The organism is Paenibacillus sp. MER TA 81-3, from assembly GCF_023713585.1.
Taxonomy (GTDB): domain Bacteria; phylum Bacillota; class Bacilli; order Paenibacillales; family Paenibacillaceae; genus Paenibacillus_B; species Paenibacillus_B profundus.
This window is the reverse complement of sequence record NZ_JAMAWB010000004.1, coordinates 1-115,343: the sequence shown is the minus strand read 5'-3', so window position 1 is coordinate 115,343 and position 115,343 is coordinate 1. Positions and strand designations below refer to the sequence as shown.

Genomic DNA, 115,343 nt, shown 5'->3' with positions numbered 1-115,343 from the left:
CTGTTCGAGATTCGTTGAAAGGGGTTATTCTCCACTCCAGTGACCTTTCACACCTGACTTTGGCGGGGATAGGTGTGCTTCGTACAGACCATATTAATGACACGGTCCGCTGAAGCTTGACGGCACGTTGGGATCAGTCGGGATCAGGAGTATATCTGGAAAGTTGTCGTCTGCATCGCCGCAGAATTCAGCGGAACGAGAACAATACTGTATGCTATGAAGGAGGCAATAATCAATCATGTCCATTCCTAAACACCGTCGAGAAAATGCTAATAAAATCCGAAAGCAGACCCCTCATCCGCCGCATGGCAAAATCAAGTCCTTTAAAGAACTTGTAGAAGAGTAAAGAGTAAGTAAATTCGAGGCGCTTGAGCATCGTGTGTTAATGATGCGCTCAAACGCCTCTATTACGTTACGGATATAAACGGAAAGTAAAGAGGGGCTTCCATTTCCGTCGTTGCGCTTATGGTTCCCGATTGACTTCTTTATATAACGCATTACGCTGCTGTAAATCATGCCAATTGTCTGCAATGTCATGTGCAGTGTCCGTTTCCCATATTTCATACAGGAAAGGGCCGCTTTATCCGGCCTGAGCCAATCGCTCCATGATGAGCAGCCACTGATTGATTCCTTCGCCTGACATTCCAATGCTTCTCGTCTCGACTGTCATAATTAGAGATGTGTACGGAAATAATATGAGAAGCAAATCGGTCAATGAATACTTCTGACGCACAATTCGCATATCTCTATCGCAATTGAAAGCGAACCGTATGGCTTTTACCACGAGAGCCCTCTGTGCGAACGACGATTTTCCACCCTTTATCTATTTGAGTGGCTTCAATGGAAGGATCAGATGATGCAAGTTTAAGCTCATCATCCGCTTTATCCCAATAAAAAGTTAGCTGTTGCCGTGTCTGGGTCGGATCGGATAGAGCTATGGTGACATCGGCATCTGTCTTCTTCATCATCAATGCAAGCGGATTTTCCGCGCGCAGCCCTTCCACCGCCGCAGGGGCAAAGAAATGAACGCCGGTTAGTCCGCTCTTGCCATCGGACACCGCATGCACTTGACTATCTTGGCGAAGGATATGAATGTCCGGATTTCTGCTATACGCTGCAGTCTCTTCTGGATCAGCGTTCGGCAGCAGCACATAACGGTATGAACCCGCTTTCGGTTCAACGCCATGTGGAACGGCCAGGCTGCCGTAATGTCTCGTCAGGAGATCGTCACGCACATTTGGATTTTGGTTTATTTCCCGCCATGAATGTATCCGCGTTTCCCTTATAATGCGGATCGGCTGAGGATCTATAAATACGACGCCCAAGTCAGAGTTCGGCGTATTCCCTTCCATGTGTGCCCACGAAGCACGCTCAAGTATCTCTTCACCATTCCGCTGTGACAGCATGTCGTTCCCGTCTACAATAATCCGGTTAGTGCCTTGCCCGTTCAGCCTGCGGTTCTCCACAATCGTTTCCACCGCTCTGTTGCCAATGCTTCGAATATCAGTGCCAATTGCCACAATTTCGTTATCAAACATGAACCATGACTTCTTGCCCTCCAAACCTGTTTTCGTGCTGGCGCTCATTGCAAATTCCATGCCGGCTGTGCCGAACATGCCGTCCAACGAGGATCCTCCCACCCATGGCTTCGGATTAATGTAGGATGCCCAATCCTTCGGTTCAGGCAGCACATGGTCTGTTGTTGTGCCGGGCAGGCGTCCCATATCAACGGTTGCCCAATATCCGTCGCTGAATTGGGATAGATCGCCGTTATATAGCGACGTCATCCCGATACCCGTATACCAGCCCTTCACATTCTCACCGTTCCCGAATTCAAAGGCGGAAATGCGCGGGGAAAACATACTGATGCCGTAGGCAAACCGCTCACGCAAATGTACGGATCTATCCATTGCGGCAAACAACTGATGTTTAACCAACTCGCCTCTTGGAACAACGTGTTCATCCGACAACCGTTTTTTTACCAGGCTCATTTCGTATATATTCAGACCGGTAAAATAAGGCTGCAGCGTCGTATCGGACAAGGCCCATTCTTTGATCATGGAACGGATGCGCTGGCGTTTCTCCACCGGCGCTCCTTCCGCCAAGCGAAGCAGCGACATTGCAACAGCACGGCCGGACACATGGTCTTCCGATGCCGCCCTCGAGATCGCGCGTCCGCGCACCATGTCCATCATCGCGCCTTTATAGATGAGCGGCTCGAAGGAGTCAAACACCCAATCGTACACGATGTCCGCATTCGCATGCTCAATCGGCCAAGCCGATCCGTTGAACAGGTAGAATGCGTCAGCCATGCCCGATATCAGAACCGCGCCGTAGCTTCCGGTATAGGCAATATTGGCATGCTGGATAATCGAGCCGTCATCATAGACGCCATCCCCAGATGCGGCATATTGATATTCCGTATCGAGCGCATTCCGCGCCTGAAGCAGCTTCGCACTGTTGTCAACCGCCATGGCGCGCAGCGTGACGACCATCACCTTGTCAAGTAAGTTCGCGCCATTCTCCACGATATCAGGGTTTACGGTAAACCTTATTTTCGGATCAGGCACGAACCTATCAATGGCGGCAGCATATTGGCGAAGCTGATCCGGTGACAGATCATCATGCATAAGCACCATCAAATCCCCCAGCATGCGTGCGGAGCCTATTTCCCAATCCCACCAATTTCCAAACGTCTTGGTCCGTTCGTTATATTGATGCGAATAGACAAAATCCATACCGGAGACAATCGCTCGCCTTAGCTCATCGCTTTGGTAGAACAGTGAAGCTGGCGTACGATACGCCACCGCCATCGTTCTCAGCTTATCCATGTTGCTGGAAGGCGCCGAAGACACATGAGCCGGAGGTTCCTCTCCCCACAAATTTAACCGATCCGGTGCCATGTTCATTGTATCTAACAGTCCGGATTGGCTCTCGTTCCGAATTTTCGCATCCAGCTCCGCTATTTTGCTGTCCAAATCGAGATCTCCAGGATGATACAATGCGTTGCCTGTCAAACGGTTAACCCACTTGTCCCGCATGTTCCGGAAGTCCTGCTTCCGATCAACCGTTTCCACATGGACCCGAGATACGGCTTCCACCTTGCCATTCGGTGTTTCCACTCGAATCACTGCAGTTCCCTCCTTTATTCCAGTGATAACGCCTTCTTGCGTCACTTCGGCCACCTCCGGGTCAAGTGAGGTCCACTTGTATGGAATTTCTTCCGTTCCCGACGGGAATCGGATTGGGGTCAAGCAAATCGATTCACCCGATCGCACGCTGGCCGGATTCGGCTGGAGCAGCAGGCTGTTGATGACCGGTTCATCTGTCCGTCTTAGCTGCACTTCATCGAAAAAAGCGCTTCCTGTAGCCGATTCGAGAAACAACTCAATCCGCAATCGTGTCGCCTTGCCCGGAGTCCGTATCGGCAATGTATGGAGCTCCCAATCGGTATCGTCCTTAAGCTTGACAGTAGAGGGGCCATCACCAGCTTTGGTGCCGTTGGCCTCGAAGAACTGCGTCCGTACATAAACGCCGCCGTATGATACTTCCGTCCGCACCCTTTCGGCCTTCATCGCCAACGACAGCGCATAGCTGCGGTCTGGCTCGACGTTAACATCCTGCAGCACGGCAGCGCGGCTGACCACATCAGCATCCACACGTATGGCTCGCTCCCCCTTGTAAACCGTGTCCGTTACGGACAGGACAGGTGAACCGGAAGGAGTCCATTCGCTCCAATGCAGCGGTTCAATATTGTCCTTCCATCGATTCCGTGTCGAAGTGCGCACCTCTTCAAAGCTTGGATTGTTCAGTAAATTCGGATAAACGTTTGCGGCGGGATACAAGGATGAAGCGGCAGCAGACCCTACGATTGCGGCGGATTCGGCAACGGTCTGCGAGTGAGCGGTAACAGAAATGCAAGGAAATAGTAATGCGAAGGCGAATAGTCCGCAAGCGGTGCGCCTCCGACGGTTGATGTGACGATTGTGCAAGAACATTCATCCTTTCCGTTTTGAAGTAGTCAGAAAGATAGCGCTTACATTCGTTTATATTATACGGCAGAATAACGTAATGGCAAGAGGCAATCCATCATAGAAATGCCTTGGGCGCTTGGCAAGGTAATCTCAAAGTAAATGAAGATATGGTAGAGAAGCTTTTTGGGAGATACCTGTAAGGAAGTATATGCGGATTTGAGAAACGTTGTAACTCCACATGAAAAAGGGCTCTCGCTTCGCATGGAATAAGAAAAGCCTCGGATCACTCCGAGGCTTTTCTATTTTTCCACTAATTTCATAGAGATACTACCATGAACATGGTACAATACGACCGAATCAACATTTCGATAGTTCTTCGATTCGCAACGGGCTCAAGTATTACATACAAGGCTCATCAGAAATAAGAATGAGGTGTAGTGCTGCGGATGCGATGATAATAACATCATGTATTCAGCAAATCCCCCAGCCGATGGGGACTAAGAAAAGAGAATGAGGTATGCGAACACGTAACGTATTATTATTAATCTTGATGTCTATCACTATTATTTCGGCTTGTGGCAACAACGATAGTAAGAATAATAATTCAAACAATACTGCTAAGCAGCAGGAAGTAGAGACAGAAAATGAAAAATTAAAGGCAGAAGCTGAGAAATTAAAAAAAGAGCTGGCTGAGAAAGAAGCGGAAGGAGCAATAGCGCAGAAAAAAACGGAGGAAAAGGCTTCCGCAAAAGAGAACTCTCAGCAAACATATGCAGCAAATGCAATGTCTTTAATAGTTCCCCATTTAGCTGAAAATACCGCAATTGATGAAAAAACTTATAACTATATTGTTGATCATTACGAATTATTTCCTGCTGTTACATCCGAAAGCAAAAGTGCCGCAAAAGCTGAAGTTGATGCAAGCATTACCACTCGCCATTTATTGAAAAATATAAAACCTTACTTAGACAAAATGGTAACCGTCAGTGGATTCGTTGAAGAAATAGAAGAAGAAGAAACGGAGATAGGAACTATCGCAAGCATACACATTATAGACGATAATGACAACTCTGTTGTTGGTGTTTTTATGGATTCAACAGGCGATATTTTAGATGGAGATAATGTTACGATGACAGGCGTGCCAACCACAGTTTATTCATTTGATAACGTTAGCGGCGGTACTACAATTGCAATACTTTTTACATTATCCACCATTCAAAAGACTCAATAATTAAGCTGATATTGCAAGTGAACGACCTATTTTGCTATGCTAATTGATTTTTGGTTACTTTTTAGCGACTTTTTCATAGAAAAAGGCCCCTTTCGGGGCCTTTATTTCTTGCTATATCAGGCCTGGGGGCTGATGGATTACATCATTCCGCCCATTCCGCCCATGCCGCCCATATCAGGCATTGCAGGCTTATCTTGTTCCGGTTTGTCAGCGATAACCGCTTCAGTTGTCAAGAACATAGCTGCAACGGAAGCTGCGTGCTGCAGTGCGGAGCGAGTTACTTTCGCAGGGTCCACGATACCTTGGGCAATCATGTCAACCCATTCGCCAGTTGCCGCGTTGTAGCCTACGCCCACTTTTTCATTTTTCAGACGCTCAACGATAACGGAGCCTTCTTGACCCGCGTTGTCCGCAATCGTGCGAACCGGAGATTCCAGTGCACGCAATACGATGTTTACGCCTGTCAACTCGTCACCAACAGATTTAACTGCCGATACTGCTTGGTATACGTTCATCAATGCCGTACCACCACCAGCAACGATGCCTTCTTCCACAGCTGCGCGAGTTGCGTTCAGAGCATCTTCAATGCGAAGCTTGCGCTCTTTCAATTCTGTTTCCGTGGCTGCGCCGACTTTGATTACTGCAACGCCGCCTGCCAATTTAGCAAGACGCTCTTGCAGCTTCTCTTTGTCGAATTCGGAAGTTGTTTCTTCCAATTGCGTACGGATTTGGTTCACACGTGCATCGATATCGGATTTATTGCCGCTGCCGTCAACGATAATCGTGTTTTCTTTTGTTACGCGTACTTGACGAGCAGAGCCCAATTGGTCCACAGTCGTCGATTTCAGCTCAAGACCGAGCTCATCGGTAATGACTTGGCCGCCTGTCAATGCAGCGATATCTTGCAGCATTGCTTTGCGACGGTCGCCGAAGCCAGGAGCTTTCACTGCTACGCAAGTGAATGTGCCGCGAAGTTTGTTCACTACGAGAGTAGCCAATGCTTCGCCTTCGACATCCTCAGCGATGATAACCAATTGCTTGCCTTGTTGAACGACCTTCTCCAATACAGGCAAGATTTCTTGGATGTTGGAAATTTTCTTATCCGTAATCAAGATGTATGCATTTTCTAATACAGCTTCCATCTTATCCGTATCTGTAATCATGTACGGGGAGATGTAACCGCGGTCGAATTGCATACCTTCAACCACTTCAAGTTCAGTGTTGAAGCCTTTGGATTCTTCTACTGTGATGACGCCGTCTTTGCCGACTTTCTCCATTGCTTCCGCAATCAGAGTGCCCACTTCTTCGTCGTCCGCGGAAATCGCCGCAACTTGAGCAATGCTTTGCTTGCCTTCGATTGGCTTCGCAATTTTCTTCAAGTCTTCAACAGCCGCTTTTACAGCTTTTTCGATACCTTTGCGCACGACCATAGGGTTAGCGCCTGCAGTAACGTTCTTCAAGCCTTCGCGAATCATCGCTTGAGCCAATACCGTTGCAGTTGTCGTACCGTCACCGGCTACGTCGTTTGTCTTCGTTGCTACTTCTTTAACGAGTTGAGCGCCCATGTTCTCAAACGCATCTTCCAACTCGATTTCTTTCGCAATCGTTACACCGTCGTTCGTGATAAGCGGGGAACCAAATTTCTTCTCCAACACGACATTGCGGCCTTTAGGACCGAGCGTTACTTTCACGGCATTCGCCAAAGCGTCTACACCGCGAAGCATCGCGCGACGTGCGTCTTCAGAGAACATAATTTCTTTTGCCATCGTGAAACCCTCCTCGATACAATTCGAATTATTGTTAGTTCATGTATGATTCGTGCGTGTGATCTGACCTTGGTCAGATCCATATGTTTGACAACTCAGCAAACTTAGCGCAGATGCGGCTACTTAGCCGATTACTGCGTGAATGTCGCTTTCTTTCATAATCAAATACTCTTTGCCTTCGTATTTGATTTCTGTTCCTGCGTATTTGGAGAAAATAACCACGTCGCCTTCTTTTACATCTAAAGGCACACGTTGGCCGTCTTTCCATACGCCATTGCCTACCGCGATGACTTTGCCTTCTTGCGGCTTCTCCTTAGCTGAATCCGGTAATACGATACCGAAAGCTGTAGTTTCTTCCTTCGCGATTGCTTCAATCAATACGCGTTCACCTAAAGGTTTGATCATGAAAATAGCCTCCTTTTAAAGAAGAAGTTATAAGGTGAAGAATCCACCGCCGCTTGAAGGCGACGGACCGGATTCCCAAAAACAAAACGGATATCCAGTGTTAGCACTCAAGCACCTCTAGTGCTAATAACCAATTTCTATGATACTGATTTTAGGTTTCGATTGCAAGAGGGTAGCGGGTTAAAAATTTTTAAGATTGCTCTTCCACTTCCATCCATCCCTTGTTCCTTGAGCATCTGATCCCCTTTTACAGCAGCCAAATCCTTCGTCCGAGCAGCAGTACGAGTCACCAATTGAACTCACTCATTTCAGGATCAAAGAATGCAGATTCAAAAAAAATGCTCTCCGCATCCCTTTAAACCTGCATCTTTTCATCATATATCGTTCTGCGCTCACTGTCATCAAGCCGTCGTCGCATCCGACGAACCATCGAATTCTTCTTCCCATGCTTGCTGTTCGGCCAGCTGTTTGCGGTACACTATCGAAGAAGTGAATACGCTCACCTCATACAAAATCAGCAACGGGATAGAAACGAGAATATCAGAGATAATATCTGGCGGTGACAACATTGTTCCGAGCACAATTAAACCAAAATAAGCAAAGCGGCGCATTTTCCGCAAGCGCAGCGGGTTCAAGAGTCGAATCCGCGTGAGAAACATAATGACAACTGGAAGCTCGAATAACAAAGACATCGGCAGCAGGATGTTGAACATAAACGTAAAATACTGCGTAATGCCGTACGTCTCCGCCAGCTCCATATGTTTGTTAATTTTTGACGTAAACTCAAACGCCATCGGAAATACTACAAAATACGCAAACGACAAGCCGAGCAAAAAGAGGATAAACACAAACGGGACATAACGAAGCGCAGCTCGCCGTTCTTCCGATTTGAGCCCTGGACTTACGAACGCCCATAGCTGATACATAATAAACGGAAGAGTAATGGCAAGAGCCACGATGAAGGCAAACTTCATGTAAATGCCGATGCCATCCCATAGCGAAAATCCGTGCAAATTAAATTGATTCGCCGGTTTCGTATTGCGCATATAATCGTATATCGGGTCAGCGAGCAGTAATCCGCCAATGAGTCCGACGACCAGCATGATTACGACATAAAGAATCCGTTTGCGCAGCTCCGTAATATGCTCGACAATTGTCATTTGATCTTCTGTCTCTTCAGTCATTTGCGACATACCTACACCAACCTGTTCATGACGTTGTAGCGTGCGCAAGCATGCCTGCGCATACAAAGAAATAATAGCGCCTCAAACCGCTATTATTCAGGCAAACGACGTTGTTGCTCAGTGCTGGCGGCAGGTTGGGGAGCCGATGCGGCCGGCGCTTGATTCACGTCGACGGATTGCACTTCCTTACGGGCAGGCTTCGTCTCTTCTTCATCTCCCATAATATCACGCGCGCCCGCCTTGAATTCACGCAGCGTACGCCCGAATGCTCGTCCGAGCTCCGGCAGTTTATTTGGTCCGAACAACAACAATGCAATGATCAAAAGCAACAGAACACCTGATACTCCAATACCATTTAACACAGCGTATTCTCCCTTCGTCGCATTAGTGTAGAGCACGTGTTCAAAAAGGACGTTTTTCAGCTTTTTGAACAACCTCTAAAGCTTCCTGTGATCTACATCATATCATACCTGTTATCCGTAAAATACCAAGAACTGTAACAATATTTTGAAGATATGATCATTATTCGTGATCGCCATAGTTGCCACTTACAATTTCCAGTGCATGCGGCAATTGATCCATGATAGCCATCATATTGTCGTGAACACCCTTGGGGCTGCCCGGCAAATTAATAATCAACGTGTTGCCGCGAATACCGCATACTGAGCGTGACAGCATGGCCCGGCGCGTCTTCTGCATCGATGCAAGCCGCATCGCTTCAGCGAGTCCCGGAACTTCCCGCTCCACGACCTTTAACGTTGCTTCTGGGGTCACATCCCGTGGCGCCAGCCCCGTTCCCCCCGTCGTAATGATCAGGTCCGCTCGAAAGTAATCGGCCATCTCAATGAGGGAAGCCGAAATATCATTCATCTCGTCGGGTACAATACGGTATTCGACAATTTCTCCATGAAGCTCTTCTTCTACCAGCTCGCGAATGACCTGCGCACTCGTATCCTCACGTTCCCCACGCGATCCTTTGTCACTTGCTGTTAGAATTGCCACTTTCCAGCGCATGCCCGTTCCTCCTTCCACGAATTCCCCTTATCGGGTTGTCCCTAATCGATTCTATGTATTGCTTTATGTTAAGTATGATTCGCTCGATAATCTCCATTTTTGCCGCCGCTCTTCGTTATGAGCATCATCGGACCTATCACCATATCTTTTTGCATCGCTTTGCACATGTCATATACCGTGAGTGCGGTTGCGGATACAGCCGTCAGCGCTTCCATTTCCACTCCGGTCTTGCCTGACGTCTTCACTTCAGCTTCAATCGTTAACGTATCAACGCCATTATCCGTGAAGGAGATATTCACCCCCGTCAGCAGTAAAGGATGGCACATCGGAATCCACTGCGACGTATTTTTAGCCGCCATAATTCCGGCCACCTGCGCAACGGCCAACACATCCCCTTTGCTTACCTGTCCAGCCTTGATACGCTGCAGCATATCCGGATGCATAGCAACCTCTGTGCGGGCAACCGCCTTCCGCGCGGTGCTGTCTTTATCTGACACATCCACCATCTTGGCGCGTCCCTCTTCATTAAAATGGGTTAATTGATCCATGGTTCGTGTTCCTTCCTGAATTTCCTGCTCTATATGCAAAAAATAACGTCGGCTTCCGTAATCAAACACTCGACCGTAATATCGTGGGGTTCCATCGGTACTCTTTCAGTTACTTGCCAAGCGTAAAGACAGCTTATTCGCATCGGCAACAGTATGTCTGATGCGGGTTTCCCTTCGTCTTCGGAGACCAAGGATAACCGACGAACGTTAATCAATTCATTCCAAAAGCGGTCGTAATAGCCGGCGCCCAGCCCCATACGGCCTCCTTGACGGTCAAAGGCAATGCCCGGAACGACAATGACATCAAGCTGCGGCCAGTCCGCAACCGGCAGCTGTTCCGTCTCTTGCACCGGCTCCTGCAGCCCGAAACATCCGGTAGTATACTGCGTCCGATCATCCCACCGATGCAGCGTCATGGAATGATCGGCGGCTTCCGTCCGAGGAATATATATTACATCTCCCGCCGCACGGCATGCATAAAGCAATTGTGTAATATCCAGTTCCTTGCCAAAAGGGAGATAGGCGAAAACTCGCAACGGACGGCCGCGTTGTTCGCGCAGCTCCGCAACGTGTGCAGCAGCTCTGCGGCAGGCTGCCAAGCTGGCTGAACGATATTGTTCATCGGTGACATTACGTCGTCGCTGCTTGAAGCGCTGCCGTATTTGTCGTTTCAACTCAACTACCGACAAAGGAAATCCCCCCTTCACGTTATCCCCTAATGAGAGATTGCTCCATTCTTCCATCTATGTACAATTACACTGATTTTCATTGTTTTTCACGATTTTCAACCTTAGTTTACCATCCTTATTCCATTTCCGCCACCATTCCCGCTTTTTCTTCCTCTCCAAGCAGCTCTCGCATAGGTAATACTGTTGTTCCTAAAGAAAGGCTTATCGCACTTTTCCACTTTTTTTAGTACACTTAAGGAGGTTGTTTAAAAACCCCTTTGAAATTACGACGCATACCTTAAGGCAAATTCGACATTTTTCTTTTACTTGCCTCATTTTTTACTGGGGACTTGTCTAATCATCTTTAACCTTAACTTGTCCAAAACGGAGGAGATATAAAGTGCTGCTTCAAGTGAACGGCATGAGCAAAAATTACGGGATTACCCCCGTATTAACGAACATTACGATGCAAATTCTTGAACGGGAGCGCATCGGCCTGGTAGGTGTTAACGGCGCCGGAAAGTCTACGCTTCTTCAGTTGATCGCTGGCGAAATGGCGCCAGACGGCGGTACCATTTTTAAGTCCAAAGAAACGCGCATCGGTTATCTTGCGCAAAATAGCGGCCTGCAATCCGAGCGTTCGATATGGAACGAGATGATGCATGTCTTCGAGCATTTAATGGAAGCTGAACAAGAGCTTAGAGCCTTGGAGCATCAGATTGCAGATCCGAAGCTGGCTGAAGACGAGGCTAAGTACGAGGACACGCTGCACCGTTATGCGGAGCGTTCGGAATGGTTCCGCCAGCAAGGCGGATACGAGATGGAAACACGCGTCCGCAGCGTGCTGCATGGAATGGGCTTCAGCCAAATGGATCCGTCTACTCCTATTCATACGTTGAGCGGAGGCCAGAAGACGAGACTGGCGCTGGCGCGTATTTTGCTGCAACAGCCTGACCTCCTGCTGCTTGACGAGCCCACGAACCATCTGGATATTCATACACTCACCTGGCTTGAGTCGTATTTACGTTCCTATCCTGGTGCGGTTCTGGTTGTCTCCCATGACCGCTATTTTCTGGACGCGATGGTGACGACAATTATTGAGATCGAGCGCCACCAAGCGAAGCGCTACACCGGCAATTACACGAAGTATATGGAATTGAAGGCGGCCGAATATGAGCAGCAATTAAAAATGTATGAGAAGCAGCAGGATGAGATCGCGAAAATGGAGGATTTCGTGCAACGCAATCTTGTCCGGGCATCGACGACCAAGCGCGCTCAAAGCCGCCGCAAAGCGCTGGACCGGATGGAGCGCCTCGACAAACCTCTTGGTGATTTGAAAAAGGCTAATTTCCGTTTCGAGATTAGCCGCCCAAGCGGCAAAGACGTGCTTTACGTCCAGGATGCGGCTGTCGGCTATGAGAATCACCCGCCACTCTTTCAGCATGCAAGCTTTGAGTTAAAGCGCGGAGAGATGGTCGCATTAATCGGACCGAACGGGATCGGTAAATCAACACTTCTGAAGACGTTGATTGGAAAGCACCCCTTGCAAGCAGGACAGTTCCATTGGGGCACGAACGTCTCGATCGGTTATTATGATCAGGAGCAGACTACGCTCAATAACAGCAATACCGTGCTGGAGGAAGTATGGAGCGCTTATCCTTACCTTGAAGAAGTGCGGATTCGAACCGTACTGGGCAGCTTCCTGTTCAGCGGTGAAGATGTGCTGAAGAAGATTGCTTCCTTGAGCGGTGGAGAGAAAGCCCGGGTCGCTTTAGCTAAACTAATGCTAGAGCAAGCCAATATGCTCATACTGGACGAGCCTACGAACCATTTGGACTTGTTCAGCAAGGAGGTATTAGAGTCCGCGCTAATGGATTATGAAGGAACCGTGCTGTTCATTTCTCATGACCGCTACTTCTTGAACAAAATGGCAGAACGCATAGTGGAATTGAGTACGTCGGGAACCTGTCATTTCCTGGGAAATTATGACGATTATCAAGTAAAAAAGCAGGAGTTAGCTGAAGATGAAGCGATACGCGCTTCCTTGCAGCCGACCGGAAGCACGGGCAAACCCTCGACGTTTCAAAGCGGAAAAGCAGCGGATGATGCGGATGATGCCAAGAGCGGAGCCGCGGCATTTGAAGCGGACAAGCTGGCCAAGCGCGAAGAACGCGCGCGGCAGCGGAAGCTGGAGCTATTGGAGCAGCAGATTGCGGTGCTTGAAGCGGAAATCTCGGAACGAGAACTGGAGCTTGCCGAGCCAGATGTGTACAACGACTATGTGCGTGTTCAATCCATACAAGAGCAGCTGGACGCGAACAAAGCCGCGCTGAACGCCGTGTATGCGGAATGGGAGCAACTGATGGAAGAATAGACACAAGTCTGGCTGATGGGAGGGACAGTTCCCACTGTCTCTCCTCCATTGATTTTCTGCAATGAAACACCAACTTGTATCTCATGACGATAGGTTTCATTGGAAATCATCCTGTGGTTTGGCTTGCTTTCCGCAGCAGTCGCTGAAAAGCAGCCCGATCCACTGGACAAAATACCGTCTAAATGACTTTTGGCCGCCACAACGCCCCATTCCACTGCATATTTTCCAATGCGATTACATCACTACCATGTCAAACAAATTAGTCCCATTTTGCACCACTTTAGCACTGTCTTGTATTTTTTCCATAGCTTAGGCCCTTCGAATATTTCGCTTCTGCACATTACATCGTACACCTTATTAACAAAATGACATCGTTATCTTCCCTACCCCGGCAGCCGAGGACACCTCCGCTAAGGCTCCATTGACCAAAGTCAATTGCGGGGGAACATGCCCAATGTCGACATCATAGATGACAGGAATCTGTAAATCATCGAAGATGTGGTGCAGCGCAATGTGGTGCAGCGCATCCTGCAGTTCGAAATTTTGGGTTGGCGCATAACCATTTGGTCTCCCAAAAAGAAAACCGTTCGTGTTTTCGAACCACCCGCATTGCTTCATCTGCCATAAACGCCTGTATATATCGGCCGCAGTCATTTCACTGCTTTCCATGTACCATATGATCCCGTCATGTTCGCAATACTTTTGGGAGAACTCTTTTATTGGCGCAAATGGTGTGCCGACAAGGTTAGATAAGGTATCCAGACAACCGCCCATCAGTCTCCCTGCAAAACGAAGCCCGCAAGCTGAATCCTCTTCCTGGCCAAGCGTTTTCCACCTTGTCGGGGTATCCAACTGATATCCGGGAATGGAAAAGTCCCAGGAAGACTGAAAGAAAGCCGAGGAGGACTGAACAACGGTTTGGTTATGTTCCGTGCTCAAAACGTCCTCGGGCAGTAGTCTCATCCCAATTGCCGGAACCGAGCTCGATATAATTCACTCCATGCGCCGTAGCGCATCCTGTTCGCAACGTATAGGCGAAGTTGAACGTGCTGATATCCGAGTATCCCAAAATCCATTTAGGCTGTTGATTTTTCAATGAATCCCAATCCAAGAGAGGCAATATTTCCATAAGGAATTCCCCACCCCAAGGCGGAATAACAGCGTTCACTTTCTCATCTGACAGAACGGCTTGAAGTTCGCGCGCCCTTTGCTCCTTGCCAGAACTAACGCATTTATCATTCGTCCAAATCGTATTTCCTTCGATGACCTCGTACCCCAAATCCTTGAACGCCAGTTTTGATCGTGTCAGTAAATGATGCAAGTGTTCTTCAACCCCGCTGGAAGGGGCGGTAACGGCAATGCAATCTCCTTTTCTTAGCGGTGCTGGATATTTGATTGTGTCGGACAAGATTTCTCCTCCTTTGATGGGAATGACGCATGCTGATTTTCATGCTTGCTTCTGACGAAAAATATGTGTTCATGAAAGTCACAGGTTATGCACAAAATCGCCCCATGCAAATGAGAACTTTTTTTCAAGCCAACTTCGTTTTTTTATTGGTGCACCAGTATTTATTTATTGTAAACCAACATTATCCACCGATTTATCCACATTATCCACAGGGAAACCACTTTTGTGTGCAAAAGCTATCCCCTTTTTCATGGCAAATAGAACTTAAGTCCTGAAAGGCTGTAAGCGTTATATCCACATTTTCAACAGGATATGTGGATAACTTTGTCCACACTGGCTTAGGATATCTCTTTGGCATGCGCTTGAACAGCTGCTGGAACGGCTTCGATCTCACTATCCCCGCTGTTCTTTTGGGCGCGAAGCGCTTGATTGCATGCCGCGATATAGGCTTGAGCAGCCGCCAGTACAATATCTTGATTCATGGCGCTTCCTTGATACGTATGATCGTGCAGGGACACCGTGACGACGGCCTCACCCGACGCTTCTTCTCCAGAAGACAGGGAATGCAGCTCCAAGTCTTCAAATTGGACCGGTGCCTGCACAGATTGCGCGATTGCCCGAATAACTGCTTCAATTGGCCCGCTGCCAACTCCCGCATAAGTAGATTCCAGCCCTGTCGCTTGTTCCTTGACTGTAACGGATGCGACACGTGCACGCGAGCTGCCCGCGATCACCTGCACATCAAGCAGTTGAATGGGCTCCAGTTGCTGATGCAGCGTTTCTCCGATGCATTGCAGCAATTGATCGTCCGTGACGACCTTTTGCTGATCAGCCATTTCTTTAAAGCGATCGTATACCTCATCCAATTCTATCGTGTCCAACTGCACTCCATATTGAGCAGCACGATGCTTCAGCGCATGTCGGCCTGAATGCTTGCCGAGAATAATCATATGATGCGGAATGCCAAGCTTCACCGGATCCATAATTTCATAGGTGCTGCGATGCTTGAGCAATCCATCTTGATGAATGCCTGATTCATGCTGGAAGGCGTTGCGCCCGACGACCGGCTTATTGAAGGCAATCGGAAAATGCATCATGCGGCTGACCATGCGCGACGTCTCGTACAAGTACTCGGGCCGGATTTGCGTGTCGGCTTGCAAAGCTTCGCCTCTTGTGTCGAGCGCCATGATGAGCTCCTCCAGCGCGCAATTCCCTGTGCGTTCTCCGACCCCGTTCACAGTCACTTCGATCTGCGTGGCGCCCGCTTGGATAGCGGCAAGGCTGTTTGCCACGGCCAGGCCCAAGTCATTATGGCAGTGCGCGCTGAAGGTTACATGCTCCGCTCCGCGTGCTCCTTGACGCACCTTCCTGAACAAGGCCCCGTATTCTTCAGGCAGTGCGTAACCGACCGTATCGGGGAGATTGATGATGGTCGCCCCTTCTTCAATGGCCGCCTCCACCATTTCGACGACGTAATCCACATCCGCGCGCGTCGCATCCATGGCCGTGAATTCGATCCGATCAACGAATTGCTTTGCGTAAGCAACCGTTTCCCGCGCCATCTGCTTCACCTCTGCCCGTGATTTGCGCAGTTGGTGCTTCAGATGGATATCCGAGGCGGAGACGAAGACATGGATGCGGCGAGAGGCGGCATCCGCTGTTGCGCGCACTGCCGCATCAATATCGCCGCGCACCGCCCGTGCAAAGCCGCAGATCTCCACCTCCGGCAGCATGCGCGAGATACGCTGCACCGCTTCGAACTCGCCTGGACTGGATACCGGGAAGCCCGGCTCCATAACATCTACTCCAAGCTGTGCCAATTGAGACGCCAGCGTCAGCTTCTGATCCAGCGTCAAAGCAGCGCCAGGCGCTTGCTCTCCGTCGCGAAGCGTTGTATCGAATATATGGATTCTCTTCCCGTTCATGCTATGAAAGTGATGTTCATTATTCATTGTATTCATCCTCCAGTATCCATTAATTATTGATATACACATACGCTTCCATTTCCACAAAAAAATCCTGTCGTCTCTAAAATATAGAGACGACAGGATGCTGCCGCGGTACCACTCCAATTGAGGCGATGGCGAACGTAACGTAACGTTGCCATGCTTCCGCTTGAACCTTGTAACGGGAGGGACCGTAGCGGCCTAACACTTCGCTGTAGCTCGAAATCGATCGACCATACAGCTTCGCATTCAGCAGCTCCACTTCCAGGCGAGTTCAGACCGTTCCGCCGCTGCGTCGCACCATCCCGCAGCTCTCTGACAAGGCGTCTATTGTCTTACTACTCCTGTTCATCGTGTTATCTTGTTCATGTCTATAGGTTCGTTCCAAATGATGTCTTAATTTCAAGTTATGTTTCTGAAAATAAAAAAACCCGTCGTCTCGATTAGAGACGACAGGTGTTCTGCCGTGGTACCACTCTACTTGATGGGCCTTCATCTTCGCGAAAGATGAAGCAGCCATCCGCTTCATACGCACAACGTCGGCCTATGTCCGGACATTCGTCGCTGTGCGCGCCCGATGACGGGGGCTCCGTAATGGCGTACTTCATAGTCGATTCCGCCATTCCGCTCGCAGGCGAGTTCAGGTCAACTGCCGCTGCGTCGCACCATCCCGCAGCTCTCTTAGACAAGTCTATACCTTACTACTCCTGGTCCTAGCGTTTCACCGATATTCCCATTCCATGGAAGGATTAGGTTTGTTGAATATTATATTGTCCATTGCAAGCATAGTCAATACCTTTTGAACAAATAGTTGATCACTTAGCTATAAAAGTCGGAACTATATATGTTGTACTCAATCCTTCTCTGCGGTAGAAGTAAAAATCCGTTGAAAAATAATCCAGTAAAATGTACAACTTTTACTTATCGGTAGACCAACCTTCTAGGGAGAACTGCGGTTCTGCTGTGAAATCAAGCGAAGTGAATTGTCCGCTCTTCCATTTCAAATAGGCGGCAGCGCCAATCATCGCCGCATTATCGGTGCAGTATTCGAACGGCGGTACGAGAAGCGGTACGCCTTCCGCCTTGCAGCGTTCACTTAAAGCCGCACGGAGACCGCGATTAGCCGCCACGCCGCCACAGAGCAACAGCTGCTTCACTTTGTACTCTTGTACGGCACGCATCGCTTTGCCCGTCAGCACGTCAATTACTGATTCCTGAAATCCGCGTGCTACCGCAGCATGAATCGACAGTTCACCGCGCATTTTCGCTTGATTCAACGCATTCAAGACCGCAGACTTCAAGCCGCTGAAGCTAAAGTCATAGGAATCCAGCTCCAGCCAAGCGCGCGGCAGCTCAGTAACATCGTCAGCCTCGCCAGCCAAGCGGTCGATATGCGGGCCGCCCGGATAAGGAAATCCGATGGCCCGTGCTACTTTATCATAGGCTTCGCCAACAGCGTCGTCTCTAGTCTTCCCAATTACGCGGAACTGCCCTTCGCTCTCGATATGGACAAGCTCTGTATGTCCACCGGACACGACAAGCGCCATACAAGGGTATTCCAATTGTTCCGTAAGTTGATTGGCATATATATGTCCTGCGATATGATGTGTGCCGATGAGCGGAATATCCAACGCCATAGCCAACGCCTTCGCGGCGACAATGCCGACGAGCAGCGAGCCTACAAGGCCCGGACCTTGCGTAACAGCAATCGCATCCACATCTGACATCCTAATGCCCGCTTCGTCAACCGCTTGTTCCAGCATGACCGTTATCGTCTCCACATGCTTGCGGGAGGCAATCTCCGGTACGACGCCGCCGAAGCGGCGGTGAACGTCGATTTGACTCGACACCATATTGGACAACACTTCACGTCCGTCACGCACGATCGCTACCGACGTCTCGTCGCAGCTCGTTTCTATGGCCAGAATAATGCATGATTTCGATGGTGTAGAACTACAATTTATCAATAAATTCACCTGCTTTAGTCATTCGACGCTATTGAAGGAAGATGGAATTTTCACCGCCAACATCTATGCCAAATCCGTCCACATAATCAACGCGTCTTCTTGATTGTCTGAATAGTAACCTTTTCGAATCCCGCAGCCTGTAAATCCGAACTTGGCGTATAGCTGCTGTGCCACTTGATTGGATACACGAACTTCCAAGGTCATCTTCTGCATTTGAAGCGCCATGGCGCGCACCACCAGCTCTAAGAGCAGACGCTCGCCCAGTCCATGTCCCCGAAATTCGGGAAGAACGGCAATATTCGTAATGTGCGCCTCATCAAGAACCGTCCACATACCGGCATAACCGATAATACGTTCCTCGAAAATCATGACGACGTATTTAGCAAAATGATTTTGGGTCAGCTCGTTGCGAAAGGCATCTGGTGTCCACGGCATCGTAAAAGAGGCATGCTCCACCGTCATGACGCCGGGAATGTCCTCAATAACCATCCAACGAAAGTCGACGGGAACCTCTTCTCTGCCACCACGACGCTTATCTCCCGTTGCACCTTGCTTATCGGTATCCATTGGCCCTTCAGACGCGGCTTGCCCATCTCTCCGTTCAGCTTGTCCCATCAGGATCGCGCTCCTTTTACGGTTACTTGTTCGCCCTCGCGGCAGCTTGTTCCTTGGCTAGCAGCTTCGCTTCCGCTTCTGCCAATTGCGTGTAATTCGGCTCGATTCGGTGTGTGTCTGTCCGTTCTCCGCTGCGCCATGCCTGCAGCCCCAATCTGCCGATCCAATGCGACTTCATCGTGCAAGCCACCGCTTGAATTCTTTCGCCGAATTGTGCCTGCAGCGCCTTGATCGCCTCTCGCTGCGGATCTACCTCACCTACAAACCATACACGCTTCACGGAATGAGCCAACTTGGTACTCTGCTCACCGACGCTCTCACGCAAAGCTTGCTCGGTCTCTTCTGCAAGTTGACTGAACAGACGGATACCGTCCTCCTGCTCACGCTGTACATAAGGACATCCGTCCTCTGTTGCCATGTCTCTTGCGGCAAAGCGCGCCGTGTAGACCTGTCCCCGTCGTGCATCCATTAACGGAAATATCCAGTCGCCTGTCATTCCTTGCCCCGCACATTGCAGCGGCCGTTCCTCACAGCACAGTTCCACCCCGCTCAAAGCGAGCGCATGGAGGCTGGATACCCCTATCACCGGCTTACGCCACGCCCAAGCCATCGTCTTGGCCGCCGTTACAGCAATGCGAACGCCCGTATACGATCCTGGCCCCACACCAACCGTGACCAGATCCACTTCGTTCCCAGTCCAGCCTTGCTCCTTCATCATGGATTGAATGGCAGGCACGAGCATAATGGAATGGTTGCGCTCCGCTTGCGATTCATGCTCACAGACGACTTGCTCTTGTCTAAGCAGCGCGACGGTCATCATAGCCGTAGCTGTGTCCAGAGCCAGTACCTGTTCGTTGTGAATGCCTTGTTGTTCCGCCATGATTATACTCCCATCCGTTTAAGTTCGTTCACCCACGTCACATATGGTTCGCCGTAGGCTGTCAGCCGAATAATGCGCTCGTGTTCGCCGTCCGCCTGAATGAATAAGTGAAGATACTTCGGGGGCAAGATCGGCGTAATAATGCTGGACCACTCCACAAGCGATACCCCATCACCGTAAAAATAATCGTCCAGCCCCAGTTCATCCGCTTCCGCCATCGATATTCGATATACATCCATATGATATAAAGGCAATTCAACGCCTTCGTATTCTTTAATGATGGTGAACGTCGGACTATTCACAATTTCCGTAATGCCCAGCGCCTTGGCAACCGCCTGTGAGAACCGGGTCTTGCCCGCTCCTAAATCGCCATCAAGCCCAATAACCGTACCCGGTTGAAATCGTGCGGCAAGCCGTTCGGCTAACCGCTCCGTATCCGCTTCACTCGTGGATCGGAAGGCAAATTCCGCTGATTGATTCATAATTCCCTCCATACAAAGCCACATCAAAATCTATGAGTCGCATCCTCTAGTAACTGATTCATTATTATATCACAAATCCTAAGCTGCCAACCGCTTTGTCCCTAAGCTTCCACATCATTCACATCGCAAAAAATGACGCCTGCAAGCTGCAGACGCCATCATGCGGTTCAATCATTCACTTTTTCTTCTCTTCCACCAGACGTCCCACGGATACAGTATGGGTATTGGTCGGATTCGTTCCTACTTGAACCGTCGCCATCTCGTTCGCTTCGTCCACACTCTCTATCCAGACGGGATGCTCGTCATCCAAGCGGACAGGCACTGTATCCGTCATCTCGATAATTTGCTTCGCACGACTGACATGCATCGTTATCTTCCTCCTTACGGTGTCGCTGTTAACGTGACTCAAAGCTGCCTTTTTCATGCATGGGTAGATCCGAGAAATCGGTCGCATACTGAGAAGAAAGCAGAGTAATGCACGTAAAAACACGCAATATCACGGTAGAAGACAAGTATCTGACCCAATGAAATAACAAAGGAGGGACCGTCATGCATACAGTATGGAAAGGCGCCATCAGCTTCGGGCTTGTTCACGTCCCCGTCAAAATGCATACGGCTACTGAAGACAAAGACATCTCAATGCGCATGATTCACAAAGAATGCGGAAGCCCGCTGTCCTACGTTCGCAGCTGCCCCGTCTGTGACAAAGAAGTCGCTTGGGATGAGATCATAAAAGGATATGAATATGAGAAGGGCAAGTTTGTTCTGTTCGACAAGGACGAGTTGGAGAAGTTGCAGGAAGATGCGAACCGGGCCATTACCATTTTGGATTTCGTCGATTTAAAGGAGATCGATCCCGTTTATTTCCAGAAAACGTACTATTTGTCCCCTGATCAAGCTGGTTCGAATGCGTACCAGCTACTGCGGGAAGCGCTGAAAGAGACCGCCAAGATTGGCATCGCCAAAGTAACGATTCGTGCCAAGAGCAGCCTGGCGGCGATTCGGGTCATCGACAACTGCCTTGTCATGGAGACCATGTTCTATCCAGACGAGATCCGTGCCTTATCTCAGGTTCCGAACGTCCCTGAGCATGTGGAGGTGAATCCAAAGGAGCTCGACATGGCCAAGCTGCTGATTAGCCAATTATCGACCGAATTTGAACCTGAAAAATATACGGACGAATATCGGGCACGGCTATTGGATCAAATACAGCGGAAGATTGCTGGACAAGAAGTGAGCGCCGCGCCGTCCGTGCAGCCTGCGGACAACATCGTCGACTTGATGGCCGCCTTGCAGGCGAGCATCAATGCGATGAAGCAGCCGCTCGGCACCGATCCGGGTACTGGGCGTGCAGTGACAGCCGACTCGGGCACCGGTACGGGGGCGGCACCTGCGCCGGCGTCGCGCAAGCCGCGGAAGAAGGCCGCAGCCGCCCCGTCCGCAGCGGCGGGTGAGGCGAAGGAAGCGGCGCCAACGACGCGCCGGCGGACTTCCCGCAAGGCGGCGGCAGAGCTTCCGGCGGAAGCGACTGGCACAGCGCCGGAGGCAGCAGAGCTGGAAGCGAAGCCAGCCGCTCGCCGCTCGCGGCGCAAGACCGCGAAGAAGCAAGCGGATGAAGCGGCACAGTAGGCTATGAATGACGCTGCCGGCAGATCCGTGCGCCATTCGCGATTAGAGCCAGAGCTTCCCGCTTCGCTTGCGCTTCCGTCGCCGCCGATGTCGCCGCTGCTTGTGGACCGCATCCCGGAGGGTGCGGACTGGCTGCATCAGCTGAAGTGGGACGGTGTCCGTATCATAGCGCAGTGCCATCGCGGCCAAGTGCGCTTGTTCTCCAAACGATTGTTGGAGAAAACCGCAATCTTTGGCGAAGTGACACTCACGCTGGAACGATGCGCCTCGCTTGCCGGACAATCCGTGCTGCTTGACGGCGAAGTCGTCGTCTTCGACCCGACGCTGAACCGGCCTTCATTCCCGCTCGTGCTGCAGCGGGAGCGGACGCGCAGCCAGAATCCGCTCCATACCAGCCTGCATGCCACATACGTCGTCTTCGACGTGCTCGGCATCCGCGAGCAGAACGTGAGATCACTTCCGTACGAGGAGCGGCATCATATGCTGACTGAGCTCATTCCGGAGAAGAGCGCCCACTGCTTCGTCGCAGATACATTCTCCGATGGAGCTTCGCTCTGGGAATGGGTGCAGCAGCATGAATGGGAAGGCGTCGTAAGCAAGCGCAAAGCTTCCCCCTATGTGTCGGGCAAGCAGCACCGCGATTGGTACAAGCATAAGAAGGAAGTGCAGCTTGATGGCTGGGCTGTCGGCTTCCTGCTGAACGGCAAGCGCCCCGCCAGCGTCGTGCTGACGAACGATCAGCAGCAATATATCGGCAAAGCCTCCATTGGGTTGGACGAGACCCACCGGCAACTGCTGCTCGCTTGGGCCGTTCAATATGAAGCGTCTCGCCCTGCCGTTGGATCCATTCCAACTTCCTTGATGCGCGAACCGATCGTATGGTTCCAGCAGCCGATTCCTATTCGTGTGTCTGCGCTCGAATACACGCCGGCAGGTCAGCTGCGACATCCGCGAATTCAAATTTTTCCGTGGTTGAACAACCTTTAATAGGGTCAATAGGGTCAATAGGGTCACAGGAATCAGGAAACGGGAGGGAAACACTCAATGGGAAAACAAGCGTCTACTGCGTTGAATGTAGACGGCCATGAGCTTGTCATTACGAATCCGAACAAGATGCTCTGGCCAGAGATGGGGATTACGAAAGTGCGGTTCATCCAGGAGCTCATTCGCTTGAGCCCCTTTCTGCTGCCCGCCTGCCGAGATCGTTATTTAACGACGATTCGTTATCCAAACGGCGTGGACGGCCATTTTTTTTATCAAAAAAATGCGCCTGCCCCTACACCGGCATTCGTACACACCGCTGTTCAGGAAGGGATTGAATATGTCGTCTTGCAGCATGTGCCCACGCTTATTTGGCTTGGCAATCTGGCCTGCATCGAATACCATCCTTCCCTTCATCGGGTGCATGATCCATTCCCTTCCGAGTGGATTATCGATCTGGATCCTTCCGTACAGGAAGAGGAGCGAATCATGGAGGCAGCCGCGATCGTCGGTCAGCTCCTTCAGCAGCTCGGCATTCATTCCATCCCGAAGACATCCGGCGCCACTGGAGTGCAACTGGTCATACCTATTAAGAAAGGTCCTTCCTTCACCCAGTTAAAAGAGCTGGGGCTGCTGCTCGCCACCTATCTATGTGAACAGCACCCGAAGCTGTTCACGATTGAGCGCTTCAAAAAAAACCGGGGCGATCGCATCTACATTGACTACATGCAGCACGATGCCGGAAGGACGATTGCCGCACCGTACACACCGCGGGCGACACGCTATGCATCTGTATCGATGCCGCTTACTTGGGACGAGGTCAATCGCAATCCGAAGCCGCGGGAGTTCAATCTGTTGAATGCGGCGGAACGACTGCAAGCTATCGGCGATCTCATTCAACAGGCCGTGCCTCAACCCATTGAGGCGGTTTTACAGGCCCTGTCCGCCCAAATGCATACGAAGCAAACATAAAATTCCGATAGAGGTTGTCCCCGATGAAGCATCCTGTTTTAAACAACTTCTTAAAGTACGTGTTCAAAAAGGCCGCTTGGGACTTTGTGAACAACCTCTTAGAGAAGCGGCGATAGCAACCGGGCAAAAGCCTCGGCAGTCCGCTGCCAGCGTGAGCGTCTCGCGAACGCATGATAGTCAATCTCTACACTATCCGCAAAGTCTTGATGGAAGTCCTCCTCCAAACGATCGATTGCGTGTTCATCAAACAGCACCGCATTTAATTCGAAATTGCTGAAGAAGCTCCGCATATCCAGATTCGCCGTACCGACCGAAGCGAGCGTACGGTCCATGATGAACGTCTTTGCATGGGCAAAGCCTTTTTGATATTGATAGAAAGTAACACCCGCCTGCATCAGTTCCTCAACATACGATAGGGAAGCCCAGTCCACAATCTTCGAATCTGACTTGCCCGGTATGATGATGCGCACCTCGATACCGCTAACCGCAGCCGTTTTCAACGCCAATTGAATGCTGGAATCGGGTATGAAATACGGCGTTATAATCCATACTCTTTCCTTCGCCATGCTCAATGCCCCGAAGAAGAGCTCCTGAATGGCGTCCCAATTCGTATCCGGTCCGCTAGAAATCATTTTCACCTGCTCACGCCCCGTGCACTGGTGATCCGGGAACATATCCGAACGGTTCAATGTCTCTTCTTTTACGAATGACCAATCATGCAGAAATACCGCCTGCAATGCGAATACCCCATCCCCTTCCACCCGGAGGTGCGTATCCCGCCAGAAGCCAAGCTTGCGGTTCAGGCCCAAGTAATCGTCTCCGATATTAATGCCGCCCACAAAGCCTGTCTTTCCATCCACGACTAGAATTTTGCGATGATTGCGGTAATTCAAGCGGCGGCGGAAGAAGGAAACCGACAACGGCAAAAACCAATGAAACTCTATGCCTGCTTCCCGAAATTTGCGTAAAAATTTGTGCCGCAGCTCAATGCTCCCCACTCCATCCGCAATGATGCGCACCTTTACGCCTTCTCTCGCCTTGGCAATGAGCGCGTCTTGAAACATCGTTCCGATGCCGTCATCCCGCAAAATGTAAAATTCCATATGGATATGGCGCTCCGCCGCACGAATCGCCTCAAGCATGGATTCGAAGGTGGCATGACCATTCGTCAGCACCTTCGTTCGGTTGCAGCCTGTAATCGGGCTCGCGGACAACGAAGAAATCAAAGCGAACAGCCTCGCTTGTCCTTGCATTTCACGGTTATTCAATTCCGATACATTTCGTATCTCTCGAAACTGCACTTGGTCGCGCTTGCTCATATCATCCGCCCATAGCTCCCGCTTCCTTACCCGGCGGCGGGCTGTATATTCCTGTGCTAGAAAATAGTACATCACAAAGCCGATGAGCGGAAAACAGAACAGGATGAGCAGCCATGCAACGGCTTTGGAAGGATGCTTATACTCCAATAGCACGATCGTAATGATTTGAAAAACATAAATGAGCAGCGCCACTACGACCCATATCATAATAAGGTTAACCTCCGACCTCGTAAAGAAATTACATATTTTAATCTATATCATAATTTGGGGCGGGGCGAAACGGAAATCCGGTCATGATGCCAGATGATCTTCGCGGTCAAAAGTGGACTTTTTGACCACTTCTTTTAGCCTTTGCAGTGCCTCCTATGCCTTGCGCTACAATAACAATCAAGGTAAAGTAAATATTACCATTCGAATCGGGCAAGGAGGATTTTACCAATGAATCAGAGGATACGATTGCGTGTCATCGTTCTCGGTATGCTCATGGTATGCGTCTTTATCGTATTAATCATACGCACATTCTGGATTCAAGTCGTAAACTATAACTTTTACATGGAAAGCAACCTGAGAACCTGGGCCCGCAGCGAAGTGCTTCAGGCGAAGCGCGGCACGATCTACGACCGCAATCACAAGCCTCTGGCGCTGGAAGCCTCCGCATACAACCTCGTGCTGTTTCCGAAAGAGATTGCAGAGCTTAAGCAGGAAGACAAGGTGGCCAGCGGCTTGCATGATCTCATTGGCAAGCCGCGATCCGAGCTGGAAGATCTCATCAAGCGAACGAAGCAGCAGCAAGTGGAAGTTCACACGCAAGGCTGGAATATGGATTATACCCAACTGGATCGCTTCAAGGAGCATTTCGGGGAATATAACGACTTTGGCGAATGGCTGCATTTCCCAGACTATGGCGTTGGCCTTCTAAAAGCGACGAAGCGTTACTATCCTTATAATGAATTAGCCGCCCATGTTGTCGGCTACATTAACAAGGAAGGCGAAGCGATCTCGGGAACTGAAGCAAAATACGACGCTCTTCTCCAAGGCCAAGACGGCAAGGTGGAGTTCCTGAAGGATAACCGAGGCAATCCCATTCCAAGCGGCAAGGAGACGATCCGATACCCGACGGACGGAGAATCGGTAACGTTGACGATAGATATTGAAATTCAGCGTTTTCTGAATGATGCAATGAAGCAGGTGATGTCAGAATGGCGCCCGCACAAAGCGATGGGCGTCGTCATGGATCCGAACACGATGGAGGTGCTTGCCATGACCTCCATGCCCGACTTCAATCCGAACAGCTACTGGAAGATTCCCGACATCGGCGCCTTGACGAATCATACGATCCACTTCGGGTACGAGCCTGGCTCCACCTTCAAATTAGTCACGTTAGCCGCGGCTATCGAGGAAGGTGTATTCCGGGCGGAGGATCATTTCAAATCCGGACACATCACCGTGTCAGGGAGCCGGAGCCCCATTCACGATGTCAAAACTGAAGGATGGGGTTACATCAGTTATCAGGAAGGACTGGAGAAGTCAAGTAATGTCGCCTTCATCAAGCTCGGGCTCGAACAGCTTGGGGCGGACAAGCTTAAAGACTACATTACCCGCTTCGGCTTCGCGAAGCAGACCGGTATCGAATTAGGCAGCGAGTCCAAACCAATCATAGCCTTCGAGCGGCCTTCCGAAATCGCTACGGCAACCTTTGGTCAAGGCGGGATTATCGTCAATTCGCTCCAGCTCGCCGCCTCCTATGCAGCGATTGCGAATGGCGGGACGTGGAAGCAGCCGAGCATCATTCACACTCCTGCCTCTTCACCGCGCAGCGAACGGCGCATCGTGTCCGCTGCCACGGCCAAAGAAGTAACCGAACGCTTGGAGAAGGTCATCCTTAATGGCACGGGCAAGCCTGCCTATATCGACGGCTATCGTGTAGCTGGCAAGACGGGGACGGCCCAGATTCCAGAGGGACGCGGCTATTCCAAAACAACTTGGCTCATTTCCTTCGTCGGTTATGCGCCCGCAGACAATCCGAAGGCGGTCGTCGCAATTGTCGTGGATCAGCCGCAGATGAACGGCGACTATACCCTTGGAGGCCGTGTGGCAATGCCCGCCTTCCGCGACACGATGCTGCGCACGATGCAGTATATGGGCGTCAAGCCGGAAAAGAACGTTGCAGACACGTCGCGCACAGCCGATTCTGCCGGGGGCGCAGGGAACCAGAGCGGGCCGAAGCCGCAGGCAACCACTGGGAATTACATCGCGCAGGAAGTCAAGGCTGCCGTCGCATCCATTAAGCAGGAAAGTCTCGATGCGGTCGTGCTGGGCAACGGTTCGAAGGTGCTTGAGCAATATCCGTCAGAAGGGACAAAGCTGTTCACGGAGGAAGCAGTCTACTTGGTGACGGATAAGCGCGAACGAATCAAGCTGCCTTCCCTATCAGGTCTGCCGTTGCGCGATGCGCTCGCTATCTGTCAATTGCTCGAATGGAAGGTAGATATTGAGGGGGAAGGTTACGTCGTTAAGCAAGAGGAACAGAATCAGGACGGAAATCGACGTGTAAAGCTGTTTTTGGCATCCGGCCACTCGATCTATAAGCAGCGGAACGCTGATCAGGACGCCGCAGAGACAGCTGATGTAAAAGAGTGACGAAATAAAAAAGGTATGTTTGGAGAGACAATTGAATAGAGTGCAATAGAGAGTAAACTTGCAGTTGACGCTAAAGCCGAGGTGATATGATGAAACGGCGTTGGTGGAAGGGAAGAATGACGTTACTTGTCATCCGCGACGCGGAACAGACGGTCAGACAATTGAATATGTCGAAAATGCTAATTGTCTCCGTTCCGATTGCCGCTGTACTGTCCATATCCGGTCTTATTTTAAGCATGCAGTGGAAATCGGCCGCTCACATTCGCGATTTGGAAGGCCAGCTCTCCAATCAATCGTTAGCATTGAACATTACCGTGAAGGATAAAGATGAGGCGATTCGTGTGCTGCAGAACGAGATCGTCCGCCTCTCCTCCGAGACTCAATCGGTCAAAGACCGCGTGGAACAGATGAGCAATCTAGAGATGCAGATGCAGCAGTTCGTCGAGGGCTATATCGACGTCCGAACGGAAAAAGATAGTCCGTCAATCTACACGGCTCGGCACACCGCTTGGAACGAGCGCGTTCAAGTCGGCGGCGAGGCACAAAAGGTGCGCTCCGAGCAGATTATCGATCTTGCCCATCGTTCCAGCTTCGATCTGGAACAGGTTCGCCACATGCTCGCCACAGTACAGCAGAGCGCTCCTGCTACAATGAAGCAGGCGCTTACGAAACAAACGACGATAGACGGAACGCCGTCCATCTGGCCGACGACGTCACGCCGCATCACATCCAGCTTCGGATACCGGCAGGACCCCCTCAACAGGCGAGCCGCCTTCCATGCAGGTATCGACATCGGCGGCGAGATGGGCGACCCGGTATATGCCGCTGCAGACGGCGAGGTCATTGAAGCCGGATTCAATTCAGGCCGCGGCCACTATATTATTATCCGGCACGTCAATCAGTTGGACACTTGGTATATGCATTTACAGCGTATCGATGTCGAGGCAGGATCGCGGGTGGCAAAAGGGGATGAAATCGCGAAGGTTGGCAGTACGGGGCGCAGTACCGGGCCTCACCTTCACTTTCAGGTTGTGCAGAAAAGCGAGCCGATTGACCCGCTTCCGTTCGTAGGGAGCGCCCCGTCCGTGACATCCGCTTCTTCTTCAACCAGTCAGCCTTCCCCGTTAAATCGCCGGCCTGTCCTGCCGAAGGAGCCGCAGCTATCGTCAGGCAGCAGAGAGAAATATTAACTGCGCCACATAAGGAGGTATCACACATGTTCCGTCGTCGTGCAGCGTATCAGCCGAAGCAAACCGACACTTTTATCGGTCCTGGCACAGCATTCGAAGGTAACATCCATTGTGAATCCAATATCCGCATTGACGGAAAATTCAAAGGGGAAATTACAAGCAGCGGCTCCATCACGATCGGTGAACGCGGTGAAGCGCACTCCACGCTGTCCGCCAGCTTCATCGTCATTGCCGGTACCGTCGTCGGCGACATACATACTTCCGGCAAGCTGCTTATCACTTCAACCGGCCAAGTATGCGGCAATTGCGAATCCGGGTTGCTCGTTATCGAAGAAGGCGGAATATTGAACGGAACCAGTCTCGTAGAGCGGCTGGCCCCTACTGAAGATAATTCGGGCGCCCACAAAGGAAAACGCAAGGCGGAAGGAAGCAATTCGGAAACAGAGGAGAAAAAGGTGAACGAGAAGCAAGCGGGGTAGCGCTTGCTTCTCGTTCCATATATAGAGGAAGAAGAATTACCGGTAGGAAAGATGCTTAATTCGGATAACCGTACGCCGTTTCCGACATGACCGCTCTCCATAGCATTTGTAACGGTGTATAGGCTGCTATGCAGGGTTGACACGCGCCTAATGGTATACGTCCATAATAAAATCCTGTTCGAAAATGCAGCATGGAATGTTCCTCGTCGAGCATCTGTCCGCACCCAATACAATATATCGCTTGCTCGGTTTGCCGCACGTCCGTCTTCATCAGGCACTCCCCTTTGCATCGATTGTCCGCTTCTCACGTTACAATTCGTATCATAAATGTAAAGTATTGTGAATACATTTGTCAAGGTGTATCATCCAAATTTTTATAAATATTTTTCCCCACCCGCTGCCTCTCCTGATCATCGACAAGCAAATAATAAATTCCGCCAATTTTCGCGCCCTTGCCCTGCAGTGTGTCATGCTCCACATTACTAATCTCCGAGCGATAATGAAGCCATAAATCGGACCACTGCTCAAACCGGATGTTCGTGCGCACATACTGTTTTACGTGGTCGAGCAGAGTGCCCCAACTGGCAGCCGAGCTGAGACGGCCCGCTTTATGCAGCATCGCCTGCAGCACTTGCCTTTGCCGGATCATTCGGCCGAAATCACCATCCGGGTCCTGCTTGCGCATGCGGACAAATTGCAACGCATCACTGCCGCTTAAATGAATATTCCCTTGTTGAAACACGGCTCCATCCAAATCAAAGTCAAACGCGTTCGCTACATCCACGCCATCGATCGCGTCGATCATGGCCGTAAAGCCTTCCATATTCGTCTTCACATAAAAGTGGACAGGCGCCTGAAGCAGCTTCTCCACGGTCGCTACGGTCATTGGCACACCGCCGAAGGCGTAGGCGTGATTGATTTTATCCTCTGTGCTTGTCCCCTCAATCCTTGTTCGCGTATCCCGCGGGATACTCAGAATAGATGCCGTTCCCCGCTTCGGCTGAACCGTAACGAACGCAAGCGTATCAGAGCGGCCGCGATCCCCGTCCCGTTCATCGACTCCAATAATGAGCAGCGTGAACGGGTCCTGGGCGGATAAATCGGGCATACCGCCGTCATGCACGGATAGCGGTGCGCGGTTGCCGTCAGCATCCGAACCTGCGGATAGCTTAGGATGGTCCGTTCGGCCGGAATTCGCCCCATCGGATGCCAGCAACGCCGGCCTTTCTCGGGAAGGAAGCGGCTCATACATCGTATCTGCCGTCTCTTTAAGCATGTACCATACCGTAATGCACCCCACCGTCCCGGCAATCAGAAGGGTGCCGAACATCACAAAGGCGACCTTGTGCCAAGGCCGCCAACGATTCCATAGTTGCTTCATCCATAACCCCTCCGGGTACCGGTAATGTTTCTTTTACTTCTTCTTTTACTTCTTCTTTTACTTCTTCCCGTTGTAATCGCTCTGCGGCTTCTCCATGCACTCCTTCACGAAATGCTGCAGCGCCTCCGTCCAATGCCGCAGCAGGGGAAAGCCGTTCAGCCGCAGCGCCATTGGCTCCAACACCGAATATCCCGGACGGCGTGCCGGACGCGGAAATTGCGATGTTCCGACAGGGCGAACCTTCGTGGACAAGCCCGCTTCCGCCACGATGGCAGCGGCGAACGAATGCCATGAGCATGCACCGCTATTCGTTATATGATAGGTACCGTATTTGTCGGTAGCGAGCAGACGAATGATCGCCTCTGACAAGTCGAGCGTATAAGTAGGACAGCCGACTTGATCGTGAACGACCTGCAGCTCTGCCTCGGTCTGCGCCTTGCGGAGTATCGTCTTCACAAAGTTCTCCCCATAAGCCCCGAACACCCATGAGGTGCGGACGATGAATGCACGGGAATGATGCTGGCGCACGAATTGCTCCCCTTCCCACTTGGAGCGCCCATACCTGTTTATCGGACGCACGGGTTCGAACTCGTTGTATGGATGCGCCGCCCGTCCGTCAAATACATAATCGGTGCTAATGTACACGAGCCGCGCCCCGGCTTGCGCTGCTGCTACCGCAACATTGCGGGTTCCATACGCATTTACCAGGTAAGCGGTATCCCGGTCGCCTTCCGCGTCATCCACCTTCGTATAAGCTCCGGCATGAATGACATGAGTCGGGCGCTCCCGCAGCATCACGTCCATTACTTGCTCCGCATCCGTAATGTCGAGTCCATCCCGTCCGTAACCGACCGCGACTATCCCCTTCCTCTGAAGGAGGGCCATCATTTCGGCGCCTAGCTGTCCCTTGGCGCCAGTCACAAGTATTTTATCAGCAGGAGAATTCATCATAGGCGCTCGCCTTCACTTCCAGCGTCCGTGGGCGCATGGAACACACCATTTACGTTTGGCAGTTCGGCGGCACACAGCAAGGGATGCTTCTGATCCTTCTCTGACATCATCGGATTCTGGACAGGCCAAGCGATGTTGATGACCGGATCATTCCATATAATTCCCCGATCCAGATCGGGAGCGTAATACGCATCTACTTTATACAGAACCTCCGTGTCGGGCGCCAACGTGCAGAACCCATGGGCAAAACCATGCGGAATGAGCAACTGCCGCTTGTTAGAGGCGCTCAGCTCCACACCGATCCATTGTCCGAACGTCGCCGATCCCGGTCGAATGTCCACCGCGACATCGTAGATGGCCCCTGCCACCACCCGCACCAATTTGGCCTGAGTTTGCGGAGCCAATTGGTAATGCAGCCCCCGCAGCGTTCCCGTCTGCACCGACAACGAATGATTATCTTGCACGAACGAATGGATGATGCCGTACGGCTCCAATTTTAACGCATGATAGCTTTCCATAAAGAAGCCGCGATCATCTTGGAACACGTCCGGTTCTATAATGTATACCTCTTTCAATTTCGTATGAGTAACTTTCATTCTTCCACCTCTTTGTGATGCTCACAATATTGATTATCATATGCTTGTCACCACAAAAAGGTGTTCTATAAGAGGTAGTTCAAAGTGTTCAGTACTCTATACGTTTTCGATAGGAATCATTACATTCGATTCTTCATTTCCTACCCGCGTAATGATCGTCCCTTCATTCCCTAAATGCTGCAGCCAACCGGCCGATAACGGCTTGCGGAGCGCCACTTGATTGTGGCGTATCCATATTTGTGCGTTGCCCTTGAGCTCTCTTACTTTAACGGCAATTTGAACCGTTTCGCTCCAAGCGTTCGTGATCGAGTTATGCTCCACAAATATATGATTGAGAGACTCGCCGAGACCGTTAATATCGATCCCTGTCAGTTGCGCGGTGTTTTTAGCCAGCTCATTTAACCCAAAGTCCATAATTGCATTTTGCTTAAAATACAACCTTTTCTGCGTTCCCAATACACGAATCCCGGTTTGACACTGCATAATTACATTGTTGGTGAAGCTCACATCGTAATTGCCCCGCTGCTTTGGCGCATAGGCTTCAATGCCCACGACATTGTTTTGCACGACATTTTCGGACACGACACCGTTATTCGCATAATTAAACAGCATAATACCGGCATGTTGCCCGCCGCCTTTACACTGATTATGGGAGACCAAAAACCGCTCAGCACGATGCGACACGTCTTGACCGTCCCCGAACCCCTGGATCGAGATGTCCGATTGGTTGTTATAGGACAGCGTATTGTAACTTACAGTGGCCCGTTTTGCCCCGCATATACGGATCCCGTGCTGCGCACATTCGGCAACCGTGCAGCCTAACACAACAGCGCCATCGGCACGAATAACCTCGATGCCGGAGCCTTCAACTACTTTGGACACCTCGCAAAAAAGCACCTTGCAGTCTTCCGTCACGCCTCTATGATCGAACCCGATTCGGATCCCCGTATTATCACAGTTGAAGGCCTGGCAATGCTCCAACACGACATGTTTGCCCGACATGACGTTGAAGCCATGGCTTTCCGCTTCTCCCGGATTGAGCACATCACGGATTTGAATGTGGCCTACGTAAGCCTGATTCGCATCGATAATACGAATCCCGTCTTTTCCCCGTGCCTTCATCCGAATAATCGACAGAGCTTTTCCATCCCCAATGAGCGATGTGTTCCCTTTCAACTGCAGCGTATCAGAGATGACATACGTTCCTCTCGGGACATATACGACACCGCCCCCTGCCTGCTTCAATGCCTTTTGGAACGCTGCGGTATCATCTGTTTTGTTGTTTCCTTTAGCTCCGAACGATTTTACATTCAGCCAACTAAGCTTCGCTTCGGAACCTGCAGCCGCAGCAGCATTCACCACGTCACCGCCCTCATCACCGAGCTCCAGCTCTTTCGACAACCAATTGCCGCCTACCATTCCGACCCCGAACATACCTAATGAAGTAAGCAGCGCTCTGCGATCGATTTTCCGATTCCAACCATTTGTGTTGCGGATATTCATTTGTGATCTCCTTCTTCATCAGTATATCTTTCACATGCGAGTTCAAGAAGGTCCCCTTATTATGTTAGGCCAGCACTTTTTCCGCTGTAACGACCTTCCGCCCGATACTTGCATAATAGTAGCCCAAGCCCTGCATGTTCTCTAATGAGAAACAATTCCGCCCGTCAATCAGAATCGGTTGTTTCATCAGTCGCATCACTTTATGTAAATCCATCCACTTAATTTCATCCCATTCCGTGAGGATGATGGCCGCATCACTGTCAGTTACCGCCTCGTACACGCCATTGACATACTCTACTCCGGCAGGAAGCCATTTGGGCGCTTCGTATTGAGCAATTGGATCGTAGGCGACCACATGAGCACCGCGCTTCATCAGCTCAGGAATAATCGTCAAAGAAGGCGCATATCGCATGTCATCCGTGTTCGGCTTAAATGCCAATCCGAGAATAGCGATTTTATAACCGGAAATGTCTCCGAGTCCCTCCATCAATTTGTCAACGACGACCATGCGCTGCTTGTCATTCGTTTCAATGGCGGCTTGAATTAATCGCGCTTCAATTCCATTCTGTTCTGCAATAAACTTCAACGCCTCCGTATCTTTCGGAAAGCAGGAGCCTCCGTACCCAATTCCCGCCTGCAAAAACTTATCGCCGATGCGGCTGTCCAAGCCGATGCCGACCGCAATATCCGTCACATCGGCCCCCACGCGTTCGCAAATGTTGGCGATCTCGTTAATAAACGAAATTTTCACGGCTAAAAACGAATTCGCCGCATACTTAATCATTTCCGCGCTCTCGACGTCCGTAATGAATATTTTGGTATGAAACGGTTCATGCAGCCGCGCAATGGCCATTGCCGCTTCCGGATTGGAAGCGCCGATTACCGCCCGCTCCATAGATAGGCAGTCCCCAATGGCAGTGCCCTCCCGCAGAAACTCCGGATTCGAAACGACGTCAAACTTGATGCTTTTGTCTTTCATATGTTCTCGGATTTCCTGCTCTATTTTTTTGCCCGTTCCTACTGGAACCGTGCTTTTCGTAACAATGATTTTGTATCCGTTCAGTTGTTGTCCTATCGTTTGCGCGACCGCCATTACATATCTCAGATCTGCCTCCCCGGTGTCAGACATCGGCGTGCCGACTGCGATATATATGATTTCTGATTCACGGATCGACTGTGCAATATCGGTCGTAAAGCGCAGCCGCGCTGACTTCACATTCGATTGCACCATGTCTTCCAGACCGGGCTCGTAGATCGGGATTTCTCCACGTTGAAGCTTGGCGATCTTGTTGTCGTCCACATCGCAGCAGATGACGTTATGTCCGATCTCGGCAAAGCAGGTCCCTGACACCAAGCCAACGTAACCGGTACCCATCACACAAATGTTATTCATTCGGATTACCTCCCGCTCCCGACGAGTTCTCTTTCGTACAGCTCGTGTAAATATTTGAGCACATCCGCTCGTAAATCATTCCGCTGCAAAGCAAAATCAACGGTTGCTTTAATGAATCCGAATTTGTCACCAACATCGTATCGAATTCCTTGAAAATTAAAAGCAAGCACATCTTGCTCATAATTCAATTTCGAAATCGCATCGGTCAGTTGGATTTCTCCTCCGGTTGTCGGTTGCTGCTGTTCGAGAATATTGAATATTTCAGGAGTTAAAATATAACGTCCCATAATGGCAAAGGAAGAAGGGGCATGCTCGCGCAATGGTTTTTCTACAAAATGCGACACCCTCATGACATTCGGCTCGAGAGCTATGCCGCTTGGCGCAACGATTCCGTACTTCGAAATATCTTGCTCCGGCACTTGCTGAACGCCGACAATCGGTTGTTCATATTTATCATATATTTCGATGAGTTGCTTCAAGCAAGGTTGATCGGCTTGCACAATATCATCGCCCAGCAAGACGGCAAACGGTTCATCACCAATAAACTTCCGCGCGCACCAAATGGCATGACCCAATCCTTTAGGCTCGCCTTGACGCACATAGTGAATATGAGCGAGCTTGCAGATTTCCCTAATCTCACTCAGATCCTTCCATTTTTCTTTCTTCTCCAGCGTCTCTTCCAGTTCAATGGCACGGTCAAAGTGGTCCTCGATAGCTCGCTTTCCTCTGCCTGTCACGATCATTATATCTTCGATCCCAGATTCGACTGCCTCTTCGATAATGTATTGAATGGTCGGTGTGTCTACGATGGGGAGCATTTCCTTCGGCTGCGCCTTCGTAGCCGGCAAAAAACGGGTTCCTAGTCCTGCTGCGGGAATGATTGCTTTCTTCAGTTTCATATATGGTATCCTCCTTTTTCTTTACACCGATACGGAAGTAGATTGGGGCCTATTCGTGCGGGACAGCAGATCGCGGTAATAAGCATGTATGCGTCTTGTGACGATATCCTCGTTGAATTCTAGCTCGATCGATGCGCGAGCCATGCGGCCTATTCGCGCCCGCTGCGCATCATCATTCAGAAGCAGCCCTAAATGCTGTGCGAGCAGGTTCACATCTTTGTGCGGAACGAGGACACCTGTCTCGTTATGACGAATCAGCTCCCGTGTTCCCAGCACATCGGTCGCCAGCACCGCCTTCTCGAACGACATGGCCTCCATCAATATTCTCGGGATGCCTTCTTTTTCCGAAGTCAGAACGACGGTATCCGCCATTTGAATGTATGGATAGATGTCTGTGTGATAACCGATCCGCAGCACATGGCGATCCAATTCGAGCAGCTTAATTCTTGCTTCCACCTCTTGCTCCAATCCGCCCTTGCCAGCTAGCAGACAGACAAAATCGACTTGAAGCTCATCCTTGAGCCGCTTCAACCCATCCAATAAAAAAAAGTGATTTTTAACCGGCTCGAAACGAGCTCCGACTAAAATCACTTTTTGATGCGGCCCAATGTTATGCTGCAGTCTTAATTGTTCAATATCGGCAGCGCTGATCGTGCCGCGGCGGCTGTCAAGCAGCTCCAAATCGACTCCGTTGCCTTCATAGAGTATTTGTTTTCTTGGCGCGTATTTTTTAATCTTGCTCATATCTTCCCGATTTTGAGACGCAATCGCGTCACAGAACCAAGCTCCGATCCGTTCCATTTCGCGATACATCGTATTTTTCAGACGACTCTGCCCTTCGTAGAAGGGAAGACCATGTGTCGTATGGACGATTAACGGTATGCCGGCCAGCCAAGCGGCGATTCTGCCGATGACTCCGGCTTTGGCATTATGGGTATGCACAATATCGTAACGCTCACTTCGCAGCAAATGAACAAGGCGAGCAATGGCAACCATGTCGTTCCAAGGCGCTACCGTCTCTTTCATCGGGACAAAATGCAAGGTCATCGTATGTCGGCTCATCAACTCCGGATCATAGCCTTCTCTGGACGAAATCAGATGCAGATCGTAGCCCTTTTTTTGAATTAGAGCTAATTTATCGACCAAAATACGATGACTTTTGGCATTCGTGCAGATGTGCGCCACTTTCTTCACTTGCGATCACGCTCCTGTTTTTTGCTTAGCTTCATAATGAATAAACCATTCGACAAATCGTTTCAGTCCTTCATCTAACGTAAATTGCGGCTCGAACTGAATGACACGGCTCAAATCCGCAACATCGGCGAAGGTCTCGCAAACATCGCCATTCTGCATCGGCAGCAGGTTCAAGTCTGGTGTGCGGTGCAAATAGTCTCCAAGAATCTGGATCATCCGCATTAATTCGACAGGCTGATGGTTCCCTATATTGTATATGCGGTATGGCGCATAGCTGCTGCCTGGATCAGGAGTTGCCCGATCCCAGTCCGGGCTGGCTGTTGGCACATGCCCTATTAAGCGGAAGATCGATTCAACAATATCATCAATGTACGTAAAATCACGTTTCATGCGGCCATAATTGTATACCGGTATCGGCTTGCCTTCTAGAATGAGTCTGGCAAATTTATAGTACGCCATATCTGGTCTTCCCCACGGTCCGTATACGGTGAAAAAACGGAGTCCTGTCGTAGGCAGCTCATATAAATGACTGTAGGTGTGCGCCATCAATTCATTTGCTTTTTTCGTCGCTGCGTACAAGCTGACCGGGTGATTCACAGGATGCTGCACGGAGAACGGCATGCTTACGTTAGCCCCGTAGACCGAACTCGATGATGCATAGATAAGATGGGGAATATTATGATGACGACACGCTTCCAATATATGGATGAATCCAACGATATTGGAGTCCACATAGGCCTTCGGATTGTCAATGCTGTAACGCACTCCGGCCTGCGCGGCCAAATGAATAACGGTGTGGATATGGCCGTTGCCCAAGAGCTTGAATATGGCATCTCCGTCTTCCAATGCAACCTGATGAAATTGAAACCGATCATACTGTTGCAGCAGCTCTAATCGGTCCTTCTTTAACTGCGGCGAATAATAGTCGTTCAGATTGTCGATTCCCAATACTTCCATTCCTTCGTCAAGTAACCTTTTGGCTGTATGAAAGCCAATAAAGCCAGCTGCTCCCGTCACTACTTTCACCATAGTTCCCCTCCTATTTGTTCCAAAAACCCCTTTTTGAACACGCACTATCTGTATTCCAGCACTTTGTCTTTGTTATGTTCAACTGATTCAGGTGAAGACTTCGAATACGAAGCATATATCTCTTCATGCCGCTGAACCATGCTTTCCAGATTAAACAGTTGAACCGCTCTTTCCCCGCCGCGGGCTCCCATTAGATGTTGTTGTTGCGGAGAGAGTGAAGCATATTGGAAGATGCATGCAAATAAAGAGTCCGGATCCTGCGGGGGGCACAAAAACCCGGTTTCATCAGGAACGACCAGCTCAGAGCTTCCTCCCACGTCCGTGCATACGACCGGAGTCGAAGCGGCCATCGCTTCGATAATGACACCAGGCAACCCCTCCCAATTCGAGGCGAGCACCATAAGGTCAGATCCCCACAGTAATCGGTGTACATCGTTGCGCAATCCCAGCAGACAGAAGCGGTCCTGTAAATGGTTCGCACCAATTTGCGCTGTCAGCTCCTCTCTCATCTCCCCTTCTCCGGCTACGAACCATTTGAAATCGAATCCCGCCTTCATCAATAAGGCCGCCGCCTGAATCGAGTGCATATGCCCTTTCTGCTCCTGCAAGCGCCCTACCGATAAAATCATTAGCTGCCCAGATGAAATCCCCAGCTCCCGGCGAACATTCACTCTCGCTTCTTCATCTGGGCATACGAAAGGAGAAGCATCGATGCCATTGTAAATGACGTGCAGTTTCTCAGGCGGGACAATGCGCTCATTAATCATTCGTTGTGCAGCCAAGTGACAGATAATGGTCGTTGCGTCTGAATAGCGATCCGTCCACCTTAGCAGGGCATCGCGGAACTTAGATCTGGAACGCCTTGTCATCGGGGTTGAGCCGAAATAGGTGTTGCGTATACTCGATATGACAGTAGAAACGCCGCACATCCGCCCGACAATTCGGCCGACAACGTTGGCATGGAACATAAATGAATGCAGTATATCTGGTTTGAATGTCCGAATCAGCCGGATGAGACCGATTAATGCAAGCACGTCTTTCTTCGAGGACATATGCAACGATTGTACCTGCAATCCGCTTTGCTTCATCATGTCCGCTATTGGTCCACCCGGAAGCATGGAGACAATCATGATGTCATAACGATCCTTCAGCGCATCGGTTAGACGATACAGCATCATTTCCGCTCCTCCGACATGAAGGCCGGATATGAGAAACATAATTTTGGTTTTCTCCACCGTATATCCCACCGCCCATTCTCTTTAAGAGGTTGTTCAAAAAGCCTCCTTTTGATCACCAAGTATATTCAAAGTGACCTTTTTGAACTCGTACTTTAATATGAAAAAAGAGCCTGCTATAGGCTCTTCTCCATTTACACGATCATTCCGTACGCTTTGAATACGGCTAATACGTCGATATACTGCCAAGTTACCGTTCCATCCGTTATGTCGCCCGACGTTCGGGTTGGTGCGGTATTTCCGGAAGTGCCGGCTTTTGTACATTTGTACACTTTTCCGTCTGCATTGACTAGCGCATTCACATTGTAAGCTGTGTTCGGCTGCCAGACCGTCTTGCAAGCGCGGCCTGCGGCAACACATACCCAACCGATATACTGGCCGCTGACTGCCATTTTGTTACGAACCGTGTCACCGACTTTCCATGCCCCTCCCACTGGCGGAGCCGTCCCTTCGGTTTCCCGCACATTCCACGAGTTTCCCGTTTCGGTACTGCGCACGATATCACCATTCACGAGCAGCACGCGATTGAACGACTCTTGCATCGCCTTGTTCATATTTCCTATCAAGATCAAGTTGGCAATGGATTCAGAGTCGATGTAGATGGCGGAATTCACTTTTGCTCCGTCAGAGGATTGCATGACATTTCCTTCGACAATCAACTGAGTCATATGCAGCTTCATCAAATTAATACCGCCATAATATCTGTAATTGCGCAAAATGTTTCCTTTTACTATACCTTGCTCCCAGTCTGTCCAGTAATCAGTTCCTTCCTTCGTCTGAGCCTCGCTCTCAATGAGGATCGAGCCCTTATTCGCGACGTTGCCGCTAATGGAGAAGGCATCATTGCATGCCGAACAAATGGCAACAAGGTATGACTGATCACCTTCAAAAAAAATGTTGTTATTCGCGATGATCGTCTGGTTGAACCCGCGAACATCGATTGCCTCCAATGGGGACGGATGCGTGCTTTTTAATTCATTTCCGACGATGGTGCACGTCTGCAATCCGTCTTCAAATGGAAGGGAGTTGGCACCCAGCAGGCTGATAATATGCTTGGAACGAACTTGTATGGAATTGCCGGTGACAGCGATTTGACGATGTTTGCTGGTCGAAGCTCCCTGGGCCCCGTCTGGCTTGCATTCCAGAAACACATCAGGCTCACCGTCAATTTCGACTACATTGTTCGCTATAACCAATTCCACTGCACCGTCGAACAGATCGATGATCTGCTTCTGATTGGCCTTCATGGATCCCTTCATGACGTTGCCGGATATAACGACACGCCGACTATAGAAGTCCTGAACAACCGGTGTCGTACTCGGATTAGCCGTACTAATCTTCAGGAAGCGGTGTGCGTTGGCCAGATCGAACAGATTGTCGGTTATTTGCACGTCGTAAGCACCATACATCTCAATCGCTTGTGGATCGACCTGAAACCCATTATAGTCCCCGGTAAACGAACAGCGATGAATTCGTATTTTCGAGATGACCTTGCCGTTCTGGGGATCTCCCGTATATATCCGGGTTTGATCGAATAAGCAATTCTCGATCGAAATTCCAGTCCCCTCTGTTACCCACACGCCTGGATTCAAATACGTGCCGGAATTCGTCTTGCCGGCAAATTGGATTCCGCTTATCATCGTATTGCTGCTCAGACTCAATCCGCCAATGATTACCGCGCCTTGACCGTAAATGAGAACGCCCTCCGGCAACTTCGGAAAGTTCACTTCATAGCTTCCCGGCGGAAAATAGATGTTGCGCCCGACTTTCAACGCTTCCGCCAAAGCCTTCGTGTAATCATTGTCGGTATCTTGTTTGTACCAGGTGACGTTTACTCCCCGCTCGATAAATTCCTGCAGGGGAAATGTGCCGCCCGGCTCCAACTCCGCCACGTCGTGCTGAAGCTTCGTCATGTCGTCACGCATGGCTGCCTGCTTGGTTCGTATTTCTTCCATGTGCTGTTGAACGGAAGCGATCCCGCTCTGCAGCGGGCCTAATCGTTCGTTCACGGTGCCGAGATCGTGCTTGACTGTATCGATCACGCCATAGGCATTATCGATCCTGGATAAATTTTCATTATATTGGCCGCGGTTTAGAAAAAAACGATTCCATAGATTCAACTGAAGCTTATCCGTGTTCGAGCCCATATTGATTCCCCCTCACACCCAAGCAGTCGGGCTTCCTGCTATAAAATATGAGTGAGGAAGAAGAATGGTATAGTTATAACACTATGGGCTTCCAGCCTATTTCGTCTGCTCCTCCAGCCAAGCTTGAAACATCAACACATCCCATAAATCGTACTGCCGATTTCGCTTGCCCTCCAAATGCTCCTTCCACCGCTGACGAATCGGCGCCGGATTCAAATATCCTTGCTGCTTTAACCTCGACTCGCTCAGCAAGTGCTCCGCCCATTCGCGCAGCGGTCCGCGCAGCCATGAACCGATGGGCACACTGAAGCCCATCTTCGGCCGATTCATGATGGTTTCCGGCACGTATTGATTCAATACCTGCCGCAACAGCCATTTCCCCTGACCGCCTTTGATTTTGTAGTTAACGGGCAGCTGCCAAGCGAACTCTACAATCCGGTGATCAAGAAAAGGAATGCGTGATTCCAGACTGACGGCCATTCCCGCACGATCGACCTTGACCAAAATATCATCCGGCAAATAACTGATCATATCCAAATACATCATTTCATTGGAGAAGTCGGAAAAGACATGATTCGGCACCGCTTCAAACACCGTATTCAGGGCACTGCTTCCGATGACGATGGAATGATCCTTCCAATGCGAAATCATGTACCGGTAAAATTGGCGGGAATTCAAGTTGCTGTCTTTCATCAGTTCCGCCAGACGGTACATTTTGTCCCCCGCCGTGCCTGGCGTGGTAGCCCGTTTTTTGAGCGGAGACCACCAACGCGACAATTGATTCCATGTGGATACCGGAATCGAGTGAATGATTTTGGAAGCGCCGACGCGGCCGAACGCCGGCACTTTGTTTAATTTGCTCCATATATCCTGCGTGATGAAATATCGCTTATATCCCCCGAACAGTTCATCCCCTCCATCTCCGGACAAGCTGACCGTCACATGCTTGCGAGCGAGCTCAGAGACCAGATAGGTCGGAATTTGGGAAGAATCGGAAAAAGGCTCATCGTATAGTTGCGGCAATTTGGGGATGACATCCAGAGCTTCTTGCGGCGTAACATACAGCTCCGTATGATCCGTGCCAAGATGACGGGCTACTTCCTTCGCATGCACCGCCTCATTGTATCCTTCCTCATGGAAGCCTATCGTAAAGGTTTTTACCTTTTGCGAGCTTTGCGCCTGCATGATGGACACGATGGTCGAGGAATCGAGCCCTCCCGACAAAAAAGCGCCGATCGGCACATCCGAAACCATTTGCCCCCGGATCGACTGGCGCAGCAGCGCATCCAGCTGCTTCACCGCCTCTTGCTCACTCATCCCCCTTGTGTTCCCTTGACCGTTCTGAACCGCTTGTTCCACCGTCCAATACGACTGTATTTCATGCGCTCCGGACTGCGTATCGTAAGTCAATATCGTCCCTGGCAGCAGCTTATAGCAATTTTGAAAGATCGTATACGGGGCGGGAATGTAACAATGCTGCAAATATAAGCCAATGGCATCCCGGTCGACTTGCTTCACGAATTGGGGATGCGCCTGCAGTGCTTTTAATTCCGAACCGAACAGAAACTCATTCTGTTGTCCAATAGCATAATAGAGCGGCTTTTCCCCCATCCGATCCCGGACAAGATGCAATTTCTTATCCTTCCGATCGTACAGTGCAAATCCGAACATGCCGATAAACCGATGCACAGCACGGTACACCCCTAACTGTTCAATAGCTGCCAGCATCGTTTCTGTATCGGAATGTCCGCGCAATTGGGAATACAGTTCGGGCGCGCTTGATTGAAGCCAAGTCTGGATCTCCTTGTAGTTGTATATCTCGCCATTAAACACGATGACATAGCGGCCGCTGGGAGAGAGCATCGGTTGTCGTCCGTGTTCGGACAAATCGATAATGGACAGTCTGCGGTGGCCGAGTCCGATGGTTCCATCTTCCCCCCACCATCCGCACGCATCCGGTCCGCGATGGACGATTCGGTCCGTCATATCTTTAATCGTTGCTTCCATCTTAGCCATAGTCAGTGGTGCATTCCGAGCGACAACTCCGACAATTCCACACATTCGATATAACTCCCCTTTAAGTGCGTGTTCAACCTCATTAATGAATGAAGTTCATCTTCCAGCCGTTCTTGGCTGCTGTTCTGTACCGGTTTATATTCGTAAACATGAGCACAAGTCCTAGTCCGATCAAGTACGTAAAGGCGGATTGATAGGCCATCTGCGGATCGCTGTACATGATGCGAAACGCGAAATACAGTATCCAATGAACCCGGTAAATGACAATAAACCAGTTTTTGTTTGCCGAAAATATCCGTTCCATAAAAATAAGCAAACCGCCAAAAGCGAATCCGAGAATAGCGACACCCGCAATCCCCAGATTGAAGTAACCGAAGGAGACGAAATCGACAGGCGTCGTACCTTTTGTTTGGAACATCCACGTATTCAGCTCGGACACCGTCTCCGGGAGATTCAGCGGGATGAGCCGGGACGGCACCAGATGGAGCACGCCAAGCGGAATGTCCACGAAGAACCGATACATGTTCTCATACGGAAACGTCTGAATGGCATTCGCTAACGTCACATATGGGAATGAGAACTCCAGCAACACTTTAGAAATAATGTTGCCCGCTTCCGATCCGATGTTGGACATCTGGTTCCCGACGCCTTCGGGATAAATAAAATAATTAAAAATTTGTTTTCCGAACAAGACGATAAGGACGAAAAAAAAACCAAACCCGAAAATGAGTTTGATATTCCATGCTTTATTTCTGACGACGTTGACCAGCGGGAACGTAATTAAATAGGAGACCATCTCCATTCTTCCTGCTTTATGAAACAGCAGCACCATCGACAAGCCGAAGGTCAGCACGAAACATAAACGTGACCACGAGCGAATGCTGGAACGCTCTGCTTCCTTCGTAAGCGCAAAAAAACATAAGGAGGCTACCATAATGAACGTCGATAAGTTTTTGAAAAACAACCATTTCGATTCAATAAAATCGGTGCCGGAACGAAGCAAGATCGCATACTCGAACAATTTGGACCATCCGCCGATGGAGGACGTATAAATGACAAAGCTTATTAAGCCGATACAGGCGATCACAGCGGAAGCGGCAAACATACGGCTCTCTGGAAATAGTTCCTTCTTATCGGGTCGTTCCCGCTGCATGTCGTCAGCCTGGCCCTTGCGTAATCGCGAACATGCGGAATATCCGGCCACGATGAACAGATACCCGATCAGACTGCACAATGATGCGTAGAAGTATGAGGTTGAAGAGAAGGAGTTCATAAGAATCCAACTCCAGCTATCCAACTCTTCAGGAAGTAAAAAAGCGCAATAGATCGGGATGACACTGAAGCACATAAAATAAATGCCGCTGACGGCAAACAAAAAGTCAAACGGGCCATTTCTTTTTTTTCGAACATGTTCAGTGACCAGGATGACCCCTCCGAGCAGTATCGCAACAGGTACGGCCAGCCACCCCATTCTTGTTTTCCTCCCCTCAAATGGCAACAAATAAATCCGTATACTGGTCCACAATTCGTTCAATATCAAATTTTTCTGCATGGGTTCTTAGCTTCATGAAGTCAGAAGGATCAGGGGAAGTCAATTTGGCATAAATGCCGTCAGCCATTTGCTCGGCATCTCCGATCGGCACCACTTTCCCGTACGTTCCTTCTTCCAGCACGTCCGGAACACCTGCACAATTGGTAGAGACGATCGGAAGACCGAGCCCCATTGCTTCCAGCAAGACGTTCGGCAAGCCTTCATATTTGGAAGATAAAATAAACAAATCAGATTGTCTCATATACATATACGGATTCTCAACAAAGCCCGCAAAATCGATATGCTCCCTAATGTTAAGCTGCTGTGCCAGCGCATTAAGCCTCTCATATTGACTGCCGGTACCTAAAATAATCATCCGGCAATCCATGCGCTGATGAACGATTGCGAATGAATGGAGCAATGTGATGTGGTCTTTTTGCTCTTCCAAACGTCCCACATTTAAGATGACCGGCATTTTTTTATCCGATAACCACCTATGATTGACCTGTTCCTGCGCATTTTTCCGAATTTCATGCAGTACGACCGGATTGTGAATAATCGTAACTTGTTGCGATTTGATCTGTTCATTAGACTGCAAAATATCGTTCTTCATATCATTCGACAGGGCGATAATCTGATCGGCCCTAGGATAATACCATTTGTATAATAGCCGGTGCAGCTTGCCGCGGCGCTTCAACTCCTGGCTGGGCATATTGGCCTCGCGTACGATGATTTTCGGGTTCCCCTTCAAGAACGGCTTAATCGCCAACAACGCGATGTTCAAATGCATTAACGTAGACATGATGACATCCGGCTGAATACGATTGATTTCATTGACGAGTTTGATCACGCTGTAACGCACTTGGGAAATGCCTAAATCGGTAACTGCTATATCCTCCGGCAAGTGGGATACAAATGGCCCGTGCAAAGACAGCGTCATAAAGCACGGGCTAATTCGATCCCGATCGATATGCTTCAATAAATTGACAACGACTCGCTCTGCACCGCCGCCATGCAAATTGGGAGTAATAAAAAGCACTTTTTTCTTCATATCCAGCTCCTTTTGGTCATGCCATCACATGGGAAATCAAGTAGCGATATTTCCCTGAAGCTTGCGGAGATATAGCCTCAACGTGCTCATATGTAATATCGCAGCCTTCACCAAGCACAGCCTTGAATTGATCGTCAATCATTTGGATTTCAGCTTCATATCCGCTTAAGCCGACTTCGGGATGTTTCAGCACAACGAAAACTTTCACTCGTTCAACCGTTTCTTGTATGATTTGATATTGTTTGACCCAATCTTGGTAGAAGAAGAGCTGACTGAAATAGGTCCCTTGAATTTTTGTTCCGTTCGCGTTAATAAATGTGTCGCTTATTCTGCCGGTAACTTCTTTGAGCAGTTTGAACGGCCTTCCGCAGGTGCAGCTCTCATCAGACCAGACGCCCAGATCACCGATACGATATCGTATTAGCGGCATGGAAAAGTTGCATAAAGGCGTAACGACAATCTCCCCGACTTCATGCGGTGCGGCTGGCGTCCCATCCTCCCGCAGCACTTCTACATAATGGGTTAGTCCAGATACATGCAATCCCTTATGCTGCTCACACTCACAGGCAATATCACCCACTTCGCGCGATCCGTACCGGTTAAATACTTTGGTCTGGAAGACGTCTTCAATCGTTTGCCGCATATGCGGAAACAATACGCCAGCCGTCGTCATAATCGAATGAGGATGATGGATTGAGACTTGATGATGTTCGATATATTGAGCCAGCTCATATATACTTTCCACATAGGCCAGTATTTGCTTCGGTTTGTATTCATTAATGCTATGGACCGCCATTTTCACCCGTTCTTTATCCATGCGATACGCATTAATCCATCGTTCATTACGCATCCATCTTCCAACATAAGTTCGCATCGTTTCTTTGCCTATGAGCAGGTCGCGCATCGATCCCCATAAGCGTATTTGCCGGTCTCCCGGCACCCGACCCGTCCACTGGTCATAGAGTAATTTCAATGACAGCATCCAAGACATCGTATCCTCGTCTTGAATGAACCGGATCGGCTCTCCCGTTGATCCCCCGGAAGTTTCTTCGAACCATTTCCGCTCCTGTATATCTTCCGATATCAATTGCCCGTAATGTTCTCGTATGATCTCTTTCGTCAGCAGCGGAATTTGCATAAAACGGGGCCAATCGATGACATTGTGATGAATAAGTTCGTTCACACCGATGTTGTCGCGATAGAAGGGAACGTGCTTGCAAGCATGCTTAAGCAATGCGCTCATCTTCGCATGCACATGTTGCTCGTATTCCTCAGGCGCGAGCCATTGTTGTTGATGCAGCGTTTTATATTTGCCAAACACATCTTTTTGTCTATACATCCGAATTCGAGTCAACCCTTTTTTCAGCGGATTCAACACCATCAACTTCTTCTCTTCCTTTCTCTGCAAGTAAGCTGCGTTTACGCGAGACGATCAGCATAGACGCAACCAAACCCATATTCATCACAACTCCCACCAAGCTATATAGCGCGATACTCAGCAGCGGGCTGCTATATACAAATCCGCTGAATAAGGCCGCCACTCGAAGTAGAAGCGAGATAATCTCATACACTAGCAAATGCTTCTGCAAATTATAGAGCTGGCCGGTTACAAAGGCAGGCGGCATGAAGAAATTGACAAACCACCAGCAAACCATCCACCGGGCATATTCGCCTGCTTCGTACCACGTTCCTCCGAGCGCGAATGCGAATAATTGCGGCCCGAACACTACAACAATGAGCACAGGGATAATACCGGCGCCAATTAGCGCCAAGGTCGTCTTCTTCAATAAACCAAATAGGGGCATTCCTTGATTTTGCATATCTGATGCCTGTTGAAAATAAACGTTGCGAACCGATTCGCTTATGACATGAATGGGAAGCTGCAGCATGCGAAGAGATAATCCGTACAGCCCAACGACAGCCGGTCCGAAGAACACGGCCAGCAAGAAGGGGGTCATGTTTTGAGCCACCGAATTCAATATCGTCTGCGGCATGTTATACAACGGATACTGTTTAAATTTACGGGCTTGCTCCTTCATCGTCGCCACGTGCGTTTCTTGAATGAACTTTGCTTTGTCCTCTTTCCATACTTGGAAGAACAGCACTCCCGTAGCGATCATTTGACCTACGAACTGCCCGAGAACAAGCCCAATCGCCCCCCACCCGGTCACACCGCCCGTCATTTGCATGCCCGTAACACCCGTGGAACGAAAGATTTGCGATATGGACTGTCTTTTATATTTTTTGTTCCGGGTGCACCAATAGCTTAAGCATTGATAGCCTCCGATAGAAAATACGGTAAGCGGCAGCCATACCGTCCACACTACATCCATGCGGGGGACGTCAAACCAATTGCCGATATACGGTCCGATAATAACCATTAGAAGACCAGTGCACAATGTTGTGAGCAGCAGTGCAATCATCGACACATTTACGAGATTCACGCTTTCTTTTTCCCGCTCAGGCACGACAATAGACATTTCATACTTCCAACACGCTGTCACGGAGAACAAGCTGACAAATGCCGTATATATTGAAAAAACTCCGAATTGTTCCGGCGTATAGAGTCTGCTTAGCAATGGGGCCGCTGCAATCGTAATCCCCTGTGACAGCGCGGTTCCCGACATTAGAACGGCTGCATTTTTGAAAAGCTTGCTTTTAGGGAGCGCCAATATGGACAAATTTCAACACCTACAATCTAATGTATTTGCATCGATCCGAAGAATGCTTGTAAAACAAAGTACGGAGTTAAATCGCTTTAACTTCATACCTTGCCTGACAAGCCCTCATCATGCAGACTGGGGCATCAAACCCCTCCTCACGCCACACCCTCGACGACGAACGTCTAAGGCCCCAAGCTTACCCACAGCATGGCCGAGTGCCTACAATGATATAGGTGTAGTAGGCATTACCTTACGAAAGTTTACGAAAGTTTACGAAAGTCCCTTAGTGGTGACCCTTTTGAGCACGACTAATAGTAGTCATACCATTCCGATTTATATTTCTCCTGACCGTTTAGAACAGTGCCCAGCAGATTCGCTTTTACGATTTCGAATTGCTGCTTCACCTTTTTTATCGCTTGCACTTTCGTCTTGCCGGCCAAGACGACCAGCACGACTCCGTCACATTTATTTGCTATAATTTTGGAATCAACTACGGGCAATACCGGCGGGCAATCGACCAGCACAACATCGAACCTTGACTTCAATTGCTGCAGACATTCATTCATTGGCTGACCAGAGAGCAACTCAGCCGGGTTATCGGGAATTGCGCCGGCCGGGAGGGCCCATAAATGCTCAATTTCCGTTTCCCGCAGCACTTGATCCAGAGCGGTCGTGTCATTTAGAAGCGAGGATAGTCCCAAGCTTTTACCTACATTGAATACTTGATGGACAGAAGGCCGCCGCAAATCCGCATCCACAATGACGGTCCGCTTCCCTCCCATTGCAAACGAGATCGCCAAATTAATTACGGTTGTCGTCTTGCCTTCTCCTTGGTTCGCCGACGTGACAGCAACGCTCTTCATGCGTCCTTCATTCAGCAACTGGGTTATATTTGTCCTTAATTGGCGATAATGCTCGGAAACGTAAGAGTGAGGATAGTCTCTAGTAATGAATGCCGGTTTACGCATTTGTCGAAGCATTAGTAGCCTCACCTGCCTTTGTGTATGAGATCGAAGTCTGACGATGTTTGGCTGACTTGTAGGATTTGCGGTTTATTTTAGGAATGACGGCCAAGGTCGGCAAAGACAGCAGCTGCTGCAGCTCCTCTTCCACGCGAATGGAATCATCGAAGTACTCTCGTACGAAGATCGTCCCGATGCTTATCATGAACGAAAGTATAAAGGCTACCAACGCATTTAGGATGATGTTCGGTTTCACCGGTCCCGGCTCAAGCGCAGGGTCTGCCGGATTTAATATTGTTACATTGTCCACTTGCATCAAGTCGGGTATTTTTTTCATGAATTGTTCCGCAATGCCGTTTGCGATTTTACTGGCAAGCTCATAAGAAGGGGCTATGGCGCTAATGGTCATCACTTGAGTCTTATTCGTAGAGCTTACCGTGACACTGTCGCGCAATGCTTTGCTGTTCATATTAAGCTCGGAGTATTTCGCAAGAACGTCTTTAATCATCCAGTCGGTTTTAATCAATTCCTTATATGTGGAAATCAATTGCATATTAGCTTCCAAATCATTCAGATTGAGTGTGCTTTCCCCTTCGACGATTCTCGTTTTGTTTACAATCAGTTTCGTAGACGCTTCATAGACCGGTGTCACCAGAGCCATACTGTAATACAATGTTCCGCCGGTGCAAATCAATGTAAAAAGTAAAATGAGCCACAACTTCTTCCTCAGCATGCGCAGCATCGTTTTCAAGTCCCATTCCTTCATTGCCTTACTGTCCTCCTTATTGAAAAAAACGTATCGCCTTCTTCGGACTGGCCGCCCGAAACGGAAGCACCTGCTCGCCATGCAGTACCCGACGGGCATTTTCTTTCATCGTATCGACATAAAAAAGTCCGCCGAATTCTTGCAGCGCCGCATAACCTTCGCGCAGGAAGAAGCCTCGTTTCAGTACGCTGTGGGCATCAGAAGCAAGAAAATGCGCCCAATGCTTTTTACATAGCAGCACTGCTGATTTTTGTGCTTTTGTTCCGAATCCACCCAATAAGGATTGCGCGTTCACTTGGAACAGAACACCTTGCTCAATCCAGTCATACACCTGTTCTGGATGTTTCATAATGGCTGCATTTCGTTCAGGATGGGCAACAATGATTTGTAGTTGATATTGATTCATATAAGTGAGGAACTTGGAGAAATAGACCGGGATTTCTTGCGCTGGCCATTCGACAAGCACGTATGGCCCATCAGCTAACGGTTGAATGGAACCACACTGGTAATCTTCAGCGAAGTTGCCATTCAGCCGATATTCTTGTCCGGGAAAGACACGCAACTCAATAAGGCGTTTCTTCAGCAGCTCACTAAACGCCCCTACTTGTTGCTTAATATGGTCGGAGGCATTACGATAGCGTCTCGTAGCATGATGGGGAGTCGCTATAATCGTATGAATTCCGCTTCGAACAGCTGCTTGAGCCATGCGAAGCGCCTCTTCTTCATGGGCCGGTCCGTCATCCATTCCAGGCAGCAGATGACAATGAATATCGATCATAATTTACACTCCGTCTGGGCAGGCGCTTCGCGCCGAATCGGCATCATCTGTATAATGGTTTTCTTTGACGAGTATGATTGAACTACAAAATTTTTATGTGGTAAAATAGACTGGAATTTGGATTTCATATGCTCTGGTCCAGGTGCTGTTTGCTAGTATGCAAATAATAGAGAGACATTGACTTGTACAGCTCGTGAATTTTTAGCTGGTCTGGACACAGTGTCGTGAGGTACATGTTTAATAGGGAGATGAGCGCCCGACGTTCTGATGCTGTTAAACGTAAAGAGATGCCATAGCAAAATTGGCTTTCGTCCGCGTCCCTCCATACAACATAACCATTCAGCTTCATTTCAACCTGCTTGATCATCAATTGGAAACCGAGCAAATAATGGGAGGACGACGGGAGTTCCAAGTGCGTTAGCATGCGCAGACCGCCCGGACTAAGTTCAGTGATGAGGACAGGCTTGGATCGACTGTGTACAGACACACCGTTTACTTGCTCGATGGACATCCTTGCGATGATGGTCTCACTCATATGAAGCCGTACATAGTTTCTTTGTTCTTTAGGCTCACTATGCTCCATAACTACATCCTCTTCTTGATATAAAAGTGATGTTACTACTCATTGCAGCATGGCATAATGATACTTGATGTTACATCATCATTCCTTTAGATACATTATGTATCGAATCACCTCTTTACTTTACGATACGATTTGTAACATGTCAATCCTTTTCTCAGGTTTGTTTTGTTCATTCGATACGTTTTGTTTCACAATGATTGGATTTGGATTGAAAAGGGAGGTTTATTTCAAATGAGCACCGGAATCCGTATCGCGGAGCTGCGCGAAGGAAAAGGATGGACTCAAGAAGAGTTGGCTGAATTGCTGGGGATTACGCGGGCTGCGTTATCTCATTACGAGAAGGATCGCCGCAAACCTGACTTTGAAACGTTGACTAAACTAGCGGATCACTTTGGGGTTTCCATCGATTATTTAGTCGGGCGTCTGTCCAGTCCGAATGCGCAGGCAACGCAAGAGGTACTTATGTTTGCAGATGGGCTTGAACTATCGGATGAGGAGCTGCTCAAAAAGTTCCGGCTTACTGTGGACGGTCGTGAATTAACGGAGGAAGAAGCGCGCCGATTCATTGCTTTCGTGCGGGCGGAACGGTCCATGAGGCTTTAGGTCTGCGCATCAACGAAAAACTAGCCTAAGCATTTAACGCCCGCCACTCCCAATAGGGGTAGCTAGGGGCATAATTTATATTTTTACGCGCTGCAAGCATAAAGATCCCCCCCGATGTCTCGTTAGATCGGGGGGATCCAATGGCTTGATGACAGTGGTATTGTCATTCTTGCACCTGCCGGAATGAACCGGATGGCCGAAATATTACGGCGCATAATCGCCGTTGTAGCTGACGAGCATCACGTCCCGGACGCCGACCACACCCGACAACTCATTCACGAAGGCGATATTGTCATCGCGCTGTCGGGTTTCGACCGTCATTTCGGTCATTTGCTTGTGCACCGTCTTCGATTTAAGCACATACTTCAACTTGCGCAAGCGCGAGAGCGCCTCGTCCTGAGCCGGTTCCTCATACCAGTAGATGAACATGCCGATGAGGAACGAAGCGACCATCCCTCAAACATGTTCACCCACGCAATTTTATTGAATGCCTCCATCTGCAGCACGCTTTTTTTTGAAAAAAGCCTTAAAAGTAAAGACTTGATCCATCGAATTAACCCTTCCTCCGTTGGCATAATAGTGCGTGTTCAAAAAGTAGACTTTTCAGCACCGAGAAGGTTGCGTGAACCCGGCTTTATGAACAACTTCTAGTAAGAATATACTTTGCGGCTCTCCTTGCAGATGGCATATTTGGAATATCGTCGAACGGTTCTGTGAGGACATTTGCAGCAGATGATAGACAGTTCGTCCACCGAGTTCTGGTCCAGCAGCAACAACGATTTAATCCGTTCATAAATTCATGATAAATAAATAAACATGCACTCCCTGGATTGTGGCGGAGTGCATGTTTATGTTCTCGTTTTTAAATATTTCATATAGACGCCTTGCCTAACTCATGAAACCGTTTTTGATTGCCGCCTGTGGGAGACTTTCTGATGATGACTTCCCCTGTCCGTTCACTAATCTCCACATCCAACGTATCACCGCACTCCGCATCCAGCTTGTCCAACATCTCCTTAGTAAAAATGACACCGAAGCTGTTCCCGATTCGCATGAGCTTACGCTTCAATTCATTGCACTCCTTTCGTTTTCCCGCGGCGCAGGCATTGATTTTTTCACTTCAATATTCATTCATGAATTTGTACATAATGAACTCACGCTGCTACAGTGCGCGTCTCCGTTCAGGCGCCATCGATAGCTTTTCAGGAGAATTTCGGGCCATGGCCGGAGAATAGACGGCATATCCATTGCCGAGCATTTTCGCCTCATACATCGCCATATCGGCATGTGTAAGCAATGTCTCCGCATCCAGGCCGTCATGGGGGAAAATCGCGATGCCTATGCTCGTCGTTAGACGGAACTGGTATTGAGCAATCATAAAATCTTCTTCGAACAACTGCAGCACTTCCTGCGCCGTATTCTGAGCATCTTCCAAGCGCCTGATGTTCGGAAGCAGAATAATGAACTCATCCCCGCCCATTCTCATCATCATCTCCGCAGGCAAAAAGGTCCGCATTCGAGCAGCTACTTCCTGCAGCAGATAGTCGCCCTTACTGTGTCCGAGCGTATCATTGACCTGCTTGAAGCGATCCAAGTCCAAGTAAAGAACGGCCATCATCTGCTTATCCTTCTTCGCTTTTGCGATTAGCTGGGCCACATGCTCTTTGTAGTGCCTGCGGTTCGGCAGGCCCGTCAAGTCGTCGTGATAAGCCAAGTAATTGTAGCGTCCCTCCGCCTCGACTCTTTCCGTAATATCCCGGAATTGCCCGAACGCCCCGGTTCTGTTGCCGTGCTCGTCCAAAATGGGAAGCGCATCGAACAGGCACACCTGTCTTGCCCCCGTTGCGGTGTGACAGACGACTACCTCAATATCCTCGCAGGTCTTGCCGGTGCGAATGACCTCATCGATATAAGGCCCCATTGGCTTTATATCGAATATCGGCTGCTGTATAAGAGCGTTCCGGGATAGCCCTGTCAATTGTTCCGCGTATGAATTGAATTCAGTAATGCGACCGTGCCGATCCGTAATGATGATGCCATTGCGCGTCGTATCCATCATAATATGGTTCAAAATATTCAACTTGCGGTTCTGGCTCCGCAAGAGCAGCTCGCGTTCAATCGAGTCAGCTACAGTATTGAGCACCGCCATGAAATAGGGATGTGCATACTCCATGGACGTCATAATCGACACAGTGCCGAGCAGGTTGTCCTCATCCGAGGTGCCAAAGGGGACGGAATAGCATACTTTGTCGTGAAAACAATGGTGAAAATGCTGTTCTCCTGCAAGCTGCACCGGCTTGCCATATGTTAAGGCAAGAGTAATGCCATTCGTTCCACATGCTTCTTCAGTAAACCGCACTCCCGCAACGATGCCGAGCTGAGCTACTGTCTGCTTCATCGTCCCGTCTCCTGCCATTTCGAGAATGCAGCCGTTCTCATCCGAGATCACGATTACAATTGGAGTTCCGGCGAGCTGCGTAAGCAATTTCTCCGTGAAAAAGCGAACGACGGTTAACATTTCGTCATAAAAAATCCGTTTGCATACGAACTCCGACTGCCCCATCACGGAATTGAACTGCGGAATCGATGCCGGATTGAGCCCCGAATCCTGTACCTTCCTTCTCCATTTCTCGATCCTCTGCATCATAGATGTGCCGGAATCGCTCTGACTGTCACATAATCCCACTATGGTTCCCTCCAGCTTCCATCATTCTAATCATGCCGTTCTGAGTATTGTCTGAACGAACCGGAATGCGCATCGATATTTCCGTCCCCTGATCCGGTTCGCTGCGGATGCAGAGCCCACGACCGTACCAATACGTAAGGCGCTTATGGGTGTTAACTAGGCCGATTCCCCCGCGGGTACGGGCTTCTAGAACCGCTTCAATCACTTCCCGGCGCATGCCTACGCCGTTGTCGGCTACCGTAATAATCGCCTCTTCGCTTGTCAGTCTGACAGCGATTGCTACGGTACCTCCTTCTCTCCGCTTCATAATGCCATGACGTATCGCATTCTCCACAATTGGCTGCAGTGTCAGCGGGGGAAGCTCGAATTGCAGTCCGTCTGCCACATCCAGTTCCACCGAGAGGCGGTCGGAGAACCGGACCTGTTCAATGTATAGGTAAGATTGAACTAACGCCCATTCTTTGGCGAACGGGATGAATCTGTCACGGTTATGCGCACGGAAGCTAGCCCGTAAATAATTTCCGAACTGAATCAGCAGCACCTGAGCCTGATCTGGTGCCTCCGAGTTCAATGAAGCTATCGAGTTGAGCGTGTTATATATGAAGTGGGGATTCATCTGAGCTTGCCAGAGCGCCATTTCGAGGTGAACATGCTCCTCTGCTGCCTGCTTCAAGCTAAGCAGCGTCCGAATACGCATTCTCAATTCACTGCCGTCCATCGGCTTCAAGACATAATCGTTGGCTCCCGCTTCGAATCCAGCCAGCGCATCGCCTGCTTGATTGCGTGCGGTCAGCATGATGATGGGTAGATCAAACAGATTCGAGTGTTCTCGCAAGCGGCGGCATATATCATATCCCGAAATCGTGGGCAGCAAGACATCGAGGAGAACGAGATCGTAATTCCACGCAGCCCCCCCGTCCAATGCTGCGAGTACCTCTTCCCCTTTTCCCATGACGGTGATGTTATACTTCTCATGCATCAGCGTATGCAAAATGACGCGGATGTTAACCGGATCATCCTCCACGACGAGAATACGGGCGCCTCCGCCGTAATCCACCTTCATCGGCAGCATCCATTCAGCGGCGACAGCATTGCCATTTCCCGCCATGTCAAAAGGCTGCTCGATTGCTAGGTCTTTCATTTTCTCTCCTCCGCCATCGTATAAGTGAAGGCTGAGCCACATTTCATGTCAAGGGAGATCGTTCAGCAAAGGCCCTGTCCTGCACCGTTAGAATCATATTTATTAAAATGGGACTGATTTAGACTGCTAGCCGCGCTATTGATCAGATTGGAGTTGTTGTCCAAGGAAATAATCGAAAGAGGCGACTGCGACAGAAGGCTATAATAGTAGAAGCAGGATACAGCCGAGAGATATGTGTTTTCCATTTCGCGTCCCCCTTGCAGACTTCTGGTGTACATACCAAGCGGGTTGTGGAAATATAGCTTACTGCCGTATCACCGACATGGTAACATATAGAATACCAATTCCAAATGCACAAAATCTGAACAGCAACGAATCGAGGAGCTGAGGTGATGTTACAACGAAGATCCAAATCAAGTTAAATTAAAAAAGCTAACGCCGGTTGTATACCGACGTCAGCTTACAGGCTAGAGCTCTTTCCATGTCCGCAAAATAGGAGCTTGACCACGGTATTACACCTTGTGCTCAAGGGCGCTTCTCTTCCAATGGGCACTCCAGCGCTCGAACCAAGCTTGGTACGCCGCTTTCGGCTGCATTCCAAATTCACTCATCGTCATATCACATAGTGTGGCGTACATTTCTTCTACCGCATTGCGATCGCCCAGTTCGGCATATAACCGCATCAGCATGTAATACCCCGATTCAATATGAGGATAGACGTTCACCTGTCTGTGATATACTTCCAAGGCCGCCGGAAAATCGTTGTCCGCAACCAGGTAGTCCGCGATTTGGGTAACCAAATGCAACCACAAAGAACGAAGCCGCTGACGTTCTCCCTCCGTCCACCTATAATCACAATCCGCCAAATAGTCTCCGCTATACCGCTGCAGCAGTTCACGGTATTTGTTGACCGAGTGCTTGGACACCGGGGGTAGGCTTTGCACTTCATGCTCCCACTGTACGCAATCGATATCCGCTTGGTGAATCATAAGCATATAGCTTTCCTCGCAGCTTACGATTTTCAGTTGCTCCTTGTAGGGCTCCAGCGCCTTGCGCACCTGATAAATGGTCGTATATAGCTGCGTATACCCTTTTTTTGCATCCACATCGGGCCACAGCAGCTCAATGAGCGAATCCTTCCGTACCGACTTTCCCCGCTTATGCAGCAAGTAAGTGAACAGCTCCTGGGCTTTCGCCGTCCGCCAGCGTAAATGCTGGTGAGACGCCGATCCGATATCGATGTGCAGATTTTGAAAGCAGCGGATCATGCGGATAAAAGGACCATCCCCTGGACCTGTCGTTACGGCTGCACGTTCCGCCAATCGTTCTATAGTAACGTTCAGCCTCTTGGCTTCCACCGGTTTTAATACATAGTCGATCGCGTTCAATTCGAATGCTTTCACTGCATAATCGTCATAGGCCGTAATAAAGACGATCTGAGCCGACGGAAGTATGGATTGCACCTGTTCTGCCAAATCGATCCCACTCATCTCCGGCATGTCGATGTCCATAAATACGACGTCTGGCATCAAAGCAGGAATGTCCTGCAAGGCCATTTGCGGATCCTGATAGGTACCTTCCACAACTATTTTCCCCTTAGCCGACAACAGTTTTTTTAAATGAACGAGCGCCAAACGCTCGTCATCGACCAAAATCGTTCTCATTGCCTTCCCTCCGCGTGTTGAATTCGAAGTGTTACCTCCGTACCGCACCCAGGCTCTCTGGCGATGTCGATTTCATTTCCGTCATGTTCATTACATCTACAGGCACACTTCTCGCACGACTGAATGTTGCCCAGCTCCCGTCCCGCATTGAATAATTAGTACGCTTAAATTTTCGGGGGCTATTGTATTTCATAGGAATTCCTGTAGTCCCTCTCTCCCATTCCAATGGCATTCAGTTGTGCCTAGTTTCACTTAATTCAAGAAGATATCCATTATATGAAAATTGTGGTTGTTTTATAGTATATACGCGGAATATACCACAATTGTTCCGTTCGAGGAATGTATTGTAAACGGCAAACACTCAAGCTTGATATAGCCCAAGGAGCTTTTGCAAACGTGCAATGATTCCGTCTGGATCATAAATATCCCCCGTCGAACAGTCGTCCGTACGGAGGATGTGTTGTTGTGTTCGCCCGCTTTATCTTATCGTATGTACATTCACCATACGTCTTATATCCTCTGGGCATCGCTCTAACTGGATATCTAACTGCTGCAGAACGTAAATGATATCTAATGATATTTTGTCACAATTCGTATTCGCATGGATGAATTCCATCGTATGAATCGCTTCTGTTTGCCCACTCTCTATCATAATCCCGTACCTCACTTCGTTCAGATTGTCCGCAGATATCGTTAGAGCTCGTCATCATTATTTTGCGACATCATTATTATAGCCCAGTCAAGTCAGGTATACTGTCGGATGCTGAAACGAAGTGCGCCTATTTTTTCTTCTATTTTTGTCGAATATCATATTACTGTTATGAATATGTGTCAAATGAATGGTTTTTCGTGTTTCGTTGTTTTTGTTCTTTCGTTTGCACCCATGCATGAAGGACGAAGAACATCACCGCGATGGCGGCAATCCAAGTCGAGATGACGGCTACCCCATTCAACCCGCTCCGATCATACATGATCCCTAGCACATACGGGCCAATCATGCGGCCGACGGAGGTGATTCCGCCAGCGACCCCCATGTAGAACGGCGCCTCCCGTCCGGCACGAGCGGCAAGAAATGCAGGAACCGCTGGAGATACCAGCATTTCCCCAAGTGTAGCCAGCACCATGCCGAGCACAAATCCACCATATACCGGCACGAACCATATAACTAGATAGGCTAGTCCATAAAATACGGCGCTCCATGTCAACTGTGCCGTTAATGGCTTCGCGATCGTGCGTTTTAACCACGATATAATAGGCTGCGCCATGAAGATAAGCACGCCGTTCAACGTCCACAGTAAGCTATACATGGAAAAGCTCATATTGTGATCGGCGATATGCGGAGCAACACCTGTTCCCCAGAGGGAATTCGCAAGCCAGACAAACATGGCTCCGAGCGACATGAACAAATATAGCCGGTACGCCGCCAGCTTCTGCCATATGCTTCGTTCAGGCAGCACTCCGCTGTCGGGCAATTGCAGATCCGGCGCCGCAGCTTGCTTCCTGGCTTGTTCCGTCCCCGCTTGTGCTTGAGCAGACGGATGAGTTCCCGCCCGCCCCTCCTCTTGCATGCCGCGCAGGAAGCGGTGAAAGAAAATGGCGAAGCCAGCCGAGGTCACACCGTTCAACACGAAGGTGAGATTGAAGGAAATATCGGCTAGCACGCCGCTCATCGCAGTTCCAAGCGCAACACCGATGTTGTTCGCCACATAAATAACGTTAAAGAGCTCTTCCCTTCGATCGGCCCAGCGAAATCCGATAAAGGATTGAATGGCTGGCATCGACATGGAGTTGGTCAAGCCCAACACGGTCATCGTCGTCACATACAGCCACCAATCGGCATGTGCGGTAATGACGAGCGTGCATTGCAGAACGGACGACGCTGCCAAGGCTCCAATCAGAAGCCGACGCACACCAATGCGATAGTATAGTCCTCCACCTAACAGTTGCCCGATGACCCCGCCCAGCATCTGCATGAAGATGACAAATCCGGCGTCTGCCAGCGAGCGGTTCAATTGTGTATGCACAAACAAGGTAGTGAGCGGCCACATGAGCGCGCCGCCTGTTGAATTGATCATGCTGGCCCATATAAAGACGTTCATTTCCCGTGTATAATTGCGAAACATCCCTAAAGGCGAATGCCTCATTCTATCACCAACTGTCTCTCCCAAAGTCAAGGTCCTATTAAAAAAGCCTTAGTCTGAGCTCGGAAATTCCGAGCTGCAGACTAAGGCTATCGTATCATAAATCAGTTTCCGCCGACACGTGATAGATCTCGCATATTTGCTTCGAAAGCAGTCAACAAGGCTGCCTCGCCAGTCATTCCTTTCGCTTCCACCTTCGCGATCTGCTCCATCATCCGTTTATAATCTTTCGGAATGACTCTGACCAGTTGCCGTCTTGTCGTCTCCCAGTCGCGAAGCAGACGCACGCCGAGCGTACTGTCCGTATAGTGGACATGCTGTTCGATCATCTTCTTCACCAGCAGGGCTTCCTCTTCAGCCTCCACATGCTCCAGCAGCACCATCTCCAGATTGCAGCGGTCTACAAAGGAATTATCGCTGTCGAGCACATAGGCTATACCGCCAGACATCCCTGCAGCGAAGTTGCGGCCGGTCGTACCGAGCACGACGACACTTCCCCCGGTCATATATTCACAGCCGTGATCGCCGACCCCTTCCACGACGACATGGACACCGGAATTGCGGACGGCGAAGCGTTCGCCGGCAATACCGCGGATGTATGCTTCTCCGCTGGTTGCGCCATAGAAGGCCGTGTTCCCGATAATAATGTTATCTTCCGGCACGAATGTCGCTTGCGATGACGGCTTGACGATGATCTTGCCGCCCGAGAGGCCTTTGCCGACATAGTCGTTGCAGTCGCCCTCTACCGCCAGCGTCATGCCGCGCGGCACGAAGGCGCCGAAGCTCTGTCCGGCCGAGCCGACGAACGTGTAACGGATCGTATCCTCCGGCAAGCCGGCCGCTCCATAACGGCGCGTCACTTCACTGCCGACAATCGTGCCCGTCGCGCGGTTCACGTTGCAGATGGCAAACGTGCCTGCGATCGGCTCCTGACGCGCAAGCGCGGGCTCGGCTAATGGAAGCAGCTCCTTCATGTCGAGCGTCTCCTCCAAGCCATGATTCTGCGCGCGCACCCGAATGCGCGCAGATCCTTCCGGCAGCTCCGGCTGATGCAAGAGAGACGACAGATCGAGGTGCTTCGCCTTCCAATGGTCGACGGCTTCCTTCACATTCAGACATTCGGAGCGGCCAATCATCTCGTCGAGCGTGCGGAATCCGAGCTCAGCCATCAGCTCACGCAGCTCTTCCGCAATGAAGCGCATGAAGTGAACGACGTGCTGCGGGTCGCCCGCGAAGTTTCTACGCAGCTCCGGATTCTGCGTCGCCACCCCGACCGGACATGTATCAAGCTGACAGACTCGCATCATGACACAGCCGATGACGACGAGCGGCGCGGTCGAGAAGCCATATTCCTCCGCTCCGAGCAGGGCGGCAATCGCCAGGTCGCGGCCAGTCATCATCTTGCCGTCCGTCTCCAGTACGATGCGGTCGCGCAAGTTGTTCAGAATGAGCGTCTGATGCGTCTCCGCTAGTCCAAGCTCCCACGGCAGTCCCGCGTGGCGGATTGATCCTTGCGGCGACGCCCCAGTGCCTCCATCGTATCCGCTGACCAGGATGACGTCGGCGCGTCCTTTCGCCACCCCTGCAGCAATTGTGCCGACGCCGACCTCGGACACGAGCTTGACGTTGATGCGCGCGCGCGGATTCGCATTTTTCAGATCATATATCAATTCCGCCAAATCTTCGATCGAATAAATGTCATGATGCGGCGGCGGCGAGATGAGCCCGACACCTGGGGTTGAACCGCGCACTTCCGCGACCCAAGGATACACTTTGCGTCCCGGCAGCTGTCCGCCTTCGCCCGGCTTCGCGCCTTGCGCCATCTTAATCTGGATTTCCTCCGCATTGACCAAATAATTCGACGTCACACCGAAGCGTCCCGACGCCACCTGCTTGATGGCACTCCGTCTCCAATCGCCGTTCGCATCCTTCACGAAGCGTGCCGGATCTTCTCCGCCTTCGCCCGAGTTCGATTTCCCGCCAAGGCGGTTCATCGCTATAGCTAGGCTCTCGTGCGCCTCCTTCGAGATGGAGCCGAACGACATCGCGCCGGTCTTGAACCGCTTCACGATCGACTCGACCGATTCCACTTCCTCGATGGAAACGGACGGTCCGGCAGGCTTCAATTCAAACAGGGAACGGAGCGTCCGGTTCTGGCTATACTCGCCTTGCACCAAGGCGGAATACTTCTTATATAACTTGTAATCGTTCGTGCGGCATGCCTGCTGGAGCGTATGAATCGTCTGCGGGTTGAAGAGGTGCTCCTCCCCGCCCTTGCGCCATTGATATGCTCCGCCGGAATCGAGCTCTGGATCACGCCCCGCTTGCTGCGCAAACGCCCGAAAATGCTGGATCAGCGCTTCCTTCGCAATCTCTTCCAAGCCGATCCCGCCGATACGCGACGGTGTCCACGTGAAGTAGGCATCAATGAAGTCCTGCTTCAAGCCGACGGCTTCGAAGATTTGCGCGCCGCGGTACGATTGCACGGTGGAGATGCCCATTTTGGACAATATCTTCACCACGCCTTTCGTGGCCGCCTTGATGTAATTCTTTACCGCCTTCTCATGCGTAATGCCGCCCAGCAAGCCTTGACGAATCATATCGTCCAGCGTCTCAAACGCCAAGTACGGGTTCACGACGCTGATGCCGTAGCCGAGCAGCAGCGCATAATGGTGCACTTCACGCGGTTCCCCGGATTCGAGAAGCAGGCTGACCTTCGTGCGTGTGCCTTGGCGAATCAGGTGGTGATGCAGGCATGATACCGCAAGCAATGCCGGTATCGCCGCATTGTCCTCGTCCACACCACGGTCGGACAAAATAATAATGTTATGTCCTTTGCCGATGACCCTGTCTGCGGCTTCGCACATCGTCTGCAGCGCCGCACGCATGCCTTCCGCTCCTTCCTTTGCCAGGAACAGAATCGGAATCGTGATGGACTTGAAGCCTGGGCGCCGGATATGGCGCAGCTTCGCGAACTCTTCATTCGACAGCACTGGGGTCGCAAGCTTAATATGACGGCAGCTCTCCGGCTCTGGCAGAAGCAAATTGCGTTCCGGCCCGATTGTCGTTCCCGTCGCCGTCACGATTTCTTCGCGAATGGCATCGATCGGCGGATTCGTAACTTGAGCGAACAATTGCTTGAAATAGTTGTACAGACGCTGCGGCCGGTCGGACAAGATAGCGAGCGGCGCATCATATCCCATCGAACCGAGCGGCTCTACTCCGCTTATTGCCATCGGCTCCAAAATCTTGCGCAGCTCTTCGAACGTATAGCCGAACGCTTGCTGTTGCTGCTGCACGTTCTCGTGCTTCGGCTCCGGTGTCTCTGGCGCATCAGGTAAATCGGTCAAGTCAATCAGATGCTCATCCAACCACTCCCGATAGGGATTCTCGGCTGCAATCTGTGCTTTCACTTCCTCATCCGAAATGATGCGTCCTTGCTCCGTGTCGACAACCAGCATCCTCCCAGGACGGAGACGATCTTTATACAGCACATGCTCTGGTGGAATATCCAATACCCCGGCTTCGGAGCTCAATATAATCAAATCATCCTTCGTCACGTAATAGCGCGAAGGACGCAGACCGTTGCGATCCAACGTCGCGCAAATCTGCACGCCGTCCGTAAACGCCAGCGCCGCCGGACCGTCCCACGGCTCCATCAAGCAGCTATGATATTCATAAAATGCCTTCTTCGTCTCATCCATGCTGTCGTGATTCGACCATGGCTCCGGCACCATCATCATGGCGACGTGCGGCAGCGGCCGACCTGCCAAATAGAGAAATTCGAAGGTATTGTCGAACATCGCTGTATCTGAACCGTCGTGGTCGATGACTGGCTTAATCTTCGCCATATCCTCGCCAAAGATGCCGGATTGGAACAACGTCTGACGCGCATGCATCCAGTTGACATTGCCGCGCAGTGTATTGATTTCTCCGTTATGAATCATATAGCGGTAAGGGTGAGCCCGCTCCCAGCTTGGAAACGTGTTCGTGCTAAAGCGCGAATGGACAAGCGCAATTGCCGTATCCAGATTCTCGTCTTGCAAATCCAAGTAAAATCGGCCGACCTGCTCTGTCGTCAGCATGCCCTTGTACACAATCTTCCGGCACGACATGCTCGGAACATAGAACGAATCTGCTCCGTCTTCCTGCGTGTAACGAATTTCTTTTTCCGCCAGCTTGCGGATCATATACAGCTTGCGTTCGAACGCCAGCTCATCTTGAAGATCGGCGCTGCGGCCGATAAATAGCTGGCGGACACAAGGCTTTACCGCCTTCGCGGACTGGCCGAGCCCTTCTTCATTCGTCGGCACCGTGCGGAAGCCGATGAACGTCTGGCCTTCTGCTTCGACAATGCGGCGGAGCACCGTCTCATGACGTTCGCGGATGCGTTCGTCCTGAGACATGAACAGCATCCCGACGCCATATTCGCCGGATGGAGGAAGCTCGATATGCTGCGCCTTCATTTCTTTCGCGAAGAAGCGATGCGGAATCTGCAGCATAATGCCTGCACCGTCCCCGGTATTTGGTTCACTGCCTTGTCCGCCGCGGTGCTCCATGCTGACAAGCACGCTTAGCGCCTGACGAACGATATCATGAGACTTACGTCCTTTGATATGTGCGACGAAACCCATTCCGCATGCATCTTTTTCATACTGCGGATCATATAGACCTTGTTTTGGAGGTAAGCCGTTTTGTTTCATGGAATGCAACCTTTCTATATAAATTGAACTTTCTTAGTATCGATATTCACGCACTTGGAATGAATTTATAATTATTCATTTGTATTGTTTTATCATTTTAACACCGTGCTTATATCATGGCAATTTAATATTTTTATGCATATGATAATTTTAATTATTGGATATGTTTAGCTAGTGTAAAGAGCTTATCCAGCTTCTCAATCCGTGTATACTGAACGATTATCGTTTATAAATAATGATTCTTTTTTTGCACTTTTATACATATAGAGCAGGTCGATCAAGAATAGAACGAAAAGTATGTTCGCGCATATATGTATTTTTATTCGTTATTTTGTATGAAAGAGTATGGTTCAAGATTGAGCGGAAAGTTTTCATAACCTAAGGTTCCGTTCGTGCAGTGGCGCGTTCAGACTGAAGGGGATTCGCTTCATCTGCCCCTTTGCTTCATTCTCCCCTTTCATCAGGAGGCGGTGCGTTCAATGACCACCAAGAGTGGTACTCCTAATCTCCTTCAGGAGCGGTGCGCCCAATGACCACCAGGAGCGATACGCTCAATCTCCATCAGGAGCGATACGCTCAATCTCCATCAAAGAGCGGTAGGCCCAATCTCCTTCAGGAGCGGTACGCTCAATGACAACTTTGGATGCTGACGAGATTACTGCCATCATGATCGGCCTCTTCATGGCAGGGTGTCTATACGAAACGGCATGTACCTATCCTGACGTTATCCTTCCTGTTGTATAACAGAACATATTATCCTCGACTTATCCTTCCTGACTGCATGGCAGAGCATGTACCTCATCCTCAACGTTATCTTTTCTGACTATATGGGAGAATGACTATAAGGACCATGGAACGGGAAGCCTCACATCATAGTCTTTGGCTAAGAACATAAATTTTTATTTTCAGCTTGTGTTTTGATTCTACGATAGAAACCCGTTTGCAGGGGAAGGGGGCAGGCCGCTGTTCTGAATAGAGGGGAGAGTGAGACAAAGGATCGAACGGGCATACTTTCTCCGGAAAGGAAAAAGTAACACCATTGCAGAAGACATCTTCCATTCCGAATTTCATGAGAAAAACCCGCACATCCTAACGGATATGCGGGTTCATCAGTAGTTCCATTCCTATTTATTTCACGCTTACGCGCAGCGATGTGCTCTTTCCATCTAATGTCAGCTTGACGGAAGTGCTGCCTTTCGCCACACCTTGAACACTGCCGCGTTCTACCTTGACCTTCGTATTGGAAGGCACATAAGTGACCTGAGAAGTTACATCTGCTACTTCCCCCGTATCATAGATCGCCTGCACCTTCCAGCTAGCCTTTTGTCCTACGCCCATCTTCACGCTCTTCGGAGTCGCCTCCAGCTTCAACAAGCGCGGCTTGATATGAACCGGAACTTCAAGCAGCTGGCCTTGATATTCGCCAATCAACTTCGTGCTGCCTATGGCTACTCCTTTGACGGTAGAGCCGCTAACCGTTGCCACCTTTTCATTTTCGATCTTCCATTTAATTTTCGATCCAAGAGTAATCGTCTTGCCGTTCTTATATTTCCCCGTCACCTTGACCGACTGAGACTTTTTAACATTCGTGGTAATAGTCTGCGGAACGATATCAAACGATATGATCTCCTCATCAATGGTCACCTTCAGCGACAGCTTCACATTCGAGAAGGTGCCGTTCAATGTAACTTTGCCAGCGATGAGCCCTTTGAGCTTGCCGTCACGCACCAACAGGTTCGGCGAGCTCGATTCCCACTTCACGTCTGAAGTGACTCGCTCTTCCTCACCATCAATGTAGATGACCGTCACTTCCGGAACCGCCTGCTCCCGTCCTGTCACTACGCTTAACTCGGTCGCATTGGCTTGCAGCACGAGCGCTTTGCGCTGCACGGTCACTTCCGTCGCCAGCGTCTGGCCGCGCACGTTCGCCGTCAATGTGACGACGCCGCGGTTCTCCGCTTTCATCTTGCCGTCTTTAATGGAGACGATATCTGAGTTTCCGGATGTCCAATCAGCCAGACCCGAGACATCGATCGTTTCACCGTTTAACGTCACCGCGTTAATTTTCGGCAAATCCTGCACGTCTTCCATATATATATTTTGTTTGCGAATTTCACCCTTGTCTTTATCCTTGTCGACATCCGCCCACTCTAGCTTCTCGATCGTCGGGTGAACCGTCACCTCAATGGACTTGGTCAAGCCTTTGTATTTCGCGGTAATTGTGGACGAGCCGGCGCCTTTCGCATACACTTTGCCCTGTTCCACAGTTACGGCCATCACATTGCTCGATGTCCATTCGGCGAGATCCGTCACTTCCTGCTGATTGTCAACGCTGTTCAGCACAAAGGTCTGAACCGTTAGCGGCCCATCGCCAAGCATCATATGCTGCGCCTTGTCCGGCGTCAATCGCATCGCCTGATAAGAAGCCCGCACCACGACCGTGACGGATTTGGAAGCGCCGAGATAACTTGCTGTAATCGTCGCCGTTCCCACGCCAATCGGCTTGATGACACCGGACTTCACTTCTGCAACGTTCGTGTCGCTGCTGCTCCATTCGGCTTTATCCGTCACATTTTCAAGCGTGCCGTCTTTGGTCTTCGTTTGCGCGATTACCGTCTGGGAATCAGCGCCGTAATCGAATTCAACCAGCTTGTCCGGAGACAGCGTCATTTCCTCATACGGCAAATCGACCTTCAACTTAATATTTTTGCTAAGTCCTTTATGCTTAACCGTAATTTCTGTTTCGCCCTTTGTTTTCAAGGTAAGAACGCCTTTATCGATGTCAGCTACGTCCGTTTTGGACGAGCTCCACGTAGCGTCGGCCGTCACGTCATTTTCCGTGCCGGTTGCTTCATCAAAGGCGAACGCCTTCCATTTCAACTTCATACCCAGCAGCGCATTCATCTCCTTGGGCACTTCAGTCCCGGATTCCACCATGCGCACGCTCAACTGATCGAACTGATAGCTGGACACAACCGTCTTCTTCAGTGTATAGCCTTGATATTTTACGGTTATCTCTGACGTTCCTTTGCCTGCGCCGCTTACCCAGCCTGCATCAACTTTAACTGCGCTCGGATTGGAAGAGCTCCAAGTAGCCAGACTCGTTACATCTTTCTTATCTGTCTTATCTTTAATCGTTGCGATTACCTTCATTTGTACGGATTGTCCTTCGACAACGACATGTACAGGGGAAACGTCGGATTCAAAAGCGATGCCAGTCACGGTATCCTCCGCATTCGCTACCCCATAAAATGGCAACAAGCCGAACAGAAGCGTAAAAACAAGCGCCATGCTGAACCACGATGTTCTCTTACTAGTTGCGTTCACCCTATCTTCTCCCTTCCCTTTACACTGCCTCTAACATATTTTTATATAGATATATAACGGTTATTGAAGCCAAAATTGTTACCTTATACACTCAACTTCAGTGAAAGAAACATAAATTTGAGTCTATTTACCTATTTAGAGCAAAGAAAAAATTATGGTATTGTATGCCCGGGGCCCGGGGATATAACCAATGAAGGACATGTCGCTCAAATGGTCTGAACCAGTAATTAGCAACTATAAGCACAGACTTAAACAACCTTCCATCCTGCCGAGCAATTCGGTTCGGATTGGAAGGTTGTTCTTGCTTATGCCGCTTACTTGTCCGTGGCGAGCCCGTCCATGAAATGGAGTTGGAAATAGGACTTAATCGATTCCTTATCCAAAGGTTCATGCAGCTTGTTCCACTCTGTTGACAGCGCTTTATACAATTGGAGCATAACGAAGCTGATAATCTTCGGATCGGCATCTTTCACCTCGCCCTTCTCCATGGCCAGACGAACTTGGCGTTCCACATATTCAAGCAGTGCCCCTTCGAGCGTAAGGAGCGCATCCTTAGCCATCGGGGTGCCGAAGTCACGCACCTCCTGCGAGAGCTTCATTGCCAGTTCATGTCGACTGCGGAAATCCAACACCCGATCGAGCACGCGGTACAGGTTATCGAAGAACGACTTGTCCGCTTGAATTTCCCGATCAGCAATCTCCTTCATTTCATGAATGAGCTGTTGTAATATTTCATCAAACAACTCTTCTTTATTCGTAAAAAACGTATATATCGTGCCTTTGCCCACTTGGGCAATCTTGGCAACTTGATCCATCGTCGTCGCTTTATAGCCGAACAAAGCAAAGGATTGCGCTGCCGCTTCAACGATCTGTTTTCGGCGGTCTATGGACATCTCCTCTGGCTCCTTTCTTCGACAGACACATGACTAACTGACCATTTCGATATTTTGGTCACACTGTCTTTACTCAAAAATGTAACATATAATAATCCGAATTTCAACCGCATTTGCTAGCAGCACGAAGGTAAATCCTTAGATCGATTCGTCTTATTGGCTGATGCTTCCTGTAGACATTCCGGTTATAATGGATATGGGTGAGAACATGCGAAAAAAAAGAATCCTTCTTCTGTCCGAAGGTTTCGGCACGGGCCATACGCAGGCTGCGTATGCTTTATCAGTTGGTATTAGACAGCTTGCCCCCGATGTTCAGACACGAGTCATTGAACTGGGCAAGTTCCTGAATCCGACGGTAGGTCCGTTGATTTTTGCCGCTTATCGCAAGACGGTGAGCGCGCAGCCGAAATTGGTCGGACTTTTGTATCGCAAAAAATATAAGAAATCGCTGAACCGATTTACGCAGTTGGCTTTACATCGCATATTCTACACACAAGCTTCCCATGTCGTTGAACAATTGCGCCCGGATGCCGTCGTCTGTACGCATCCGTTTCCCAATATCGTCATATCGCGTCTTAAGCGTTCTGGATTGAACATTCCTTTATATACATTGATAACGGATTACGACGCCCACGGCACATGGTTGAATCCCGAGGTGAATCAATATCTTGTTTCTGCCCCTGAGGTGCGCCAGAAGCTGCTTATGCGCGGGATTGCTTCCGATCGCATCGTGGTCACGGGAATTCCTGTTCATCCGAAGTTCTGGCAGCGTTGCCCCCAAGCTGAGGCACAGCAAACCCTTGGCCTGAAGCCGCTCCCCACCGTTATGATTATGGGCGGAGGTTGGGGATTGGCACTGGATGAAGAGCTGCTGCAATATATGTCGACTTGGTGCGAACATGTGCAGCTCTTGTTCTGCATGGGCAGCAATCAGAAGGCGATTCAGCGCATGGAGCAGGATCCGATGTACCGGCATCCGAACATACATATTTTTGGATACACGCAAGAAGTGTCAACAATAATGGATGCTTCCGATCTGTTAGTGACGAAGCCCGGTGGCATGACGTGCACGGAAGGGATGACCAAAGGCATTCCGATGCTATTCTACGCGCCGATACCAGGGCAAGAGGAAGAGAATTGCGACTATTTTACAGAGCATGGTTTTGGAGAGCTCATTGAATCGAAAGACACGGTAGCGAAATGGTTCAATGATTTGCTGCTTCATTATGAGACGCTGCGCCAGAAGCGGCAATCAGGCCAGCTCATTTTCAGAGAACCGGACAAATGCGCCCAAGCCGTATTGGAATTGCTGCAATAATCGAATCTTATTCACGTAACGATGTAAAGGTAAGGGATGGATGCATAATGATGTTTTCAGTAATGGGATTTGCGGGCAATGTGCTGATTGCGCTTGGGCTGCTCGCCAAGACGCTCGGTTGGATAAGCAGCAAGGGATTGTTCATTGCCGTCATCTTTCTTGGATTTATATTATTCGGGGCCGCGGAAAGCAAATGGGGCCGACGCCACGTGGTCGTGCGCTCTATCGACTACTTGCCGCTCATGGCATGCGTTATTTTGTTCGCATTGGCGCAGGATGACACGGTGAAAATTGTGGCGATCGTGCTGCTGCTGCCGTTAAGCGCCATCAGCTCGTGGATTGCTGTCCGTCTGTCGAAGACGAAGAAATACCGCACGATGCCGAGAATCGATGAGACGAAGAACGAGCCGCCCAAATATCAATAATTGACGGAAGAGTCTGTATCCGTGAGCAGAACACGCTCATCGGGTGCAGCCTTCTTTCTCGTATGCCGCTTGGTGATATTCGCGCTCCTCTTCTATTAGAAGGAAGAGACCACATAAGGATCTCTTCCAGAGTACGTAATATGATAATAATAGGAACGATATAATAACCTTTGGCGTTCACTCTATAAGACGCTGCCGCCGAACAGGAAGCGGTGTTCCCACGTCGTGTTCTTGATGTTATCGATGCGCACGCCACCTGACTTTTTGGAATACGTATGCAAAATTTGCCCGTTGCCCAAGTACACGCCGACATGAGTGATGCGCTGCTTGGACTTATTAATGCCGCTATAATTGGATTTTTTCGACCCTTTATAGGTCATAAAGAACATTAAGTCTCCTCGTTTCAATTGGCTGATGCTAGTTTTGGCCGTGGAATGAGACTTAATCCAGGCTCCCTGCTTGCGGGAATCCGTCGGAAGCACGACGCCCAATGCTTCTTTATAAATATGTCTGACAAAGTCGGAACAATCGAACGTTTTCGTATTGTTGCGGTTCGAACCGAATTCATAAGGTGTCCCCTTATACTTCTTGCCCGTCTTAATCACTTTCTCAATCTTCGCCGACTTGCTGGAAGAGGCGGCGGCCATAACATAGGTGTGTTCGCCAGAAGCGTCTGCCGCTGAACCAGAAGGCGCTGTGGATGGGGCAGCCTCCACTTCTATGTATTTGCTATCAGCACTCATATACCCGACGGTGCCGTTTTGATCCTGAACCTTGTACCAATTGTTATTATGCTTGTCCAAAATGACGACATGCTCGCCCTTCTTCGCCATCCGAATAATGGTGGCAGAGGTGGACGGTTCTGTGCGTAAATTAACGCCGTAAACGACTTTCCCCGTTTTTTGCTCGTTCAACTGCTTAGCCGCAGGTGACGCTTGCAATGTAACCGGATCAATCAAGGTCACTTCCGAATCGAGAAGGAAGCCGCTGTTCTCGTCATCGCTATCTGGATCGCCTTCTTCTATCAAATATTCATCCAATTGCGGAATTTGGCTCGTTATTTCAGCATCCGTGCTCGCCTCTGGCGCAGGCGCTGCGTGCAGTGGTGTCATCATCATTTGACTTGCCATCGTAAACATTAGTAAACCTAACAGTAATTTTTTCTTCATGAGAAGCCTCCTTGTTGTTCGTACATTGCTGTGACGTGCAACCGAATGTTGAGCTAATGTTCATATGAACAAGATGTCAAATACTAGTTTATTTTAATCATAATTCTATATTTGTAATGACATCCCAAATCATGCTTGCCCTTATTATATATAGACTTTCATTCATGCTGCTATCGGACTATTCTCTTAAAATTCGACAAAATTCTAAATAAATCTAGTTCTATAGAACCATTTAAAACCATATAAAAGAAAATATTTACACATTCCTCCAAGAGCACGTGGTATATTATAGAAGTATCTTCATCTAAAAAGGAGCGTGTTCCATGATTCGTATACAGCGTTTTCCCGTCTTTTGGCCGGTACTGGCTATGCTATTGGTAGCTGCGGCGGATGTTGCGCTGCTTCTCACCTTCTCCTCCTCCACCATTCCGAATCTGTTATCGTTCGGAGTCGCATTGGATTTCATCATAGCCAGCCAGTCCTGCTGCAAGTGAACGGATGAAGGCGGCTCTCTTCAGGGAGTCGGCACGGCGAACGCGGAACCAGAAATACAGCAGGATGACACGGGCGCACTGCTTACACACGAAGCCTCAGTCATCTATCACGCGCTGTTCAGCTGGCGGAAAAAACCTCATGCTCCAGAGCGCGCCACTGCTTTTAGCGGTTTGGAACAGTCCAGTATGCTCGTCATCGTCATCGGCATCATCCATGTGCTTGTCTTGGAGGGGGCTGGACTTCATTTTCTCATTCACCAATGGTCGGCGCTCGCGGCATGGATATTAACCTTGTCCAACGTATATTTCATCCTCGCCCTCATTGCAGATTATCGGCTGATGAAGCTGAACCCGGTGCTGGTCACCGATCGGGACGTGCGCATCCGCTTCGGCATGAAGCGCCAGATGAAGCAGATTGCGCTGTGCTTAGATAAGCCGCATGATTTTGTGGCTGAGGTCATGGGTGAGCGGGAGTAAGGGATGGATGGTGGATTAGGATATTGTTTTGGGATTGACCGGGGACCGATTTACCTTTAAACATGCTTTACTGCTCTTGGCAATGCGGCTTCTCAGCTTGGACAGTGGGTTAATAAAAGGCTGTCGAGAAAGTCTCGGCAGCCTGGCAGGTTAATTGTTAAGAAAATTATTTATTTAATCGTGATCCTTGCATTATATCTTCTTCTATCCAAGCGAGATAGCCATCCAGAAACGTTTCTACTTTTGGAATAAAACCTTGTCCGAAATGATAGTCTGGATCCAAAGTCGTTATATACATATTTCCTTTATACGATTGACGATCGACGCAAATAATCGCTTCTCCCAGTTCATTAACGAGGACAGGCTCGGCTCCCGCCCCAGCTTCTAACCGAAATACACCGTGATAGTGCCACTTCGCATCATTGACCGAAATCTTTTGAAATAACGGATGTTCAGCATCGACCGGATACAACGGCAAATCAGCGCCTTGATTGACCCACCAGTAAAAATTAGTCGGGTAAAATTTCCAATTAACAGGAGAAAGCCACTGTTTCTCGATTTCTCCAAAGCTAATGATATGTCCTCCCTGATCCAAGTAATGACGGAATTGCTCCGAATGCTCGCACAGCATATCCTGATTTAAGCGGGTAGGCACAATCACGTAATCGTACTGTCGCAGCTCGGTTTGATGCAGATCTAAAATGTAAATCATATCGGTAAACCGCTGGCGGTACTTTCCTTCCTTTCTCGTAAAAAAATAATGCTGGTAGCTGACACCGCCGTATAATATAGCTGTCTTCATCGTCTTAACTCCTTATAGAGGTTGTGAACACGAAATTATACTCTCTATCGATCCAAGCCAACAATTGCTGACCCATTCTTCGAGCTGTTGTCGTGTCGGACAATCCGTATGCTAACAGATCGGTACCAGCACCTGCCAAAATCGTCCCTCTGGTCGTGTGACGATCAATATATACAACCGTCTGACCTGCATTATCCCTTAACGCAATTTCTGCATGTGCAGGCGCCTCGAAATAGCCCCGCGAGAAGAAGCCTTTTACACCGCGTCGATAATTCAGGTCGTACTCCATTACACCACGAAAGAGTGGATGCTCATCATGAGCAAGTATGGTCCGTGCATTCATGTCTAGTGAGCTTCGAATCCACAAGCTATTTCCGGGCAGCCATGGCAAAAATAGTTGGGCAAAAGAAACAACAATTCGTCCCTGCCCCAAAAACTTCGCTATACTATCACGATGTTGATACAAAAATTCCTCATCTACATTGTTAGGCACAATTAAGGCACCGTATGGTGCCAGTCTATCAATCGTCATATCATATAAGAACATGCGCTCTAGCCGTTTGCAGTACAATTCATGCCGATACACTCGTGAGGGACTGTCCGAATAGGAATCTAAAAAAGCAATTTTTATGGGCGTCGTCATGGTGCTATAAGCTAACCTCCCTAAGCATAGTCATCGTAACAAGCTTCTATTAGCGATTTGGTATACGCGTTAGCGGGATGCTGCAATACGTCCTCTGTCGCTCCCCGCTCAAGCAGCATGCCGTTTTTCATGACAGCGATAGCATCTGCGAAGCCGGGAATCGTTTCTAGTCGATGCGTAATAAATAAGAAAGACATGTTATGATCCCGCTTCAATTCAGACAGTAAGCTTAAAATGTCCCGTTCTGTTATCGGATCAAGCGCCGATGTGATCTCATCGGCAATAAGCAGTTCAGGCTCCAGCGCTAATGCACGCGCAATGGCAATTCGCTGCTTCTGCCCTCCTGAGCATTCGGCAGGCAGTCTCTCTAACAGCTCATGAGGCAGTCGAACTCGTTCTAGCAGTTCCTCGACTTTCCGTTGTGACGCCAGCTTCGTCCACTTGTTCAGAATAAGCGGCTCGGCAATGATGTCTTTGATTTTCCAATACGGATTGAGGGAGCGATCTGGGTTTTGAAATACGATTTGCACTTGCCGTGACCGCTCGTGGCGCTGCAAGTGCGCTTGCAGCTGTATTGGAGCTCCTCTCCAGAAAATAGAACCCTCTGTCGGCTGCTGCAATCCGACAATAAGCTCGGCCAGTGTCGATTTCCCAGATCCGCTTTCTCCTACTAACGCGAATACCTCATGCTCAGAAATCGAGAACGATACGTCCTGAACCGCAAATTGCTTGGACTGACCAAAGCGCTTTGAAATATGCTTCAGCTCGAGCATCGCTTGCACTCCTTACCTCATTCATTTATAGAGGTTGTTCAAAAAGTCCGCTGCTCATGTAGTCCGGCCTACATTCCGCTGCTCCTTCTTCGACTTCCTGCAACCCTCTCGGTGCTGAAAACCGACCTTTTTGAACTCTTCACTTATATGTCTTCGTTTTATCGATGGCATAAGCGCCTGCAGTTCACGACTGTAGTTCGTTGCAGGATGATGCAGCCACTGCTCCGCAGGCGCGTGCTCCAGTAGCTGACCATCTTTGATGATCATTATGTCGTCAGCCACCCGCAGCGCCGCCTGAAGATCATGTGTAATCAGCAGCAGCGTCATCCCATGCTCTCTAACCTTAGTGACGAGCAAATTAAGAATCTCCCACTTCACGATAGGATCGAGCGCACCTGTCGGCTCATCAGCAATCAGCAGACTTGGCTTATTAATTAGCGCCAGTGCTAGTAATGCGCGGCCGAGCATCCCTCCGCTTAATTCATGCGGGCAGCTGTCCAGCAGCCGATCAGAAAGCTGCACCTCTCGCAATGCCTGCTTGGCGGCAAGCCGTTTCTCCGATACAGTGATGCTTGATGCGTCCGTCCCCTGCACCGCCTCCATGAACTGTTGACCAATAGTCAACAGTGGATTGAAGCTAAGTCGTGGGTCCTGAACAATAAATGCAGCGTCGACCCAGCGGTTCATACCTTGTTCAGCACGGCTCCCATTCGTTGCACAGATGTTACTTGTGTTACTTGTGTCACTTGTCTCGCTTGTACCGCTTGAGCCATTTGTGCCGCCACTACGAATATACACCGCTCCACTCATCACATCATCCGGCAGCAAGCCGTATACAGCCCGCGCCAGCGTCGTTTTGCCTGAACCCGACTCGCCAATAATAGCCGTGACGCTTCCTGCTGCAATGGAAAAAGACATCGGCTGCAAAATCGTACGCCCATTGTGCACTACGCTTAAATCGTGAACCTCAACCGCGTTATCCGATCCAGCATGAGTCGCAGTACAATGTTCAGCACGTTGAGATTGCTCGGCTGCCTTGACACTGGAATGCACACATCGCACAGACGCAGCAATTTTACCGGAAGCCAGCAGCAGTTTGACCCTGCTGCTAGGGCTGTAGGAACGCAGCAATCCGTTCCCTTGCTGATGTTCGCCTTCGCTTAATAAAGCAAGTCCAATCGTTACGAGCAGGAGCGCCAGCATAGGCGGTACAATCGTCCACTGCCAAGCTGTTGTCATCCACGTTTCGGTTTGATGGAAAGCTTGCTCCAGCATTTTTCCCCAGGTCGGTTGGTTCGGATCGCCCAGACCAAGGAAAGACAAGCTCGCCTCCATCGTCACCGCCTGACGGAACGATAGAATGAACTTCGTTCGCAAGAGTGGAACGATAAAGGGCATCAGGTGCTTTCGCAAAATATAGCTTGGCTTTCCATGAAACAACTGTGACGCTTTCACGAATTCCCGCTCACGCAGCGACAACACGGAGGCTCGAACGAGCCTCATATATCCTGGCCAGGTAAGCAAGCCAAGCGTTACAATCAACTGCCAGATGCCACCTGATGTAAAGGAGGCTACAATAAGCACAAGGAGCAAAGAAGGCAGCACAAGCAGCACATTCGCCAATCCGTTAATCAATGGATCAAGCCTTTTGAAATAACCCGCCACAAGTCCAAGAACACCGCTTAGCGTGGTGCTCAGAATGGCAACGCCTAGCCCGATTAAGAGCGTCGTACGTGCTCCATAACTTAGCTGACTGAATACGTCTTGGCCCAGCGCATTGGTGCCAAGCCAGCTCACATTCGATGGAGGCAGCAGTCTTTCCCTATCGAATGCAAATGGCTCTACACCTGCTAGCAGAGGCCCTGCAAGAGCTAATCCAACAAAACATGCTACGATAACGCTGCCTGCTTTTTTTGATCGATTCATCACAATCCCCCCTGCTTTCCTGTCTGGATTCGAGGGTCAAGCAGCGGGTATATCCGATCTGCAGCCATGTTGAGCAGCAATACAAAAACGGTCATCAGCACAAAAAGTCCGTGCAGCAGCGGGTAATCCCGCGCCAAAATCGCTTCCTGCAACAAATTGCCGATGCCCGGGTACGAAAATACGGTTTCTACGAGTACCGATCCGGCCAGCAGCCCGCCAAGTCGGACAACAACCATCGTTATAATAGGGAGAATGGCGTTTCGCAGAACGTGTCTGTACAAAATAGTGCCGCTGCCCACACCTTTGGCTAATGCAAATTCAATAAACGGCTCGCGCAGCACCCGGATAGCTTCATTGCGCATCAGTAAATAGATGCTGGCCGTATTCGCCACCGTCAAGGTCACGACAGGCAGAACTGCATGCCAAGACACGTCTATCAAAAGGTCCCACCAACCGTTAGGTGTATAAAAAGGCGTCTCCGCACCACCGAGAGGAAACCAATCCCATTTCACCGAAAATCCGAGAACGAACAACATCCCTGTCAAAAAATCTGGGATCGTGCTGACACTAATCATGGTGAGAAACCATCCGCGGTCATGATTCCCTGCATGCCGCCATGCAGATAGCAACCCTGCAGCGATGCCGATTACGATTGACAACACGGTTGCCACGCCAACGATGAGCAGCGTCCACGGGAGACGGTTCATAATCACTTCATAGACTGGAATTTTATAGGTAAACGACTGCCCGAAATCGAAGGTGAATATCCCCTTTACGTAGTCCGCAAGCTGTATCCATGCCGATTCATCTAGATGATAGTAGTCCCTCATCGCTACTTTTTGCGCATCCGAGATAAAAACGGGGCCGTCTTCCCCGCCCTCCAAAAAATCAATAGGCCCCCCCGGCAGCAGCCGAGGGAGAACAAAATTCAAAAGCAGTACAAATAACAGCACATACAAATAGGTGACAGTGTGCTTACTTCTTCGCATCGATGAATGCCGCCTTGTTGTCCCATAGCGGTATGCCGTCCGCTATACCGCCATAGGTGTTGAACCAACGGTCAAACTCAGCTGCCTTGTAAAGGAAATAAAATGGACGATGATACAAGACGAGTGTCGGCAATTCCTCTGACAAGATCATTTGCATTTCGCCAACAATCTCTTTTCGTTTCTCTGTATCCAGCTCTTGCAGCTGCTCCTGCGCTAGCTGCTGGAACTGCTGATGGTCAAACAAGCTGCCTCTGGCTGCAAATGAATTGCTCGCTTTTCCTAAAAACCATAGTCGTAAGAAGTCTGGATCGCCGCTCAGCCCGATATGCCCAGTTAGCGCCATATCGTATTTGTTCTCACCCATTGCAGAGGTGAACGTCGCCCCATCCACCTGTTGAATGTTCAACTCGATACCGACCTTTTTCAGCATCTCCTTCATCATTTGCGCTTCTTTGGAAGTTGAGGAGACTATTAGGCTCAGCTTCAAGTCTTGGCGTACGCCGTTGCCGTCTTTGCGGTAACCAAGCTCGTCGAGCATTTGTTCAGCTTTGGCCGTGTTATATTCATAGGTCTTAACCTTGTCGTTGTACCATGGCGAATCCGGTGGAATAATCCCGCCGCTGCCCGGAATAGGTGTCCCGCCCACAATTTTGCTAGCCATTTCCGTACGATCAAGCGCATATGCCAATGCCTGACGCAATCGCTTATCCTTTAATTGCTGATGGCTATGGTTAAATACGACGCGGACCGCACTGCCTGCCGGCTCGCTCTTCATAACATGAAAGCCTTCCTTCTGAAGTTGCTCCGCTTCCCGATAGTTTAACGTCGATGCCGCATTAATTTCATTTTTCTGCAGGGACAGCACTTTGTTTTTCGCATCCATGTATGCAACATCCTTTACGTTCACGCTTCCCTTGAAATAGTTATCATTGGCGCTAAACCAATATTGTCCCGACTTTTCATCATACTGCTTTAGCGTAAATGGACCTGTGCCGACCAGTGCTGACGGATCTCGATAAGAGATCGGTTCGCTTACTTTTTCCCATACATGCTTCGGAATAATCGGCACGATCCCCACCAGATCGCTTAAAAATGGAGCGTACTTGTTATTCAACTGAAACTCAACCGTGCTGTCTCCCGTTTTGGACACGGATTTGATTTGGCTAATGTCGCCAGTCCATGGGAACGGGTGTGTCTTGAAGTATTCAAATGTAAACACGACATCATCCGCGGAAAACGCCGTCCCGTCATGCCATTTCACATCCTGCTCCAGCGTGAATGTATACCGCAATCCATCCTCGGATACCTTCCACGATGCAGCGAGCCATGGAATGACTCCCGTGCCGTCTTTCCAGGTTAAGGTGTCAAACAAGAAGCTGTTGCGCAAATACCCGCCCGGGCCTGACGGCTTGAAAGCAAACGGCGATGGATAGCCGCTGTCCTGCCATCCGATTCGGATTGAAGGCTGCGCCTCTGCTGTTGAGGTTTGCGGCGCCTTTTCATTTTCTATCGGTGTAGATGTATTCGATGAACTGCATCCTGACAGTAAAATGAATGCCGTTAATAGTAAAGCTAAGTATGATGTTTTGCGAAATCGCATGGAAATAACACTCCTTTTCTCGACTCAAGCTGTAACGCACAAAATTTAAGATAAATTAGTTGATAATGAAAATCAATATCAATAACAGGAGTGATATATGGAATAATAGCGGCATAGCTCATTTGATTCCGCTTTCATATTAAAATCTAATAGATGTATTAAAAAGAACGATAGGTTATTGTTTTAATTGATATTGATTATCAATCTCATATTTAGTATACTCTCTACTATTCTCATTCTCCCTTAGGAGGCTGCATTCATGAAGGTTCTCGATAAAATGGAAACTTTTTTGACGTTAGCTGAATGCGGGTCTTTTTCCGAAACGGCGAAGCGGCTCTTCTGCTCCCAACCGACGGTAACCAGCCACATTCAACAGTTGGAGGAGCAATTCGAGGCAACGCTGTTGATTCGCTCGGGAAAATCGGTGCGTTTGACACCACAGGGGGAAGTATTGCACGAGTATGCCAAAGAAATGGTTGCTCTATTTGAGGAGGCTTCGCTGAGCATCAAAAACGCGGGTCTCTCGAGCCCTGTGCTTTCGCTATATGCCAGCAACTATATGGGGGTATACGTACTGCCGGATATTTTGCGGCGGTTTCACCACAGCTATCCACAGCAGCATTTTGAGCTCCATACGTATCGATATACAGATTTAATTAACATGCTTATGGCGGAAAAAATCAATATGGCTTTCCTGCCTATTTATGAGGAAGACAAATATGTTCGGGCTCAATTTGATTCCTTTGTGCTGTTTAAAGATGAGTTTGTGCTCGTGCTTCCGCCGGATCATGCTTGGGCGGAGCGGAAGATGCTGTATGCTCGCGATATTGCCCGCATAACGCTGCTGCTGCCGCAAAATAGCTATTTGCAGGATTGCATTTTATCTCCGATCTATGAGTTGGGGATACAGCCAGATACGATCCATATGAGCAGCTTTGAGGTGATCAAGGAATCGATTAAGGCTGGATTGGGCTCTGCCTTTATTCCCTACTATGCCGCACGTGGTTCACTAGATGCAGGCGAGCTCATAACGAAGCCCGTATACGGGTTGCGCATCGAACGACGCAACGGATTCATTCATCGGAAGCGCAAGCCGCTTACCCAAATCGAGACCGCTTTTTGCGAATGTGCTCAGGACGCTTTAATTTTGAATTGTAACGCTTAATCATACTTGCTACGCCCTTTTTTGGATGCGTACGTTTTGGAGGCTAGATATATGTCTGTTATTCGAGTTAGAGACAACAAGGATTTCATCGAAATCAGCTTTGAAGATATTAAAAAATACCATGGCGGACTGGCCCTCATGGCTATCGCTGTTGCTTTCCGCGTGCAGCAGGCCGCCATACGTGAATTGTTCGGCACGGAACCGCCGCAGCGGAACATGCTCAGCATCCTGTCCGGCCATGCGGGTCCCGGGTTCCGCGATGCGTTTGAATTCGTAACTCGCGCTGTCACACGCGGTGTTTACAAGGTAGATGTCCATTACCCGATAGCTCAATACGACCCGCATCGCGCCCAGTCCTACGCCTTTGTTATCTCGACCACAGAAGGCGCAGCTGTTGAAGTGGCATTGAAGGACAACTTCCTTCCGCTTCTGTTCTACGACTTCTTGGCAAAAGGCCGCAGCAAAGCGATGACCACGCAGGATGTCGAGCAATTTGACAAGCTGAAGTTAGATCTTTCGCAGCAAGCGTTGGCTTTGCCACAGGAAGAGTTGCTCACTGTGAAGCGCCTCTCGTAAATTCAATGGCTGGCAGCAATTGCTGAACCTGCGGAAGTCGCAGCTTGTCATGGGCAAGTCAACCACAGCAAAAAAAGCGTGCAAGAAGCTCTGACAACAATCAGAAGTCTCCTGCACGCTTTTCATTTTCCATCTATATTGTTGCGCTTCTCAATGTGCCGCTCGTCCTTGAAAACTTCCCGGCTTCGCCGCCGTTCCCGTATCCATTGGCTCTACATGCACGTGCACATGCGTAATATTGTGCTTGCGCTTCATGCTTTGCTCGATATCATCGCAGATTTGATGGCCTTCGATAAGGCTCAGCTTCGGATCGACCTGCACGACCACATCCACGAGGACAAGGCTTCCATGCAGACGCGCCTTCACTTCACGGATAGCCCGCACGCCTTCCGTGCCCGCCACCGTCTTGCGCAATCGCTCCAGATGCGCTTCATCAAAGCCGTCGGTTAACGTATGTGTCGTCTCGCGGAAAATATCCCATGCCGTTTTGCAAATCAATACGCCAACCGACAAAGCCGCTAACGGATCAAGCCAAGGCAGCCCAATCTGGGAGCCGAAGATGCCTATCGCCGCCCCGATGCTGACGAGCGCATCAGAACGGTTATCCTGTGCAGCCGCCATCAAGGCTTGATTGCGGATACGTTCCGCCAGCCGCTTATTATACTGGTACACGACGAACATGACCGCTCCACACACGACAGCCACCCATCCGGTAATCGGATTGGGCGTCGATGACTCGCCGTTGAATAGGGAGCCAATCGTGGACAGGATAACCTGTATGCCGACAGTCGCCATAATAAATGAGGCAATGAGCGCAGCAATCGTCTCCGCGCGCAAATGACCGTATGGATGATCGCGATCCGGCGGCTTTTGGGAGATTCTTAAGCCTATGAGAACAGCCATGGAGGCAACAATATCGGTCAAGTTATTCCAACCATCCGCTTGCAGCGCCTTCGACTGATAATAGAATCCAATGGTCAGCTTCAATGCAGATAAGGCAATATAGGCAGCGATGCTAATCCATGCTCCCTTTTCCCCTTGCTTCATGTCCGCATATACGTCTGCGCTCATGTTATACCCTCCCCGCACCATTTACCCGAAAACGATATAGGATATAAAAAAGTTTTCTTCCCCTCACAATTCACAATAGCTGAAAGGTTAACTTTTTTATGTTCATGATTTCATTTACATTTTTTCGGATCCCTATCTTAACAGACCGATTCCGTGTGGGTCTAGAGAAACAGTGTTGACCCCTGAAACAACTCTTGAACTGGCATAAACCTGTTGCTTCTGGTTAGAAAAGTTGAGTCTGCTAAGAAAAGTTGCTAGGGGGCAACAACGCCCCATCTAGATAGGATGTGCTTCGGGGAGGACAAGTATACCCAAGGTAATTAGATAACGTAGGTCTTCAACTGCTGTGCGTCCCATTTGACCTTGCGCCCGCAGCCAGAGGCCAGTTCGCGGACAGGGGCGTACACTTTGCCTTCAATGAGGTAGCCTGTCATCGCTATCGATGAAGTTGAGGCAGCATTTCCTTGCAGCTCGATGTGAACTTGGCGGACGGGAACGTTGCGCGGTTCGTTAGGGCGGGCTGTGGCTTCATGCTCCCTCAGACACTGCTCAACGAGCGCCATGAACTGCTGCCACTGCGGCAGGAGGCGGGAGGGGCATGCTTTCCCGCTCCAATGGCGGTGCGGCACGATGCGCTCCAGCGGAATGCCGTGCTTCAGCGACAGCATCGCAAGCAGCTGCGCCGCATTGCTCCATGCCTTAGGCTCGTCCATCCCGGCGTACATGCAAACCTCGACGCCAATGGATAGTGCATTGCCGGGACCCGCTCCATCGCCAGCATGCCACCCCTGCTCGTCATCGCGCAAATGCTGGTACACGGAGCAATCATCTACCGTATAATGCCAGCTTTTCTGAACTCCTCCGCTGCCATTCAAAATATAGCGCGCATGCGCCTCCGCCGTCGCCCCCGGATCCGTGTTGTCCGTATTATGCACCGTAATGTACATCGGCTTCATCGGACGGCTTGGCTTATTCGGCTTCCCATCAGGCAGAAGGCGCTGCTTAACCTCGATGCTCATCATTCATTCCTCCTTTGCCTTTCAGCACCTCTACTGCTTGACGAATAGCTGGCGGCAGTGGCACACCCATCCGCCCCCCGTTTTCGATAATCGATAGCAGTTCGTTGGCAATATAGAAAAAGATAGTCGCATCTCGCAGCAAATGCTGATCCCCCAATACGGTGTCGATCTGATGCGCAATCGCGACAATAAGAAAAATAAACACCTTGCGCGCAATGCCGATAAGGCCAACGCTGCTGCGCAGCTTGCCCTCCGTTCCCGCTGCCATCACGCCAGTCGCGTAATCTACCACCGCAATAATGACCAGTACTTGCAGCAGCAGCGGCCATCCGCCGAACAGCAAGGATGTAGTTCCCGCTGCCATCGCGACTCCTGCTTTGAGCAGCACGTCGATTCGTTCCATTATGTTTCCTCCTTTCGAGAATAAAAGTGCCCCCGGCCGCAGCCGAGGGCATAAAAACGCCTTTCACTTGGAAAGGCACTGTAGGTTTGCTATGATAATATGCAATTTAATAAAGTGATTATACTAACTGATATAGGATCAAATCAGAACCAACGAGGCTAGTAAAACTATACAAGCATACGTTTTAAAATTCATCATTTTATAGCAGTTAAGTGCATGTCTCTATTTAATGTTAGGGTTAGAGGTCCGATACCTCTAGCTTCCAAATCCTAGCCCGCAGTTATTGTGCCACTAACTCTCCCTTTGAGGATTGTCTCATAAGTATAATTTCTACTAGGATAAAACTGATAACGCAACTTCATTGACACAGGGCCAGTTGTATCGAAATCATCAGGTATTGAACCTGAAATAATTTCAGTTTTCGCATCGCTGCTGCCTTGATAATAGCTTGTGGCTGTGTAATAAATCTTTCTACCTTGTACGATAATATTTTGTGCATATCGATAGCTCCATATTCGGTTGTAATCCATGGCACTGATTGCCCGTTGTTTGCCATTCCGGTCTTCGAGATATGCTGAAAGACGCGTTTCGGAACTATCTTTGTTAAGTTGCGGATCAGAGTCAAGGTAAATACTCCCAGAAAATATAAAATAGTTTTTCATGCTCCCGATCGTTGCAACTGTATAAATGTATTCTCTTGTATTATCGTCAGTCCTCACTGTTGGAGCGTGCACTTGCTCGAATGACACTCTCTGTTCTACTGGCACAATTTCAGTTTTAATTTGCCCAATCTTCCCTGCCAACTGATCAAACGTATCATTCGCGGATGCCGGGACTCCCTTGGCGTTGATGGCACCCGCGACTTTGTTTTTCGCGTCAACGCCAGATTGCTTTAGTTCTTCGTAATTGAGGGTTGTGAGTACGTCCCGCCAGATTGACCAACTAGTCTCAGTCTCAGTACGTGTGCGGTACATGATGCGTTGAGACGTGACCGATGTGAGCGTTTGGATGATATACCCCCCTCGAGCGCACCTAACCTCTAATACCGTCCAATCCACATTTTGCGGGATGTTCTGGTAATTGGCGGAAGCGCCGAGTTGAAAAATACCTGTCTCTTTAAAATCGTTCAAGTCCGCATTTTTTGATGTCTTTTGTGCAAATGTGATGGTTTGCAACCCATCTACATACCCCTTCGTGTTCGCCTCCGCTTGATTTGCCTTTGCCTGTGCTCCCGCGGGGGTTTCCTTTCCGTCCCAAGCAACAGCACGGGATTCCAACGTTTTACCGTCTTCAAAGAACATTGTTTTTGCTTTTCCATGTGGATAATAATTGTTACCTTGGTCATCCTGTATCAAAATATTTCTATTTTCAGCCACTCTTCGCCACCTCCTATTGCTTCTTAAAGAAGATTTTCACTTGTTGCGCTGCGCCATAACTTGTTCCGTATTTCACGCTATCACCCGGTTCCCCTTTATCGCCTTTCATACCAGCATCTCCTTTTGGACCTTGAACTCCTTTTAGTCCAGTGTCGCCCTTCGGTCCCTGGGCGCCAGGCTCACCTTTATCGCCTTTTGGTCCCTGTGCTCCAGTCGCGCCTGTGCCTCCCTTCAGGCCTTGGGCACCTTGGAGTCCCTGAGCTCCCGTTGCTCCCTTTAAGTTGCCACGTTTTGTCCAAGTTGTAGCTGCCGTCTTCTCATATACGTCACCATTTGCCGTATTCAGAGCCCAGTCGCCCACAGCGCCGAGCGAAGCTGCTGGTACTGCCACCACGTTGTGCATTTTAGAGCCGTCGTTGCCTTTCGGTCCTTGCGCCCCTGCTGCTCCGGTATCACCTTTTGGCCCAGCTGCTCCCGCAGCGCCTTTGTCTCCTTTTGGACCAACACCCCCTTGTGGACCCGTCTCACCCTTATCACCTTTATAACCCTTTGGCCCTGCTAGTCCTTGCGTCCCCGTATCTCCTTTGTCGCCTTTATCGCCCTTTAGCCCTGCAAGTCCTTGCGATCCCGTATCTCCTTTGTCGCCTTTATCACCTTTCGGACCTGCGAGCCCTTGTGGACCCGTTTCACCCCTGTCACCCTTATCGCCTTTTGGACCCGCAGCTCCTTTTAGACCCGTATCTCCTTTAGGACCTTGTTGCAGGACCAAGTTCTCAAGATACGCTTGTAGATTTTGTCCGCTTTGCATCAATACCGCTCGTGCTTCCGTTTCAGGTACTACCGTTTCGAGCACTTGCCCAGTCTTCTCATCTAGAAGTTGAATCTGTATGATGTTAGCCATACGTCGTATCCTCCTATTTCAGTTTTATCCCCATCGTAGGTGATACTTTTATCGTTCCATCTGCCGGGGGAAGCGGAGCCTGATCGGAGATGCACCAGTAGAACGTCCCCTTTTTTCGCTCGGGAACCGGCGGCGGTGAAGATGTCACAACGATACTGGTCTTGTCGGCAATGACCTGCGTGATGTCTTCCTTCGAAACGGCATTATCCTGCAGTTCCTTGAGCGCCTCATACGTCGTGTTCATATGCCAGTTCATCCAGGCCGCCGGCGGCTTGTCCATGACGTTGTAGCCTTCGATGATTTTGGACTCCGGCGGGCGGATGCCTGACTTCTTCCATTCGGGAAGCGGTTTTTGAAATGCCATCGTGTAATCCCTCCTCATTTATTCGTGACGGCAGCACGCCGTCAATACCATATCCAATCCAGCACCGCTAGATCGGTATCGCATAATCATTCCCCGGCACGTACATATCCCCGAGCGTGCCGCCCACAGTCATCGCCTCGTCGGCGAGGCCATGCTCGTCTTGCTCCAGCGCGTCGTATACCGACGACAGCGCAAAGGTGCCAGTCAGCTCGACCTGACCGACGCGCACCCCGGCAGCGACGAGGCGCTCGACGAGCGAGACGAACTGCGACGGGCTCAAGCCCACGCCGCTCAGCTTCTCGTACGGCACCTCGTTCACATGAATCGCCGCCGGCTCGGGGCTGATCGGGTCGTTGTACCGCTCAGACAAGCGGAACTCGCCCGGCTCCACGTTCAAGGCCAGCGCCAGCACCTCGATGACCGAATCGAGGTTGCCGCTCGCGTTCATGCGCGCCAGCTTGGAGCGCAGCAGCAGCCGGTACACCTCGTCCGTCGCCTGGCCGCGTGGCTGCCCGAGATTGCCGCCGATCATGTCGAGCGTCGCGCCCTCCGCCTGCTCAATGCTCTTCCAAGCGGACATGCGCTGCACCGTCGCACCAATCTCATTTATCTGCTGCAGCCACACATCGACCAGAATGGCGAAGCGGCTGCCTTCCTTCGCGATAACGTCAGGCAGCATGTCCATCACGTCGCTCAGCTTAAACATGGGTCACCGCCACCTTGATCCGCTCCGGCGCCACCCGCGCCACGTGATACAGCGGAATATCCACATTGCCGCTTACATATTCGCCATCCGCCAGCTTCACCTTCAAGTCCATCACTTCCTCGACGCCGATCACATTTTGCACCGCCGTCAGCAAACGGCTGTACACGATGCGCGAGCCTTGCGCCAGCCCCGTGTAATCCTGCTGGTCGGCGCCGATGCCGCCGATATACTGCGCAATCGCCGTCACAATGTCCTCCGCGCCGCGCGCCGGGAACGTCGGATTGGCCGACACCGCCGCCTCCACATGCACGTCCAGCATCGTCATGCGGCTGAACCGCACCTCATGCTCGCTCCCGCTCACATCGCGCACCTGCACGCTTTCCGTGCCGTCCGTGCCGATTCCTGCCGCCTTCTTGTCAAAGATCGCCTTCGCAATCTGCTCCGACTGCCCGCCGTACACGTACGCGCGGACCGACTTAGGCGGAATGCCTTCCGCATCCGTATCCATCGTATTATTCACGCGAACCGAAGCTGACTTCACATCTGGCAGCTGTAGAAGCGCGGATACGATCGCATCGATCGTCGCTGCATGGCTGCCATCCCGCGCCGCACGCAGACGATCCCGGAACTCGACGTCATTTTCCCGCTCGCGTCCGTCGATCATGCCGCGGGCATTCGTCACGCCCGTCAGCTCCTTCACCGGATTCATCAGCTCCGTGATGGATCCGGCCGGAACATTGCCGGATATTCCAGCCACCACCGCCGTCAAGTTTACCGTGCCGCGGCCCGCATCATCCAGCGTACACGCCGCCGTCGTCGTGAACCAGACTCCCGCCTTCGTCCCAACCTGCAGCCCCGCCTGAACCGTATAGCCCGCCGTCCCGCTCAGCTCGATCGAACCGTGGGCCGGCTGCTCCAGCTTGCGCCGCAGCCCGTAGAACACCGCCAACGCATCCAGCTGCACACCGGTCGCATATTGAATGTACGACTCGTGATAGACCTGCTCCACGTCCTCCCACAGCACCGACAAATGCCACGCAAACACCTGCAGCATCATGCCCAACGGCGACGTCTCCGACGTGTTGATATCCTGCCCGAGCCGTTTGCCCAGCTCAGATACCATTTCCTCATAAATATCGTTATACGTTTTGCGCTTCAAACCCGCTTCCGTCAGCATAATTCAACTCAACCTCCTCTCCATCCGCACTCATCATGACAAGGCGCATAGACACCGTCCGCGCACGCTCGTCCCAGTCAATTTCCAATTCCTCCACCGACTGAATGCGGGGCTCCTCGGCCAGACAACGCATAACCGCCTCCCGGATGCTATCCTCGTCCACCTGCTTGCTCATCATTTGATCATGGTCCAACCCCATGTCAGGCGCAAAAAAATACTCGCCCAAACGAGTCCCCATCCGTACCCGCACCGACTGCGCCAGCTCTTCGCGCCCGTCAATCCAAACGATTTGCCCGTCAGACACCTGAATATCCCCGTCTTTCAAAGCCCAAGATTTCATTCGCCTGCCACCTTTCCCACGATAACGCCCCCGCCGCCATTCGCCTCCGTAAAGACGACCAGAACGCGGCTTCCAGCTTCCAAGACAACCTCGGATGCCTGCTGCACAACGGGCAGCTGATAGCGAATCAGCCCGGCTTCCCCGTCCAGCTCCACATCGGCGTCTGCCGCTCCCATGCGAATAATGGTGCCGAGCTGCGCGCCCGCCATGCCAGACAGCCTGTGATCCATCCATGCCTCCAATGCGCCGACCGCGCGATTGGCTCCCATGGCGTCCCCTCCTTTCCCTCTCTAAAAAACGAACTTGCCAGCAAAACGACCGCGTAATCACTCCGCGGCCTCACTCCTTGACCAAATCCACTTCCGTGATGAACTGCTCGCCCGAAATCGTATGGTTGCCCTGCTTCACCTTATACACGCCCTCGAAATCCTCGCTTACGAGCCGGATCTGTGCGCCGGCATGCAGACGATGATTGAGCAGGGAAGTCGCTCGGACTCCCTTCGTCTTCCCCTCTTCAAAAGACTGGGGACTGTCGATAAGCCCGCTCTCCGGAGACAACGCGACAAACGTGCGGCTCGTCGCAACCATATTGGCCGCTTGAAAATACAGCTTGCCCTGCATCGTATACGTGCCCAAGCCGCATGCCGCCGCGGCGCGCCGAATCGCATTCAGCGGATCGCCCTTGACCACGAATCCCTTCGCATAGGTGTGGTCGGCAGGCATGCGCAGCTCGCCGTGCGGAATCTGGGCCCGGTTCAACAGATCCCTAATAATCTCGCTCGCCTTGCTGCCCGGCCGATACGTATGCACCATGTCATACACTGACACCTTCAAGTCATCCTTCACTTGAATCGTCGTCACCCGGTCCATCTGCTCCCGCTTCGTTCGCACCTCGACAATGTTGCCCTGCAGCACCGTCCCGAGATCCGTTCCGTAGCCCGCATTGACGATGACGCGCATGCCCGTTTTCAAATTGGCCAACGTATGCTTGGACAGATTATAGAGCTCAACCGTCGATTCATTCGGCTCCTTGTCGTCATCGAAATCGACTACGACCCGGAGCGATAGATCCTCATACGTGAAGCGATAGCCGCCAATAAGCACTTCGCAATTGCGTTTATACAAATATTCCATCGTCTTCTCCCAGATGCATGGACACAGACTGACCGAGCGTATCCCAAGTGACGTGATCTTCCGGGTTGTCGCCGTAAGGCACGATCAACTCCAGCGGAAAATCGGGCGTTTCCATGCTCTCGAACAACGGCACTCCCCACACCAGCTTGACGCCAAGCGCAAGGGGAATATCCCCTTCCAGCAAATCAACCGTAAAATAATCATGCCGCGCGTTGTAACGCACCTCGAACGTATACGTCCGTTCCCCTAAATCCATGTCGAACGAATAAGGGACAAGCTCCTTGTCAATGACAATGACAGCCATCCATCTTCCTCCTCTCTGCCAAAAAGGCGCCTTCCTTGTCTCCCGCCGCGTCAGGCCACCCGGATATCCATGCCCGCCTTCAACGTGGCGTAAGAGCTGATATTGTCATTCATGCCCCGCAACACGTCGACCGGGATACGGAACTTGGCCGCAATCGAGTACCAGGAATCTCCCGACTGAACGGTATAGGTCCGGTACGCATACTTCAGATTCGGATTCACCTTCTTCTGCTTCTCCGTCGCCTTCTGCCCAATAGACAACATCATGCCAATCGGTGGCGGCACACTGGGATCCAAATGAGAATTCCATTCGCGAAGCTGCCTCACGCCAATGCCGTAATAGCGGGCAATAGATTCCCATCTCTGTCCCGCTCGCACAATATGCGACCAGGGCTTTGGACGGTATGACGTGTTCCGTTTGCCTGAACGGACCTTCGGCTTCACCGCCGCTTTGCGCTTCGGAGGAAGCTTCGTATACCGGATCGTCACGACATTAATCTGCTTGAGCGTCAGCGAGAAGCTCATGCCGTTGCCGATCGAGCTGTCATGCGCCGTCCGCAGGCTCGTAATGACGCAGTTCAGCAGCATGTTGCGTCCGGTATATTGCAGCAGCGTGCCCGCGTTCATCGCCTTCACGAGGCGATGGCGGTAATTCGACGCCTGGGGCCCAAGAATGAGCCCCTCCAGATGCAGGCTGACCGTATCCTTTTGAATGTGATCCGTTATCGTGCCGCCCTTTTCAATGTTGTGGCTGCTAACCTGAACCGCGTATTCCGGCTCCTCCGACGTGACGAACAGCTCGATTCCGCCCAAGCGGCTCAATTTCGTCTTAATAGGACATCGCCCCTTCCTTCGTAGTTAGCGGCTGCGGCATTTTACTCGAAATGCTGCGCTCGAACGAACGGAACGAGGCGTCGAACTGATCGCGTGCGATGCGTTTGATTTCCTCAATCATGCGCATGTCGATATAACCGTTCACATTGAGGTTCATGACGACGTTGCTGTTCGAGCTCACATCCATCGACCCGCCCCCGCCCGGCAGCGGACCCGGAATGTTAAGCGGCGGAGCGGCCGTGATGCCATCCCCCGTTCCGGTCATATCCGAATAAGGCCGAGGTGATACCGGAGCGGACAAGGAAGACATGGGCGCTCCGCTCTGGGCGCGCAGCGCAGCCGTCGGCGGCTTCATCTTCGGAATGATCCGATTGGTTGACAGGATCTGTTCAGAAGCCTCTTCGTCCTCTTCATCCTTCGGCAGCAAATATTTCTCTGCGGCCCATAGACCAGCATCCAGCACCAGACCTCCCAAAAATCCCGCAGGGTTGAGCCGCAGCAGCTTCGTCGCTTTGCTGGCCACCTTCGCCCCTTTGATGAGCTTGCCGAACCAGCTCGTCTTCTTCGCGGCGGATGCCGCTTTCTGCACGGTCGCGGTCGTCTGGGCCATTGTCTGGGCCGAGGCGGCTGCCTGCTGGACTGGATTCGGCATCGGGTTCATTGCCGTACGCACGGATTGCGCGGTATGCGCCATGTCCATCGTCGTCTGCGCGGTCGTCGCGGCATCGGCGAGCACCGTGGCCGGAGCAGGCGCTTCGGAGCCAGAGCCGGCCGATCCCATCGCTGTTCCCGTTGCGGCTGCCCCCAACGCTCCTCCCGCTCCTGACAGAGATCTGACTGCGGGAGCCTCGGACGGCTCGTCGTTCTGCTTGCCTCCGAACCCTCCAAACAAACTTAAACCTGCTCCAAGAAGTCCGAGACCTATCCGCCTGCCGAACCTGCCATTGCCAATCTTCGGCGGCCTCTTTGTCTTGCCGTGTGTTTGTTTTCTCGTCTTCCCAATCGGGCTGCCTTCCGCGTGAGCCGCCTTGCCCATCTCTCCAGCATTAGCACTTGTCGCAGGAGCGCTAATGGCGCCTTTTCCAGTGCCGGATGAAGCTTCGGCAACGGGCCTCATCGAGGAAGGCGATTTATTGCCGCCTCTCCATCCGCGCCGGCGATAAGTGTCGGTTCGCCGCGGCGTTTTCTTTTGGTCGCTGCCCTCTCGGGACGCCGAGGAGCCCTTCTTTCCGCTTCCTTTTCCGGAACGCTTGCCTTTGTCATCCTTGCCCGAATCGAACATGCCGCCCATATTGCCGGAGCCAGTGGTTCCCGCGCAGCAGCAGCATTTGCAGCCGCCTCCGCCTCCTTTGAACTTGTCCTTCACCCACTTCACGTTGTCTGCAAAGTCCTTGAACGGCTTGAACATGTCATTCATATCCTGCGTCAACGTCACGGGCGCCGACTTCATAAATGGATCGTTCCATTTGGCGGGCTTGTCCATCGCTCCCGCGGGGACTGCTCCCGAGCTTTGCCCGACGACAACCTTGACGGAAGCTTGAGCTTGGGCGATGTTCGATCTATTGGCGCTGGCCAGAGAAGCTGAGCCCGCCTGTCGAGACATATTGCTTGCCAACAGCGAGCTTGCCAGCTTGGCCTGCCGTTTCAGCTGCTCCGTCTGATCCCGCATCGCATCCTTCAGAATGGTGATGACCGGCTTCAAATCGCTCAACCTGCCGTTCATCGATCTCAGCTCGCGGTGAATGGCTGTAGATACCTGTGCATCCATTTCTTAGTTCCCTCCTTTCCCGAACATCCACTCCATGGCGGAGGCGGCTTCGCATAGATCCTCGATGCTCATGGCGTCCGCCTCCGCATACGTAATGCCGCCCCGGCTATTCAACACGACATGCCAAAATAGCTGCCGGAGCGGATTCGTGGAAATGGAACGTTTATACGATGGATGATTCGGGCTCCAAGGGTGTATCGACCATCCCTAAAAACCGCGCGCATTCCAGCCAGAGCGGAGTTAAGAGGTCGGATTTGTCTTCGAGCGCCTCCCAGCTGAGGCGCGGGGATACGATCACATGCTGGAGGAAGAAATCCATCGAAGACTCCAGCTTCCAGCCGCCGTCTGCCTTCAGGGCAACGTCGTACAGCCGCATCAAGGCACGCGCGCCTGGATGCTGCAGGACGTAATCCTCACCCTCCAGCGTTACTGTCGTTTGCTTGCTCACATTGATTCACCCTTTCCCAGTCGTATTTTCGTTACATCACCTGATGTGTATAGTCCAGCACTTGAATCTCGTATTCGCGATCCTCAAGCTCCGATCCGTATGCCGCTGCCGGCAGCTTCTTCACGATGGCCTGCGTGCCGCCAATCCGCTCGCGCGGTTCATTATGGGACACGACCCAGATGTCGAATATCTTCTTTTCGCGTGCGAGACGATGGAGCAGTTCCAACTGCGGAGATGTTGACATGAGCGTTAATTTCACCGTGCCGAGCGGATTGTTTTTGTGAGCAATGGCAACTTCGCCACGAGCGCCAACGTGCGCCACGGACTGCTCTTCATCCTTCTCGCAGGAGACGAATGTGTTCTCTCCGAATCCCGTAATATACTTGCCGTCCACGATAACGGACACTTGCTTTGCATCATAAATGCCGATACTCATTGCTATCGCACCTTCCTTTTCCTGTACGGATATAATTCAATGAATTCCAACAGCTTGGCTTGTCCAAGCCGTATAAATGAATAATTTCGTAAAGCGTCTTCCCTACCGCTCCCGCTTAGAAGCGGATGACACCCTTAATGCGCACCTGATGGACCGCGCCGGCAATCTCGAACCAGAACGACCCGCCCCGATAGTCACGGTTGGCTCGATCGCTTGGATCCACCTCATTGCGCAGCAGGAAAGAAGTGCCGAACAACGGCTCGCCGCTGTCATCCGCGGCGATGATGCCCATGCGGAACGCTTCCTGGAGCACATTGACGACCGTGCTCTCGATCTGCGCAATGCCTGCGTTCGTATACGGCACCTTGTCAGACTGATTGAGCAGCTGCTGAATTTGCGCCTCCATGCGGGCACGGACATAATCTCGCGACATGATGACGTCGATATATTCGCCGGATACGGTCTTGCCTTCCGACGTGCGGGCTTCGCCTTGCTTGTTCACGTAAGTGAAAGCTCCGCCGTCATGAATTTCCATCAGCTCGCTTGCCGTCAGCTTGAGCGGCGCGATGCCGGTGCATGCCTTGAATTTCCAGGTAACGGAGCCAACATCAGCGGAACCAACCGCGCCCACGAGCGCCGCATCAGGATACGCATCGGCGTCAGTATGATAGAATGCCGCGGTTCGCGTATATTCTTTCGCCTTCAACGCCTGCAGCTTCGTCTTGTCTGCAACCCGAGTGACAAACAAGCGATAGTCCTCCTTCTCCAGCTCAGCCGCAAGGGCTTCTACCGTCGCAGGACCATTGTCGGCGGACAGCAAATAGTACCATCCCATATCCAACACGGCACGCAGGCGGTCCACCGCCGCTTCCTGCTCGTCGTGTGCCGTAATGGCAATGCGGGCCGGAGAGCGATCTCCTTGGCCGAAGAGGGCCTGCGCCATTCTGTATTCTGGCGTCGCCTCAGCGAAGTCGACCTTCACCGTTTCCAGATCGCCATATTCCTTGTAGGCGGAACCGCCCTCTTTTTTCCCGAGAATCAGTGGCATGGCGAAGGACAATCGTCCCGTCGGCTTCTGCAAATCAATCGTTACTTGCACGTCTTGCAATGTCATCTTCCCTTCACTCCTTTGATTTCATTGGATTCAACTGAATCGTTGCTACGGACGGCACCGTCCGTTCGAAGCGGTCCTTCATGCGCAGCTTGACTTGAAGGCCAAGCCCCGCATGCGGCTCCGTCTTCCATTGCGCTGGACTGATATGCACCATCGCGGCCGGAATGCTCTCGAGGCAATCCACTCCGTCGGTCCACAGCCAGCCCAACATGTCCCGGCATCGTTCAACCATCTCCATCCGATCGCCCGCTCGGATAAGAAGCAGCCACTCCATTTCCACCACCTTGTCCACAGCGCCCTGATGCTCCGATTGATTCGGCGTGCAATCGATGTACGGGGAAGCGACATCATAGGCAATGAGCGGCAGCGAGCTGTCCGGCTGGAGCGCATCCACGCTTATGACAGGCAGCTGCAACGCCTGACCCAGCGGCATGATCCACTGTTGAACGATATCCCGATATGCAATCAAATTCCATCACCTCCTTGGAATCATCCTGAAGCATCCTTCTGCCGCTGCTTGCCGACGACCCGCTTCTTTGAAAACTTACGGGCTGTCTTGGAGATGCGGCTTCTGTGCTCACGATGTCCACGTTACTAGTATAGAATGGCGAACACATGTTTGATTTAAAGGGAATTATTAGTTTTTTGATGATTTCTTTTTATATTATTATAAGAACAAATGTTCTTGTTTTGTGGTATAATGGGTATACCTGCCACGGTGTTCAATTTAAACAACCTCAAAGTCGTTGTGTTCTATAGGAAGTTTGTTACTACCGAGAAGGATGCGCATGCGCGTAAAACGTGCTGCAGGAAGCATTCGCGAAGAAGATTCAGCATTGCTGTTCATTGATGGAAGCGACTCATCTTACAAGCATTTTCTTGCATGTCTGGCATGAGCGCCCAGCATGATTCTTAGACAACGACAGCGGAAGCATTTGCTCTTTATAGCGAACGCAAGCTTCGATGCCGTATTCCCTCTCGGGACGATGGATGAGCAACAAGGGATATTTTAAGCAACTATTACTAAGAGTGCGTGTTCAAAAATGACACTTTTCAGTACCGAGAAGCCCAAGTTTTCGCAAGAAAACTTCATCGAAAGCATTCCTCGAAGGAGGAGCAGAGTTACAAGTTTGACTCTTCACGAGTGAATGCAAGCTTCGATACCGAAATACCTCTCGGGATGCTTCGTGATCAAAAGGCGACAATTTGAACAACCTCTAAGAGTCGAAATGAAGGAGGACTTGCTTGATGATACCGATGGAATATATGGAGATACCTCACATGGAAACGATGGATGCCAAACAAGCGAAAGCCCGCATCGAGGAAGTGTTTGCTAAATACAGAATGTGCAAAGTAATGAAGTTTGCGGTGCGCGAAGCGAAGATTACGGCGAATTACGAGACAAGAGAGAATGGGGCTACGAACCGGATCGGAGACCCGACGGCTGCGATTGCTGTATACAATACAGACAAGGCGAGCGAATGCCTTGCTTTCTGCGAACTGGTTGAATCGATAGTTAACGAGTTGGAGCCGGACGAGCAGCTGCTTATCCGCGAGCGCTATATGAAGGCAGCCCGCATGACCGACACGAAAGTGTACTGCTTCAGCTTCGATCCTCCGATCAGCGCCGTCACCTACGGACACATTCGTAAGCGAGCGTTCGAGAAGCTGCTGCACGCCTTTCAATACGCATTCCGCCCTGCCCATACCACGTAACCACCCCCACCTGCATCGGCATTAACGACAACATCGCCTATCCTTATGCCACCCGGCATCACGCGGGTTGGAGAGGATAGGCGATTGTCGTTCAGTCAGCCGCTTCACCGCAGCCGTTCACATCTTGACAAAAAAAAGCGCCCCCAGTGTCACGTTTAGATTGAACGTGATTCGCTCATCCGAACCTTTGCTCCATTCTCCCCTTCCGTCAGAAGGCCGGACGAATCATCTCGACTCTCGACGCTGCCAGCCTAACTGACCTTTTGGGCAGACGAACTGCTTCATCCACACCTTTGCTCCATTCTCCCCTTCCGTCAGAAGGCCGGACGAATCATCTCGACTCTCTACGCTGCCAGCCTAACTGGCCTTTTGAGCGGACGAACTGCTTCATCCACACCTTTGCTCCATTCTCCCCTTCCGTCAGAAGGCGGCAATGTGCCCAATCACAACTCTCCGGACACTGCGAGGTTAGCTTCCATGCTGAGCAGCCGGTTCCATGGCATATGTATCTATACGAAACGGCATGTGCCTCCGCCTCGATGTTCCCCTTCCTGACTGTACGGGAGAATGGAGATAAGGACTGGACCATGAAGTCTTTTGTTATGGACAAGTATTTTTATTTTCAGTTCGTTTGCAGGAGAAGGGGTTGCAGCTGTTCTGAATAGATGGGAGAGTGACGCAAAGGAGCACATAGATGTACCCTTTTCGGGAAGATCAAAGTGAGGATTCATTCTATAAGGAAAAAAAAGAGTCCAGACCTACTCCTTTTCAGAAGGTCTGGACTCCCTGTCCTATAACATTTATTAGCTTACGCGTACATCTGCTCGCGCAACGCCTTAATTTCATCACTATTCAAATATTCGTCAAACGTCGTCACGCGATCGATGATGCCGTTCGGTGTAATCTCGATAATGCGGTTCGCGATCGTCTGTACGAACTGATGGTCATGCGATGTAAACAGAATCGTTCCGTCGCAGTCGATAAGACCGTTGTTCAACGCCGTGATGGACTCGAGGTCCAAGTGATTCGTAGGCTCATCCAAAATAAGCACGTTTGCACCGGTCATCATCATTTTCGACAGCATGCAGCGTACCTTTTCGCCCCCGGACAACACGCTTGCCTTCTTCAGTGCTTCTTCACCGGAGAATAGCATACGGCCCAAAAATCCGCGCAGGAACGTTTCATCCTGATCCTTCGAATATTGGCGCAGCCAATCGACAAGGCTCATCTCCACACCGTCAAAGTAGGCTGCGTTGTCTTTCGGGAAATAGGCCTGCGACGTGGTCACGCCCCAAGAATACGTACCTGCATCTGCTTCCAGCTCGCCCATAAGAATTTGGAACAACGTCGTCTTCGCCGCACTGTTCGGTCCGACCAACGCGATTTTGTCCCCTTTGTTAACAACCAAGTGAAGATTATCGAACGTTTTCTCGCCATCCACCGTCTTCGTCAAGCCTTCGATAGTCAGAAGCTGTTTGCCTGCTTCACGATCTGCTTTGAAGTTGATGAATGGATATTTGCGGCTCGATGGACGAATATCGTCAAGCGTAATCTTCTCGAGCATCTTCTTACGGGAAGTCGCTTGCTTCGACTTGGACGCGTTCGCGCTAAAGCGCTGAATGAACGCTTGCAGCTCTTTAATCTTCTCTTCCTTCTTCTTGTTCTGGTCGCGCATCATATGCTGGGCCAGTTGGCTTGACTCGTACCAGAAGTCGTAGTTGCCCACATAGAGCTGAATCTTGCCGAAGTCGATGTCTGCGATGTGCGTACATACTTTGTTCAAGAAATGGCGGTCATGGGATACGACGATAACAGTGCCTTCGTAATCCATCAAGAAGTTCTCCAACCAATTGATCGACTCCAAATCCAAATGGTTCGTAGGCTCATCTAGCAGCAAGATGTTCGGGCGGCCGAACAACGCTTGAGCAAGCAGGACACGAACCTTCTGGTTGCCTTCCAGCTCTGCCATCTTGTTGTCATGCATATTTTTCGGAATTCCAAGGCCAATCAGCATCTCTGCTGCATCTGCCTCCGCTTCCCAGCCGTTCAATTCCGCAAATTCCCCTTCGAGTTCGCCGGCACGCATGCCGTCTTCCTCGCTGAAATCCGCTTTGGCGTAGAGGGCGTCTTTTTCCTTCATAATATCGTACAGGCGTTGATGGCCTCTAATGACCGTCTCCAACACCGGGTATTCATCATACTCGTAATGGTTCTGCTTCAAGACCGACAGACGGTCTCCCGGTGTAATATGCACCTCTCCATTGGTCGACTCGATCTCGCCGGACAATATTTTAAGAAATGTCGATTTCCCCGCACCGTTCGCGCCGATTAGGCCATAGCAGTTCCCGGGCGTAAACTTGATGTTCACGTCCTCGAACAGCGCGCGTTTGCCGTAGCGGAGCGTAACGCCGGTTGTACTAATCATGGCATTCCCGTCCTTTTAACTATAATGGTTTCAAACGGTTATTATAGCACACTTATCTGTATTTTGCGATTTTAACAGTATTTATCTGCACGACATCCACGATATTCGTCTATTTGTGCGTCTGTATGTGTTCCTCGATGCTGCATATATATCGTCGACTTCCTATCTACCATTTAGTGGATTATCCGTATATAATGTGATTATCTGATTTAGAAAGCGAGGGATGTAATATGGCAACAGCATATAACGTTCGGGAGGAACTGCTCGACGCCTAGCGCATCCGCAATTATGCAAACTTCGACGCTAGTGACGTTGAACTGTATTCTGTTCCCGAACTTGACCGTGGCGCAATGTCGTTGGAAGGTGACCATGCAAGTTCATTCTGACGCGGCCTCAGGCCGTAAACAAGGGAGAATACAGACTTGAATCAAGGGAAAAAACAACAAAATCTCAAGCAAGATCAATCGCAAGAAATCAACATCATTCATAACGAAACCATTCCATATACGGAAGCCGTAGAGTCAGAACAGGCTGACGGCGGCTTCCCGCAAGTGCAAGACGGCGGCTGCGCCGTGAAGGAGCTCTCCGAGCTTGGCTGGAATGACGCGTGGTCCGATACGTGGACACAGTGGCTCGATGGGCTTAACGAAGCGGTCGCCCGCCGTTTTGCCGGTGAGCTCGTGCCAGCGCGCGTGTCACTCGCGCACAAGCACCTGTACCGCGTCATTAGCGCGGACGGCGAATGGCTCGCCGAGCTGTCCGGACAAGCGCGCGCAGGCATGCTCACGCTGAGCGACTGGCCGTGCGTCGGCGACTGGGTCGCCATAGCGCCGCGCCAGGCGGAGGGCCGCGCGACAATTGTTGGCGTGCTGCCGCGCCGCAGCTTGTTCGCGCGCAAGGTCGCCGGCAACCGGCGGGACGCGCAGGTCGTCGCCGCGAACGCCGATGTGGCGCTGCTCGTCACAGCGATGACGAGCGACTTCGAGCCGCGGCGGCTGGAGCGCTACGCTGCGCTCGCGTGGGATAGCGGCGCCATGCCAGCCGTCGTGCTCACGAAGGCCGACGCGGCCGAGGACCCGGCTGCGTTCGCGGCGGAAGCGATGCGCACCGTCCCCGGCGCCAACGTCTTCGCGGTGTCGGCGCATACGGGCGCAGGCCTCGACCGCCTGCAAGCACTGCTGGCGCCCGGGACGACCGTCGTCCTCGTCGGCTCGTCCGGCGTCGGCAAGTCCACGCTCGCCAATGCCCTTGCAGGTGGAGAGCACATGGCAACGCAGACGGTGCGCGAGAGCGACGGCAAAGGCCGTCACACCACGACGCACCGCGAGCTGCTGCCGCTCTCCGGCGGCGCGTGGCTCATCGACACGCCCGGCATGCGCGAAGTCGGCATGATTGCCGTAGACGGCGGCAGCGGGCTGGCGCACACCTTCGAGGATATTGAAGCGCTGGCGTCAGACTGCCGCTTCTCCAATTGCTCCCACCAGCACGAGCCTGGCTGCGCCGTGCAGCAAGCCATCGCGCTAGGGGAATTAGAAGCGGAGCGCCTGAAGGGCTATCATAAGCTGCAGCGGGAAATCGCCTACATGCGCCGCTCGGAGGAAGCCCAACTCAAGCGTCAGCAAGCGAACAGCGTTAAGAAGCTGACGAAGACGTTCAATACTTCCAGCAAACGGCGCTAAATCAATAAATCCAAGAGGAGCCGCATTGAATGCAAAAACATGCGCTCGTCATCGGTGGTTCAGGGATGCTCCAACAAGCATCCCTGGAGCCTGCCTCAAGCTGGAATACCGTCTCCTCTATCTATATAAGTTGAACTATTAATCTTTTAAAATCGATTATGCTCCATGAAACTCATTCGACCCAGCTCCCCTCTAAAATAGGGCTGAAGGCGTGACCATACTTGTCCGTGGCATCCCTCTCGTTCCATCCTGCATTGGATTTTATACAATGAATCAGCAGCCTATACCTCTTTACAGCAGGCTTCATTGGAGTTCGTCCAATGCTTTGACACTCATTCCGCAGCAATTGCTCAAAAACAGCCGGATCCACTGTTCCATCACTTTTCTGTTTCTAACACCCTGACATACGAGAAGATACAGAATAATAAAAAAAAAGAAACAACCTGCTACAGAGGCTGTTTCTTGAATAGCAATCGTATATTTTATTCATGCACTTATATTCTTGTGTGCATTTATATTCTTGTATGCATTTAAATTCTTTCCTGCATTTACTCTCTAGCGTTGGCACGGCGCATATTATGCGACGCTTCTCTGTTCGCTGCGCTCGCCTCTGAAGGACTCCATGTCTCGCCAAGGCTCAGGAGCCGCACCCTATTGCGGTCCATATTCCGTCTGATCCGTTCGGCCTCCAAGCGGTCAAGCGCTTCCCTCGGCGTATCGTCCGCCAGCTTGAAGGCTCCGTAATGCATCGGGATCATTACCTTCGCCCTCACGTCCTCGAACACCTGCAGCGCTTCTTCCGGCGTAATATGCTGCGGCGACATGAACCATTCCGGCTCATACGCTCCTATCGGCAGCAAGGCTAGATCGATATCGAAGCGGTTGCCAATCAGCTCAAACCCCCGGAAATACCCGCTGTCCCCTGCAAAATAAATCGTGTTCTCCACCGCAGCAGCATTGTCGGCTCGACCATTAGGCTCGCGCGGTTTTTCTGTCTGCAACCGCTCTATTACATAACCGCCCCAGTGTGAGCGATTCATATCCGTCAACGTTCTGCGCGTCCAATGCTGAGCCGGGACGAACGTGATGCGCACCGAGCCAAGAACGATGTCGTTCCACCAATCCAGCTCAATCGTCTGCGAGAACCCTTTACGCACCATTTTACTTCTCAGTCCTCCCGGAACGATTAACATCGTCTTCGGGTTCATAAGCCGCCGAATCGAGCTGAGATGCATATGATCATAGTGCGAGTGCGAGATGAGGATGACGTCCACCGGCGGTATGCGGTCAATCGGAATGCCGGGCGGGGCCAGCCGTTTCTCCATCGCCATGCTTTCGGCCCACACCGGATCCGTAACGATATTTAAACCACCGGTTTGGAGCAAAAAGGTCGAATGTCCTATCCAAGTGACAGTCGTGTCTGTCCGGTTGGCGTGCAGCCGGTCAAGCTCCGGTATCGCTTGCGGAACCACATAAGAATAATCCTTCTGTTTAAGCCGTACTTTTCGTTCGGCACGCCAGCGCCGAAATTGCTTCCATGCCTTTTCCGTTGTCACATCGTCCATATTGACATAATAGCGCTTCATAGCACCACCTCATTTGCAGAAAGTTCGGATAGAATGGCAAGGGGCTAATGTTCAGTCCCTTGTAGATGCGATGAAGTCAATTTCTTGTTCTAGCATACCAGAGTCAGACTTCCCCCAACAACTAAGCTCCAATCGTCCTGCAGCAATGGCTCAGCACCGTTTGAGCCATTATTCGACTATGGGTACTCTGGCTAATCCCTATCGTATTCAGCTAGCCTCTTGTTGTTGAGATTCAGTTGCCAATTTTCTGTTACGGGGCAGGGCTACAGCAGCATTACGAATGAATCGACCTGCAGCTTGAACATATACCTGTATCTTATATTTATAACTCATTTTCTTACGTTCCAACCGTCTTTCTGCCAAATTGCATCCCGCTTCACTTCATTGTTCCTGCAGGTTCGTTGCGGTACAATATAGTCAAGACTACACATGCAGGAGGTGCCGTCAATGAAATTGATCACAATTGAACCAACGCCCAGCCCGAATTCGATGAAGCTTCATCTGGATGAGACGCTGCCAGCGGGCATTCGTCGAACCTATACAGAGGAGAACCGGCGCTCCGCCCCCGCCATCATCGGACGCTTGCTCGATATCGAGGGTGTAAAGAGCGTATTTCATACAGCTGACTTTATTGCGCTGGACCGCTTCGCCAATGCGGACTGGGCGCGCATCTTAACGGATGTGCGCGATATCTTCGGTGAACCGCAAGCCGCTGAAGGACAAGAGGGCGACCTGGCATCATGGACATCCTTCGGGGAAGCTCAAGTGTATGTGCAATATTTCCGCGCCATTCCGATGCAAATTCGCGTGCAAGCGGATGGAAAAGAAGAGCGCGTCGGCCTGTCCGAGCGCTTCGTGCGCGCTGTGACGGAAGTCGCCAGCGCCACCTTGATTAAAGAACGCAAGCTGAGCGATTACGGGATTCGCTATGGCGAGCTGCCCGATATCGCTCGTGAAGTGGAACAGGAGCTAGAGGCAGCCTATCCCGATGAGCGGCTCGATTCTCTGGTGCAGCAAGGAATTTCCGCCGGCAAAACGGACGTGCCATTCGTCGAAGAGCGCCGCGAATTAACAGATGAGGAATTGACCGAACGGATGCAGCATGAAGATTGGCGTGTGCGATACGCCGCTTTGGAACGGATGGAGCCTGTAGCGGAACGTTTGCCATTCATCGCACAAGCTCTTCAAGACGGGCAAAGTCAGATTCGGCGTCTTGCCGTCGTCTATTTAGGCGAATTGAAGACATCGAAATGCATGCCGCTGCTGTTCCAAGCCTTGAAGGATTCCTCGGTTAGCGTGCGCCGCACAGCGGGAGACACGTTGTCTGATATTGGCGATCCGTCCGCCATTGAGCCGATGATGGAAGCCATGAAGGACAAGAACAAGCTTGTCCGTTGGCGTGCAGCCCGCTTCTTGTACGAAGCCGGAGACGATCGGGCGCTGCCTGTGCTCGAAACGGCCGCTCAGGATGCGGAGTTCGAAGTCGCATTGCAGGCCCGCATCGCGATGGAGCGTATTCGTTCCGGAGAAGATGCCGTCGGCACTGTATGGCAGCAGATGGCCCGATTGCGTGAGCATCAGCCTGAATAAAAACACCATTCTGCCTTAAGAAATAACATGTTCAAGTCTGTCCATTCGTTATAGAATCTAGAGACTGCTCGCAATAGCCAGTCCTTTCAGACAGTTTCCGATACGGAAACTGTCTTTTTTTCGTGTACCTATTGTATCAAGTGTATCAAGTGATATAATACACTTTATACAAAGAAAGGTTTTTGCGCGAGGAGGGTGCTCATTGAATGAAGTTCACATTGGTGGAATGCGCTTTGAGCTTGACTTAAGCAAGCCATTATATGAGCAAGTGTTAACTCAGATTAGAAGTTCGATTGCGAAGGGGGAGATTGCGTTGGGTGAGAAGATTCCTTCGGTCCGGGAGCTGGCGCAAGCGTTGAAGATAACGCCGAACACAGTGATGCGTGCTTACCAAGAGCTGGAGCGGGATCGATTGACCGAGACGCGCCGGGGACAAGGCACGTTCATCACGACGAATGCTGACACTGTGGAAACGATCCGAAATAACTTGGCGGAAGAAGCCGTACAGGAGTTTTTTGAGAAGATGCACAGCATAGGCTTTACATGGGATGATATTCAACAATTGATTCGGCAAAAAGGAGGAAATCCCTCATGAGCGAAATCGCAATCCGGGCCGAGAATATAGTGAAGCGATACGGACAGAAGCAGGCATTGGACGATTTCACCATACATTTACCGCAAGAACGCGTTGTCGGTGTATTGGGATCGAACGGCGCTGGCAAATCGACCTTTTTTCGCATGATAGCCGGGTTGATACAGCCGGACCATGGAACTATCGATGTGCTTGGACGCACGCCAGGATGGCAGACGAATCGAGATATCGCTTATTTGCCCGATCGGGCACGATGGTATGAAGGCCATACAGTCATGTTAGCTCTCGACTGGGCGGAACACCTTCTTCCCGGGTTCGAGCGTCAGCGGGCAGAATCGCTCATTTCATTCATGGGGTTGGACCCCGAGATGAAAGTTCACGGCATGTCGCGTGGGCAAGAGGCAAGACTGATGCTTACGATCTGCATGGCCCGCAGCGTGCCTCTATTATTGCTTGATGAGCCGTTTTCAGGCATCGATCTGTTGTCACGCGAACGCATTATTGAAGCGATTATAGACAATTTAAGTGACAATCGGCAGACCGTTCTCATCAGCACCCACGAGATTCACGAGTCGGAGAGTCTGTTTGATTACGTTGTCTTTATGGAAAACGGGCAAGCGCTGCTGCACGGAGATGTCGAGACGCTGCGCGCGGAGCGGGGTTCCATGGAGTCTATCTACCGCACACTGTACCGTTAAGATCGGGGAGGAATTGCTTATGGATACAAATGCATTGCTTTATTTAGTCAAAGATGAACTGAAACGGCGCAAGAGCAAAAGCGATCGCCCCAAATGGCGGCTCTACTATCTTGCCGCAGGGATTGTGCTGCTCCTTGCCGTCACCGCTTATTTTGCCAATAAGGTCAAGCCAATGGGGTTGATGTTCATCACCTTCGGCTTGCCTTATATGTCATTCATGCTGGCTTATAGCTTGGTCAAAAAAGAGTGGAAAAACGGTACATTGGGCTGGTGGCTGTCACTACCTTATTCGCGCAGCACGCTCATACTGTCCAAGTATGCGGCTAGTCTCTGCGTCGTCTTTCTCATTTTCACCGCCGCTTGGCTCATTACGCTCTTCTTCTACGTTTACGCGACTATCTGGCAAGGATCGTTTGAAGTCGCCGGCTTATTATCGTTTATGTCAGATTCGTCCGTGTGGTATTTGTTCGTGTTCGCTGCCATTCCGTTCATGAACGCATTCGGTCTCTTTACTTCCATCGCTGGACAGTCGCGTCTCAAGCCGCTCACCCCGCTGCTCTGGATGATATATGGCTTATCAGGCAACGCGATATTTTGGTTACCGCCAACACCGGACAAAGGTCAATTCTTGAACACACATCTAGACAATGGCTCGATTCCGTTCGGACCGTACGAGTTTGCGCTCGCGGTGCCCATTTCAATCGGTCTGGCCGTAATCTTACTGCTCTGCTCTACCGTCACGCTAAAAAAAGATGTCGTCCTGTAAATAAAGGAGAGGTTATTGATATGGAATATGCACTTCAGGTGTCTCAACTGCAAAAATCTTATGGGCAAAAGGCCGCATTACAAGGCGTATCGTTTCAAGTCCGGACCGGAACCTGCTTCGGATTGCTTGGCCCGAACGGAGCGGGCAAATCAACAACGATGAAAATATTAGCCGGCATTCTTGCCCCTGACAGCGGCGGCGTTCACGTATTCGGCATCGATGCGGTCCAGCGCGCGAGGGATGTGCGCAAGGTCATCGGCTACGTCCCACAAAACATTACGTTGTATGAGAAGCTGAGCGCTTATGACAATCTGATCTTTTTCGGGGAAATGTACGGCTTGCAAGGAGCCACACTGAAGCAGAGAATATCGGAGGTGCTGGAACAGGTTGGTCTGCAAGACCGGGCCCGTGATGCGCTATCCACGTTCTCGGGCGGCATGATGCGGCGGGTCAATATGGCAGCGGCGCTGCTGCACCGCCCGAAGCTCATCATTCTCGACGAGCCGACCGTCGGCATCGATCCCCAGTCCCGCAATCATATATTTGAAATGATTCGGCAGTTGAATCAAGAAGGCGTGACCATCTTATATTCTACGCACTACATGGAGGAAGTCGAAGTGATGTGCGAGGATGTGGCCATTATCGATCATGGTTCCGTCATCGCCAATGGTTCATTGCACGAGCTGCTGGCGCAGTATGGAACGCAATCGGTATATGTGGAGACAGATGGCGCTGCCGCGCCGGATCTGGCGTCTGTGCCGGGTACATCGGCCCCTCATGGAAGCGGTTGGAAGATCGAAACCGACGACGTGCTGCGTACGATGCGCAGCACGTCGGATGCATGCCTGCAGTCGCGCTGTGCCGTCGCCCGGCTGGAAGTCGTCCGCCCTTCACTTGAAACGGTATTCTTGAATTTAACGGGCACGTCGCTGCGGGATGCTTAAAGATAACAAGACTGCTGATTCGAGTTCGCAAAGTGAACTTTTACGCACCAAGAAGGTGGCAAACACCCGAAATGTTTAGGAGGATTGTATCGTGATTAAAAGCATAGCTCGCAAAGAAATCCGATTGTTGTTGAAAGAAAAAGGCACCTTCTTCTGGCTGCTCGTTCTGCCGATTCTATTCATCGTCTTGTTCGCATCCGTCTTCGGCAGCGCCGGCAGTTCAACTATCAAAGTACAATATCTTGACATGGATCATACCGCGGCGTCCAAGGAGCTGCTGCAGTCGATCGAGCGTATAGACGGATTCGAATTGAAGACCGACTCTACGCTCTCGCTGGAGAAGCAGATCGCCAGCATCCGCGACGGCAAACTGTCCGCGTTGCTCGTTCTGCCGCAAGGATTCGAAGCGAGCTTGCAATCGGGCACCGGCCCAGCTGAGGTAACGCTGTATCGGGATGAAACGGCCAACTCCTCCGTAGCTCCGATTCAAGCCGTGCTGCACAATATCGCTGGCAGCTACCGGGATGCGAACATTGCGCAAGCCCTGGCGTCATCGGGCATGAATGAGGCGAAGCTGAAGCAGGTTCTCACGCCACCGATTCACGTTGCGGAGAAGACCGAAAATGTAGTACCTTTCGATATGATCAGCCAAGTCGTGCCGGGCTACACGGTGATGTTCGTCTTCTTCGTCATTATTTCGATGACTCGCCGCTTCATCTCCGACAAAGATACCGGAATGACAGCAAGACTCTCCAGCACGCCGATGCGTCCGCTCAGCTATCTCATCGGCATGTGGATTCCATATCTGCTCGTCGTCATCTTTCAATGCGCAGTCCTGCTTTCCTTCGGACACTTCGTATATGGCCTGGAGCTCGGCGACATGTTGTCCGTCATTATTATCATTCTAGCGCTGGCCTTTTGCGTCACTGGTTTGGGGCTTGCCTTGTCGGTCTTTGCGAAGAGCGAGAATCAAGGCATCGCATTCACCCAGCTCATTGCAATGGGCGGAGCCGTCATCGGCGGACTATGGTTCCCGACGGAGATGATGCCGAAATTCATGCAGACCATCGGCCATTTCACCCCCCAATATTGGGCGCAGCAAGGCTTGAAGAGTATTATCCTGCATGGCGCTCACTTGCAGGATATATGGCTCAACGTGCTTATACTGCTTGCTTTTGCTGTCGTCGCTCTGCTTATCGCTATGCTGCAATTTCCACGGTTTATGCGGCAGGCTGCTCATTAACCCTGCTAACGAACAGCCCCTCTTCCGGCATCGAAAGAGGGGCTGTTGTCTGTTAATGTATCAGAACCTTCATTTCACTATACTCCAGTGGAAAGTGGCAAGCTACTTGTCTGTCGGACGATACTATTTGCAGTTCCGGCGCTACCTTCCGGCACTGCTCCTGCGCAAATGAGCAGCGCGGATGGAAGCGGCAGCCGGACGGTGGATTCGCCGGTGAAGGCACGTCTCCCTGCAGTACGATTCGTTCCTTCTTCCGATGCGGAGTTGGCCTCGGGATTGCAGACAGCAGCGCTGCCGTATAAGGGTGCAGCGGATTCGCGAACAGCTCCTCCGTACGCGCTACCTCGACCAGTTTGCCCAAGTACATGACCCCTACGCGATCGGAGATGTGCCGGACCACATTCAGGCCGTGGGCGATGAACAAGAACGTCAGCCCGAGTTCCTTCTGCAGCTTCATAAGCAGGTTCAGCACTTGCGATTGAACCGAGACATCCAGGGCGGAGACGGCTTCGTCCGCTACGATGAAGCGCGGATTCAGGGCAATCGCCCGGGCGATGCCGATACGTTGGCGCTGTCCGCCAGAGAATTCATGCGGATAGCGGTTGCGTCTGGACGCATCCAGTCCGACCAGCTCCATTAATTCGACGACCTTCTTATCTATATCATTGGCTGATGCGCGCTGATGGACACGCAAGGGCTCTCCGATAATGTCACGGACTTGAAAGCGCGGGTTCAAAGATCCGAACGGATCTTGAAAAATAATTTGCATATCCTGCCGCAGCCGCCGCAACTGCTGAGAATTCATGGCTTGTACATTTTTCCCGTCAAAGAAGACCTCCCCGCTCGTCGCCCTCTGCAAATGAAGGACGACTCTGCCGAGCGTCGACTTGCCGCAGCCGGATTCGCCCACTAGTCCGAACGTCTCGCCCTCGTATATACCTAACGTAATATCGTCAACCGCCTTCACATGACCGACGACCCGATTGAACAGCCCTGTCTTAATCGGGAAGTACTTTTTCAAGTGGCGAATATCGATAAAATAGGATTCATTCATGCGCGCTTCACCTCGGATTCCTTGTCATCTCCGCCAAGTCCGCCGCCGGAATCATACAACCAGCAGGCCGCTTGGTGATCCGGTCTGAATTCACGGAGCAAAGGCTCCGCTTGCCGGCACTTCTCCTCTGCCTTCGCGCAGCGCGGGTGGAAACGGCAGCCAGACGGCAATTGATTGATTCCCGGAATGGTGCCGGGTATCGTGTACAATTCTTCTCCGCGCTCTCCCTCCAATCCGGGAATGGACTTCAGCAGCCCGATGGTATACGGATGGCTCGGATGATCGAATATTTCCCCAACCGTGCCCTCCTCGACGATCTTGCCAGCATACATGACCGCGATGCGGTCAGCCATCTCGGCGGCTACGCCCATATCGTGGGTGATTAGCACAATGGCCATGCCCAGTTCCTGCTGCAAGCGCTGCAGCAGATCAAGAATTTGGGCCTGTACGGTGACGTCCAGGGCCGTAGTTGGTTCGTCGGCGATAAGAAGCTCGGGCTTGCATATGAGCGCCATCGCGATGACGACTCTCTGCCGCATGCCGCCAGACAACTCGTGCGGATACTGCTTGGCCCTTAATTCCGGGTCGGGAATGCCGACCAGGCGGAGCATATCGACAGCCTGCCGCCACGCCTCTTTGCGACTCACCCCGCGATGCAGCCGCAAGCTCTCCGCGATCTGATCGCCGACCGAGAACACCGGATTGAGCGCAGACATCGGATCCTGAAAGATCATCGCAATCCGGTTGCCGCGAATACGGATCATTTCTTTTTGACTCATAGAAGCCAATTCTTTGCCGCTAAAACCAATGCTGCCTTCAAAAATCGCACCGCCGGCATAATCTACCAACCGCATGATCGAGAGGGATGCAACGCTTTTGCCGCTGCCGGACTCTCCTACGATGCAAAGGGTTTTCCCTTTCTCTACGGAAAGCGTAATCCGGTCAGTCGCTTTGGCGATTCCTTGCTCCGTCACAAAGCCCGAAGTCAGATTCCGGATTTCGAGAAGTTTTTCCGCCATTCCTGCAACCTCCTCCGGGGTATTCTCACTTTTTTGCTTGGGTCGAAAGCGTCCCGTATGCCATCACCGATGAAGTTGACGGCCAGTACGACAATCAGGATGCATAATCCCGGATAGATCGCCTGCAACGGATCGACCAGCATGAATTCCTGAGCGCTGCTAAGCATCAGTCCCCAGCTCGTTTCGGGCGCCTGCACCCCCAGGCCGAGATAAGACAATGCCGATTCGGCAAGAATTGCACCGCCCACCATCAGCGTCGCGCTGACGATAATCGGCGCGGTCGTGTTGCGAAGCAGATGTCTTCCGATAATTCCCCAGCTGGACACGCCAATCGCCTTGGCGGCTTCCACGTACTGCATTTCCCTCAACTGCAGGAAGTTGCCCCGCACGAGGCGTGCCGTCCCCATCCAACTGGTAGAGGCCATAATGAATATCATGTAGCTGAACTTGGAACCGAATATGGACAGCACAAGAATGTTGAGAAACAAAGTCGGCACGGAGTACATGACGTCTACTAGACGCATGAAAAACGTGTCGATCCATCCTCCGAAGTAGCCAGACACAGCGCCAATTAACGAACCGATCACAACAGTAATGATGGCGACGGAAAAACCGACGAGAAGCGAGACTTGACTGCTGTATATTAAGCGCGACAGCACATCCCTGCCCAATTCATCCGTTCCGAACAAGTGCTTTTCACTGCCGGCAGGCAAATTCGCATTGATCAAGTCTATGGCAGCCGGATCGAATGGTGCGATGACACGGGCAAATAAAGCAATAATAATAAAGAACAGCAGAACGACAAGCCCAACTACGGCAAACGGATTGCTCATGAATTTTTTGAATGCCGTCTTCCAAATCCCAATCGGTTTATCCGACAATCGTTCTACAGGCGGCTCTAACTTCGGTTCGGAACCAGGAGTGGGCTTGTGTCGCTTCCTTTGCAGCTTCGTTACACTCATGCCGATGCCCCTCCCTTGCGCGCCAACTGAACCCGGGGATCGATGAGCGCATACAGAATGTCAGCCAGCAGGTTGCCGATGATGACGATAACGGCCGTAATGAGCGTAATGGCCATCAATACCGAGTATTCCCGCGCCAAGGCCATTTCCACGAAGAGACGTCCCATGCCCGGCCAGTTGAACACATTTTCCGTTATGGCCGCTCCGGACACGAGAATGGCCAAATCCGAGCCGAGGATGGTGACGATCGGAATCATCGCATTGCGCAAGGCATGTCTATAAATGACTCGCTTCTCTTTCATGCCCTTGGATCTGGCCGTGCGGATATAATCCTGATTAAGCACCTCCAGCATGCTTGAACGGGAGAACTTCACATAGGAAGCCAAGAAACCTAGCGTCAACACTGTAACGGGCAGAATCAAGTGCATAAATAAATCCCCGATCTGACCTTCCTTGCCCATCGTATACATATCGGACAGCGGAAGCAGGTCTAACTCTAATGCGAACAGTTCCTGCAGAAGTATCCCGAACCAGAATGTAGGCATGGCGAAACCAAGATAAGAAATGAATGAGGCGGTCTGATCAGAGAGTCCGTATTCAACGGTACTATTGTATATGCCCCATGGAATCGCTATCAACAGCGAGAACAACCATGCAACGCTCATGAGAATGAGCGTATTTTGCATAGTCGGCCATAAGATCTCCCCCACGGGGAGATTGTTCTTGAACGTATGTCCCAAGTCGCCCTGCAGCAGACTGCCCATCCAGCGCATATATTGAACCGGTATTGGCTGGTCCAAGCCAAGATTCTTCGCTTGGATCTGCGCTGCTTCCTGCGACAGTCCCGGTGACAGAAACACTTGCGTAGGCCCGCCTGGAGCCGCATGAATGAGCACAAACGTAATAATGGATACGAGAAAGAGCACCAGTACGGACTGCAGTATCCGCCGGATTAAATATTCGGTCATTTATTATCCTCCTAAGCTTGAAGGGGAAGGGGCAAGCTCCCCTTCCCCTTCACCGGTGTTGTTTAGCTGTATCCGTTACGTCATTCAACCCACCAATTAATCATGCGGTACATATATCCGTAAGCGAGCGACGGCTCCGGCTTATCTTCCTCGGCGAAGTTGACTCGCGGCCCGATTCCTTGCGGCGTACCATACTGGTACATGAAAATGTAAGGAAGATCGGTGGAGATTTCTTTGCCTACTTCCTCGTAAATCTTCTTGCGCTCGCTCTGTTCAACTACGGAATAGCCCTTTACCCACAATTCATCCAGCTTCTCATTTTTATACCAGCCGCTGTTCTGACCGGCAGGAGGATAATATTTCGAAGAGAACGTGCTTTCTCCGTTCGGATCCGGATCAGTCAATGACCATGCCATCAAGATGGCTTGGTATTTGCCCGTGTTCAAATGCTGATCGACCCAAGCGGCGAAGTCGATGCCCTTCGTCTTCACTTCAATGCCGACATCCTTCAAATTTTGCTGCACAATGGAAGAGATCTGTTCACGACGGCTGTTGCCGGCGTTATACTGCAACTCGAATGAAAAACGTTTGCCATCCTTGGTCAGAATGCCGTCGGTTCCAAGCGTCCAACCGTCTTCCGCCAGCAATTGCTTCGCCTTCTCTGCATCATAGTTATAGTTGACGGCCGCTTCACCCGGGTCCGCCCATGAACCAGGCAGGAACGGGGCGTTCATGAGCTTGCCAGTCCCTTTCAACACGTTATCGACCATGCCTAGACGGTTCAACGCATGAGCGATTGCCTGTCTCGTCTTCTGGCCCTCGAACGGACTGAAGTTGTCCGGGAAGTTCTTCGGATCGAAGTTGAAGCCCAGATACTCATAACTTGGGCCCGGCGCCAGAACGACACGAAGGTTATCCCGCTTCTCTACTGCCGCCAATTGCGTAACAGGGATGGCTGATACCGTGTCGACATCACCTTTGATGAGCGCCTGAACCTCTGTATTTTGATCGGCATATATTTTATAGATGACTTTTGCAATATGAGGCTTCTTGGCTCCCCAATAATTCGGGTCTGCATCGACGCTTATATGCTGCTTCTGCTTCCATTCGGACCACTTCCATGGACCATTCGTTACAGTCTTGGCCGGATCCGTTCCGTATGCGTGCTGCTTCAATTCCTTAGGTGGCACATCTTTGAGTATATGACTAGGAGCAAGTGTGAGGATAAGGGAGTATATGAATGGTGCATAGACTTGTTTCAGTTGAATCTTAGCGGTATGTTCGTCGACCTTCTCGATGGAGTCTACCTTATCGTATGCGCTTATTCCCGGCGATCCGACTTCCGGATTGCGGGTGGCATTAATGGTGAAGATGATGTCATCTGCCGTAACCGGCGTGCCATCGGTCCACTTCGCCTCCGGCTTCAGCTTGACGGTATACGTCTTGCCATCTTCGCTAATCTGAGGTGGTTCTGCAGCAAGCGACCATGGCTCCGCTACGACATTGGCTTCGCGATCGAGATTATACAATTGCGCTAATATAAGCTTGGATACGTCTCCCGAAGAGGTGTCGCTCTGAAACACGGGGTTGACAGTCACGATGTCTGAGAAGGTGCCCATTGTAAGGGTTCCCCCGTCTTTCGGCGTCTTTGTTGTGTTTTCCTTCGCTGGTTCCGTCTGTGATGTATTCTCTGACGGTGTCGGTTCTTCTTTGGGTGGATTCGTCGCGGTGTTAGAACCACCGCACGCTGATAACAGCGTTCCAATAAGTACCATAATCAGCAATAAAGACATCCTCTTCTTTTTTACCACATTGTATCCCCTTTCATCTTTTCAAATATTTTGTGAAGGATATATTTACCTTTTCATTCTATCATCACGGCATATGCAATTGTAGTAAAATGATGGGAATTACTCTGTGTATTATCAAATATTTTCTAAAGATTGGATAAAGAATTCATGGCTGGGCATTAGAGAACCTCACCAGAAGATGAGCGCCCGCGCTTAGAGTCAGATTTTATTTATCGTTAATGTACCATCTGTCAAATAGTAAAGCATTGACTCTGCATCACTAATGAAATGATTCGTTCATGCAATGGCACGATCAGATTGACGATGATTCGCTTCATCATCCTCTTTGCTTCATTCTCCCCATCATTCAGGAGACGGCAGTCCAATGACAACTCTGAGTCACTGCCATCACGTTCGGCCGCTTCATGGCATGGTATCTATACGAAACAGCATGTACCTTAACTCCATATTTTTCTTCCTGATTGTATGGGAGAATGAAGCTAAGGGCCATTGTACGGACGCCTGGCAAAATATTAACGTTTCAAAGGGAAGAGGAGGCTGCCATTCTGTGTGAAAGGAGGAGTGAGGCAAGAAATGAAACTGGGCACACCTTTTTCGGGAAAGGTAACGTGACGATTCAAGGCGAAACACTTCTTCTATCCCCGTTTTTTATCAATTCTTCGTTTTAGCGCCTCACCGAGCTGCTTAAACATTCCTTACTAAATCGAGTAGGAGGGGGCGGCTAGCCCCCGACCTCTCACACCACCGTACGTACCGTTCGGTATACGGCGATTCATGAAATATTCCGTAATGAGTTGTATCTGTCCACTAAACTCTTTAATCCATTAGATTCCCAGTATTGATTATCCAATGCTCGGCTTAGGATCGGACTTCCCGCAGTTCGCCAATACCCTTTGCGGGTATTCCCCACTCAAAGGCTTTATCCTTGGGTACGCCTAGGGATATAAGCCTTTTGACTTTGGTTTTTGGTTTCTTCCATTGTTTCCAAAGGCACATCCGTAACCTTCTTCGTATCCATTTATCCATCTCCC

Annotated in this window: 104 protein-coding genes, 1 pseudogene and 2 other annotated features; of the genes and pseudogenes, 24 read left to right on the top strand and 81 right to left on the bottom strand. The window is 50.7% G+C overall.

Going from position 1 to position 115,343, the window contains the following annotated elements; genetic code table 11:
- The first annotated feature begins 238 nt into the window (after positions 1 to 238).
- Positions 239 to 346 carry a DUF6254 family protein gene (locus M3650_RS06650; protein WP_019422609.1) on the top strand — a complete coding sequence of 36 codons (108 nt, stop codon included), beginning with the start codon at positions 239 to 241 and terminating at the stop codon, positions 344 to 346.
- A 234-nt stretch (positions 347 to 580) separates the two neighbouring features.
- On the opposite strand, the gene M3650_RS06645 is transcribed toward M3650_RS06650, so the two are convergent.
- On the bottom strand, positions 581 to 742 hold the full coding sequence (locus M3650_RS06645) for a hypothetical protein (RefSeq protein WP_251573460.1): 162 nt from the start codon (positions 740 to 742) through the stop codon (positions 581 to 583).
- A 4-nt stretch (positions 743 to 746) separates the two neighbouring features.
- Positions 747 to 3,992 (bottom strand): polysaccharide lyase family 8 super-sandwich domain-containing protein, encoded by a 3,246-nt coding sequence (locus M3650_RS06640; protein ID WP_251573458.1) that lies wholly within the window; start codon positions 3,990 to 3,992, stop codon positions 747 to 749.
- A 499-nt stretch (positions 3,993 to 4,491) separates the two neighbouring features.
- Between M3650_RS06640 and M3650_RS06635 the strand changes: the two genes are divergently transcribed.
- Positions 4,492 to 5,205 (top strand): cell envelope integrity TolA family protein, encoded by a 714-nt coding sequence (locus tag M3650_RS06635; protein WP_251573456.1) that lies wholly within the window; start codon positions 4,492 to 4,494, stop codon positions 5,203 to 5,205.
- A 137-nt stretch (positions 5,206 to 5,342) separates the two neighbouring features.
- Here M3650_RS06635 and groL read toward each other — a convergent pair whose 3' ends face one another.
- The 7 genes from groL to M3650_RS06600 form a co-directional block, all read right to left on the bottom strand.
- Complete coding sequence (gene groL / locus M3650_RS06630) at positions 5,343 to 6,971, bottom strand: chaperonin GroEL (protein WP_019422614.1); 1,629 nt, start codon at positions 6,969 to 6,971, stop codon at positions 5,343 to 5,345.
- A gap of 123 nt (positions 6,972 to 7,094) precedes the next feature.
- Positions 7,095 to 7,376: a co-chaperone GroES gene (groES, locus tag M3650_RS06625; protein WP_019422615.1), complete on the bottom strand. Its 282-nt coding sequence runs from the start codon at positions 7,374 to 7,376 to the stop codon at positions 7,095 to 7,097.
- Positions 7,377 to 7,777: 401 nt separating this feature from the next.
- Positions 7,778 to 8,560: a twin-arginine translocase subunit TatC gene (gene tatC / locus M3650_RS06620; protein ID WP_251573680.1), complete on the bottom strand. Its 783-nt coding sequence runs from the start codon at positions 8,558 to 8,560 to the stop codon at positions 7,778 to 7,780.
- Positions 8,561 to 8,652: 92 nt separating this feature from the next.
- A complete protein-coding gene (locus M3650_RS06615; RefSeq protein ID WP_026011179.1) occupies positions 8,653 to 8,922 on the bottom strand; it encodes a twin-arginine translocase TatA/TatE family subunit in 270 nt (89 codons plus the stop codon).
- Positions 8,923 to 9,082: 160 nt separating this feature from the next.
- Complete coding sequence (locus tag M3650_RS06610; protein ID WP_019422618.1) at positions 9,083 to 9,574, bottom strand: MogA/MoaB family molybdenum cofactor biosynthesis protein; 492 nt, start codon at positions 9,572 to 9,574, stop codon at positions 9,083 to 9,085.
- Between the two features lie 68 nt (positions 9,575 to 9,642).
- The gene (moaC, locus tag M3650_RS06605; protein ID WP_251573454.1) at positions 9,643 to 10,122 is read right to left on the bottom strand and encodes a cyclic pyranopterin monophosphate synthase MoaC; all 480 of its coding nucleotides are present in this window, start codon (positions 10,120 to 10,122) and stop codon (positions 9,643 to 9,645) included.
- 29 nt (positions 10,123 to 10,151) lie between these two features.
- Positions 10,152 to 10,811, bottom strand: a complete 660-nt coding sequence (locus M3650_RS06600; protein WP_251573452.1) for a 5-formyltetrahydrofolate cyclo-ligase — start codon at positions 10,809 to 10,811, stop codon at positions 10,152 to 10,154.
- 379 nt (positions 10,812 to 11,190) lie between these two features.
- Here M3650_RS06600 and M3650_RS06595 point away from each other — a divergent pair, with 379 nt between their 5' ends.
- Positions 11,191 to 13,164: an ABC-F family ATP-binding cassette domain-containing protein gene (locus tag M3650_RS06595; RefSeq protein WP_251573449.1), complete on the top strand. Its 1,974-nt coding sequence runs from the start codon at positions 11,191 to 11,193 to the stop codon at positions 13,162 to 13,164.
- 357 nt (positions 13,165 to 13,521) lie between these two features.
- Here M3650_RS06595 and M3650_RS32250 read toward each other — a convergent pair whose 3' ends face one another.
- The 8 genes from M3650_RS32250 to M3650_RS06560 all read right to left on the bottom strand — a co-directional run bounded on the left by M3650_RS32250 (position 13,522) and on the right by M3650_RS06560 (position 20,829).
- On the bottom strand, positions 13,522 to 14,103 hold the full coding sequence (locus M3650_RS32250; RefSeq protein WP_311295051.1) for a S66 peptidase family protein: 582 nt from the start codon (positions 14,101 to 14,103) through the stop codon (positions 13,522 to 13,524).
- Positions 14,087 to 14,572: an LD-carboxypeptidase gene (locus M3650_RS32245; RefSeq protein ID WP_311295050.1), complete on the bottom strand. Its 486-nt coding sequence runs from the start codon at positions 14,570 to 14,572 to the stop codon at positions 14,087 to 14,089. Before M3650_RS32245 ends, M3650_RS32250 begins: the two co-directional genes overlap by 17 nt.
- 338 nt (positions 14,573 to 14,910) lie before the next feature.
- Positions 14,911 to 16,524 carry a 2-isopropylmalate synthase gene (locus tag M3650_RS06585; protein WP_251573446.1) on the bottom strand — a complete coding sequence of 538 codons (1,614 nt, stop codon included), beginning with the start codon at positions 16,522 to 16,524 and terminating at the stop codon, positions 14,911 to 14,913.
- An 82-nt stretch (positions 16,525 to 16,606) separates the two neighbouring features.
- Positions 16,607 to 16,879: a binding site (T-box leader), on the bottom strand.
- An 81-nt stretch (positions 16,880 to 16,960) separates the two neighbouring features.
- Positions 16,961 to 17,242: a binding site (T-box leader), on the bottom strand.
- Between the two features lie 193 nt (positions 17,243 to 17,435).
- A complete protein-coding gene (gene tsaD / locus M3650_RS06580) occupies positions 17,436 to 18,485 on the bottom strand; it encodes a tRNA (adenosine(37)-N6)-threonylcarbamoyltransferase complex transferase subunit TsaD (protein WP_251573679.1) in 1,050 nt (349 codons plus the stop codon).
- Between the two features lie 63 nt (positions 18,486 to 18,548).
- A complete protein-coding gene (gene rimI / locus M3650_RS06575) occupies positions 18,549 to 19,052 on the bottom strand; it encodes a ribosomal protein S18-alanine N-acetyltransferase (RefSeq protein ID WP_051004521.1) in 504 nt (167 codons plus the stop codon).
- A 70-nt stretch (positions 19,053 to 19,122) separates the two neighbouring features.
- A complete protein-coding gene (tsaB, locus tag M3650_RS06570) occupies positions 19,123 to 19,980 on the bottom strand; it encodes a tRNA (adenosine(37)-N6)-threonylcarbamoyltransferase complex dimerization subunit type 1 TsaB (protein WP_251573444.1) in 858 nt (285 codons plus the stop codon).
- A 2-nt stretch (positions 19,981 to 19,982) separates the two neighbouring features.
- Complete coding sequence (tsaE, locus tag M3650_RS06565; protein WP_019422627.1) at positions 19,983 to 20,462, bottom strand: tRNA (adenosine(37)-N6)-threonylcarbamoyltransferase complex ATPase subunit type 1 TsaE; 480 nt, start codon at positions 20,460 to 20,462, stop codon at positions 19,983 to 19,985.
- A 175-nt stretch (positions 20,463 to 20,637) separates the two neighbouring features.
- Positions 20,638 to 20,829 carry an H-type small acid-soluble spore protein gene (locus M3650_RS06560; protein ID WP_019422628.1) on the bottom strand — a complete coding sequence of 64 codons (192 nt, stop codon included), beginning with the start codon at positions 20,827 to 20,829 and terminating at the stop codon, positions 20,638 to 20,640.
- A gap of 182 nt (positions 20,830 to 21,011) precedes the next feature.
- On the opposite strand from M3650_RS06560, the gene ku reads away from it, so the two are divergent.
- Genes ku through ligD form a run of 3 tightly spaced genes read left to right on the top strand, consistent with a single transcriptional unit; the run spans position 21,012 to position 24,044 of the window.
- Positions 21,012 to 22,091 carry a non-homologous end joining protein Ku gene (gene ku, locus M3650_RS06555; RefSeq protein ID WP_251573442.1) on the top strand — a complete coding sequence of 360 codons (1,080 nt, stop codon included), beginning with the start codon at positions 21,012 to 21,014 and terminating at the stop codon, positions 22,089 to 22,091.
- Between the two features lie 3 nt (positions 22,092 to 22,094).
- Complete coding sequence (locus tag M3650_RS06550) at positions 22,095 to 23,078, top strand: ATP-dependent DNA ligase (RefSeq protein ID WP_251573440.1); 984 nt, start codon at positions 22,095 to 22,097, stop codon at positions 23,076 to 23,078.
- A 57-nt stretch (positions 23,079 to 23,135) separates the two neighbouring features.
- Positions 23,136 to 24,044 (top strand): non-homologous end-joining DNA ligase, encoded by a 909-nt coding sequence (ligD, locus tag M3650_RS06545; protein ID WP_251573437.1) that lies wholly within the window; start codon positions 23,136 to 23,138, stop codon positions 24,042 to 24,044.
- A 98-nt stretch (positions 24,045 to 24,142) separates the two neighbouring features.
- On the opposite strand, the gene cls is transcribed toward ligD, so the two are convergent.
- Entirely contained in the window at positions 24,143 to 25,570 is a 1,428-nt protein-coding gene (gene cls, locus M3650_RS06540) for a cardiolipin synthase (RefSeq protein ID WP_251573435.1), read from the bottom strand.
- A 231-nt stretch (positions 25,571 to 25,801) separates the two neighbouring features.
- On the opposite strand from cls, the gene M3650_RS06535 reads away from it, so the two are divergent.
- The 3 genes from M3650_RS06535 (at position 25,802) to M3650_RS06525 (ending at position 29,672) form a co-directional block, all read left to right on the top strand.
- The gene (locus M3650_RS06535; protein ID WP_251573432.1) at positions 25,802 to 28,003 is read left to right on the top strand and encodes a penicillin-binding transpeptidase domain-containing protein; all 2,202 of its coding nucleotides are present in this window, start codon (positions 25,802 to 25,804) and stop codon (positions 28,001 to 28,003) included.
- 89 nt (positions 28,004 to 28,092) lie between these two features.
- The gene (locus M3650_RS06530; RefSeq protein WP_251573430.1) at positions 28,093 to 29,193 is read left to right on the top strand and encodes a M23 family metallopeptidase; all 1,101 of its coding nucleotides are present in this window, start codon (positions 28,093 to 28,095) and stop codon (positions 29,191 to 29,193) included.
- A 26-nt stretch (positions 29,194 to 29,219) separates the two neighbouring features.
- On the top strand, positions 29,220 to 29,672 hold the full coding sequence (locus M3650_RS06525; RefSeq protein ID WP_251573428.1) for a bactofilin family protein: 453 nt from the start codon (positions 29,220 to 29,222) through the stop codon (positions 29,670 to 29,672).
- A gap of 55 nt (positions 29,673 to 29,727) precedes the next feature.
- On the opposite strand, the gene M3650_RS06520 is transcribed toward M3650_RS06525, so the two are convergent.
- From M3650_RS06520 to M3650_RS06425, 20 genes are all read right to left on the bottom strand, one after another.
- Positions 29,728 to 29,943 (bottom strand): hypothetical protein, encoded by a 216-nt coding sequence (locus tag M3650_RS06520; protein WP_019422636.1) that lies wholly within the window; start codon positions 29,941 to 29,943, stop codon positions 29,728 to 29,730.
- A gap of 81 nt (positions 29,944 to 30,024) precedes the next feature.
- Positions 30,025 to 31,053, bottom strand: a complete 1,029-nt coding sequence (locus tag M3650_RS06515; RefSeq protein WP_251573426.1) for an LCP family glycopolymer transferase — start codon at positions 31,051 to 31,053, stop codon at positions 30,025 to 30,027.
- Between the two features lie 57 nt (positions 31,054 to 31,110).
- Positions 31,111 to 32,004 (bottom strand): dTDP-4-dehydrorhamnose reductase, encoded by an 894-nt coding sequence (rfbD, locus tag M3650_RS06510; RefSeq protein WP_251573424.1) that lies wholly within the window; start codon positions 32,002 to 32,004, stop codon positions 31,111 to 31,113.
- Complete coding sequence (rfbC, locus tag M3650_RS06505) at positions 32,001 to 32,600, bottom strand: dTDP-4-dehydrorhamnose 3,5-epimerase (protein WP_251573422.1); 600 nt, start codon at positions 32,598 to 32,600, stop codon at positions 32,001 to 32,003. Before rfbC ends, rfbD begins: the two co-directional genes overlap by 4 nt.
- A 96-nt stretch (positions 32,601 to 32,696) precedes the next feature.
- Complete coding sequence (locus M3650_RS06500) at positions 32,697 to 34,103, bottom strand: glycosyl hydrolase family 28-related protein (RefSeq protein ID WP_251573420.1); 1,407 nt, start codon at positions 34,101 to 34,103, stop codon at positions 32,697 to 32,699.
- A gap of 64 nt (positions 34,104 to 34,167) precedes the next feature.
- The gene (gene tuaD, locus M3650_RS06495) at positions 34,168 to 35,496 is read right to left on the bottom strand and encodes a UDP-glucose 6-dehydrogenase TuaD (protein WP_251573418.1); all 1,329 of its coding nucleotides are present in this window, start codon (positions 35,494 to 35,496) and stop codon (positions 34,168 to 34,170) included.
- A 5-nt stretch (positions 35,497 to 35,501) separates the two neighbouring features.
- Positions 35,502 to 36,395, bottom strand: a complete 894-nt coding sequence (galU, locus tag M3650_RS06490; protein WP_019422642.1) for a UTP--glucose-1-phosphate uridylyltransferase GalU — start codon at positions 36,393 to 36,395, stop codon at positions 35,502 to 35,504.
- A 21-nt stretch (positions 36,396 to 36,416) separates the two neighbouring features.
- Entirely contained in the window at positions 36,417 to 37,589 is a 1,173-nt protein-coding gene (locus tag M3650_RS06485; protein WP_251573416.1) for a glycosyltransferase family 4 protein, read from the bottom strand.
- Between the two features lie 6 nt (positions 37,590 to 37,595).
- Positions 37,596 to 38,618, bottom strand: coding sequence for an NAD-dependent epimerase (locus M3650_RS06480; RefSeq protein WP_251573414.1), 1,023 nt, complete (start codon positions 38,616 to 38,618; stop codon positions 37,596 to 37,598).
- Between the two features lie 44 nt (positions 38,619 to 38,662).
- Positions 38,663 to 39,853, bottom strand: a complete 1,191-nt coding sequence (locus tag M3650_RS06475; protein WP_251573412.1) for a glycosyltransferase — start codon at positions 39,851 to 39,853, stop codon at positions 38,663 to 38,665.
- A 134-nt stretch (positions 39,854 to 39,987) separates the two neighbouring features.
- On the bottom strand, positions 39,988 to 42,000 hold the full coding sequence (locus tag M3650_RS06470; RefSeq protein ID WP_251573410.1) for a carbohydrate-binding protein: 2,013 nt from the start codon (positions 41,998 to 42,000) through the stop codon (positions 39,988 to 39,990).
- A gap of 96 nt (positions 42,001 to 42,096) precedes the next feature.
- Positions 42,097 to 44,061: an asparagine synthase (glutamine-hydrolyzing) gene (gene asnB, locus M3650_RS06465; RefSeq protein ID WP_251573408.1), complete on the bottom strand. Its 1,965-nt coding sequence runs from the start codon at positions 44,059 to 44,061 to the stop codon at positions 42,097 to 42,099.
- A gap of 37 nt (positions 44,062 to 44,098) precedes the next feature.
- Positions 44,099 to 45,487 (bottom strand): hypothetical protein, encoded by a 1,389-nt coding sequence (locus M3650_RS06460; RefSeq protein ID WP_251573406.1) that lies wholly within the window; start codon positions 45,485 to 45,487, stop codon positions 44,099 to 44,101.
- Positions 45,488 to 45,503: 16 nt separating this feature from the next.
- Positions 45,504 to 46,598 (bottom strand): glycosyltransferase, encoded by a 1,095-nt coding sequence (locus M3650_RS06455; protein ID WP_251573404.1) that lies wholly within the window; start codon positions 46,596 to 46,598, stop codon positions 45,504 to 45,506.
- 16 nt (positions 46,599 to 46,614) lie between these two features.
- Positions 46,615 to 47,937 (bottom strand): phenylacetate--CoA ligase family protein, encoded by a 1,323-nt coding sequence (locus tag M3650_RS06450; protein ID WP_251573402.1) that lies wholly within the window; start codon positions 47,935 to 47,937, stop codon positions 46,615 to 46,617.
- Positions 47,930 to 49,270 (bottom strand): lipopolysaccharide biosynthesis protein, encoded by a 1,341-nt coding sequence (locus M3650_RS06445; protein ID WP_285848356.1) that lies wholly within the window; start codon positions 49,268 to 49,270, stop codon positions 47,930 to 47,932. Before M3650_RS06445 ends, M3650_RS06450 begins: the two co-directional genes overlap by 8 nt.
- 299 nt (positions 49,271 to 49,569) lie before the next feature.
- Entirely contained in the window at positions 49,570 to 50,241 is a 672-nt protein-coding gene (locus M3650_RS06440; RefSeq protein ID WP_251573398.1) for a CpsD/CapB family tyrosine-protein kinase, read from the bottom strand.
- Positions 50,222 to 50,989 (bottom strand): YveK family protein, encoded by a 768-nt coding sequence (locus M3650_RS06435; protein ID WP_019422653.1) that lies wholly within the window; start codon positions 50,987 to 50,989, stop codon positions 50,222 to 50,224. The genes M3650_RS06440 and M3650_RS06435 overlap by 20 nt, the downstream gene beginning before the upstream one ends.
- 16 nt (positions 50,990 to 51,005) lie before the next feature.
- On the bottom strand, positions 51,006 to 51,767 hold the full coding sequence (locus tag M3650_RS06430; protein WP_251573396.1) for a tyrosine-protein phosphatase: 762 nt from the start codon (positions 51,765 to 51,767) through the stop codon (positions 51,006 to 51,008).
- 124 nt (positions 51,768 to 51,891) lie between these two features.
- Complete coding sequence (locus tag M3650_RS06425) at positions 51,892 to 52,350, bottom strand: PilZ domain-containing protein (protein WP_251573394.1); 459 nt, start codon at positions 52,348 to 52,350, stop codon at positions 51,892 to 51,894.
- 231 nt (positions 52,351 to 52,581) lie between these two features.
- Here M3650_RS06425 and M3650_RS06420 point away from each other — a divergent pair, with 231 nt between their 5' ends.
- Positions 52,582 to 52,953: a helix-turn-helix domain-containing protein gene (locus tag M3650_RS06420; RefSeq protein ID WP_251573392.1), complete on the top strand. Its 372-nt coding sequence runs from the start codon at positions 52,582 to 52,584 to the stop codon at positions 52,951 to 52,953.
- Between the two features lie 204 nt (positions 52,954 to 53,157).
- Here M3650_RS06420 and M3650_RS06415 read toward each other — a convergent pair whose 3' ends face one another.
- The 10 genes from M3650_RS06415 to M3650_RS06370 all read right to left on the bottom strand — a co-directional run bounded on the left by M3650_RS06415 (position 53,158) and on the right by M3650_RS06370 (position 69,508).
- On the bottom strand, positions 53,158 to 53,406 hold the full coding sequence (locus tag M3650_RS06415) for a hypothetical protein (protein WP_251573390.1): 249 nt from the start codon (positions 53,404 to 53,406) through the stop codon (positions 53,158 to 53,160).
- 418 nt (positions 53,407 to 53,824) lie between these two features.
- Positions 53,825 to 54,022: an AbrB/MazE/SpoVT family DNA-binding domain-containing protein gene (locus tag M3650_RS06410; protein ID WP_019422660.1), complete on the bottom strand. Its 198-nt coding sequence runs from the start codon at positions 54,020 to 54,022 to the stop codon at positions 53,825 to 53,827.
- Positions 54,023 to 54,115: 93 nt separating this feature from the next.
- Positions 54,116 to 55,639: a diguanylate cyclase domain-containing protein gene (locus tag M3650_RS32240; RefSeq protein WP_251573387.1), complete on the bottom strand. Its 1,524-nt coding sequence runs from the start codon at positions 55,637 to 55,639 to the stop codon at positions 54,116 to 54,118.
- On the bottom strand, positions 55,626 to 56,780 hold the full coding sequence (locus M3650_RS06400) for a response regulator (RefSeq protein WP_251573385.1): 1,155 nt from the start codon (positions 56,778 to 56,780) through the stop codon (positions 55,626 to 55,628). Before M3650_RS06400 ends, M3650_RS32240 begins: the two co-directional genes overlap by 14 nt.
- A 512-nt stretch (positions 56,781 to 57,292) precedes the next feature.
- A complete protein-coding gene (locus M3650_RS06395; RefSeq protein WP_251573382.1) occupies positions 57,293 to 58,444 on the bottom strand; it encodes a response regulator in 1,152 nt (383 codons plus the stop codon).
- Between the two features lie 478 nt (positions 58,445 to 58,922).
- Positions 58,923 to 59,096 (bottom strand): hypothetical protein, encoded by a 174-nt coding sequence (locus M3650_RS06390; protein WP_251573380.1) that lies wholly within the window; start codon positions 59,094 to 59,096, stop codon positions 58,923 to 58,925.
- Positions 59,097 to 59,262: 166 nt separating this feature from the next.
- The gene (locus tag M3650_RS06385) at positions 59,263 to 60,567 is read right to left on the bottom strand and encodes an MFS transporter (protein WP_251573378.1); all 1,305 of its coding nucleotides are present in this window, start codon (positions 60,565 to 60,567) and stop codon (positions 59,263 to 59,265) included.
- Between the two features lie 122 nt (positions 60,568 to 60,689).
- Positions 60,690 to 65,288 (bottom strand): glutamate synthase large subunit, encoded by a 4,599-nt coding sequence (gene gltB / locus M3650_RS06380; protein WP_251573376.1) that lies wholly within the window; start codon positions 65,286 to 65,288, stop codon positions 60,690 to 60,692.
- Between the two features lie 1,128 nt (positions 65,289 to 66,416).
- Complete coding sequence (locus M3650_RS06375; RefSeq protein ID WP_251573374.1) at positions 66,417 to 68,615, bottom strand: Ig-like domain-containing protein; 2,199 nt, start codon at positions 68,613 to 68,615, stop codon at positions 66,417 to 66,419.
- Between the two features lie 314 nt (positions 68,616 to 68,929).
- The gene (locus tag M3650_RS06370; protein WP_251573372.1) at positions 68,930 to 69,508 is read right to left on the bottom strand and encodes a TetR/AcrR family transcriptional regulator; all 579 of its coding nucleotides are present in this window, start codon (positions 69,506 to 69,508) and stop codon (positions 68,930 to 68,932) included.
- A gap of 208 nt (positions 69,509 to 69,716) precedes the next feature.
- On the opposite strand from M3650_RS06370, the gene M3650_RS06365 reads away from it, so the two are divergent.
- Positions 69,717 to 70,826 carry a UDP-N-acetylglucosamine--LPS N-acetylglucosamine transferase gene (locus M3650_RS06365; RefSeq protein ID WP_026011182.1) on the top strand — a complete coding sequence of 370 codons (1,110 nt, stop codon included), beginning with the start codon at positions 69,717 to 69,719 and terminating at the stop codon, positions 70,824 to 70,826.
- A 47-nt stretch (positions 70,827 to 70,873) separates the two neighbouring features.
- A complete protein-coding gene (locus M3650_RS06360; protein WP_251573370.1) occupies positions 70,874 to 71,251 on the top strand; it encodes a permease in 378 nt (125 codons plus the stop codon).
- 182 nt (positions 71,252 to 71,433) lie between these two features.
- Here M3650_RS06360 and M3650_RS06355 read toward each other — a convergent pair whose 3' ends face one another.
- On the bottom strand, positions 71,434 to 72,420 hold the full coding sequence (locus M3650_RS06355; protein ID WP_251573368.1) for a C40 family peptidase: 987 nt from the start codon (positions 72,418 to 72,420) through the stop codon (positions 71,434 to 71,436).
- A gap of 323 nt (positions 72,421 to 72,743) precedes the next feature.
- Here M3650_RS06355 and M3650_RS06350 point away from each other — a divergent pair, with 323 nt between their 5' ends.
- Both M3650_RS06350 and M3650_RS06345 read left to right on the top strand, forming a co-directional pair.
- On the top strand, positions 72,744 to 72,914 hold the full coding sequence (locus tag M3650_RS06350) for a hypothetical protein (RefSeq protein WP_251573366.1): 171 nt from the start codon (positions 72,744 to 72,746) through the stop codon (positions 72,912 to 72,914).
- A 171-nt stretch (positions 72,915 to 73,085) separates the two neighbouring features.
- Positions 73,086 to 73,391: a hypothetical protein gene (locus M3650_RS06345; protein WP_251573364.1), complete on the top strand. Its 306-nt coding sequence runs from the start codon at positions 73,086 to 73,088 to the stop codon at positions 73,389 to 73,391.
- A gap of 166 nt (positions 73,392 to 73,557) precedes the next feature.
- On the opposite strand, the gene M3650_RS06340 is transcribed toward M3650_RS06345, so the two are convergent.
- Genes M3650_RS06340 through M3650_RS06315 form a run of 6 tightly spaced genes read right to left on the bottom strand, consistent with a single transcriptional unit; the run spans position 73,558 to position 80,124 of the window.
- On the bottom strand, positions 73,558 to 74,193 hold the full coding sequence (locus M3650_RS06340; RefSeq protein ID WP_251573362.1) for a hypothetical protein: 636 nt from the start codon (positions 74,191 to 74,193) through the stop codon (positions 73,558 to 73,560).
- 4 nt (positions 74,194 to 74,197) lie between these two features.
- Positions 74,198 to 74,836 carry an aspartate/tyrosine/aromatic aminotransferase gene (locus M3650_RS06335; protein WP_251573360.1) on the bottom strand — a complete coding sequence of 213 codons (639 nt, stop codon included), beginning with the start codon at positions 74,834 to 74,836 and terminating at the stop codon, positions 74,198 to 74,200.
- Positions 74,837 to 74,856: 20 nt separating this feature from the next.
- Positions 74,857 to 75,609, bottom strand: coding sequence for an ABC transporter ATP-binding protein (locus M3650_RS06330; protein ID WP_251573358.1), 753 nt, complete (start codon positions 75,607 to 75,609; stop codon positions 74,857 to 74,859).
- Positions 75,610 to 75,663: 54 nt separating this feature from the next.
- Positions 75,664 to 77,535 (bottom strand): ATP-binding cassette domain-containing protein, encoded by a 1,872-nt coding sequence (locus tag M3650_RS06325; protein ID WP_251573355.1) that lies wholly within the window; start codon positions 77,533 to 77,535, stop codon positions 75,664 to 75,666.
- Positions 77,535 to 78,524, bottom strand: coding sequence for an ABC transporter permease (locus M3650_RS06320; RefSeq protein WP_251573353.1), 990 nt, complete (start codon positions 78,522 to 78,524; stop codon positions 77,535 to 77,537). The genes M3650_RS06325 and M3650_RS06320 overlap by 1 nt, the downstream gene beginning before the upstream one ends.
- Complete coding sequence (locus tag M3650_RS06315; protein ID WP_251573351.1) at positions 78,511 to 80,124, bottom strand: ABC transporter substrate-binding protein; 1,614 nt, start codon at positions 80,122 to 80,124, stop codon at positions 78,511 to 78,513. Before M3650_RS06315 ends, M3650_RS06320 begins: the two co-directional genes overlap by 14 nt.
- Before the next feature lie 259 nt (positions 80,125 to 80,383).
- Between M3650_RS06315 and M3650_RS06310 the strand changes: the two genes are divergently transcribed.
- Both M3650_RS06310 and M3650_RS06305 read left to right on the top strand, forming a co-directional pair.
- A complete protein-coding gene (locus tag M3650_RS06310; RefSeq protein ID WP_251573349.1) occupies positions 80,384 to 81,289 on the top strand; it encodes a LysR family transcriptional regulator in 906 nt (301 codons plus the stop codon).
- A gap of 51 nt (positions 81,290 to 81,340) precedes the next feature.
- The gene (locus M3650_RS06305) at positions 81,341 to 81,865 is read left to right on the top strand and encodes a hypothetical protein (protein ID WP_251573347.1); all 525 of its coding nucleotides are present in this window, start codon (positions 81,341 to 81,343) and stop codon (positions 81,863 to 81,865) included.
- Between the two features lie 150 nt (positions 81,866 to 82,015).
- Here M3650_RS06305 and M3650_RS06300 read toward each other — a convergent pair whose 3' ends face one another.
- The 18 genes from M3650_RS06300 to M3650_RS06215 form a co-directional block, all read right to left on the bottom strand.
- Positions 82,016 to 82,936: a cation diffusion facilitator family transporter gene (locus tag M3650_RS06300; protein WP_251573344.1), complete on the bottom strand. Its 921-nt coding sequence runs from the start codon at positions 82,934 to 82,936 to the stop codon at positions 82,016 to 82,018.
- A gap of 320 nt (positions 82,937 to 83,256) precedes the next feature.
- A complete protein-coding gene (locus M3650_RS06295) occupies positions 83,257 to 83,955 on the bottom strand; it encodes an N-acetylmuramoyl-L-alanine amidase (protein WP_251573342.1) in 699 nt (232 codons plus the stop codon).
- Entirely contained in the window at positions 83,939 to 84,358 is a 420-nt protein-coding gene (locus M3650_RS06290) for a phage holin family protein (protein ID WP_251573340.1), read from the bottom strand. Before M3650_RS06290 ends, M3650_RS06295 begins: the two co-directional genes overlap by 17 nt.
- Positions 84,359 to 84,627: 269 nt before the next feature.
- The gene (locus M3650_RS06285) at positions 84,628 to 85,734 is read right to left on the bottom strand and encodes a pyocin knob domain-containing protein (protein WP_251573337.1); all 1,107 of its coding nucleotides are present in this window, start codon (positions 85,732 to 85,734) and stop codon (positions 84,628 to 84,630) included.
- 13 nt (positions 85,735 to 85,747) lie between these two features.
- On the bottom strand, positions 85,748 to 86,635 hold the full coding sequence (locus tag M3650_RS06280) for a collagen-like protein (RefSeq protein WP_251573336.1): 888 nt from the start codon (positions 86,633 to 86,635) through the stop codon (positions 85,748 to 85,750).
- Between the two features lie 13 nt (positions 86,636 to 86,648).
- Positions 86,649 to 86,999 carry a hypothetical protein gene (locus M3650_RS06275; protein ID WP_251573334.1) on the bottom strand — a complete coding sequence of 117 codons (351 nt, stop codon included), beginning with the start codon at positions 86,997 to 86,999 and terminating at the stop codon, positions 86,649 to 86,651.
- Positions 87,000 to 87,066: 67 nt separating this feature from the next.
- Entirely contained in the window at positions 87,067 to 87,705 is a 639-nt protein-coding gene (locus M3650_RS06270) for a hypothetical protein (protein WP_251573333.1), read from the bottom strand.
- Positions 87,698 to 88,882, bottom strand: coding sequence for a baseplate J/gp47 family protein (locus M3650_RS06265; protein ID WP_251573331.1), 1,185 nt, complete (start codon positions 88,880 to 88,882; stop codon positions 87,698 to 87,700). Before M3650_RS06265 ends, M3650_RS06270 begins: the two co-directional genes overlap by 8 nt.
- Entirely contained in the window at positions 88,845 to 89,222 is a 378-nt protein-coding gene (locus M3650_RS06260; protein ID WP_251573329.1) for a contractile injection system sheath initiator, read from the bottom strand. Before M3650_RS06260 ends, M3650_RS06265 begins: the two co-directional genes overlap by 38 nt.
- Positions 89,219 to 89,491: a hypothetical protein gene (locus tag M3650_RS06255; protein ID WP_251573327.1), complete on the bottom strand. Its 273-nt coding sequence runs from the start codon at positions 89,489 to 89,491 to the stop codon at positions 89,219 to 89,221. The genes M3650_RS06260 and M3650_RS06255 overlap by 4 nt, the downstream gene beginning before the upstream one ends.
- A gap of 70 nt (positions 89,492 to 89,561) precedes the next feature.
- The gene (locus M3650_RS06250; protein WP_251573325.1) at positions 89,562 to 90,356 is read right to left on the bottom strand and encodes a phage protein; all 795 of its coding nucleotides are present in this window, start codon (positions 90,354 to 90,356) and stop codon (positions 89,562 to 89,564) included.
- Positions 90,340 to 90,660, bottom strand: coding sequence for a phage baseplate plug family protein (locus M3650_RS06245; RefSeq protein ID WP_019422693.1), 321 nt, complete (start codon positions 90,658 to 90,660; stop codon positions 90,340 to 90,342). Before M3650_RS06245 ends, M3650_RS06250 begins: the two co-directional genes overlap by 17 nt.
- 50 nt (positions 90,661 to 90,710) lie before the next feature.
- Positions 90,711 to 91,481, bottom strand: coding sequence for a LysM peptidoglycan-binding domain-containing protein (locus M3650_RS06240; RefSeq protein ID WP_251573323.1), 771 nt, complete (start codon positions 91,479 to 91,481; stop codon positions 90,711 to 90,713).
- Between the two features lie 7 nt (positions 91,482 to 91,488).
- Positions 91,489 to 93,261, bottom strand: coding sequence for a hypothetical protein (locus M3650_RS06235; RefSeq protein ID WP_251573321.1), 1,773 nt, complete (start codon positions 93,259 to 93,261; stop codon positions 91,489 to 91,491).
- A 163-nt stretch (positions 93,262 to 93,424) separates the two neighbouring features.
- Positions 93,425 to 93,709 (bottom strand): hypothetical protein, encoded by a 285-nt coding sequence (locus M3650_RS06230; RefSeq protein WP_087432020.1) that lies wholly within the window; start codon positions 93,707 to 93,709, stop codon positions 93,425 to 93,427.
- Positions 93,710 to 93,740: 31 nt separating this feature from the next.
- Positions 93,741 to 94,145, bottom strand: a complete 405-nt coding sequence (locus M3650_RS06225; RefSeq protein WP_019422696.1) for a phage structural protein — start codon at positions 94,143 to 94,145, stop codon at positions 93,741 to 93,743.
- 115 nt (positions 94,146 to 94,260) lie between these two features.
- Positions 94,261 to 95,259, bottom strand: coding sequence for a DUF3383 family protein (locus M3650_RS06220; protein ID WP_251573319.1), 999 nt, complete (start codon positions 95,257 to 95,259; stop codon positions 94,261 to 94,263).
- Between the two features lie 7 nt (positions 95,260 to 95,266).
- Positions 95,267 to 95,728, bottom strand: coding sequence for a hypothetical protein (locus M3650_RS06215; RefSeq protein WP_019422698.1), 462 nt, complete (start codon positions 95,726 to 95,728; stop codon positions 95,267 to 95,269).
- 779 nt (positions 95,729 to 96,507) lie between these two features.
- On the opposite strand from M3650_RS06215, the gene M3650_RS06210 reads away from it, so the two are divergent.
- Positions 96,508 to 96,975 (top strand): ArpU family phage packaging/lysis transcriptional regulator, encoded by a 468-nt coding sequence (locus tag M3650_RS06210; RefSeq protein WP_019422700.1) that lies wholly within the window; start codon positions 96,508 to 96,510, stop codon positions 96,973 to 96,975.
- A gap of 808 nt (positions 96,976 to 97,783) precedes the next feature.
- Here the strand turns inward: M3650_RS06210 and M3650_RS06205 are convergent.
- Entirely contained in the window at positions 97,784 to 99,400 is a 1,617-nt protein-coding gene (locus M3650_RS06205) for an ABC-F family ATP-binding cassette domain-containing protein (RefSeq protein WP_251573317.1), read from the bottom strand.
- A gap of 422 nt (positions 99,401 to 99,822) precedes the next feature.
- Here M3650_RS06205 and rsgA point away from each other — a divergent pair, with 422 nt between their 5' ends.
- A complete protein-coding gene (rsgA, locus tag M3650_RS06200; protein WP_251573315.1) occupies positions 99,823 to 101,079 on the top strand; it encodes a ribosome small subunit-dependent GTPase A in 1,257 nt (418 codons plus the stop codon).
- 548 nt (positions 101,080 to 101,627) lie between these two features.
- Here rsgA and M3650_RS06195 read toward each other — a convergent pair.
- Complete coding sequence (locus tag M3650_RS06195; protein WP_251573313.1) at positions 101,628 to 102,665, bottom strand: MBL fold metallo-hydrolase; 1,038 nt, start codon at positions 102,663 to 102,665, stop codon at positions 101,628 to 101,630.
- Positions 102,666 to 103,112: 447 nt separating this feature from the next.
- Between M3650_RS06195 and M3650_RS06190 the strand changes: the two genes are divergently transcribed.
- From M3650_RS06190 to M3650_RS06165, 6 genes are all read left to right on the top strand, one after another.
- Entirely contained in the window at positions 103,113 to 104,255 is a 1,143-nt protein-coding gene (locus M3650_RS06190) for a virulence factor (RefSeq protein WP_251573311.1), read from the top strand.
- A 202-nt stretch (positions 104,256 to 104,457) separates the two neighbouring features.
- Positions 104,458 to 104,850: a GntR family transcriptional regulator gene (locus M3650_RS06185; protein ID WP_019419228.1), complete on the top strand. Its 393-nt coding sequence runs from the start codon at positions 104,458 to 104,460 to the stop codon at positions 104,848 to 104,850.
- A complete protein-coding gene (locus M3650_RS06180; RefSeq protein WP_251573309.1) occupies positions 104,847 to 105,545 on the top strand; it encodes an ABC transporter ATP-binding protein in 699 nt (232 codons plus the stop codon). The genes M3650_RS06185 and M3650_RS06180 overlap by 4 nt, the downstream gene beginning before the upstream one ends.
- A gap of 19 nt (positions 105,546 to 105,564) precedes the next feature.
- Entirely contained in the window at positions 105,565 to 106,311 is a 747-nt protein-coding gene (locus M3650_RS06175; RefSeq protein WP_251573307.1) for an ABC transporter permease subunit, read from the top strand.
- Between the two features lie 20 nt (positions 106,312 to 106,331).
- Positions 106,332 to 107,255 carry an ABC transporter ATP-binding protein gene (locus M3650_RS06170; RefSeq protein ID WP_251573305.1) on the top strand — a complete coding sequence of 308 codons (924 nt, stop codon included), beginning with the start codon at positions 106,332 to 106,334 and terminating at the stop codon, positions 107,253 to 107,255.
- Between the two features lie 91 nt (positions 107,256 to 107,346).
- Positions 107,347 to 108,498: an ABC transporter permease gene (locus M3650_RS06165; protein ID WP_251573303.1), complete on the top strand. Its 1,152-nt coding sequence runs from the start codon at positions 107,347 to 107,349 to the stop codon at positions 108,496 to 108,498.
- A gap of 52 nt (positions 108,499 to 108,550) precedes the next feature.
- Here the strand turns inward: M3650_RS06165 and M3650_RS06160 are convergent, their stop codons facing one another.
- From M3650_RS06160 to M3650_RS06135, 6 genes and pseudogenes are all read right to left on the bottom strand, one after another.
- The gene (locus M3650_RS06160; RefSeq protein WP_019419233.1) at positions 108,551 to 109,552 is read right to left on the bottom strand and encodes an ABC transporter ATP-binding protein; all 1,002 of its coding nucleotides are present in this window, start codon (positions 109,550 to 109,552) and stop codon (positions 108,551 to 108,553) included.
- Positions 109,549 to 110,571 carry an ABC transporter ATP-binding protein gene (locus M3650_RS06155; RefSeq protein ID WP_251573301.1) on the bottom strand — a complete coding sequence of 341 codons (1,023 nt, stop codon included), beginning with the start codon at positions 110,569 to 110,571 and terminating at the stop codon, positions 109,549 to 109,551. The genes M3650_RS06160 and M3650_RS06155 overlap by 4 nt, the downstream gene beginning before the upstream one ends.
- The gene (locus M3650_RS06150) at positions 110,538 to 111,533 is read right to left on the bottom strand and encodes an ABC transporter permease (RefSeq protein ID WP_019419235.1); all 996 of its coding nucleotides are present in this window, start codon (positions 111,531 to 111,533) and stop codon (positions 110,538 to 110,540) included. Before M3650_RS06150 ends, M3650_RS06155 begins: the two co-directional genes overlap by 34 nt.
- A complete protein-coding gene (locus tag M3650_RS06145) occupies positions 111,530 to 112,501 on the bottom strand; it encodes an ABC transporter permease (RefSeq protein WP_019419236.1) in 972 nt (323 codons plus the stop codon). The genes M3650_RS06150 and M3650_RS06145 overlap by 4 nt, the downstream gene beginning before the upstream one ends.
- An 80-nt stretch (positions 112,502 to 112,581) precedes the next feature.
- Positions 112,582 to 114,294 (bottom strand): ABC transporter substrate-binding protein, encoded by a 1,713-nt coding sequence (locus M3650_RS06140; RefSeq protein WP_251573299.1) that lies wholly within the window; start codon positions 114,292 to 114,294, stop codon positions 112,582 to 112,584.
- A 790-nt stretch (positions 114,295 to 115,084) separates the two neighbouring features.
- Positions 115,085 to 115,343 (bottom strand): annotated as a pseudogene (locus tag M3650_RS06135) (group II intron maturase-specific domain-containing protein); the annotation flags it as partial.

Excerpts from the sequence above, each read along its gene's own strand:
- M3650_RS06320 (WP_251573353.1), bottom strand. The coding sequence starts at position 78,524 with ATGCGAAGAAGTAAGCACACTGTCACCTATTTGTATGTGCTGTTATTT.
- M3650_RS06155 (WP_251573301.1), bottom strand. The coding sequence starts at position 110,571 with ATGGCGGAAAAACTTCTCGAAATCCGGAATCTGACTTCGGGCTTTGTG.
- ku (WP_251573442.1), top strand. The coding sequence starts at position 21,012 with ATGCATACAGTATGGAAAGGCGCCATCAGCTTCGGGCTTGTTCACGTC.
- M3650_RS06440 (WP_251573398.1), bottom strand. The coding sequence starts at position 50,241 with ATGCTTCGACAAATGCGTAAACCGGCATTCATTACTAGAGACTATCCT.
- M3650_RS06315 (WP_251573351.1), bottom strand. The coding sequence starts at position 80,124 with ATGCGATTTCGCAAAACATCATACTTAGCTTTACTATTAACGGCATTC.
- groES (WP_019422615.1), bottom strand. The coding sequence starts at position 7,376 with ATGATCAAACCTTTAGGTGAACGCGTATTGATTGAAGCAATCGCGAAG.
- M3650_RS06265 (WP_251573331.1), bottom strand. The coding sequence starts at position 88,882 with ATGCTGACGGAAGCGGGTTTGAAGCGCAAAACGTATAACGATATTTAT.
- M3650_RS06420 (WP_251573392.1), top strand. The coding sequence starts at position 52,582 with ATGAGCACCGGAATCCGTATCGCGGAGCTGCGCGAAGGAAAAGGATGG.
- M3650_RS06500 (WP_251573420.1), bottom strand. The coding sequence starts at position 34,103 with ATGAATATCCGCAACACAAATGGTTGGAATCGGAAAATCGATCGCAGA.
- M3650_RS06480 (WP_251573414.1), bottom strand. The coding sequence starts at position 38,618 with ATGGTGAAAGTAGTGACGGGAGCAGCTGGCTTTATTGGCTTTCATACA.
- rimI (WP_051004521.1), bottom strand. The coding sequence starts at position 19,052 with ATGGATACCGATAAGCAAGGTGCAACGGGAGATAAGCGTCGTGGTGGC.
- M3650_RS06220 (WP_251573319.1), bottom strand. The coding sequence starts at position 95,259 with ATGACATTGCAAGACGTGCAAGTAACGATTGATTTGCAGAAGCCGACG.
- M3650_RS06365 (WP_026011182.1), top strand. The coding sequence starts at position 69,717 with ATGCGAAAAAAAAGAATCCTTCTTCTGTCCGAAGGTTTCGGCACGGGC.
- M3650_RS06270 (WP_251573333.1), bottom strand. The coding sequence starts at position 87,705 with ATGTTTAAGCTGAGCGACGTGATGGACATGCTGCCTGACGTTATCGCG.
- M3650_RS06210 (WP_019422700.1), top strand. The coding sequence starts at position 96,508 with ATGATACCGATGGAATATATGGAGATACCTCACATGGAAACGATGGAT.
- M3650_RS06170 (WP_251573305.1), top strand. The coding sequence starts at position 106,332 with ATGGAATATGCACTTCAGGTGTCTCAACTGCAAAAATCTTATGGGCAA.
- rfbC (WP_251573422.1), bottom strand. The coding sequence starts at position 32,600 with ATGAAAGTTACTCATACGAAATTGAAAGAGGTATACATTATAGAACCG.
- M3650_RS06340 (WP_251573362.1), bottom strand. The coding sequence starts at position 74,193 with ATGAAGACAGCTATATTATACGGCGGTGTCAGCTACCAGCATTATTTT.
- M3650_RS06175 (WP_251573307.1), top strand. The coding sequence starts at position 105,565 with ATGGATACAAATGCATTGCTTTATTTAGTCAAAGATGAACTGAAACGG.
- rfbD (WP_251573424.1), bottom strand. The coding sequence starts at position 32,004 with ATGATGAATTCTCCTGCTGATAAAATACTTGTGACTGGCGCCAAGGGA.
- M3650_RS06390 (WP_251573380.1), bottom strand. The coding sequence starts at position 59,096 with ATGATAGAGAGTGGGCAAACAGAAGCGATTCATACGATGGAATTCATC.
- M3650_RS06355 (WP_251573368.1), bottom strand. The coding sequence starts at position 72,420 with ATGAAGAAAAAATTACTGTTAGGTTTACTAATGTTTACGATGGCAAGT.
- groL (WP_019422614.1), bottom strand. The coding sequence starts at position 6,971 with ATGGCAAAAGAAATTATGTTCTCTGAAGACGCACGTCGCGCGATGCTT.
- M3650_RS06295 (WP_251573342.1), bottom strand. The coding sequence starts at position 83,955 with ATGAGCATCGAGGTTAAGCAGCGCCTTCTGCCTGATGGGAAGCCGAAT.
- M3650_RS06550 (WP_251573440.1), top strand. The coding sequence starts at position 22,095 with ATGAATGACGCTGCCGGCAGATCCGTGCGCCATTCGCGATTAGAGCCA.
- M3650_RS06180 (WP_251573309.1), top strand. The coding sequence starts at position 104,847 with ATGAGCGAAATCGCAATCCGGGCCGAGAATATAGTGAAGCGATACGGA.
- tatC (WP_251573680.1), bottom strand. The coding sequence starts at position 8,560 with ATGACTGAAGAGACAGAAGATCAAATGACAATTGTCGAGCATATTACG.
- M3650_RS06385 (WP_251573378.1), bottom strand. The coding sequence starts at position 60,567 with ATGTTTCGCAATTATACACGGGAAATGAACGTCTTTATATGGGCCAGC.
- M3650_RS06150 (WP_019419235.1), bottom strand. The coding sequence starts at position 111,533 with ATGAGTGTAACGAAGCTGCAAAGGAAGCGACACAAGCCCACTCCTGGT.
- M3650_RS06350 (WP_251573366.1), top strand. The coding sequence starts at position 72,744 with ATGATTCGTATACAGCGTTTTCCCGTCTTTTGGCCGGTACTGGCTATG.
- moaC (WP_251573454.1), bottom strand. The coding sequence starts at position 10,122 with ATGGATCAATTAACCCATTTTAATGAAGAGGGACGCGCCAAGATGGTG.
- gltB (WP_251573376.1), bottom strand. The coding sequence starts at position 65,288 with ATGAAACAAAACGGCTTACCTCCAAAACAAGGTCTATATGATCCGCAG.
- ligD (WP_251573437.1), top strand. The coding sequence starts at position 23,136 with ATGGGAAAACAAGCGTCTACTGCGTTGAATGTAGACGGCCATGAGCTT.
- M3650_RS06335 (WP_251573360.1), bottom strand. The coding sequence starts at position 74,836 with ATGACGACGCCCATAAAAATTGCTTTTTTAGATTCCTATTCGGACAGT.
- M3650_RS06650 (WP_019422609.1), top strand. The coding sequence starts at position 239 with ATGTCCATTCCTAAACACCGTCGAGAAAATGCTAATAAAATCCGAAAG.
- M3650_RS06195 (WP_251573313.1), bottom strand. The coding sequence starts at position 102,665 with ATGAAGCGCTATTATGTCAATATGGACGATGTGACAACGGAAAAGGCA.
- M3650_RS06250 (WP_251573325.1), bottom strand. The coding sequence starts at position 90,356 with ATGGAATATTTGTATAAACGCAATTGCGAAGTGCTTATTGGCGGCTAT.
- M3650_RS06515 (WP_251573426.1), bottom strand. The coding sequence starts at position 31,053 with ATGAAGCAACTATGGAATCGTTGGCGGCCTTGGCACAAGGTCGCCTTT.
- M3650_RS06525 (WP_251573428.1), top strand. The coding sequence starts at position 29,220 with ATGTTCCGTCGTCGTGCAGCGTATCAGCCGAAGCAAACCGACACTTTT.
- M3650_RS06190 (WP_251573311.1), top strand. The coding sequence starts at position 103,113 with ATGAAATTGATCACAATTGAACCAACGCCCAGCCCGAATTCGATGAAG.
- M3650_RS06305 (WP_251573347.1), top strand. The coding sequence starts at position 81,341 with ATGTCTGTTATTCGAGTTAGAGACAACAAGGATTTCATCGAAATCAGC.
- M3650_RS06635 (WP_251573456.1), top strand. The coding sequence starts at position 4,492 with ATGCGAACACGTAACGTATTATTATTAATCTTGATGTCTATCACTATT.
- M3650_RS06255 (WP_251573327.1), bottom strand. The coding sequence starts at position 89,491 with ATGGGAGCCAATCGCGCGGTCGGCGCATTGGAGGCATGGATGGATCAC.
- M3650_RS06435 (WP_019422653.1), bottom strand. The coding sequence starts at position 50,989 with ATGAAGGAATGGGACTTGAAAACGATGCTGCGCATGCTGAGGAAGAAG.
- M3650_RS06530 (WP_251573430.1), top strand. The coding sequence starts at position 28,093 with ATGAAACGGCGTTGGTGGAAGGGAAGAATGACGTTACTTGTCATCCGC.
- M3650_RS06290 (WP_251573340.1), bottom strand. The coding sequence starts at position 84,358 with ATGGAACGAATCGACGTGCTGCTCAAAGCAGGAGTCGCGATGGCAGCG.
- M3650_RS06470 (WP_251573410.1), bottom strand. The coding sequence starts at position 42,000 with ATGGGCTCGAACACGGATAAGCTTCAGTTGAATCTATGGAATCGTTTT.
- M3650_RS06235 (WP_251573321.1), bottom strand. The coding sequence starts at position 93,261 with ATGGATGCACAGGTATCTACAGCCATTCACCGCGAGCTGAGATCGATG.
- M3650_RS06275 (WP_251573334.1), bottom strand. The coding sequence starts at position 86,999 with ATGGCATTTCAAAAACCGCTTCCCGAATGGAAGAAGTCAGGCATCCGC.
- M3650_RS06535 (WP_251573432.1), top strand. The coding sequence starts at position 25,802 with ATGAATCAGAGGATACGATTGCGTGTCATCGTTCTCGGTATGCTCATG.
- M3650_RS06225 (WP_019422696.1), bottom strand. The coding sequence starts at position 94,145 with ATGAGTATCGGCATTTATGATGCAAAGCAAGTGTCCGTTATCGTGGAC.
- M3650_RS06260 (WP_251573329.1), bottom strand. The coding sequence starts at position 89,222 with ATGAAATCTTGGGCTTTGAAAGACGGGGATATTCAGGTGTCTGACGGG.
- M3650_RS06300 (WP_251573344.1), bottom strand. The coding sequence starts at position 82,936 with ATGAGCGCAGACGTATATGCGGACATGAAGCAAGGGGAAAAGGGAGCA.
- M3650_RS06325 (WP_251573355.1), bottom strand. The coding sequence starts at position 77,535 with ATGAATCGATCAAAAAAAGCAGGCAGCGTTATCGTAGCATGTTTTGTT.
- M3650_RS06310 (WP_251573349.1), top strand. The coding sequence starts at position 80,384 with ATGAAGGTTCTCGATAAAATGGAAACTTTTTTGACGTTAGCTGAATGC.
- M3650_RS06450 (WP_251573402.1), bottom strand. The coding sequence starts at position 47,937 with ATGTATAGACAAAAAGATGTGTTTGGCAAATATAAAACGCTGCATCAA.
- M3650_RS06430 (WP_251573396.1), bottom strand. The coding sequence starts at position 51,767 with ATGATCGATATTCATTGTCATCTGCTGCCTGGAATGGATGACGGACCG.
- cls (WP_251573435.1), bottom strand. The coding sequence starts at position 25,570 with ATGATATGGGTCGTAGTGGCGCTGCTCATTTATGTTTTTCAAATCATT.
- M3650_RS06520 (WP_019422636.1), bottom strand. The coding sequence starts at position 29,943 with ATGAAGACGGACGTGCGGCAAACCGAGCAAGCGATATATTGTATTGGG.
- M3650_RS06610 (WP_019422618.1), bottom strand. The coding sequence starts at position 9,574 with ATGCGCTGGAAAGTGGCAATTCTAACAGCAAGTGACAAAGGATCGCGT.
- M3650_RS06370 (WP_251573372.1), bottom strand. The coding sequence starts at position 69,508 with ATGTCCATAGACCGCCGAAAACAGATCGTTGAAGCGGCAGCGCAATCC.
- M3650_RS06425 (WP_251573394.1), bottom strand. The coding sequence starts at position 52,350 with ATGGAGCATAGTGAGCCTAAAGAACAAAGAAACTATGTACGGCTTCAT.
- M3650_RS06395 (WP_251573382.1), bottom strand. The coding sequence starts at position 58,444 with ATGAGAACGATTTTGGTCGATGACGAGCGTTTGGCGCTCGTTCATTTA.
- M3650_RS06585 (WP_251573446.1), bottom strand. The coding sequence starts at position 16,524 with ATGAATAATGAACATCACTTTCATAGCATGAACGGGAAGAGAATCCAT.
- M3650_RS06415 (WP_251573390.1), bottom strand. The coding sequence starts at position 53,406 with ATGGTCGCTTCGTTCCTCATCGGCATGTTCATCTACTGGTATGAGGAA.
- M3650_RS06280 (WP_251573336.1), bottom strand. The coding sequence starts at position 86,635 with ATGGCTAACATCATACAGATTCAACTTCTAGATGAGAAGACTGGGCAA.
- M3650_RS06645 (WP_251573460.1), bottom strand. The coding sequence starts at position 742 with ATGCGAATTGTGCGTCAGAAGTATTCATTGACCGATTTGCTTCTCATA.
- M3650_RS06205 (WP_251573317.1), bottom strand. The coding sequence starts at position 99,400 with ATGATTAGTACAACCGGCGTTACGCTCCGCTACGGCAAACGCGCGCTG.
- M3650_RS06330 (WP_251573358.1), bottom strand. The coding sequence starts at position 75,609 with ATGCTCGAGCTGAAGCATATTTCAAAGCGCTTTGGTCAGTCCAAGCAA.
- M3650_RS06245 (WP_019422693.1), bottom strand. The coding sequence starts at position 90,660 with ATGGCTGTCATTGTCATTGACAAGGAGCTTGTCCCTTATTCGTTCGAC.
- tsaE (WP_019422627.1), bottom strand. The coding sequence starts at position 20,462 with ATGAATCAATCAGCGGAATTTGCCTTCCGATCCACGAGTGAAGCGGAT.
- tuaD (WP_251573418.1), bottom strand. The coding sequence starts at position 35,496 with ATGAATAACATTTGTGTGATGGGTACCGGTTACGTTGGCTTGGTGTCA.
- M3650_RS06455 (WP_251573404.1), bottom strand. The coding sequence starts at position 46,598 with ATGAAGAAAAAAGTGCTTTTTATTACTCCCAATTTGCATGGCGGCGGT.
- galU (WP_019422642.1), bottom strand. The coding sequence starts at position 36,395 with ATGAAACTGAAGAAAGCAATCATTCCCGCAGCAGGACTAGGAACCCGT.
- M3650_RS06400 (WP_251573385.1), bottom strand. The coding sequence starts at position 56,780 with ATGAAAGACCTAGCAATCGAGCAGCCTTTTGACATGGCGGGAAATGGC.
- M3650_RS06140 (WP_251573299.1), bottom strand. The coding sequence starts at position 114,294 with ATGTCTTTATTGCTGATTATGGTACTTATTGGAACGCTGTTATCAGCG.
- M3650_RS06360 (WP_251573370.1), top strand. The coding sequence starts at position 70,874 with ATGATGTTTTCAGTAATGGGATTTGCGGGCAATGTGCTGATTGCGCTT.
- asnB (WP_251573408.1), bottom strand. The coding sequence starts at position 44,061 with ATGTGTGGAATTGTCGGAGTTGTCGCTCGGAATGCACCACTGACTATG.
- M3650_RS06145 (WP_019419236.1), bottom strand. The coding sequence starts at position 112,501 with ATGACCGAATATTTAATCCGGCGGATACTGCAGTCCGTACTGGTGCTC.
- M3650_RS06560 (WP_019422628.1), bottom strand. The coding sequence starts at position 20,829 with ATGCATGTCAGTCGTGCGAAGCAAATTATCGAGATGACGGATACAGTG.
- tsaB (WP_251573444.1), bottom strand. The coding sequence starts at position 19,980 with ATGGCGGAACAACAAGGCATTCACAACGAACAGGTACTGGCTCTGGAC.
- M3650_RS06460 (WP_251573406.1), bottom strand. The coding sequence starts at position 45,487 with ATGGGGTGGCTGGCCGTACCTGTTGCGATACTGCTCGGAGGGGTCATC.
- M3650_RS06160 (WP_019419233.1), bottom strand. The coding sequence starts at position 109,552 with ATGAATGAATCCTATTTTATCGATATTCGCCACTTGAAAAAGTACTTC.